Annotated in this window: 82 protein-coding genes, 3 tRNA genes, 1 pseudogene and 1 riboswitch; of the genes and pseudogenes, 42 read left to right on the forward strand and 44 right to left on the reverse strand. The window is 66.5% G+C overall.

All coding sequences use genetic code 11. The annotated features are described in order from the left end of the window. The first annotated feature begins 203 nt into the window (after nt 1-203). The gene (locus tag AVAK2825_RS18920) at nt 204-584 is read left to right on the forward strand and encodes a hypothetical protein (protein WP_284401752.1); all 381 of its coding nucleotides are present in this window, start codon (nt 204-206) and stop codon (nt 582-584) included. Between the two features lie 106 nt (nt 585-690). On the opposite strand, the gene AVAK2825_RS18925 is transcribed toward AVAK2825_RS18920, so the two are convergent. The 5 genes from AVAK2825_RS18925 to AVAK2825_RS18945 form a co-directional block, all read right to left on the reverse strand. Continuing rightward, nucleotides 691-870 (reverse strand): hypothetical protein, encoded by a 180-nt coding sequence (locus AVAK2825_RS18925; RefSeq protein ID WP_284401753.1) that lies wholly within the window; start codon nt 868-870, stop codon nt 691-693. Between the two features lie 284 nt (nt 871-1,154). Further along, nucleotides 1,155-1,601 carry a hypothetical protein gene (locus tag AVAK2825_RS18930; protein WP_284401755.1) on the reverse strand — a complete coding sequence of 149 codons (447 nt, stop codon included), beginning with the start codon at nt 1,599-1,601 and terminating at the stop codon, nt 1,155-1,157. 772 nt (nt 1,602-2,373) lie between these two features. Then, nucleotides 2,374-2,793: an RNA-binding S4 domain-containing protein gene (locus AVAK2825_RS18935; RefSeq protein ID WP_284401756.1), complete on the reverse strand. Its 420-nt coding sequence runs from the start codon at nt 2,791-2,793 to the stop codon at nt 2,374-2,376. After that, on the reverse strand, nt 2,790-4,250 hold the full coding sequence (locus tag AVAK2825_RS18940; protein ID WP_284401759.1) for a sensor histidine kinase: 1,461 nt from the start codon (nt 4,248-4,250) through the stop codon (nt 2,790-2,792). Before AVAK2825_RS18940 ends, AVAK2825_RS18935 begins: the two co-directional genes overlap by 4 nt. Then, the gene (locus AVAK2825_RS18945; protein WP_284401760.1) at nt 4,247-4,930 is read right to left on the reverse strand and encodes a response regulator transcription factor; all 684 of its coding nucleotides are present in this window, start codon (nt 4,928-4,930) and stop codon (nt 4,247-4,249) included. Before AVAK2825_RS18945 ends, AVAK2825_RS18940 begins: the two co-directional genes overlap by 4 nt. A 130-nt stretch (nt 4,931-5,060) precedes the next feature. Between AVAK2825_RS18945 and AVAK2825_RS18950 the strand changes: the two genes are divergently transcribed. From AVAK2825_RS18950 to AVAK2825_RS18960, 3 genes are all read left to right on the forward strand, one after another. Then, entirely contained in the window at nt 5,061-6,020 is a 960-nt protein-coding gene (locus AVAK2825_RS18950; protein ID WP_272563979.1) for a Bug family tripartite tricarboxylate transporter substrate binding protein, read from the forward strand. Nucleotides 6,021-6,154: 134 nt separating this feature from the next. Beyond that, nucleotides 6,155-6,721 carry a tripartite tricarboxylate transporter TctB family protein gene (locus tag AVAK2825_RS18955; protein WP_272563978.1) on the forward strand — a complete coding sequence of 189 codons (567 nt, stop codon included), beginning with the start codon at nt 6,155-6,157 and terminating at the stop codon, nt 6,719-6,721. Continuing rightward, nucleotides 6,721-8,232: a tripartite tricarboxylate transporter permease gene (locus AVAK2825_RS18960; RefSeq protein ID WP_272563977.1), complete on the forward strand. Its 1,512-nt coding sequence runs from the start codon at nt 6,721-6,723 to the stop codon at nt 8,230-8,232. Before AVAK2825_RS18955 ends, AVAK2825_RS18960 begins: the two co-directional genes overlap by 1 nt. On the opposite strand, the gene AVAK2825_RS18965 is transcribed toward AVAK2825_RS18960, so the two are convergent. From AVAK2825_RS18965 to AVAK2825_RS18975, 3 genes are all read right to left on the reverse strand, one after another. Further along, nucleotides 8,222-9,412 (reverse strand): PepSY-associated TM helix domain-containing protein, encoded by a 1,191-nt coding sequence (locus AVAK2825_RS18965; protein ID WP_502870566.1) that lies wholly within the window; start codon nt 9,410-9,412, stop codon nt 8,222-8,224. The genes AVAK2825_RS18960 and AVAK2825_RS18965 overlap by 11 nt on opposite strands. Before the next feature lie 34 nt (nt 9,413-9,446). Then, the gene (locus tag AVAK2825_RS18970) at nt 9,447-11,657 is read right to left on the reverse strand and encodes a TonB-dependent receptor (protein WP_284401764.1); all 2,211 of its coding nucleotides are present in this window, start codon (nt 11,655-11,657) and stop codon (nt 9,447-9,449) included. 114 nt (nt 11,658-11,771) lie between these two features. Further along, nucleotides 11,772-11,993: a hypothetical protein gene (locus AVAK2825_RS18975; protein WP_272563976.1), complete on the reverse strand. Its 222-nt coding sequence runs from the start codon at nt 11,991-11,993 to the stop codon at nt 11,772-11,774. 306 nt (nt 11,994-12,299) lie between these two features. Here AVAK2825_RS18975 and AVAK2825_RS18980 point away from each other — a divergent pair, with 306 nt between their 5' ends. Continuing rightward, on the forward strand, nt 12,300-14,435 hold the full coding sequence (locus AVAK2825_RS18980; RefSeq protein ID WP_284401766.1) for a D-(-)-3-hydroxybutyrate oligomer hydrolase: 2,136 nt from the start codon (nt 12,300-12,302) through the stop codon (nt 14,433-14,435). A gap of 130 nt (nt 14,436-14,565) precedes the next feature. On the opposite strand, the gene cysC is transcribed toward AVAK2825_RS18980, so the two are convergent. Next, nucleotides 14,566-15,138, reverse strand: coding sequence for an adenylyl-sulfate kinase (cysC, locus tag AVAK2825_RS18985; protein WP_284401768.1), 573 nt, complete (start codon nt 15,136-15,138; stop codon nt 14,566-14,568). Between the two features lie 26 nt (nt 15,139-15,164). Next, nucleotides 15,165-16,244: a ferrochelatase gene (gene hemH, locus AVAK2825_RS18990; protein WP_284401771.1), complete on the reverse strand. Its 1,080-nt coding sequence runs from the start codon at nt 16,242-16,244 to the stop codon at nt 15,165-15,167. A 72-nt stretch (nt 16,245-16,316) separates the two neighbouring features. Here hemH and AVAK2825_RS18995 point away from each other — a divergent pair, with 72 nt between their 5' ends. Beyond that, nucleotides 16,317-17,009, forward strand: coding sequence for an HAD family hydrolase (locus tag AVAK2825_RS18995; protein WP_284401773.1), 693 nt, complete (start codon nt 16,317-16,319; stop codon nt 17,007-17,009). A 275-nt stretch (nt 17,010-17,284) separates the two neighbouring features. Here AVAK2825_RS18995 and AVAK2825_RS19000 read toward each other — a convergent pair whose 3' ends face one another. Beyond that, on the reverse strand, nt 17,285-18,229 hold the full coding sequence (locus AVAK2825_RS19000) for a hypothetical protein (RefSeq protein ID WP_284401775.1): 945 nt from the start codon (nt 18,227-18,229) through the stop codon (nt 17,285-17,287). 182 nt (nt 18,230-18,411) lie between these two features. Here AVAK2825_RS19000 and AVAK2825_RS19005 point away from each other — a divergent pair, with 182 nt between their 5' ends. Beyond that, nucleotides 18,412-19,851 (forward strand): NHL repeat-containing protein, encoded by a 1,440-nt coding sequence (locus tag AVAK2825_RS19005; RefSeq protein ID WP_284401777.1) that lies wholly within the window; start codon nt 18,412-18,414, stop codon nt 19,849-19,851. A 5-nt stretch (nt 19,852-19,856) separates the two neighbouring features. Here AVAK2825_RS19005 and AVAK2825_RS19010 read toward each other — a convergent pair whose 3' ends face one another. Together AVAK2825_RS19010 and AVAK2825_RS19015 are read right to left on the reverse strand one after the other, a co-directional pair. Further along, nucleotides 19,857-20,666: an alpha/beta fold hydrolase gene (locus tag AVAK2825_RS19010; protein ID WP_284401907.1), complete on the reverse strand. Its 810-nt coding sequence runs from the start codon at nt 20,664-20,666 to the stop codon at nt 19,857-19,859. Further along, entirely contained in the window at nt 20,666-21,976 is a 1,311-nt protein-coding gene (locus tag AVAK2825_RS19015) for an O-acetylhomoserine aminocarboxypropyltransferase (protein WP_284401779.1), read from the reverse strand. Before AVAK2825_RS19015 ends, AVAK2825_RS19010 begins: the two co-directional genes overlap by 1 nt. Nucleotides 21,977-22,074: 98 nt before the next feature. Between AVAK2825_RS19015 and AVAK2825_RS19020 the strand changes: the two genes are divergently transcribed. Together AVAK2825_RS19020 and aroC are read left to right on the forward strand one after the other, a co-directional pair. Beyond that, nucleotides 22,075-22,530: a CBS domain-containing protein gene (locus AVAK2825_RS19020; RefSeq protein WP_272563967.1), complete on the forward strand. Its 456-nt coding sequence runs from the start codon at nt 22,075-22,077 to the stop codon at nt 22,528-22,530. A gap of 130 nt (nt 22,531-22,660) precedes the next feature. Then, nucleotides 22,661-23,758, forward strand: a complete 1,098-nt coding sequence (gene aroC / locus AVAK2825_RS19025; protein ID WP_272563966.1) for a chorismate synthase — start codon at nt 22,661-22,663, stop codon at nt 23,756-23,758. Between the two features lie 30 nt (nt 23,759-23,788). On the opposite strand, the gene AVAK2825_RS19030 is transcribed toward aroC, so the two are convergent. The 4 genes from AVAK2825_RS19030 to AVAK2825_RS19045 form a co-directional block, all read right to left on the reverse strand. Beyond that, the gene (locus AVAK2825_RS19030; RefSeq protein ID WP_284401783.1) at nt 23,789-26,152 is read right to left on the reverse strand and encodes a hypothetical protein; all 2,364 of its coding nucleotides are present in this window, start codon (nt 26,150-26,152) and stop codon (nt 23,789-23,791) included. Nucleotides 26,153-26,363: 211 nt separating this feature from the next. Further along, nucleotides 26,364-26,813 (reverse strand): transcriptional regulator NrdR, encoded by a 450-nt coding sequence (gene nrdR, locus AVAK2825_RS19035; RefSeq protein ID WP_272563964.1) that lies wholly within the window; start codon nt 26,811-26,813, stop codon nt 26,364-26,366. A 122-nt stretch (nt 26,814-26,935) separates the two neighbouring features. Continuing rightward, nucleotides 26,936-28,180 carry a serine hydroxymethyltransferase gene (gene glyA, locus AVAK2825_RS19040; RefSeq protein WP_272563963.1) on the reverse strand — a complete coding sequence of 415 codons (1,245 nt, stop codon included), beginning with the start codon at nt 28,178-28,180 and terminating at the stop codon, nt 26,936-26,938. Nucleotides 28,181-28,214: 34 nt separating this feature from the next. Beyond that, nucleotides 28,215-28,364: riboswitch (ZMP/ZTP riboswitch) on the reverse strand. Between the two features lie 68 nt (nt 28,365-28,432). Beyond that, nucleotides 28,433-29,302 carry a lytic transglycosylase domain-containing protein gene (locus AVAK2825_RS19045; RefSeq protein WP_284401787.1) on the reverse strand — a complete coding sequence of 290 codons (870 nt, stop codon included), beginning with the start codon at nt 29,300-29,302 and terminating at the stop codon, nt 28,433-28,435. A 716-nt stretch (nt 29,303-30,018) separates the two neighbouring features. Here AVAK2825_RS19045 and AVAK2825_RS19050 point away from each other — a divergent pair. Both AVAK2825_RS19050 and AVAK2825_RS19055 read left to right on the forward strand, forming a co-directional pair. Continuing rightward, nucleotides 30,019-33,771: a DUF748 domain-containing protein gene (locus AVAK2825_RS19050; RefSeq protein WP_284401790.1), complete on the forward strand. Its 3,753-nt coding sequence runs from the start codon at nt 30,019-30,021 to the stop codon at nt 33,769-33,771. A 263-nt stretch (nt 33,772-34,034) separates the two neighbouring features. Beyond that, a complete protein-coding gene (locus AVAK2825_RS19055) occupies nt 34,035-36,761 on the forward strand; it encodes a DUF349 domain-containing protein (protein WP_284401793.1) in 2,727 nt (908 codons plus the stop codon). A 222-nt stretch (nt 36,762-36,983) separates the two neighbouring features. On the opposite strand, the gene AVAK2825_RS19060 is transcribed toward AVAK2825_RS19055, so the two are convergent. Both AVAK2825_RS19060 and AVAK2825_RS19065 read right to left on the reverse strand, forming a co-directional pair. Further along, a tRNA-Leu gene (locus AVAK2825_RS19060) sits at nt 36,984-37,068 on the reverse strand. Between the two features lie 165 nt (nt 37,069-37,233). After that, nucleotides 37,234-37,318: transfer RNA gene (locus AVAK2825_RS19065), tRNA-Leu, on the reverse strand. A 19-nt stretch (nt 37,319-37,337) separates the two neighbouring features. Between AVAK2825_RS19065 and rnr the strand changes: the two genes are divergently transcribed. Continuing rightward, on the forward strand, nt 37,338-39,635 hold the full coding sequence (gene rnr / locus AVAK2825_RS19070) for a ribonuclease R (protein ID WP_284401796.1): 2,298 nt from the start codon (nt 37,338-37,340) through the stop codon (nt 39,633-39,635). Nucleotides 39,636-39,681: 46 nt separating this feature from the next. Then, nucleotides 39,682-40,437, forward strand: a complete 756-nt coding sequence (locus AVAK2825_RS19075; protein WP_272563958.1) for an SDR family oxidoreductase — start codon at nt 39,682-39,684, stop codon at nt 40,435-40,437. A 48-nt stretch (nt 40,438-40,485) separates the two neighbouring features. Here the strand turns inward: AVAK2825_RS19075 and AVAK2825_RS19080 are convergent, their stop codons facing one another. From AVAK2825_RS19080 to AVAK2825_RS19160, 17 genes and pseudogenes are all read right to left on the reverse strand, one after another. Further along, nucleotides 40,486-40,701 carry a hypothetical protein gene (locus tag AVAK2825_RS19080; RefSeq protein WP_284401799.1) on the reverse strand — a complete coding sequence of 72 codons (216 nt, stop codon included), beginning with the start codon at nt 40,699-40,701 and terminating at the stop codon, nt 40,486-40,488. 64 nt (nt 40,702-40,765) lie between these two features. Beyond that, nucleotides 40,766-42,279, reverse strand: a pseudogene (glgA, locus tag AVAK2825_RS19085) (glycogen synthase GlgA); the annotation flags it as partial. Beyond that, on the reverse strand, nt 42,276-47,255 hold the full coding sequence (locus tag AVAK2825_RS19090; protein WP_284401800.1) for a malto-oligosyltrehalose synthase: 4,980 nt from the start codon (nt 47,253-47,255) through the stop codon (nt 42,276-42,278). The gene AVAK2825_RS19090 and the pseudogene glgA, both read right to left, overlap by 4 nt. Next, nucleotides 47,252-49,069 carry a malto-oligosyltrehalose trehalohydrolase gene (treZ, locus tag AVAK2825_RS19095; protein ID WP_284401802.1) on the reverse strand — a complete coding sequence of 606 codons (1,818 nt, stop codon included), beginning with the start codon at nt 49,067-49,069 and terminating at the stop codon, nt 47,252-47,254. Before treZ ends, AVAK2825_RS19090 begins: the two co-directional genes overlap by 4 nt. Further along, nucleotides 49,066-51,231: a glycogen debranching protein GlgX gene (gene glgX / locus AVAK2825_RS19100; RefSeq protein WP_284401804.1), complete on the reverse strand. Its 2,166-nt coding sequence runs from the start codon at nt 51,229-51,231 to the stop codon at nt 49,066-49,068. Before glgX ends, treZ begins: the two co-directional genes overlap by 4 nt. Then, entirely contained in the window at nt 51,228-52,532 is a 1,305-nt protein-coding gene (gene glgC / locus AVAK2825_RS19105) for a glucose-1-phosphate adenylyltransferase (protein ID WP_284401806.1), read from the reverse strand. Before glgC ends, glgX begins: the two co-directional genes overlap by 4 nt. 540 nt (nt 52,533-53,072) lie before the next feature. Next, nucleotides 53,073-53,606, reverse strand: a complete 534-nt coding sequence (locus tag AVAK2825_RS19110) for a MarR family winged helix-turn-helix transcriptional regulator (protein WP_284401808.1) — start codon at nt 53,604-53,606, stop codon at nt 53,073-53,075. A 306-nt stretch (nt 53,607-53,912) separates the two neighbouring features. Continuing rightward, on the reverse strand, nt 53,913-54,299 hold the full coding sequence (locus AVAK2825_RS19115) for a response regulator (RefSeq protein ID WP_272563952.1): 387 nt from the start codon (nt 54,297-54,299) through the stop codon (nt 53,913-53,915). A 69-nt stretch (nt 54,300-54,368) separates the two neighbouring features. Then, entirely contained in the window at nt 54,369-56,591 is a 2,223-nt protein-coding gene (locus tag AVAK2825_RS19120) for an ATP-binding protein (RefSeq protein WP_284401811.1), read from the reverse strand. Further along, complete coding sequence (locus tag AVAK2825_RS19125; RefSeq protein ID WP_284401813.1) at nt 56,588-57,247, reverse strand: biliverdin-producing heme oxygenase; 660 nt, start codon at nt 57,245-57,247, stop codon at nt 56,588-56,590. The genes AVAK2825_RS19120 and AVAK2825_RS19125 overlap by 4 nt, the downstream gene beginning before the upstream one ends. A gap of 221 nt (nt 57,248-57,468) precedes the next feature. Next, complete coding sequence (locus AVAK2825_RS19130; RefSeq protein WP_284401815.1) at nt 57,469-60,141, reverse strand: ATP-binding protein; 2,673 nt, start codon at nt 60,139-60,141, stop codon at nt 57,469-57,471. An 8-nt stretch (nt 60,142-60,149) separates the two neighbouring features. Further along, a complete protein-coding gene (locus AVAK2825_RS19135) occupies nt 60,150-62,129 on the reverse strand; it encodes a hybrid sensor histidine kinase/response regulator (RefSeq protein ID WP_284401817.1) in 1,980 nt (659 codons plus the stop codon). A 4-nt stretch (nt 62,130-62,133) separates the two neighbouring features. Further along, nucleotides 62,134-63,117: an ATP-binding protein gene (locus AVAK2825_RS19140; RefSeq protein WP_284401819.1), complete on the reverse strand. Its 984-nt coding sequence runs from the start codon at nt 63,115-63,117 to the stop codon at nt 62,134-62,136. A gap of 20 nt (nt 63,118-63,137) precedes the next feature. After that, nucleotides 63,138-64,193: an ATP-binding SpoIIE family protein phosphatase gene (locus AVAK2825_RS19145; RefSeq protein ID WP_284401821.1), complete on the reverse strand. Its 1,056-nt coding sequence runs from the start codon at nt 64,191-64,193 to the stop codon at nt 63,138-63,140. After that, the gene (locus AVAK2825_RS19150) at nt 64,184-64,588 is read right to left on the reverse strand and encodes an anti-sigma regulatory factor (protein ID WP_272563946.1); all 405 of its coding nucleotides are present in this window, start codon (nt 64,586-64,588) and stop codon (nt 64,184-64,186) included. The genes AVAK2825_RS19145 and AVAK2825_RS19150 overlap by 10 nt, the downstream gene beginning before the upstream one ends. Then, nucleotides 64,578-64,952: an STAS domain-containing protein gene (locus tag AVAK2825_RS19155; RefSeq protein WP_284401825.1), complete on the reverse strand. Its 375-nt coding sequence runs from the start codon at nt 64,950-64,952 to the stop codon at nt 64,578-64,580. Before AVAK2825_RS19155 ends, AVAK2825_RS19150 begins: the two co-directional genes overlap by 11 nt. 13 nt (nt 64,953-64,965) lie before the next feature. Further along, on the reverse strand, nt 64,966-65,808 hold the full coding sequence (locus AVAK2825_RS19160; RefSeq protein WP_284401827.1) for an STAS domain-containing protein: 843 nt from the start codon (nt 65,806-65,808) through the stop codon (nt 64,966-64,968). Nucleotides 65,809-66,381: 573 nt separating this feature from the next. On the opposite strand from AVAK2825_RS19160, the gene AVAK2825_RS19165 reads away from it, so the two are divergent. The 15 genes from AVAK2825_RS19165 to hutG all read left to right on the forward strand — a co-directional run bounded on the left by AVAK2825_RS19165 (nt 66,382) and on the right by hutG (nt 81,685). Then, nucleotides 66,382-67,347, forward strand: coding sequence for an ABC transporter substrate-binding protein (locus tag AVAK2825_RS19165; protein ID WP_284401829.1), 966 nt, complete (start codon nt 66,382-66,384; stop codon nt 67,345-67,347). A gap of 20 nt (nt 67,348-67,367) precedes the next feature. Further along, nucleotides 67,368-68,246: an ABC transporter permease gene (locus AVAK2825_RS19170; protein WP_502870567.1), complete on the forward strand. Its 879-nt coding sequence runs from the start codon at nt 67,368-67,370 to the stop codon at nt 68,244-68,246. Next, a complete protein-coding gene (locus AVAK2825_RS19175; RefSeq protein ID WP_272563942.1) occupies nt 68,243-69,028 on the forward strand; it encodes an ABC transporter ATP-binding protein in 786 nt (261 codons plus the stop codon). Before AVAK2825_RS19170 ends, AVAK2825_RS19175 begins: the two co-directional genes overlap by 4 nt. 23 nt (nt 69,029-69,051) lie before the next feature. Next, nucleotides 69,052-69,837 carry a histidine utilization transcriptional repressor HutC gene (gene hutC / locus AVAK2825_RS19180; protein WP_284401831.1) on the forward strand — a complete coding sequence of 262 codons (786 nt, stop codon included), beginning with the start codon at nt 69,052-69,054 and terminating at the stop codon, nt 69,835-69,837. Between the two features lie 64 nt (nt 69,838-69,901). Next, complete coding sequence (gene hutH, locus AVAK2825_RS19185) at nt 69,902-71,488, forward strand: histidine ammonia-lyase (protein ID WP_284401833.1); 1,587 nt, start codon at nt 69,902-69,904, stop codon at nt 71,486-71,488. A gap of 13 nt (nt 71,489-71,501) precedes the next feature. Further along, the gene (gene hutU, locus AVAK2825_RS19190) at nt 71,502-73,232 is read left to right on the forward strand and encodes a urocanate hydratase (RefSeq protein WP_284401835.1); all 1,731 of its coding nucleotides are present in this window, start codon (nt 71,502-71,504) and stop codon (nt 73,230-73,232) included. Nucleotides 73,233-73,354: 122 nt separating this feature from the next. After that, the gene (locus tag AVAK2825_RS19195) at nt 73,355-74,104 is read left to right on the forward strand and encodes an IclR family transcriptional regulator (RefSeq protein WP_284401837.1); all 750 of its coding nucleotides are present in this window, start codon (nt 73,355-73,357) and stop codon (nt 74,102-74,104) included. A gap of 66 nt (nt 74,105-74,170) precedes the next feature. Further along, nucleotides 74,171-74,947, forward strand: a complete 777-nt coding sequence (locus AVAK2825_RS19200) for a glutamine ABC transporter substrate-binding protein (RefSeq protein WP_284401839.1) — start codon at nt 74,171-74,173, stop codon at nt 74,945-74,947. Between the two features lie 50 nt (nt 74,948-74,997). Further along, the gene (locus tag AVAK2825_RS19205; protein WP_284401841.1) at nt 74,998-75,666 is read left to right on the forward strand and encodes an amino acid ABC transporter permease; all 669 of its coding nucleotides are present in this window, start codon (nt 74,998-75,000) and stop codon (nt 75,664-75,666) included. Further along, on the forward strand, nt 75,663-76,457 hold the full coding sequence (locus AVAK2825_RS19210; protein ID WP_284401843.1) for an amino acid ABC transporter ATP-binding protein: 795 nt from the start codon (nt 75,663-75,665) through the stop codon (nt 76,455-76,457). Before AVAK2825_RS19205 ends, AVAK2825_RS19210 begins: the two co-directional genes overlap by 4 nt. Nucleotides 76,458-76,494: 37 nt before the next feature. Beyond that, the gene (locus AVAK2825_RS19215; RefSeq protein WP_284401845.1) at nt 76,495-77,358 is read left to right on the forward strand and encodes a phytanoyl-CoA dioxygenase family protein; all 864 of its coding nucleotides are present in this window, start codon (nt 76,495-76,497) and stop codon (nt 77,356-77,358) included. Next, nucleotides 77,355-77,975, forward strand: coding sequence for a HutD/Ves family protein (locus AVAK2825_RS19220; protein WP_284401848.1), 621 nt, complete (start codon nt 77,355-77,357; stop codon nt 77,973-77,975). Before AVAK2825_RS19215 ends, AVAK2825_RS19220 begins: the two co-directional genes overlap by 4 nt. Nucleotides 77,976-78,022: 47 nt before the next feature. Continuing rightward, the gene (hutI, locus tag AVAK2825_RS19225; RefSeq protein WP_284401850.1) at nt 78,023-79,285 is read left to right on the forward strand and encodes an imidazolonepropionase; all 1,263 of its coding nucleotides are present in this window, start codon (nt 78,023-78,025) and stop codon (nt 79,283-79,285) included. A 58-nt stretch (nt 79,286-79,343) separates the two neighbouring features. Further along, nucleotides 79,344-80,810, forward strand: coding sequence for a formimidoylglutamate deiminase (locus AVAK2825_RS19230; protein ID WP_284401853.1), 1,467 nt, complete (start codon nt 79,344-79,346; stop codon nt 80,808-80,810). Nucleotides 80,811-80,860: 50 nt separating this feature from the next. Continuing rightward, on the forward strand, nt 80,861-81,685 hold the full coding sequence (hutG, locus tag AVAK2825_RS19235) for an N-formylglutamate deformylase (RefSeq protein ID WP_284401857.1): 825 nt from the start codon (nt 80,861-80,863) through the stop codon (nt 81,683-81,685). Nucleotides 81,686-81,719: 34 nt separating this feature from the next. Here the strand turns inward: hutG and AVAK2825_RS19240 are convergent, their stop codons facing one another. Further along, complete coding sequence (locus tag AVAK2825_RS19240) at nt 81,720-83,666, reverse strand: phosphatase PAP2 family protein (protein ID WP_284401860.1); 1,947 nt, start codon at nt 83,664-83,666, stop codon at nt 81,720-81,722. Between the two features lie 156 nt (nt 83,667-83,822). Here AVAK2825_RS19240 and AVAK2825_RS19245 point away from each other — a divergent pair, with 156 nt between their 5' ends. Continuing rightward, entirely contained in the window at nt 83,823-84,077 is a 255-nt protein-coding gene (locus tag AVAK2825_RS19245; RefSeq protein WP_284401863.1) for a hypothetical protein, read from the forward strand. A gap of 67 nt (nt 84,078-84,144) precedes the next feature. Here the strand turns inward: AVAK2825_RS19245 and asd are convergent, their stop codons facing one another. After that, nucleotides 84,145-84,996, reverse strand: a complete 852-nt coding sequence (asd, locus tag AVAK2825_RS19250) for an archaetidylserine decarboxylase (RefSeq protein ID WP_284401865.1) — start codon at nt 84,994-84,996, stop codon at nt 84,145-84,147. A 454-nt stretch (nt 84,997-85,450) separates the two neighbouring features. Here asd and infA point away from each other — a divergent pair, with 454 nt between their 5' ends. Beyond that, nucleotides 85,451-85,699, forward strand: coding sequence for a translation initiation factor IF-1 (gene infA, locus AVAK2825_RS19255; RefSeq protein ID WP_092739728.1), 249 nt, complete (start codon nt 85,451-85,453; stop codon nt 85,697-85,699). Nucleotides 85,700-85,772: 73 nt separating this feature from the next. Further along, nucleotides 85,773-85,849: transfer RNA gene (locus AVAK2825_RS19260), tRNA-Pro, on the forward strand. A 110-nt stretch (nt 85,850-85,959) separates the two neighbouring features. Here the strand turns inward: AVAK2825_RS19260 and AVAK2825_RS19265 are convergent. Next, complete coding sequence (locus AVAK2825_RS19265) at nt 85,960-86,241, reverse strand: hypothetical protein (protein ID WP_284401871.1); 282 nt, start codon at nt 86,239-86,241, stop codon at nt 85,960-85,962. A 145-nt stretch (nt 86,242-86,386) separates the two neighbouring features. Here AVAK2825_RS19265 and AVAK2825_RS19270 point away from each other — a divergent pair, with 145 nt between their 5' ends. Continuing rightward, nucleotides 86,387-87,184, forward strand: a complete 798-nt coding sequence (locus tag AVAK2825_RS19270) for a heparan-alpha-glucosaminide N-acetyltransferase (protein WP_284401873.1) — start codon at nt 86,387-86,389, stop codon at nt 87,182-87,184. Nucleotides 87,185-87,293: 109 nt separating this feature from the next. Here AVAK2825_RS19270 and AVAK2825_RS19275 read toward each other — a convergent pair whose 3' ends face one another. The 5 genes from AVAK2825_RS19275 to AVAK2825_RS19295 all read right to left on the reverse strand — a co-directional run bounded on the left by AVAK2825_RS19275 (nt 87,294) and on the right by AVAK2825_RS19295 (nt 90,932). Further along, nucleotides 87,294-88,079, reverse strand: a complete 786-nt coding sequence (locus tag AVAK2825_RS19275) for a foldase protein PrsA (RefSeq protein ID WP_284401875.1) — start codon at nt 88,077-88,079, stop codon at nt 87,294-87,296. 67 nt (nt 88,080-88,146) lie between these two features. Beyond that, entirely contained in the window at nt 88,147-88,416 is a 270-nt protein-coding gene (locus tag AVAK2825_RS19280; RefSeq protein WP_284401878.1) for a BolA family protein, read from the reverse strand. Further along, a complete protein-coding gene (locus AVAK2825_RS19285) occupies nt 88,413-89,000 on the reverse strand; it encodes a septation protein A (protein ID WP_284401879.1) in 588 nt (195 codons plus the stop codon). Before AVAK2825_RS19285 ends, AVAK2825_RS19280 begins: the two co-directional genes overlap by 4 nt. A 37-nt stretch (nt 89,001-89,037) precedes the next feature. After that, entirely contained in the window at nt 89,038-89,451 is a 414-nt protein-coding gene (msrB, locus tag AVAK2825_RS19290; protein WP_272563923.1) for a peptide-methionine (R)-S-oxide reductase MsrB, read from the reverse strand. Next, a complete protein-coding gene (locus AVAK2825_RS19295) occupies nt 89,448-90,932 on the reverse strand; it encodes a protein adenylyltransferase SelO (protein WP_284401882.1) in 1,485 nt (494 codons plus the stop codon). Before AVAK2825_RS19295 ends, msrB begins: the two co-directional genes overlap by 4 nt. Before the next feature lie 187 nt (nt 90,933-91,119). On the opposite strand from AVAK2825_RS19295, the gene AVAK2825_RS19300 reads away from it, so the two are divergent. The 10 genes from AVAK2825_RS19300 to AVAK2825_RS19345 all read left to right on the forward strand — a co-directional run bounded on the left by AVAK2825_RS19300 (nt 91,120) and on the right by AVAK2825_RS19345 (nt 101,094). Further along, complete coding sequence (locus AVAK2825_RS19300; RefSeq protein ID WP_284401884.1) at nt 91,120-92,760, forward strand: 3-(methylthio)propionyl-CoA ligase; 1,641 nt, start codon at nt 91,120-91,122, stop codon at nt 92,758-92,760. A gap of 150 nt (nt 92,761-92,910) precedes the next feature. Next, entirely contained in the window at nt 92,911-94,146 is a 1,236-nt protein-coding gene (locus AVAK2825_RS19305) for a branched-chain amino acid ABC transporter substrate-binding protein (protein WP_284401886.1), read from the forward strand. Between the two features lie 85 nt (nt 94,147-94,231). Next, nucleotides 94,232-95,185 (forward strand): branched-chain amino acid ABC transporter permease, encoded by a 954-nt coding sequence (locus tag AVAK2825_RS19310; RefSeq protein ID WP_284401888.1) that lies wholly within the window; start codon nt 94,232-94,234, stop codon nt 95,183-95,185. Nucleotides 95,186-95,189: 4 nt separating this feature from the next. Continuing rightward, nucleotides 95,190-96,500 (forward strand): branched-chain amino acid ABC transporter permease, encoded by a 1,311-nt coding sequence (locus tag AVAK2825_RS19315; protein ID WP_284401890.1) that lies wholly within the window; start codon nt 95,190-95,192, stop codon nt 96,498-96,500. Further along, nucleotides 96,497-97,291, forward strand: a complete 795-nt coding sequence (locus AVAK2825_RS19320; protein ID WP_272563917.1) for an ABC transporter ATP-binding protein — start codon at nt 96,497-96,499, stop codon at nt 97,289-97,291. Before AVAK2825_RS19315 ends, AVAK2825_RS19320 begins: the two co-directional genes overlap by 4 nt. Nucleotides 97,292-97,294: 3 nt before the next feature. Then, nucleotides 97,295-97,990 (forward strand): ABC transporter ATP-binding protein, encoded by a 696-nt coding sequence (locus AVAK2825_RS19325; RefSeq protein WP_284401894.1) that lies wholly within the window; start codon nt 97,295-97,297, stop codon nt 97,988-97,990. A gap of 236 nt (nt 97,991-98,226) precedes the next feature. After that, nucleotides 98,227-99,462, forward strand: a complete 1,236-nt coding sequence (locus AVAK2825_RS19330) for a transglutaminase family protein (RefSeq protein WP_284401896.1) — start codon at nt 98,227-98,229, stop codon at nt 99,460-99,462. Then, nucleotides 99,443-100,078, forward strand: coding sequence for an RHS repeat-associated core domain-containing protein (locus tag AVAK2825_RS19335; RefSeq protein WP_284401898.1), 636 nt, complete (start codon nt 99,443-99,445; stop codon nt 100,076-100,078). The genes AVAK2825_RS19330 and AVAK2825_RS19335 overlap by 20 nt, the downstream gene beginning before the upstream one ends. Beyond that, on the forward strand, nt 100,075-100,497 hold the full coding sequence (locus AVAK2825_RS19340; RefSeq protein WP_284401900.1) for a hypothetical protein: 423 nt from the start codon (nt 100,075-100,077) through the stop codon (nt 100,495-100,497). Before AVAK2825_RS19335 ends, AVAK2825_RS19340 begins: the two co-directional genes overlap by 4 nt. A 333-nt stretch (nt 100,498-100,830) precedes the next feature. Further along, nucleotides 100,831-101,094, forward strand: a complete 264-nt coding sequence (locus AVAK2825_RS19345; RefSeq protein ID WP_284401902.1) for a DUF6980 family protein — start codon at nt 100,831-100,833, stop codon at nt 101,092-101,094. Nucleotides 101,095-101,436 lie beyond the last annotated feature (342 nt).

A 101,436-nucleotide genomic window follows, 5' to 3' on the forward strand; every position in this document is an offset into this window, starting at 1 on the left:
CTCTTGTGTTGGCGCGAGGCCTCAGCGAACAGGTCGAACTTCAGGGCGCTACGGGGAGTGATCATGGCAAAGGATGGAGCACGCGTTCTCGATCAACAAGGGACCGGATGGGTTTTGAGAGGTTCCCGAGGGTGATGGGCTCTTTACAACGGAATGGCAGCGGGCATTTCGCCTGCGAAGCGACAACCTCAAAGGAGCCCACCATGAACGCATCCCATACGCCCCTGGCTGAAACAAGACCTGCCGGCACTGACTTGGCCGAGCAGGCCCGTCCCGGTCACGGCATTCCTTCGCAGGACCCGGCCGTGGCGGCCCAATATGCGCTGTCGCCTGAAGAGGCCGAGCGCGAATCGAAATCCTCGCTGATGGGCGGCGGTGTCATGGCCGGTACGGCCGCAGGCGCGGCCGTTGGTGCGGCCATGGCAGGGCCTGTCGGAGTGTTCGTGGGTGGCACCGTCGGTGCCGTGGCGGGCGCGTTGGGCGGGGCGGCCGCGGGAAGTCTGGTCGAGCCCGATGCCCCGTCAGCCGACGAGCAACCAACGCATGACGTGGGCAAGACCCCCAATACCGTTTTGCCTCGCTGAAATTGCACACATCTGAATCCATGGGCAGCCACCATCAATCGGTGGCTTGTCCATTGGGAATGAGTGCTCCGGCGAGGCGCCGCAGAGCGTGTGGATTCCGTTGCGCTCAGTCGCCCCGGGGCGCGGTTTCCTGTTCCAGTTCCTCCAGAACCTGGATCGCTCCACGGATGCGCATCAGGGTATGGCTGAGTTCAGCTTGCCGCGCTTCCAGTTGCCGGAATTGCTGCTCGCCTGCAGAAAGCTCGCTCTTGAGTTGCGCAAGCCGTGTTGTCAGTTGTTCACGCATCGGAGTGGGGTGGAGAGTGGTTGACGCCTTGCATTGTGGATGCGCTTTATCAGGCCACAAAAAAAGACAGGGTGAATGCGCTCGACGCGCGCGCGCTAAGCACAAACGCCTTCACCGCGAGTGGGCACGGCGTTGGCCTGAGACCCCGTCACCTGGCCAGGCGAGGCGATGATAGTTCGAGGGTGTGGATACACCCTGTGAGATGCAGTAAGTGCGGCCAGCGCATGTCAGTTCCACCCATTGGCCGCTGGCTTTGCGCATGTTTTTTGCGACCGAAGACGGCCTCAGGTGGCAGACGTCAGGTACAGCGAGGCTGCATCCGTGGCCAGTGCATTGAGCATCCCATCCGCGCCAATGCGAAAGTGGGCGCCAGTCGTGTTTGCAATCGCGGCATAGGCGGCAAAACAATGGGCCGGCAGCGTCATCATTCCGACGGCATCGCCCGACAGGATTTCGAATGCGGGTGGCGGTGCCGCTGCATCCAGAGTGAATCCGATCATCAGCATGGTGCCGTGCACCCCGACTTTTCCGCCGGTGATCTCGATGCAGCCGGCTGCGTTCTGCACGGTGTAGCCGTTGGCGGAGTAGGCGGCCTGGCCGGATAACGCCACGATGCGGACGCCGCGGGCTTTGATCACGTTGTATTCCGCCCAATCGGTGGAGAGGTTCAAGGGTGTGAACTGTTGCATGAGGCCGCGATGTTTCGCGCTCCTTGCCGGGTAGTTGTCCATGGGATGGGGTGAGTTAGGCAATGACTTACGCCTTTTGGCCAAGTCTTTAATTAGTGGGTAAAAAAGGATTCGAGGTGGAGGCAGCGAATTACCTGCTGATGGGCGGTTGCGCGTGTGAGGCGCTCCGGTTGAACTGCCTGTTTTTGGTTGTCTTGCGGAGGAGGGCTCATCGGCATCGCTTTTCCTTGTTCCTGGGTTCACAAACAAACGCACTTGAAACGTCTCCTGTGCGTTCAAAGGTTGCGCTTTCACCACGGAAAAGAGCGTAGGAGAAACCTGAGTCGGAAGTCAGGGATGCATGGTTTGGTGTAACTTTTTGCGTCTTTTGTGGCGATGTGAAAAATTTGGCGCGCGTGGCGCTTGCATCGCGGCAAATCAGCGCAGGTGACAAAAGCCGTGAACTTGGCGTCTCGATTTGGGCGGAATCGACGTCAGGAATAGCATATTTCTCAAATTCCGTCAGACGAAACGATAGACCTGCTTTTTTCGAACGTGAGAGGGTTATGATTCATCCCGTCGGCACCTCCAGCCGACACCTCCCTTTCTTGCTCTTTAGCAAGTTTTGCCCGCCTCGTGCGGGCATTCTTTTTTGTGCTGTCAGCGGAGAGTAAGGGTCGTGCTCAAAATGGATTCCACCGGACGGGGCATCGCCTCCCCTAAGGAATTCGGGCTGTGACCAGGCCGCAATGCCTGCCCGACTTTGCCCGCCCCTGTGCGGGCATTTCTTTTGGGGCGGCAGGGTTCCCCCGGCATGGCGCCGAGGATCCGCCGGTCAATCGTCGGCGGACGCGCTCCAGCGGCTGCCCCAATCACGCGCCTGGTCGATGTTGCGGCGATCCCGTTTGGTCGGCCGGCCTTCGTGCAGGCTGGCGGCGGGCTCGGGCGCCAGGCGGTGCTGCTCCGCGGCTTTTTCGCGGGCGGCGATGCTTTCCGCCGTTTCTTCATAAAGCAATTGCGCCACGGGTGCAGGACCGCGCATGCCGCTGAGCGCGCGCACTCGCACCGTGCGCTGCACGGGGCCCTGGCGCAGATCGACGGTATCGCCGGCCCGCAGTTCTCTGGCTGCCTTGGCCGCTTGGCCATTGACGGTCACGCGGCCTTTGCCGATCTCTTCCACGGCCAGCGAGCGGGTTTTGTAGAAACGGGCGCACCACAGCCATTTGTCCAGGCGCATCGATTCGGGAGGGTTCATGCGGCCATTTTCTTCCGATCGGCGGGCGGCGGATTGTCGGCCGATGCCAACGGAAGACGCACCACCGCATCCAGCCCGACAACCCGTGCGCCGTCCATCCGGTTGGACAGTTCGATCTGTCCGTCCAGCGCCTGCACGATCTCCTGGCAGATGGCCAGCCCCAGTCCGGACCCGGTGCGCACGTCGCCGGCCGAGAACGGCTGGAACAGGCGCTGCGCCAGCTCGGCATCGATGCCGGGGCCGCTGTCGGCCACGGTCAGCGCTATGTGGCGACCGTCCGTGCGCAATTCCACCGACAGCACGCCGGACACCGGTGTGTGGCGGATCGCGTTGTGCAGCAGATTGCGGGTGAGTTCACGCAGCATCCATTCGTGCGCCTGCACGGGGGCGGGGTCGGTGTGTATGCCGAAGTCCAGGTCGCGCTGGGCGATGAGGGGCGACAGTTCCAGGGCGATCGCCCGCAGTTCTTCATCCAGCCGGGTCACGGGTGGGGCGCTTTGCTGGCGCAGTTGCTCGACCTTGGCCAGCGCGAGCATCTGGTTGGCCAGCTGGGTGGCACGCTCCACGGTGTCGCTGATCTCGTGCAGTGCCTGCTCCGGAGGCGCATCGCCACGCAGCGCGGACTGCACCTGGGTCTTGAGCACGGCCAGCGGCGTGCGCAATTGGTGCGAGGCATCGCGCACGAAACGTTTCTGGTGTGCCAGCAGGTGCGACAGCCGCAGCATGAAGTGGTTGGTGGCGTCGATGAGCGGCTGCAGCTCGCGCGGCGCGGACGGTGCCGAGATGGGGCGCAGGTCGTCCTCGGGCCGGTTCTGCAGCCGCGCGCTGAGCTGCCGCACAGGGCGCGTGGCCTGTTGCACCACCAGCACCACGATGACGCCGATGGCCACCACCAGCAGCGCCTGCCGCGCCAGCGTGGTCCACAGGATCTGCAGGGCCAGGGTCTGGCGCAACTCCAGCGTTTCCGCCACCTGGATCACGGCCATGCCGCGGCCCTGGGGCGTGGCCACGGGCTGCAGCAGCACGGCCACGCGCACAGGGCGGCCGCGGAACTGGTCGTCGTAGAAGTCCACCAGTGCGGCATACGGCGGGCGGGCAGGAATGCTGCCGTGCCAGAACGGCAGTTCGGCAAACCCCGACACCAAGCCGCCGTGCAGGTCGGACACGCGGTAGAACATGCGGCTTTGGTTGTCCGCCTCGAAGGCCTCCAGCGCGGAGTAGGGAACGATGGCACGCAGCTGGGCCGCGTCGTCGTAGCCGGTCACGTCGATCTGCTCGCTGATGCTCTTGGCGGAGGCGAGCAGGGTGCGGTCATAGGCCGTGTGCAGCGATGCCAGGGTCTGCCGGTAAAGGCTGTGGGTGTTGTAGGCGATGAACAGCGAGGCGGGCACGAGGATGCCCACCAGCAGTTGCCGGCGCAGCGATCGCGTGCGGGGGCGCGCGGCGGCGCGCTTCATGCATCGGCCTTGAGCAGGTAGCCCAGCCCCCGCAGGGTCATGAGCGTGAGGCCGGTGCCCACCAGCTTCTTGCGCAGGCGGTAGACGACGACCTCGATGGCCTCGTACTGCACGTCGAGCTGCCCCGGAAAGACCAGTTCGTACAGGCGCTCCTTGGTCACTGCATGGCCGGGCTGGGCGAGCAGGGCGTGCATGAGGGCCAGTTCGCGCGGGGTGAACTCCATGACCTCGTTGCCCAGGTAGATGGCGCCGCTATCTTTTTCGTAGCGCACTGCCGCGATGTTGATTGTGCTGGAGGCCGATTTGGCCTCAGGTGCCTCGCCGGTCCGGCGCACCAGCGCGCGCAGCCGCGCCTCCAGCTCGTCCAGGTCGAAGGGCTTGGGCAGGTAGTCGTCGGCGCCGGCATTCAGGCCGAGCACCCGGTCCCCCACGGTGCCGCGGGCGGTGAGCAGCAGCACGGGGGTGCGCAGCCCCTTGGCACGCGCCTGCTGCAGCACCTGCAGGCCGTCGAGGCCGGGCAGGGTGAGGTCCAGCACGACGGCATCCGGGGCACGCGCGGTCCATTGCGCGAGGGCGGCGCGGCCGTCGCTGAGGGCCGTCACCTCCATGCCGCGGCGGGTCAGGGAGCGTTGCAGCGTGGCCTGCATGGCCGGGTCGTCTTCCACGAGAAGCAGTTGCATGCGCGGCACCTTAGCACCGCTCGCAGCGGCGCCGAAGATGGGTGTTTACCCTGAGCGCGCGGACAGCCGTTTGACAGGAACGGCGCGCATCATCGGCCCGTTCGTACAACTATTAATCCAGGAGACAACGATGCGTCGTGACACCTTCCTCAAATCCCTGGCGGCCCTGGCCGCGGCCGGTGCGTTGCCGTTGTCGGCCCGCGCTGCCACCGCCGTCAAGATGATGCTGCCGGCCAACCCCGGCGGCGGCTGGGACACCACGGGCCGTGCCCTGGGCCGCGCGCTGCAGGACGCCGGCGTGGCCTCGTCCGTCACCTACGACAACAAGGGCGGCGCGGCCGGCGCCATCGGCCTGGCGCAGTTCGTCAACTCCAGCAAGGGCGATCCGAACGCGCTGATGGTGATGGGCTCGGTGATGGTGGGCGGGATCATCACGGGCAAGCCGCCCGTGAACCTGTCGCAGGCCACGCCGATCGCGCGGCTGACCAGCGAATACAACGTGTTCGTGCTGCCGGCCAGCTCGCCCTTCAAGACCATGGGTGACGTGATCGCCCAGCTCAAGAAGGACCCTGGCAGCGTGAAGTGGGGCGGCGGCTCGCGCGGCTCCACCGAGCACATCGCCGCGGCGATGATCGCCCGCGAAGCCGGTGTGGACCCGGCCAAGATCAACTACGTGGCGTTCCGCGGAGGCGGCGAGGCCATCGCGGCCATTCTGGGTGGCAACGTGACCATCGGGGGTGGCGGCTACAGCGAGATGGCCGAGTACATCAACACCAAGAAGATGGTGCCGGTGGCGGTGACCTCGGGCCAGCGCCTGAAAGGCTCTTCGGTGCCCACGCTCAAGGAGCAGGGCATCAATGTGGAGATCGGCAACTGGCGCGGTGTGTATGCCGCCCCGGGCATCTCGGCCGAGCAGCGCAAGGGCCTGGTGGACATGGTGGCCAAGGCGCTCAAGAGCAAGAGCTGGGCCGAGTCGCTGGAGAAGAACGACTGGACGCCCGCATGGCTGGCCGGCGACGAGTTCGGCGCGTTCGTCGATGCCGAATTCGCCAGCCTGCGCGCCACGATGGTCAAGGCCGGGATGGTCTGACCCCCGGTGTTGCCCACGCGGTGCGGCGCCCGGCCCGGGTGGCGCACCGCCGTGACCTGCGCGGCCGCCGAACCCCAGCGCTGAAATCAATGCACCCCGTGCCGGTGGCCCCGGGGGATGACGAGGACACAAGCATGTCGGAGCCTATCGCTTCTTCTCCCCCTTCCCTGGCCGAGCCCGACCCCGGGCCCAGCACGGTGCCCGGCGCGCGCATGCAGGCGGCCGTGGGCGCTGCCGTGGTGCTGATCGCGGGCGGCCTGGCCTTCGGCGCCGTGAGCATTCCCTCGAACGCGGGCTACGGCGGCGTGGGCCCGAGCTTCCTGCCCTGGCTGGTGGCCGGCGTGCTGGCCTTGTGCGGCGGGGTGCTGCTGTGGGAGGCGCTGTCGGGCGGCTTTCGCTCCATGGACGAGCCCGGCGGCGCCGCGCGCGCCAACAAGGTGGCGTTCGTCTGGGTGTCGGCCGGACTGCTGCTGAATGCAGCGCTGATCGCCACGGTGGGCTTCATCCTGAGCTGCACGCTGTGCTACGTGCTGGCGGTGCAGGGGCTTCGCCGGGCGGCCGGGCAGCCGTCGGCCGGTGCGGCGCGCACCTGGGCGATGGACGTGCTGACCGGCGCGCTGATCTCGGCGCCGGTCTATTGGGCTTTCACGCAATTCCTGGCGATCAACCTGCCGGGCCTCACGCAAACAGGGTGGCTGTGATGGAAATCTTCGACGCATTGCTGGCGGGCTTCGCCACCGCGGCCACTCCGGCCAATCTCCTGTGGGCCCTGGTGGGCTGCGCGCTGGGCACCGCCGTGGGCGTGCTGCCGGGCATCGGCCCCGCCGTCGCGGTGGCCATGCTGCTGCCGATCACGGCCAAGGTCGAGGTCACGGCCTCGATGATCTTCTTCGCCGGCATCTACTACGGCGCGATGTATGGCGGATCGACCACTTCGATCCTGCTGAACACGCCCGGGGAGACGGCGAGCATGGTCACGGCCATGGAGGGCAACAAGATGGCCAAGAGCGGGCGCGCGGGTGCGGCGCTGGCCACGGCGGCCATCGGCTCTTTCGTCGCCGGCACCATCGCCACCGTGGTGGTGACGCTGTTCGCGCCCTACGTGGCCGACTTCGCCGTTCGCCTGGGGCCGCCGGAATATTTCATGCTGATGGTGCTGGCCTTCACGACCGTGAGCGCGGTGCTGGGCAAGAGCACGGTGCGCGGCCTCACGGCGCTGTTCGTGGGCCTGGCCGCCGGCCTGGTCGGCATGGACCAGATCTCCGGCGCGGCGCGCTACACGGCCGGCCAGCCCGAACTGCTGGACGGCATCGACATCGTGCTGGTGGCCGTGGGTCTGTTCGCCGTGGCCGAGGTGCTGTATGCCGCCATGTACGAAGGCCGGGTGGTGGACACGCAAAACCGCATGGGCCGCGTGCACATGACGGCGCGCGACTGGAAGCGCTCCATTCCCGCCTGGCTGCGCGGCACGTTGATCGGCACGCCGTTCGGCTGCATTCCCGCCGGCGGCACGGAGATCCCGACCTTCCTGAGCTACGCCACCGAGAAGAAGCTGGCCAAGGGCGATGACAAGGCCGAGTTCGGCAAGGAAGGCGCCATCGAGGGCGTGGCGGGCCCCGAGGCCGCCAACAACGCCACGGTGACGGCCGCGATGATCCCGTTGCTCACGCTGGGCATCCCGACCTCCAACACGACGGCCGTGCTGCTGGGCGCGTTCCAGAACTACGGCATCAACCCCGGCCCGCAGCTGTTCACCACGTCGGCCACGCTGGTGTGGGCGCTGATCGCCTCGCTGTACATCGGCAACGTGATGCTGCTGGTGCTGAACCTGCCCATGGTGGGCCTGTGGGTCAAGCTGCTCAAGATTCCGAAGCCCCAGTTGTATGCGGGCATCCTGATCTTCGCCACGGTGGGGGCCTACGGCATGCGCCAGAGCGCGTTCGACCTGTTCCTGCTGTATGGCATCGGCGTGCTGGGCGTGCTGATGCGCCGGTTCGACTTTCCCACTGCACCAGTCGTCGTGGGCATGATCCTCGGCCCCCTGGCCGAAGCGCAGATGCGCAATGCGATCTCCATCGGCGAGGGCAGCTGGTCGATCTTCGTCACGCGGCCCATGTCGCTCACGCTGATGGTGATCGTGGTAGCGGTGCTGGTCGTGCCCCGCCTGATGCGCGGCTGGGCCGCGCGCCGCCTGGCCCTGGCTAGCGCTTGAGCGGTGCGCGTGCCGCCGTCAGCGGGGAGGCCGGGGCGGCTTCTCCGCTGGCCGTTTTTCCGGGGGATGCCGTCGCCGGGCTGGCGGCCCTGCGGCCCAGCCAGAGGTAGAGCCCGCTGCCCAGCACGATGATGGTGGCGATGTCCAGCAGCGCCCAGAGGATCTTCATCGGCATGCCGCCGTAGTCGCCGAAGTGCAGCGGCTGCGACACCAGCAGGGCCACGAGGTACCACGGCAGCTTGGGCGCGGCGGTCACCTCCGCCGTCTTGGCATCCACCAGCACCGGCTGCAGCAGCCGCGACGTGAGCGGCTCGTTGCCGCGCAGGAAGAACGTGTGGTGGTGCGGGCTGGAAAACGACGTGCCCGGAAATGCGATGAACGACAGCTTGGTGCCCGGTGCGCGGGCCAGGGCCGCGTCCAGCGATTTCTGCACCGAGGCGCGCTCGGCCACGGGCGTGATCGGCTGGCCGTTGTAGGGCGCCAGCAGCGCGCTCAGTTCGTCGTACTGCCAGTATTTGACGAGCAGGTCGGCCCAGGTGTTGATCATGCCGGTGCCGCCCACCACGAAGGCCCACACCAGCGTGACGATGCCCAGCAGGTTGTGCAGGTCGAGCCACTTCACGCGGGTCGAGCGTTCGCGCCGCACCTCGCCGAAGCGCAGCTTGCGCATGAAGGGTGCATACAGCACCACGCCCGTGACGATGGCCACCAGCAGCAGCAAACCCATGAAGCCCAGGAACAGCTTGCCCGCCAGGCCTGCGAACAGGTCCACGTGCAGCTTGAACATCACGTACATGAACCCTTCGTCGAAGCGCGGTTGCGCCAGCAGCGCGCCGGTGCGCGCATCCACCGCCACCGAGCGGAAATCCTCGGTGGGAGCGGGCGTGGGCGTGAGGGTGGCGAACCACAGGTCGGTGCTGTCCTCGGGCTGCGAGGCGAACTGCACCACGCGGTCCGGGTGCTGTGCACGTGCCACGTCCAGCACGCGGTCCAGGCTGACGTGCGGCTTGCCGGCGGGCATGGGTGGGGCTTCCACCTCGGTGCCCAGCAGGTGCCCGATCTCGTGGTGAAAGATCAGCGGCAGGCCTGTGAGGCACAGCAGCAGCATGAACACGGTGCAGACCAGGCTGCTCCACTTGTGCAGCCAGGTCCAGGTCTTGAGGGAGCGTGCAGTCAGCATGGTCGGGGCGATGGGTGGGTACGTCGCGGCGGGATCAGAAATCCACGCTGGCGCTCAGCGTGAACGTGCGGGGCGCTGCCACCACGAGGTAGCCGGAGCCCGGGTAGCCGCCGGCCGAGGCCCAGTAGTTGCGGTCGGTGGCGTTGTCCACGCGGGCGCGCAGGGTGACCAGGCGGCCGCTCCACTCGGTGGCGTAGCGCACGCCCAGGTCCAGGCGCGTCCAGGCAGGCACGCGCAGGGTGTTGGCGTCGTTGGCATAGGTGGCGCCGGTGCGAACCACGCGCGCGTCCAGGGCCAGGCCTTGCGCGCCCGGCACGTCCCATTCCGCGCCCAGGTTCGCCTGCAGGCGCGGCACGCCGATCACGCGGTTGCCGTTGAGCGCGGCATTGCCGGTCTCGCGCTGCTTGGCATCCAGCCACGTCATGCCGCCGAGCACGCGCAGGCCGCGCGTGGCCTCGCCGAACACGTTGAGCTCCACCCCCTGGTGGCGGTCCTGGCCGGACGAGGCGAACACATTGGCCGCGTTGACGATGGCGCGCGGCTTGGTCGTGCTGAACAGCGCCAGCGAGCCGCCGATCCGGCCAGCGTCGTACTTGAGGCCGATCTCCTTTTGCTTGGCGACGTAGGGCGACAGCTGCTCGCCGCGGTTGACCACCGGCGTGCCGTTGGCCGTGGCGGGCGCGGTTTCGCCCTTGCTCAGGCTCTCGACATAGTTGGCGTACAGCGACAGCTGCGTGCTGGCCTTGAACACGGCGCTCGCCAGGGGGCTGGTGCGGCTTTGCTCGTAGCGGTTGGTCAGGGCGGAGGTGCCGTAGGCATAGTCGGCCACGTCGAGCTTCTGGTGGCGCAGGCCCAGCGTGACGAGGACGGTGTCCTGCACGAAGGACATCGTGTCGCCCAGCGCGAAGCTGGTCATGCGGGTGCGGCCGGTCAGGTTGGGGCTGGCGAGCGTCCCGCCATAGCCCGCATTCGCGCTGAAGGCGGGCTGTGCGTAGGGCGTATAGGCATAGAGGCTGCCCGGGCGGGTGTTCAAAAAGTCGAACGCGTAGGCGTTGTCTTTCTCGGCATCGAAGTACGAGGCCGAGGCCACCCACTCATGGCCCACGCTGCCCGTGCGGGCCTTGCCGCGCACCCCGAGCTCGCCCGTGTTCACCCGGTCCTTGCGGGTGTTGTCGAAGCGGTAGGTGCTGCCTTCGCCAGTGGTCGAGTTGCTCACGCTGAGGTTGGCCAGCGAGTTGGACTCTTCGCTGCGGCGCAGGCCCCAGGCGCCCCACGCGGTCACATCGGGGCTGATGTCCACTTCGCCGCGGAAAGTGCCGAACAGGTCGCGTTCGTTGGAGTACGTCCAGGGCTGCGAAAAGTTGGCCGAGGCGTCCGGCGCGGCGGGAATGAAGTTGGCGTTCGCGCCGTTGAGGGTGACGTTGGTGCGCGTGCCCTTGAGCTTGTTGTCCTGCCAGCCGAGGTCGCCCGACAGGCGCACGTCGCGGCTGCGCCAGTCGAGGCCCACGGAGACCAGGCCCAGTTGGCTCTTTTCATGGTCCACGGCGGTGTCGCCGTCGCGGTAGGCGGCATTCAGTCGGATGCCGGTGCTGTTGTCGGGGCCGAAGCGGCGCGCGATGTCGGTGGACACCTGGCCGTACCCGCCCGAGCCCGTGCCCACGGTCACGCGCGACAGCGGCTCGTTGGGCGCGCGCTTGGGCAGCAGGTTGATCGCGCCGCCGATGCCGCCGCCGTTGGGCGCCGCGCCGTTCAGGAACGCCGAGGCGCCGCGCAGCAGCTCCACGCGCTCGAAGAGTTCGGTCGCGATGTACTGGCGCGGCAGCAGGCTGTACAGGCCGTTGTAGGCCACGTCGTCCGAGTCCAGCAGAAAGCCGCGGATGAAATACGTTTCCTGGAAGTTGCCGAAGCCGCGCGCCAGCCGCACGCCGGCATCGTTTTGCAGCACCTCGCCCACGCTGCGCGCCTGCCGGTCCTGGATCAGTTCGTTGGTGTAGCTGGTGATGCTGAAAGGCGTCTCCATCGCATCGCGCGTGCCCAGGATGCCGGCCCGCCCGCCGCGAGCGACCTGGCCGCCGGGGTAGGCGGGCGACAGGCCTTGTGCCGATGCGTCCGCGCTGGCGCCCACTGTCACCGTGGGCAGGGTGGGGGCATCCGCAGGGGTGGCCGTGGCCTGGGCATTGGCCTGAAGGCCGAATGTGGCGAGGGCTAGTGCGACGGCCAGGGCGATGGGGGTGTGCTGGTTCATGGGCATGGGAGGGGCAAGGTCAGGAAGGGCGTGAATGAATGAAAGGGGCGGCGCGGCATGGACAAGTCCATCCAGGAGCCAAGTGCATCGGGCCACGGAAAATCGGGACCGGGCTTAAGCCGAGGGCGGGCGGCGGCGAAGGCCGAACCAGGCCATGGTGGCCACCGGCACCCCCAGCGCCACCCAGGACCAGACGTCTCCCCAGCCATCGCTGACCAGGGCGCTCAGCAGGCCGGTGGCGGTGAGCACCCCCAGCGCGATGGGCCAGCCCCACAGCGGAAAGAAGCCGCCAGGGGTCGGGCGGAGGTCGGACGGTGGTTCGATCGGTGGTGGCATGGGCGCAATCGGGAGGGGCGGTGGCGACGGCGGGGGCCGCCACGCAGGGCCAGCGAGGCGCAGCGAGCGCCCCGGGGAGAGGCTCTCCCCGGGGCTCCCCACCAGGGCGCTGTTTTTCAAGGCGGCATGTTAAATGATATTGCGAATGGTTCGCATTGTTTTTGGGCGAGATTCCTCACCGTGGCATGATCCGCACTTGAAAACATTGCAACGCCTTGTGGATGCCGCCATTGGCAACGCCCCGCACGGCCATTGCATACTCTCCACGACAATTTCATTCCGTTTCCCCGCTGCAGGAGATTTCCGATGCGACCGCTCATTCCCCGCGCCATTGCCCTCGCTGCCCTGACCGCCGCCCTCCTGGTTGCCTGTGGTGGCGGTGGTGGCAACACCGTGGACTTCGATTTCAACGTGCGCCCGTCCTACCTGGCCAGCCTGCGCCAGGCGACCTATGACGGCGTGGACGACGATCTGCTGACCGCCGGCCTGGGCCGCACCGGACTGGCGGACCCTGATGCCCCCGGCTACGAAGGCGCCCAGCCCACGGCCGCGGAGATGCGCCGCAACGCCATCTATACCAATTACCGCGCGCTGCTGGACATGACGGCCGCAGGCGGCTACGGCACGCTCTACGGACCCAACGTGGATGCGCAGGGCCGCGTGACGGCGGGCGAGGGCAAGATCGCCGGCACCGAAACCATCGCCTACTACGACGACGGCTCGGGCCGGCAGAACGTCACGCTGATGGTGCAGGTGCCCGACACCTTCAACCCCGCCAGGCCTTGCATCATCACCGCCACGGCCTCGGGCTCGCGCGGCATCTACGGCGGCATGTCCACCGGCGAGTGGGGCCTCAAGCGCGGCTGTGCCGTGGCCTACACCGACAAGGGCACGGGCGCGGCCCCGCACGACCTGCAGGCCGACACCGTGCCGCTGATCGACGGCACGCGCACCTCGGCCACCTCGGCCGGCACCAGCGCCGCGTTCAACGCCGGGCTGTCGGCCGCCGACCTGGCCGCGTTCAACACTGCCACGCCCAACCGCTTTGCCTTCAAGCACGCCCACTCGGGGCAGAACCCCGAGAAGGACTGGGGCCTGGCCACGCTGCGCGCGGTGGAGATGGGCTTTTACGTCATCAACGAACGCTTCGGCGATCTGTCCCCGGGCGGGCAGCGGCTGCGCACCTTCAAGCCGTCCAACACCATCGTCATCGCCTCCAGCCTCTCCAACGGCGGGGCCGCCGCCATCGCCGCGGCCGAGCAGGACACGCAGGGCCTGATCGGCGGCGTGGCCGTGTCGGAGCCTGCGGTGGAACTGCCGGCCAACCCCGGCGTCACCGTGCGCCGCGGCACCACCGACGTGGCCGTGAACAGCCGCACCCTCATCGACTACACCACCTACGCGCAGCTGTACCAGGCCTGCGCCGCGCTGGCGCCCTCCATCAGCGACAGCCCTTACGCCAGCACGTTCGCGGTGGGCTTCGCCAGCCCGTCGCTGCCGATCGCCTCCAACCGCTGCGAGGCGCTGCGCGCGCAGGGGCTCATCACCGGCGGCAGCACCGTGGCCCTGGCCGAACAGGCGCTGGCCCGGCTGCGGGCCTACGGCTGGGAGGCGGAGTCGGTGGCGCAGTACCCGTCCCTCGCCGGCTTCGAGGTCGTGCCCGCCGTGGCGGTTACCTTCGCCAACGCGCTCTCGCGTTCGAGCGTGAAGGACAACCTGTGCGGCTACAGCTTCGCGGCGACCACGGCGCAGGGCGCGGTGACGCCGCTGGCGCCCGCCGCGCTGGCCGACATGTTCGCCACCGGCAACGGCGTGCCGCCCTCGGCGGGCGTGCAGCTCGTCAACAACCGCAGCCTGGGCGGCGCCACGCGCGACGTGCTGTCGCAGAGCGCCACCGGCGCGCGCGACTGGAACCTGAGCGGCGCGCTGTGCCTGCGCAACCTCGTGACGGGCACCGACGACGCGGCGCAGCGGCTGCAGGCCGGCGTGGACGAAACCCGCCGCAGCGGCAACCTGCGCGGCAAGCCCGCCATCATCGTGCACGGCCGCTCGGACGCGCTGCTGCCCGTCAACCACACCTCCCGCCCCTATGCGGCGCTGAACCGCCGGGTGGAAGGCGCCTCCAGTCGCCTGCGCTACATCGAGGTGACGAACGCACAGCATTTCGACAGCTTCATCGGCCTGACCGGCGTGCTGCCGGGCTACGACACGCGCTACATCCCGCTGCACGTGTACCTGAACCGTGCGCTCGACGCCATGTACGACCACCTCGCCAACGGCACCGCCTTGCCCGCCAGCCAGGTGGTGCGCACGGTGCCACGCGGCGGCCAGCCGGGCAGCGCGCCCGCGATCACGGCGGCCAACGTGCCGGCCATCGCCGCCACGCCGGTGAACGGCAATGCCATCACCGTGACCAGCGGCGCGATCAGCGTGCCGGAGTGAGCGGGGCCGCACTGCGGCCCGTGGCGGGTGGCCCGTGTCGCATGCGGCCACATGTTTGCTATTGAATTAATAGCATGATGCCGGCGATTTGATTGCGCTGAAGGCCTGTCGGGCTGTGTTGCCGGGCCCTTCAGCGCTCGGCGGATCGCGCCGGCCCCTGCGCGGTGGGAGGCGGGCCATGCGTGGCCCACAGCGCCTCGACGCAGGTCTGCACCGAGGCCCCCGCCGTGTCGATCTCGAAGTCCGCATCCCGGGGCTCGTCGTAGGCCCCTCCCACGCCCGTGAACCCCGGCAACTGGCCGGCACGGGCCCGCGCATACAGGCCCTTGGGGTCTCGGGCCTCGCACACGGCCAGGGGCGTGCGGACCCACACCAGGCGGCAGCGGTCCTCGCCCACGATCTGGCGCATCCGCTGGCGGTCGCTCTCCTGGGGCGAGATCAGGGCGGCGACCACCCACAGCCCGGCCTCGTTGAACAGGCGCGCCACCTCGGCCGTGCGGCGGATGTTCTCGCTGCGGTCGGCGGCGCTGAACCCGAGCGAGGCGTTCAGGCCGCCGCGCAGCACATCGCCGTCCAGCACTGTGCAGGCAATGCCACTGGCCTGGAGCCGGCTGGCGAAGGCCTGCGCCAGCGTCGTCTTGCCCGCGCCCGACAGGCCGGTGAACCAGAGCGTGCGGGTGTCGGAAGGGGCGGAAATCTGCATGGCGGGCCGTCCGTGCTCGGCGTGCCTCAGTGCCCGTCCCAGCCCTGCAGGTGCTGCTGGGCGATCTGGCTGAGGCCGGTGATCCAAGCGTTGTCGTCGTTCATGCAGGGGATGTAGCGGAACGCCTGGCCGCCCGCGTGCAGGAACGCCTCGCGCGCTTCCTGGTTGATTTCCTCCAGGGTTTCCAGGCAGTCGCAGGGAAAGCCCGGGCACATCACGTCCACGCTGCGCGTGCCGGACTGGGCCATCTGGATGAGCGTGGGCTCGGTGTAGGGCTCCAGCCAGCGGGCCTTGCCGAACCGCGACTGGAAGGTCACCCGGTACTGCTCGGGCGAGAGGCCCAGGGCCTGCGCCACCAGCGTGGCGGTGGTCAGGCATTCCTGCTGGTAGGGGTCGCCCAGCTGCACGTTGCGCGCCGGAATGCCGTGAAAGCTCATCACCAGTTGCTCGGCCCGGCCGCCCTCGCGCTTCCAGTGCGCGCGCACACTCTGCGCCAGCGCCTGGATGTAGCCCGGGTGCGCGTGGTAGCTGTTCACGAAGCGAAACTCCAGCAGCCGCCGCTGCCTGCGCGTCCAGGCCTGCACGTCGTCCACCACGCTGGCCGTGGTGGTGGACGAATACTGCGGATACAGCGGCAGCACCAGCACGCGCTCGACGCCTTCGGCCTGCAGGGCATCGAGCTGCGAGGCGATCGACGGCTGCCCGTAGCGCATCGCATGGCGCACGCGCACGCCCAGGCCCGCCTCGCCCAGCCAGCCGCGCAGCAGCGTGGCCTGCTTGGCCGTCCACACGGCCAGCGGGGAGCCTTCTGGCATCCACACGCTCGCGTACTTGGCGGCGGATTTGGCGGGGCGGATGCGCAGGATGATCCCGTACAGGATGGGCAGCCAGGCCACGCGGGGAATCTCGACCACGCGCGGATCGCCCAGGAACTGCGCCAGGTAGCGGCGCAGCGCTGGTGCGGTGGGCGCCTCGGGCGTGCCCAGGTTGCACAGCAGCACGGCGGCACGGGACAAGCCGGCGGATTGCGCGGCGGCAGGGGGCAGGGGTGCCGGGGCGCCGGACAGAGGGGCAAGCGAAGAGGGCGCGGAGGTGGGGGAGGGCATGCCCGCATTGTGGCAAAGGCTACGCACCCTTTCGGCGGGCCGCGCGCGAAACCCCTGCGCTATCCTCCCCGCATGCTCGACACCCAACGCATCCGCGCCGTCACCCTCGACCTGGACGACACGCTCTGGCCCATCTGGCCCACCATCGCCCGCGCCCGCGCTGTTCTGTGCACTTGGCTGCAGGACAAGGCTCCCGCCGCGGCCGCGCTCTTGGCCGACCCCGAAGCTGCGGCCGTGCTGCGCAGCGAAGTCGTCCAGGCCCATCCGCACCTGTCGCACGACTTGAGCGCATTGGCCCGAGAAAACATTCGAACTGCGCTGCGACGTTGCCGAGAGGACACGGGCCTGACTAGTGGCGCCTTCGATGCCTTCTTCGCCGAGCGCCAGCGCGTGCAGCTGTACGACGACGCCATCGCGGCGCTGGAATTCCTGGCCGTGCGCTATCCCCTGGCGGCCCTGTCCAACGGCAATGCCAACCTGGACCTGATCGGCATCGGCGCCTATTTCCAGGCCCGCATCAGCGCACGCGAGTTCGGCATCGCCAAGCCCGATCCGCGCATCTTCCATGCGGCCGCCGAGGCCCTGGGCGTGTCGGCCGCCAGCGTGCTGCACGTGGGCGACGATGCCACGCTGGACGCGCACGGTGCCCTGGGTGCGGGCATGCAGGCGGTGTGGATCAACCGCGCCGAGGCGGCCTGGCCGCACGACGGCGAGCCGCACGCCACGGTGCCCGATCTCACCGAGCTGTGCCGGCTGCTGGCGTGACGGCCGCGCGCTCGGCCTTGGGCGCATGAACGCCCGGGCCCTGGCGGCAAGGGTGTGGATCAGCCGCTAACCTACCAATGCGGAGCCGATGCAAGGCCGCGCAGGGTGGGGCGTGTAGGCCCGATGGCTTTTCCGTGCAGGCATCCGCACGGGGGATGATTGCTGCAGTGCTATGAAATAAATAGCTGCAAGGGCAATGACTACTAGGGCATGGAGCACATTTCACTCGAAATGGCAGTGCGCAGCATGAAAGCGCCTGTGCGGCGGGCGGAACACTACGCCGGGTCCAAGCGGGCGAGGTACGCTGCGACCCGATCATCATGATCGTCGGTAGCCCCGCCACCGAACCAGAAGGCCCGGGCGGCGCCGAGGGGCTGGCGGACGGGCGCGAGCGCGCGGGCGACCGTTCGAAACGGCCTCAACGCATCGGTTTCGTCGGGCGCGCCCCAGATCGGGCGATCGCCGGCCGTGATCGAGAGAAGGTGGGTGGATCGCTCAATCTTGATGTCGGGGTCGAGGGTCAACTCGGACAGTGCGGGTTCGATCCGATCCCAATATTCGCGGCCGATGAATGTTCGCCAGCCCACATCGGCAATACCGGCGTCTTCTCCCGCCTTCCACCGATGCGGTGAACCTTCCCTGCGAAGCGCGGGCTCCACCATGTCGGCGTCGGTGCTGAACGCGGCCCGATGGCGCTCCGGATCGGCGCTCAGCAGGAACCTGAGGCTGCTTTTATGGGGCGGGAGAAATCGTCCCATGCCCATCGTGCCGCTGATGGTGGGCAGTTCCATCAAGGTCGCACTGACTTCCTCGGCGAAGTCGTGCCAATGGGGCGAGTCTTGCGGTATCGCGGTCTCCAGAAAGAAACGGTCGCTGCGCTGCTCGATGCCAAAGAACGGCAAGCCGGGGTGCGGGAAGTCGGCGAGCGCGTGGCCGTAGCGGCGCAGGCCCTCGCCATACGGGGTTCCGCCGTCCCGGGCGAGATAGGCGCGGCCGTCGTTCAGGATGCGCTGCGTCGCCGGGCGGATCTTGCCCTTGTAGCCGGGAAAGTGGTACGAGGTTTCGTTCGCCGACGTGCCGAAGCGCGCTTCGAACTGGGCGTAGAGCTTGCGAAGGTGCGGGGCGATGGTCGGGGCGTGGATCGTGCCCTCCACGATCGCGATCGACCGGAACGCGGGCACGGCCACCGGTTCGTTTTCCCACATCAAGAACTCACGCATCGGTTGCCTCCCTCCCCATTTTTCCGTGCCGGCGGGTGCTGCTCGGAATGGCGGAATCTATCGCAGATCTTTCGGCGGGTGTTACCCAATCCCACAAAGCGCAAACCCGCCGAGTGAAAACCCAGCGACCAGCCATGCAGAATGTCCTGCAAAGGGTTCTTCAATCAAAGGAGGGGTTTGGCATGCATCGACTCGATACGGGGAGTATTTTTCAACGATCGGCACACAACGTCTGGCTGGCGAGTTGCCTGGTGGGATTCGGGTTGACGGCCTGTGGCGGCGGATCGGGATCCACCACGGTCACTCTGTCCGATGCCCTGAAGGTCGACACCACGTACGGCGAAGCCGGGGTGGCCACCTTCCCGCTCGGCACGCCATCCTTCGCCAGCCTGGGCATGCAGCCGGATGGCAGGCTGCTGATTGCAGGCAGCAGGGTCTCGGTTCCCGCAGCCCCTTCGGGTTTCGGATCGCTGCCCGCCACGCAGACCTTTGTCGTCCGGATGGGCGCCGACGGAAACGTCGAAAGGGGCTTCGGCCAAAACGGCGAAGCACGGTTTTCCGTCAAGGGGTACGAGTCGATCAGCGATGTTCGACTCCAGGCCGACGGCAGAATCCTGGTGGCGGTTCAGGCGCATGAGCCCTGTTCCACTCCGTCTTCCCAAACCCGGTGCCTGACGGCGTCCGGGGAAACCGGCTCGTGGCACAACACCGTGGTCGGCCTCACCGCGAACGGGGCGGTCGACAGCACGTTCGGCACCCAGGGCATCGCGGAGGGCTTCCTCTCCACCAATTTCAGTAATCTCGCGCTGGCGATCCAGCCCGATCAGAAACCCGTTCTGCTGACGTCCAACGACCGCCCCATCCTGCAAGTGTTCGGGCGTTCTTTGCGCCGCCTGTCTGCGGACGGAATCCCCGATGCCGCGTTCAATCAACCGACGGCATCGCAGCCGCCTGCGCCCTGCGAGGCCAGCGGCGCGGCGGTGCTGGCGCTGCGCAACGGCAGCATCATCACCGCAGGCCAACTGGGTGGCCGGCTCTACGCAGACCCCCGATCCGACCCCGGGCTTTGCGTCGCGGTGCACGCGGGCGGGACGCAAGCGCAGACCTCCGGTGGCTGGACGTCCTTCGGGGCGGATTTGGAGGAATACAAGCTCGCGTCCCATCCCGATGGCGGATTTGTCGTCGCTGCCAGAACCTGCGCGGGCAGCGACTGCCATCTCAGCGTCGCCAAGTTCAGTGCCAATGGCGCGCTCGACACGTCCTTTGGCGACAAAGGCATCGAGCGCGTGGCGCTTCCTGCCAACTATCGCCTCAAATCCTTCTTCGTCCAGAGCGACGAAAGCATGAAGGCCTTCGGCGCCATTGAGGAAGCCGCGGCAGCGGGCACCACTGCACGCCGGTTCCGTGCGGTGTGGACGAGCCTGACGGGCAACGGTGCACTGGCCAACAATGACACCAACGTGGCGACTTCCATTCAGGACCCACCGACCAGCGCAGAGCCGCGCGAGGTGCTCCGGGACGGCGCGGGGCGTTGGCTCGTGATCAGCTCGGAGGAAGACAGTGCGCGCAATCTGGTGCTGAAGGTCGTGCGCACGCTGGGCACGTCCACCGGCCGTTCGTAAAACCGCTAGGCCGCGAGGAAGTCCCGGATCGCGAACAACGTGGCGTCCGGCGCCTCCGTCATCTGGTGGTGGCCGACCGGCAGGCTTGCCACCTGCACCGCCTTGCCGGCCGCGCGCGCCGCCGCGATCAGGCCTTGCGCCGCCTTCGGGTTGGTCATCTGGTCCTGCGCGCCCAGGGCGAACAGCACCGGGCAGGTGATCTGCGCGATGGCCGCCTCGCCGCCTGCATAGCGGTCACAGGCCAGAAAGCCGCGGTGGAACACGTTCACGGCCGGGTTGCTGCGCAGCACGCGGCGACCCAGGGCCATGCCCGCGCCATAGGCCCAGAAGCCCGCGCCCGAGGGCGAGGCCAGCGTGCTGCGCGAGAACACGTTCACCATGCGCAGCGCCTTCTCAGGCGTGTTCAGGGCCGACTCGATGAGGGCGGGGGATACCTTCATCGGGTAGGCGGTGCCCACCAGCACCAGGTGCGTGATGCGGTCCTGCAGGCGGGCGGCGGCCTCCAGCGCGATCAGCGATCCCCAGCTGTGGCCCACCAGCGCGGCGCGCGCCACGCCCGCCGCATCCAGCAGCGCGGCGATGAAGCCGGCCGCCTGCTCGACGCTTTCGGGCGCATCGCCCTCGCTGCGGCAGTGGCCCGGCAGGTCCACGGCCAGCACGTTCCAGCCGTGGTTGGCGAAGTAGCGGCTTTGCAGCGCCCATACGCTGTGGTCGTTGAGCACGCCGTGGATGAAGACGACGGTCGGCTTGGCCGCGTCGAACGCCTTGCCGCCGGTGTAGCAGTAGGTGTCGTGGCCGTTGACGGTGATGCGCATCACGCACCTGCCTTTTCTGCGGCTTTCAGCGCGCGCTGCAGGTCGTCGATGAGGTCGTCCGCGTCCTCCAGGCCGATCGACAGGCGGATCGTGCCCTGCGAGATGCCGGCCTGGGCGAGCGCCTCGTCGCTCATGCGAAAGTGCGTGGTGCTGGCCGGGTGGATCACCAGGCTGCGGCAGTCGCCCACGTTGGCCAGGTGGCTGAAGACCTTCAGCGTTTCGATGAATTGCTTGCCCTGCGCGCGGTTGCCCTTCAGGTCGAAGCTGAACACCGATCCCGCGCCGCGCGGCAGCAGCTTTTGCGCCAGCGCGTGGCTGGGGTGCGAATCGAGCATCGGGTGCCCCACGCGCGAGACGAAGGGGTGGCTGGCCAGGAACTCCACCACCTTCTGCGTATTGCGCATGTGGCGCTCCATGCGCAGCGGCAGCGTCTCGATGCCCTGCAGGATCAGCCAGGCCGTGTGCGGGCTCATGCATGCGCCGAAGTCGCGCAGGCCCTCGCGCCGCGCGCGCAGCAAAAAGGCGCCCACGGTGCTTTCCTCGGTGAACACCATGTTGTGAAAGCCGTCGTAGGGCTGGGTCAGTTCGGCGAAGCGCCCCGCGGTGCGCGGGCCCTCCCAGTCGAAGCTGCCGCCGTCCACCACGATCCCGCCGATCACGGTGCCGTGGCCCGACAGGAACTTGGTGGCCGAGTGGTACACCAGGTCCGCACCGTGCTCGAAGGGCCGCATGAGCCACGGCGAGGTGAGGGTGGAGTCCACCAGCAGCGGCACGCCGGCCTCGTGCGCGATGGCGCTCACCGTGGGAATGTCCAGCACGTCCAGGCCCGGGTTGCCCACGGTCTCGCCGAAGAACAGGCGGGTGTTGGGCCGCGCCGCGGCGCGCCAGCCGTCGATGTCGCCCGGGGCGACGAAGGTGGTCTCGATGCCGAAGCGTGCCAGCGTGTAGTGCAGCAGGTTCTGCGATCCGCCATACAGCGCGGTGCTGGCCACGATGTGGCTGCCGGCGCCCATCAGCGTGCAGATCGCCAGGTGCAGCGCGGCCTGGCCGCTGGCCACCGCGATGGCGCCCACGCCGCCTTCCAGGGCGGCCACGCGTTGCTCCAGCACGGCGTTGGTGGGGTTGCTGATGCGGCTGTACACGTGGCCCGGGCGCTCCAGGTTGAACAGCGCGGCCGCGTGGTCGCTCGACTCGAACACGAACGACGTCGTGAGGTGGATGGGAACGGCGCGCGCCCCGGTGGCCGGGTCGGGCGAGGCGCCCGCGTGCAGCGCCAGTGTGTCGAAGCCAGGGTCTGAGTAACCGGGCATCCGTGTCTCCTCTGTAGGGGGGTAAGCGCCGCATTGTGGGCTATATTGCGCAGGATTCAGCCAGCAGCGCCCTGGCGCGCACCACGGAGACCTCCCCCATGAAAGTCAGCGACATCCTTCGCGTCAAAGGCAACACCCTCTACACCGTCAACGCCGACGAGCCGCTGTCCCAGGCCGCTGAAATCATGTCCGAAAAGGACATCGGCTCGCTCGTGGTCATGGACCTGGGGGACCTGGTGGGCATGCTCACCTTCCGCGAAGTGATTCAGGCCGTGGTGAAGAACGGCGGTTCGGTCGGCACCCTGCTCGTGCGCACCGCCATGGACGACGCACCGCTCACCTGCACGCTCGAGACCGACATGGACGAGGTGCGCCGCATGATGCTCAACCGCCATGCCCGCTACATGCCGGTGATGGACAAGAAGATGCTCATGGGCGTGATCAGCTTCTACGACGTCGCCAAGGCTGTCGTGGATGCCCAGAACTTCGAGAACAAGATGCTCAAGGCCTACATCCGCGACTGGCCCGAGGAAGACGCCCGCCCGGCGGTCTGATCGCTCCCTTCAAGCCAAACAGGTCCCATGCCGTGGTATCGATTGCCTGGGTTGCTATGTTTTTAATAGCATTCGGCGCGAGGTGGGATGGTTCGGGCCGGGCCGCAAGGCTCGGTGATAATCGCGCCCCATGAGCGGCAACACACTCGGCACCCTATTCGCAGTCACCAACTTCGGTGAATCCCACGGCCCGGCCATCGGCTGCGTGATCGACGGCTGCCCCCCCGGCATGCCCCTGTCCGAGGCGGACATCCAGGCCGACCTGGACCGCCGCCGCCCCGGCACCAGCCGCCACGTCACCCAGCGCAACGAGGCCGACACGGTCGAGATCCTCTCCGGCGTGTACGAAGGCAAGACCACCGGCACGCCCATCGCCCTGCTGATCCGCAACACCGACCAGCGCAGCAAGGACTACTCCAACATCGCCGAGAGCTTTCGCCCCGGCCACGCCGACTACACCTACTGGCACAAGTTCGGCATCCGCGACCCGCGCGGCGGCGGGCGTTCGTCGGCGCGGCTCACCGCCCCCACGGTGGCGGCCGGCGCGGTCGCCAAGAAGTGGCTGTCCGAGAAATACGGCGTGCGGTTTCGCGCCTGCATGACGCAGATCGGCGAGCTGGCCATTCCGTTCGAAAGCTGGGACCACGTGCCCCAGAACCCGTTCTTCGCGCCGGTCGCCGATGTGTCCGCGTACGAGGACTACATGGACGCGCTGCGCAAGTCGGGCGATTCGTGCGGCGCGCGCATCCGCGTGCAGGCCACCGGCGTTCCGGTCGGCCTGGGCGAGCCGCTGTACGACAAGCTGGATGCCGACATCGCCCACGCGATGATGGGCCTGAACGCCGTCAAGGGCGTAGAGATCGGCGCGGGCTTTGCCAGCGTGGCGCAGCGCGGCACCACGCACGGCGATTCGCTCACGCCCCGGGGCTTTGCCAGCAACAACGCCGGCGGCGTGCTGGGCGGCATCAGCACGGGGCAGGACATCGAAGTGTCGCTGGCCATCAAGCCCACCAGCTCCATCATCAGCCCGCGCGAATCCATCGACGTGCATGGCCAGAGCACCGAGGTCATCACCAAGGGCCGGCACGACCCCTGCGTGGGCATCCGCGCCGCGCCCATCGCCGAGGCCCTGCTGGCGCTGGTCGTGATGGACCATGCCCTGCGCCACCGAGGGCAGTGCGGCGACGTCGAGCCGCCGGTGCCGCCGATCCAGGCATCGTTTCTCTGAGCCTGAGGCCCTCGGGCCGCCTGCTGCGCCTCAGCGCGCGGCCGAGGCAGGCACGGGGGGCGCCACAGGCACCGACGCTGCCGGCGCACCGGGGGCTGCCGTGCCAGGTGCATTGCCCGTGGCGGCAACGGGGGCGGCGACAGGGACCGGTGCCGGCGCATGCTCCAGCCGGTACCAGCGCCAGGCGGCCACCGCCAGCACGGCGACGACCAGCAATCCCCCCGCCGCCAGCCACACTGGCCGGCGCGACTCGGCGAACGGGTCGTCCAGCAACCGGCGTGCGTTGGCCGGTACCCGGGCCGTCTGCGACAGCGAGCCTCCCAGCCGCGTGTTGATACGCATGCGGCCGTTGATGGCCCAGCCGCTCGCGTCCAGGATCGGCCCCAGGCTGCGCTGGCGCAGCTTGAGCCACGCGATCAGCATGCTCGGCCCGGAAATGGCCAGCACGATGCCGACGAGCGCCAGCGGAATCCAGACCCCCAGGTCCACGAACTTGCCGAAGATGCCCACCAGCACCGCGCTGATGCTGCCCAGCGCCACACCGATCGCTGCCACCGTGCCAACGTCGGTGCGGCGCCCGGGCTCCACCACGGTGGACGCAGCGGGCGCGGTGCTACCGGCCTTGAGCGGCGTGTTGGCCAATTGCCCGGCCGTGGCACCCAGGGACTTTTCCACCCGCGCATCGCTGGCCGAGGCCCGCTTGGCCACCTGCTCCTCGATCATGCGCAGGAATTTCTTGTAGGGCGAGAAGAACGCCTGCGCGATGCTGGTGGGGTTCTCGATCAGCTTGGTGATGGTGGCGTCCCAGTCGTGGCCCTGCCGGTCGTAGAAGACGCCGTTGCGCCCCACGAACAGAAAGTCCACGTCGCCCGCCGTGAACGCCGCCACGATGGTCATCTTCTGTCCCTTGCGCGTGCAGTCGCAGTAGGCCAGGTAGGTCTTGGCCAGCCCGGCGAGCTTGGCGTGCTTGCCCGCATCCGCCACCTGCACGGTCAGGTCGCAGCTGCGTGCGTCCAGGTACAGCGTGCCGGCCTGGAAGATCGCGCCTTCGCGCTGGTAGAACGCCGAGAACGAGACGAAATTGTTCAGCAGCACGAGCAGGTCGCGCCGAAAGCGCAGCAGCTTCTCGAGGTCCAGCATCTGCGTGTTGTGTGCCTTCTCGGCCTCGTCCTGCTCGATCAGGGCCATCACGCGCTCGCGCACGCCGCTCTCATGCAACTGGCGGAGGGCATCGTCCTTGAGCGCATCCAGCCGGGTGGCCGGCTTGTCGGCCAGCCATTGCTGGCAGGGGGCCAGGGCCTTCTGAACCTGCTCCCACTCTTGTTCGGTCAGCGCCTCGGCGGGGCGGCCGAGCAGCGGCTCCACCGCTTGGTCCCGGAATGTCTGCAGGGCCTGGGCCCAGGCGGGATTGGTGCCGCGCGCCAGGGGCAGGGCGCCATGGGGCGTGATGGGCGCCAGGGGCAGGGCGGCCACCGCGGGGGACGATGCATCCAGATCGACCCCCGCCATCGCGGCGTATTCCTCCTGCGTGGGGTTGAGTGCCGCCGCTGCGCGCGGATCGTAGGCGGCGAGCCGGGACCGCGCGAAGAAATCGTCGATTTTGTGGCGCACCGCGTTCATCGCCTGCGTGGCGGCGAGCGTGCGATCGCCGAGCGCCAGTCCGGCGGTGCGGTCATTGGCCTGGGCCGACCAGGCGTGCCATTTCGCCACCTCGGCAAAGAAGGCCTCGGCATGCGCGCGGTCCACCCCTTTCAGGGCCTCCTGGGGGACGCCTTTCACGGGTTTCTGCTCGATGGGCACGCTGCCGTGCGTGGCGATGATCTGCTCGATCGCCTCCCGCGCCGGCGTGTCGTCCTGCGCCGTGTCCGGCGTGATCGAGCCATCGCCGTTGAAGCGCATGGCGCTCAGCTGTTCGCTGCGTTCCAGCACCTGGGCCAGCGTGATGGTGGTGGCATCGGGCTGGTCGGCCAGCGCGAGGATGCGCCGCGCCTGCGCCACCAGCGCGGCACCCTCGTCCGTGGTGGCGTCGATGGCCTGCAGATCCAGTGCATCGGCCGGCCGGGCCAGCAGGTCGGGGTCGCCCAGCCGGGCACAGGCCCATGCGCAGGCCGCCAGCAGTTCCGGCGGGCGGATGCGCCCGTCCTTGTCGGTGTCGATCAGGTCCAGCGTGCGTGGGTCGAACTCGATGCCGCGCGTGGGGCAGGCCAGGGCCACCCAGAGTTTCTGGTCCAGTTCGGCCAGATGGGCGATGTCGGCGCCGGTGCGGATGGTGACCTGGTCCACGCCACCGGCGCGAAAGAATTGCCAGGTGTGGCGGTGGGCAGGCCCGCTGTTGGTTTGGGCAGCGGATGCGGGCGAAGTGGGATGGTTGGAAATCGGCGGCTGGGATTCCATGGAGCGAGGGCGGCGGACGCGGATCGTAGCGAGGACGCCGGGCACGCAGACCGCTCCGGCGGACGAAGCGGCCCAGTTTAGAACGCAGAGGCGGCCACGTGGCCGCCTGCCTTGTCAGACAGCGCGCCGTTTTCGTTTGCTATGGAATCGATAGCTATCGCCGCATAGTAGTCATGCGGTGAGGGCCCGAAAGATCCCAGGCCATCGATTCTTACTTGCGCACTTCGTCCACCAGCGCGCGGAAGTCGTCGATGTCCTCGAAGCTGCGGTACACGCTGGCAAAGCGGATGTAGGCCACCTTGTCGAGCTTTTTGAGTTCGCGCATCACCCACTCGCCGATCTGGCTGGAAGGCACCTCGCGCTGCCCCAGGTTGAGCAGCGTTTCCTCGATGCGCTCGATGGCGCTGTCGATCTGCACCGTGCTGACCGGGCGCTTGCGCAGCGCCAGGTTGAACGAGGCCAGCAGTTTGGCCCGTTCGTATTCGATGCGCCGGCCGTCCTTCTTCACGATGGACGGAAAGTTCACTTCCGGCCGCTCGTAGGTGGTGAAGCGCTTGTCGCATGCGCCGCACTGGCGGCGGCGGCGCACGAAATCCCCGTCCTCGGCCACCCGCGTTTCCACCACCTGCGTTTCGGGGTGGCTGCAAAAGGGGCACTTCATCGGAAGGCCCCCCCATCATGCCGGCGGAAAAGGGCCGCCGAGCGGGCCGAGGCTGGCGCCAGCGCCCGTTCTGCCCCGGTTTGGCCAGGGCAGGCGGCGCTGAGCGGAGAGCGGGGCATGGGTCAGCCGTAGACGGGAAAGCGCGAGGTCAGCGCGTGCACCTTGGCCCGCACCGCGGCCAGGTTGGCTTCGTCGCGCGGGTTGTCCAGCACGTCGGCCAGCAGATGGGCCGTGAGGCGCGTTTCCTCTTCCTTGAAACCCCGTGTCGTGATGGCCGGCGTGCCCACGCGGATGCCGCTGGTCACCATCGGCTTTTCAGGGTCGTTGGGAATCGAGTTCTTGTTGATGGTGATGTGGGCGTTGCCCAGGGCGGCTTCGGCTTCCTTGCCGGTGATGCCCTTGGCGCGCAGGTCCACCAGCATCACGTGGCTTTCGGTGCGGCCGCTCACGATGCGCAGGCCGCGCTCGATCAGCGTCTCGGCGAACACCTTGGCGTTCTTGGCGACCTGCTCCTGGTAGGCCTTGAAGCCCGGCTCCAGCGCTTCCTTGAAGGCCACGGCCTTGGCGGCGATCACGTGTTCCAGCGGGCCGCCTTGCAGGCCGGGAAAGATGGCGCTGTTGATGGCCTTCTCGTGCTCGGACTTCATCAGGATGATGCCGCCGCGCGGGCCGCGCAGGCTCTTGTGCGTGGTGGAGGTGACCACGTCGGCATGGGGCACGGGGTTGGGGTACTGGCCCGCGACCACGAGACCGGCGTAGTGGGCGATGTCCACCCAGAAGATCGCGCCGATTTCCTTGGCGATCTTTGCGAAGCGCTCGAAGTCGATGCGCAGGGAATAGGCCGATGCGCCGGCGATGATCAGCTTGGGCTTGTGCTCGCGGGCCTTGGCTTCGAGCGCGTCGTAGTCGATCTCTTCCTTGTCGTTGAGGCCGTACGAAACGATGTTGAACCACTTGCCGCTCATGTTCAGCGGCATGCCGTGCGTGAGGTGGCCGCCTTCGGCCAGGCTCATGCCGAGGATGGTGTCGCCGGGCTTGAGGAAGGCCAGCAGCACGGCCTGGTTGGCCTGCGAACCGGAGTTGGGCTGCACGTTGGCGGCTTCGGCGCCGAAGAGCTTCTTCACGCGGTCGATGGCCAGTTGCTCGACCACGTCCACGTTCTCGCAGCCGCCGTAGTAGCGCTTGCCGGGATAGCCTTCGGCGTACTTGTTGGTGAGCTGCGAGCCCTGGGCGGCCATGACGGCGGGGGACGCGTAGTTTTCGCTGGCGATCAGCTCGATGTGCTGTTCCTGGCGAACGTTTTCGGCCTGGATGGCGGCCCAGATTTCAGGGTCGGCCTGGCTGACGAGGATATTGCGTTGGTACATGTTGGCAGTCCTATGAACTGGTGTCCCTTGAAACAAGGGCTGCCCAGGCGAACGGCGGAACACAGCAGACCTTTCAGCCCGTGCGGCACGCTCCCCAGTGGTTCACAGGGGGTGAACCCCTGTCGGTTTCCACGTCAGCGGCGGCAGTGGAGTGCCGCGCCTATCGCCAGTTGCGTACCCCGCGAGTGTAGCTGACCGCACCGGGCCTGGAGCCCGAGGATGAATCGATGCCCCAAGTCGGGCACCGTCGGTTCAAAGGTCGGAGAGAAGCGCGACCTTGTCAGCGCTGGCCTTGGGGGCTTCCGCTTCGGCGGCCGCCTTGGCGGGAACGGTCTGTGCCGGCGCCTGCGTGGAGAGCATCGGCGGGGCAGCCGGCGTGGCGGGAGCCGGCGGTTGCAAGGGCACCGAGCGGCCGCTGGCCACCTGGCGCAGGCGGAAGTGCTCGGCCAGCACCTTGGCGGCGTACCCGCCATCGTCGGGCAGATTGGCCGCGCCGACGTAGTAGCGCAGACCGCCTTCGAGGGAGCCGGCGCGGGTGATGCATTCCTGCAGTACCTTCACGCCCACGCGCAGGTTGCTCACCGGATCGAAGGCCGCGAAGTGGCCGCCGAAATTCTGGTACTTGTCGGTGTGCACGTTCGTCATGACCTGCATCAGGCCCTGGGCGCCCACCGCGCTCTGGGCGAAGGGGTTGAAGCTCGACTCCACGGCCATGATCGACAGGATCAACGTGGGGTCCAGCTTGGTCTTGCCGCCGATTTCATAGGCCTCGGCCACCAGCACTGCCAAAGGCTCCGGCGCCACGCGGTACTTCTTGCTCAGCCAATAGGTGACGGCTGCCTGCTCCTTGGGGAGTTCCTTCGGATTGCTCGCCGTGGCGCGCTCGCTGGCTTCCGGCTCGATGGGCGTGCCCATGACCGCGACCTGGCGGGCTTGCAGCCAGCCCATCAGCTTTTCCTCTCCGGTCTGGCGCAGGTCGGGACGTGCGGTCAAAGTGATGACGGCAAAAGCGACAGCCAGGCCGAGGAGGGCGAAGCTGCTGTGGGTGATTTCAAGAAAACCGTCGATCACATCGGATGCGAACGTTCGCACTCCGGCGACCACTGTTCCTAACGCTGTCATGTAGCTTTTCCTTTCTGAGTCGAGGCCTGAGCAAGGTGGCCCACAAGGGGCCAGGCCGTGCCAGGCATCTCGCCTGGATTGGTACGCCATCAGGTTCGCATTGCCTCCGGAGAGCGTTCAATGACCGAACTGACTTAGCCGGGATCGGCAGCGGATGGAAGATCGTCAACCCCGTTTTTCAGGGCTCGCGGATTCTAGGAGGGCTCTTAATACAGAGTCAATACTAACAAAGACGATCATTAGATCAATTTGATCTTAAAAATCTGGTAGGAAACACAGGTTTATAGGGTGCATCGGCACCCTTGCATGAGGCATCGTTACCGCTTCTGCAGCCCTACGGTGATGAATGCAATCGGGGCATGGATAGCGATTGAAAATCCAGCTTGTGGTGGCCCGTCAACTTGGCTAAAGTGGCCTTGCCTGAGTGATTCAGGCATCGCCGGACGAAGCGGAGCCGCCCTCCAGACGCATGCAGTGCACTGAAGGTGACTGGTCAAACTTCCAAGGCAGACCCCGGAGGCAATACCTTGCCTCCTGCCCCGTGGACGTTCAAACTCCAGGGTGCAAATGATGGCAAAAGACCGTTGTGTCAGCCGTCAAGCCCGGTGCGGATCGACAGATTCCACCGGGCTTTCTTTTTTGCGACTGGTTACATGTTGCGCCGGCCGATTTCTGCTCGAATCCCATGATCTGTGCAATGGAAACCGGATTCTGACGTGCCTCTGCAAGCGCTTTCGATCATCAAAAACCTGTGGGTGCGCCGCGTGGCGTGGGCGTTGCTGGCCTGGCTGGGACTCTGGGCGCTGGCCTGGGTCGTGGTTCCGCCCGTGCTCCGCCATGTGTTGCACACCACAGTGTCCGAGCAGTTGGGGCGAGAACTGTCTGTCGGGACGATCAATTTCAAACCATGGACCCTGGAGCTGGAACTGCGGGATCTGAGGATGGCGGCAGAGACTTCGGGCAAGGAACCCCAGGTAGAAATTCAGCGCCTCTATATAGATGCGGAACTGCAGTCCCTTTGGCATCTGGCGCCGGTGATCGACGCGCTGGAGATCGATGGACCCACGTTGCGCCTGGCGCGCACGTCGGCTGGGCAGACCGACTTCGATGACCTGCTGAAAAAGCTTTCGGCACCATCCTCGGCGACGGCTGCGCCCGATGCGCAGCCCCAGCGGTTTTCGCTCTACAACATCGTGGTGAGGGATGGCGCGGTGGATTTCGGCGATGCGCCGCAAAAACGGGTCCACACCGTGCGTGGATTTTCCCTGAGCGTGCCGTTTCTGAGCAACCTGCCGGCAGACCGCACCGTGAAGGTCGCGCCCCATCTGGCCTTTCAACTCAATGGCACGGCGTTCACGACCGGGGCTCAGAGCACGCCATTTCTGGACAGCCGGGACACCGAAGCCACGCTGCAGTTCAAGGGGCTGGATCTGCAGCCGTTCCTGGCCTACCTTCCTCCCGGCATGCCGGTGCGCATCGAGCAAGGCACGCTGGACGCCGATCTGCGGCTGACGTTCCAGAAACAGTCCGAACCCGCTCTCTCGGTGAGCGGCGTCGTGCAGCTCCATGGTGCACGCGTGAGCGATCGACAGGGTGGCCCACTGCTGTCGTTCGACATGGCCACCGCCCAGGTAGCGGCGCTGCAGCCCTTCCAGCGGAAGGTGCATGTGGCCTCGCTGGAGTGGCGCGGGCCGCACGCGACGGTGCGGCGTGACCGGGAAGGGCGCATGGCCCTGCTGGGCGGCGCGGCACAAGGCCAGGGTGCCACGAAGGCGGGGACCACTGCGGCTCCCGATGCGCCGTGGGATATGGTTGTGGATCGGGTGGCCATCAACGGGGGGCAGGTGGACTGGCTGGACGAGGGTACGGCGGTGCCCGCCCGTATCTCGGCACGCGACCTGCGGGTGCGCGCGACCCAGCTGGCCTTGCCACTCACCCGGCCAATGCAGTTCACCGCGGATGCCCGGCTGTCATCGGAAGCGGGGAGCGACGCCGCGACCTTGTTGCTTCAAGGGGAGGTGCTGGCGCAATCGGGCCGCGTGGCCGTGTCCGCCCGCGGCTGGCCGCTGTCCATGGCCCGGCCGTACCTGGCCAACCTGGTCCAGCCCCAACTGGACGGAACGCTGGATTCCGATGGGGGCGTCGCCTGGAACGGCTCCTCATGGGCGGCAAAGATCGCTAAGCTGTCGGTGGATCGCGCCGAATGGGCCTGTGCTCCGGCTGGGCGGGACTGCCCAGCGGGGACCGCCACGGTCTCGGGCCTGCGCAACAACGCGGCCTGGGCTGAAATCGGCCGCATCGAGGTCGAGGATGCGTTGATCCGGATGCCGCAGCGCACCGCTGCCATCGCGCGGGTGGCGACGTCGCAGCCCAAAGTGCGCCTGGAGCGCACTGGGGACGGGCGCTGGATGGTGGAGCGCTGGCTGACGACGGTGCCCGACACCGCAGGGAAAGGCCGTGTGCCAGTCACCGCCGCAACGCGGGCGGATGCCGCCCCCGGCTGGAGCGTGCAACTGGCCGAAGTGTCGGTGGACGGCGGAGCGCTGGCGTTCAACGATGCGGCCAAGGCACAGCCTGTGGCGGTACTGCTCGACACCTTCCAGATGCGGGCCAAGGGCTTGGCATGGCCTGTGAATGCCGGCGCACCTCCAGTGTCGTTGTCGCTGTCGGCACGCCTGGGGGCCGGGCGGACAGATCCCGGCAACCTGGCCTATGAAGGAACGGTGCAGATGACGCCCCTGTTGGCACAGGGCAAGGTGCAGGCGTCCCGCCTGCCACTGCATCCCTTCAAGCCGTATGTGGACAACCCGTTGGCGGTCGATGTCGTGCGTGCCCTCGGCAGCTTCAATGGCGAGGTGCGTTATGCCGCGCAAACCGACGGCCCGGCCGTCGGCGTGCGGGGAAATGCCGCACTGGACGACGTGCGGGTGAGGGCCCTGGCCGTTCGCCCAGCCGCGAATGGACCGGCCGACGGGGCTGCACCCATCCGCGGGGAAGAACTGCTGAACTGGAAGTCGCTGGCCCTGCAGGGGGTGGATTTCACCCTGGCGCCCGGAAAGCCAACCGCGCTCGACGTCAAGGAAACGGCGTTGAGCGACTTTTTTGCCCGCATCATCGTTCAGCCGAATGGACGCATCAATCTGCAGGACCTTTCTCAGCCTGCCCAGGGGCCAACCGGTGGAACGGCAACAGCGGAGGCTTCCCCCGACATCACCCCAGCGGCTGGCTCGACGCCGCCCCAGGCCACCAAGCCGGCAATGGCGCCGGTCATGCGTTTCGGCCCCGTGCTGCTCACTGGCGGTTCGGTGCGTTTTACCGATTCGTTCGTTCGGCCCAACTATTCAGCGGACCTGAGCGAATTGAATGGTCGCCTGGGGGCTTTTGCGTCCGCGCCCTCCGCCGAGGGCGGTGAGCCCGCCATGGCCGAACTTCAACTGCGCGGACGGGCGCAGGGCTCGGCCTCGCTCGACATCACGGGGCGCCTGAATCCGCTGGCCAAGCCCTTGGCACTGGACATCCAGGGACGGATGCGCGATCTGGAACTGCCGCCGCTTTCGCCCTACAGCATCAAGTACGCGGGCCATGGCATCGAGCGGGGCAAGCTGAGCATGGACGTCAACTATCGTGTTCTGCCGAATGGTCAATTGACGGCCAGCAACAAGCTCGTGCTGAACCAGTTGCGTTTTGGCGAGCCGGTGGAGGGCGCTCCGGCCAGTTTGCCCGTGCGTCTGGCCGTTGCCTTGCTGGCCGACCGCAATGGTGTGATCGACGTGGAACTGCCGATCAATGGCTCGCTGAACGACCCCCAGTTCCGCCTGGGGCCGGTGATTTTTCGCGCGGTGGGCAACTTGGTGATGAAGGCGATCACTTCGCCCTTTTCCCTGCTGGCCGGATGGATGGGCGGCAGTTCTGAGCTGGATCGCGTCAACTTCGCCCCGGGCAGCGCGGCACTGGACGATGAAGCCCGAAAGACGCTCGACAAGATCGGACAGGCACTCTCGGAGCGACCGGGACTGAACATGACTGTCGCCGGCCACGCTCAGCGAGAGGCCGAACAAGAGGGCTGGAAACGGGCTGCGCTGCAGTCCCGGGTGGCGGCACAAGCGCGCCGCATGGCTGCGCGGGGCGATCAAACGCCCTCGGAACCCCAGGCGCTGGCGCCGGGCTCGCCGCAGTACGCTGACTCGCTCAAGGAGGTGTATCGCCGCACCGACATGGCCAAGCCCCGCAATCTGGTCGGCATGGCGAAGGATCTGTCCGTGCCAGAAATGGAAGCCTTGTTATTGGCGGACATGGCGATTCCCGATGACGCGATGAGAGAACTGGCACAGGCACGGGCGGTAGCGGTCCGTGACTATCTGGCGGGGCGGCAAGTCGCGCTGGGACGATTGTTCGTCGGCGCACCGAAAATCGATTCGGAGAGTGCGAACGGTGCACCCCACGCCGAACTCACTTTGTCCACTCGCTGACAGGGCGCATCCGGTGGAAACAAGCTTTTTCATCCATCCATGGCCGTGGGCTACATTGCCGTATTGCAGTCGCAGCGCGGCACCCCATATTCAGCCCTCCAGTGTCTGAACCATGGCCCCATGTGCCCGCTGAGCCCGAATAAAAACGTCCCATGTAGGGGACTTGCTAAAACCGGGCGAAAATAGAGCCCTTGTCGGCGGCGTCATCTGCGCTGCCTGTAGGCGCTGGCTCCCTCGGCCACGGCCTTTTACCCCCTGAATCCATGTTTCCCTTTTCTTCTCGCAACAAAATGTCTGACGCACCCGAAGTGAACCCGGCCCCGGCCAAGCACACCGAGCCGCATCCTTTAGATGCGCTGACGGGCGGCGCGTTTTCCGCCGCGACCTCGGGAGAGAGGGCATCGCGCATCCGCGAATGGCTGCAGACCCAGCCGTCGCCGGAGCAGTTGCAGGAGGTGTTCAAGGAACTGAGTGGGCGCGACAAGGGCGCGGCCCGTGCCGTTCGCGAGCGCCTCGATGAAATCCGGCGTGCCAAGGGCCAGGAGGCAATCGCTGCGGAGTGGGCCGAAAAGGCGCAGGGTTTGCTGGCTGCCGCCAAGCTGAACATCGCCGACGCGCTGGCTTGGCAGCGCGACGCGGCCAAGGCGGGTGCCCCTTTGTCGCGGGAACCTTTGGCGTCGCTCAAGGTGCAATTGGCAGAGCGCATGAAGGTCATCGAAGATCTGCAGCACCGTGTGCAGGTGCAGCGTGAGGCCGCGGTGTTGCTGGCCCAGCGCATCGAGGTGCTTTCCACCAAGCCCTGGCGTGATGCCCAGGCCGCATTGGAGGCGCTGCGCACCGACGTGGGCCGCTGGCAGCAACAGGCTCAGGAATTGACGGACGACCCATCCTGGGTCAGCGTGGAAGCGCGTTTCCCGCCGCTGCTGGATGCCTCGCGCACCCAGCTTCTCGTGGTGTGGGATGCATTCCAGCCGGCAGTCGCTCAGGCGGTGGCGGCGGCGGAAGATCCTGCGGCAGCCTTGCCTCCGGTTCCCGTGTGGGCGGATGAGCTCCGCGTTGCCCGCGGTCAACCGACGGAAGCGGCCGCGGCGCAGCCGGCCGCGCGGCCACCTGCACGCTCCAAGGTGGATCCTGACGTGCGAGACAAGGCCGTGCAGGCCGTGCGCGACGCATTGGTCAAACTGGAGCGTGAGACGGCGGAAGGCCACGGCAAAGCCAGCGCAGGCGCTGCGGCTGCGTTGCGCAGCGTGCTCAAAACCCATGGCAAGCACATCGACGCGGCATTGGAACAGCAGGTGCATACGGCGTTGGTCGCGGCGGGTGAACTCGAAGGCTGGCAGCGCTGGAGCGCTGACCAGGTTCGTGAAGACTTGGTGGCCCGTGCGGAAGGGTTGCTGCAACGTCCCGAAGGCCAGGCTTTGGGTGGTCGCAAGATGCAGGAAACGCTGCGCCAGTTGCGCGAGCAGTGGAAACAGGCCGACCAAGGGGGGCCGGCCAACCATGCGCTGTGGAAAAAATTCGACGAGGCTTGCAATGCCGCCCACAAGGTGGTCGAGGCGTGGCTGGAAAAGGTGCGTGCCGATGCGGCTGAACACAAAGCCCAGCGTGTGGCCTTGCTGGACGAGGTGAAAGCTTGGACGGTGGCCCAGGCAACGGCCGGACAGCCCGACTGGAAGGCGGTCAACCGTGCGCTCCACCAGTTCGGTGATCGGTGGCGCGATGGCGGTCATGTCAGCGAAAAGGTGTTCGCCGAACTGCAGCCCCAATGGAAAGAGGCCATGGCCGCCGCCGCCGCGCCGCTGGAAACTGCGCACAAGGACAGCCTGGCACGTCGGCACGCGCTGATCGACGAGGCAACCGCCTTGGGTGCTGCGCCGACACTGCGGGTCGACGCGGTGAAGGCACTGCAGCAGCGCTGGCAGGCCGAGGCCCAGTCCGTGCCACTGGACCGCAAGCACGAACAGAAATTGTGGGATGCCTTCCGCAAGCCGATTGACGAAGCGTTCAATCGCAAATCCGCTGATCGGGACAAGATGGCTGGCGAGATCAGCGCCCGGGACCGCGTCGTGTTGGAAGCCTCCAAGGCGCTCGAGGAAGCGAATGCCAGCGGCGATGCGCAAAAGATCCGTGGCGCAATGGTCGCTCTGGAGGCTGCACTGCGTGGACAGGCATTGGCCAATGAAGCGGCAGCATCCGCTGCGCAGAACAGGCTAGCTGCTGCGTCGGACAACGTGGCTTCCGCACCCGCAGAGGGGGCCGCGGCTTCGGAAGGTAAGGGCGCCGATGCAGATCAGGCTCCGCCGCCTGCCGCGGCGCCGAAGTCTGCGCCGCGTCCCGTGGTGGCTGTGCGTGGTGACGATCGCCCGGGTATGAAAAAAGATGCGCCTGCACTGCCGGGCCGTCCAGCACGGCCGGGAGATCGCAAAGACGGACGAGGTCCGCGCGATGCCTCCGGCCCCGGCCGGGGTGGCGATGCTCGGGGCGACCGGTTCGGGGATCGGGGTGATCGGTTTGGGGACCGTTCGGAAGCCCGCGGTCCTCGCCTGGGCGACAGTGCTTTCCGTGCTCAGCGCGAGGCACTCGAACATGCGCAACTCACACTGCGCAAACTGGCTGCGCAAGCGCATGGCGAGGCACTCACCCAGCTGATTGCCGCTTGGCAAAAACGGGACGCAGCCCAGTTGCCCAGCGTGCAGGAACTGGGAGTGCAAGCGTCCGTCCGCACGGCATGGACCCAGGCGGTCTCTGCCGCGCCCCAAGGGGATGCATCGGAGGCTTTGCTGAGGCTGGAAATGGCGGCCGAAGTGCCTACCCCTGCGGAGCAGTTGCAGGCCCGCCGTGCACTCCAACTTCAGTTGCTCACGCGCCGAAACGATCCCACGCCCGTCCAGACTTGGGGCCAGGATGTGGCCCGGGTGCTTGCAAGTGCAACCGACGAAACCAGCGCCCGCAGGTTGCAGAACGCGTTGAAGACCCTGCTGCGTAAATAAGCGCGAAGCACAGCAAGGCCGTTGGCCCGACCGGCCTTGCTGTTCCACCAAACCGCCGATGGAGGACTGCGGGTTGGTGGTTGGTAGAAATCTCCAGCCTCCGGTTGCGCAGCCACGCCGATGGCGGAGCGGCCTATCACGGAATGAGCCGAGCCATGACGTCCGGTTCATGGCGCATCGGGCAAAAAAAAGCCGCTGTTTTCACAGCGGCTTTTTTGAATTTGGTGCCCAGGAGAGGACTCGAACCTCCACGATGTTACTCGCTAGTACCTGAAACTAGTGCGTCTACCAATTCCGCCACCTGGGCATGTCAGGAAAGACTCGAATTATAGAGTCTTTTTTGAAGGCTCTGGCTGAGTTGCAAAATTTATTGTTGGGACCATGCCATGCGCCGGGAATGCGGACAATAAAAAAAGCCGCTTCAAAAGAAGCGGCTTTTTTGGCCGACAACCCTGCAGGTTGTCGTTAAACTTGGTGCCCAGGAGAGGACTCGAACCTCCACGATGTTACTCGCTAGTACCTGAAACTAGTGCGTCTACCAATTCCGCCACCTGGGCATTTCAGGAAAGACTCAGATTGTATATCAAAAAAACGACCCCTGGCGCACCTGCTGCGCGCAATGAAGACGAGATCGAAGGCAGTGTGCAGGGGCATCGCGACGGGCATGGATTTGTGCAGCGAGACGACGGCGAATCCGATATCTATATTCCCCCCAACGAGATGCGGGCCGTGCTCCACAAGGATCGCGTGCGTGTCCGGATCGTTCGCCAGGATCGCCGGGGCCGTCCGGAAGGGCGCGTGGTTGAAATCGTCGAGCGGCCCGACCAGCCCATCATCGGGCGATTGCTTCAAGAGAGCGGTGTCTGGCTCGTGGCCCCGGAAGACAAGCGGTATGGTCAGGATGTCTTGATCCCCAAAGGAGCCACCGGAGCGGCCAAGCCAGGGCAGGTGGTTGTGGTTCAGCTGACCGAGCCTCCAGCCCTGTTCGGGCAACCGGTCGGTCGAATCACCGAGGTGCTGGGAGAGGTGGACGACCCGGGAATGGAGATCGAGATCGCGGTGCGCAAATACGGTGTGCCGCACGAATTTTCGGCCGATGCTTTGGCGCAGGCCAAGGCACTGCCCGATAAGGTCCGCGCGCAGGACAAGCGCAGCCGGGTGGATCTCACGGACGTGCCGCTGGTCACCATCGATGGCGAAGACGCGCGTGATTTCGACGATGCCGTCTACTGCGAGCCCGCCAAGGTCGGGCGTGCCAAGGGGTGGCGACTGCTGGTGGCCATCGCGGATGTGAGCCACTATGTGGAGACCGGCAGTGCGATCGATATCGACGCCTATGACCGGGCGACGAGCGTGTATTTCCCCCGGCGCGTGATTCCCATGCTGCCCGAGAAACTATCCAACGGTTTGTGTTCGCTGAACCCCGAGGTCGAGCGCCTGTGCATGGTGTGCGACATGCTCATCACAGCCAAGGGCGATGTGCATGCGTACCAGTTCTACCCCGCGGTGATGTTCAGCCACGCCCGCTTCACTTACACCGAGGTGGCCGCCATCCTGGCCAACACCCGTGGACCGGAGGCGACGAAGCGCAAGCCCCGCGTCAAAGACCTGCTCAATCTGCACGATGTCTACAGGGCCCTGTTGGCTGCGCGGCATGTGCGCGGTGCTGTGGATTTCGAAACGACCGAGACGCAGATTATTTGCGACGATAACGGCCGCATCGAGAAGATCGTTCCACGCACCCGCAACGACGCGCACCGCCTCATCGAAGAAGCCATGCTGGCCGCCAACGTCTGCAGTGCCGATTTCATCGCGCAAGGTGGCCAGCCTGGCTTGTTTCGGGTGCATGAAGGACCGACGCCGGAGAAGCAGGAGATCCTGCGCAATTACCTCAAGGCCATGGGGGTGGGTATGTCCATTGGCGACGATCCGAAGCCTGGCGACTTCCAGGCCATCGCTGACGCCACCAAGGACCGTCCGGACGCTCAGCAGATCCATACGATGCTGCTGCGATCGATGCAGCAAGCCATTTACACGCCGATCAATAGCGGCCATTTCGGGCTTGCATTCGAGGCCTACACCCACTTCACCAGCCCGATACGCCGTTACCCCGATCTGCTGGTTCACCGGGTGATCAAGGCCATCCTCGGTAAAACCAAATACCGGTTGCCGGCATTGCCCACGCCTGGCGAAGCCCATGCCAAGCTGGCCAAGCGTCTGGCTGCGCGCGTTGCTGCGCCCACCATGCAACCACGCAAGGAAGCACCGGTGAGTACCCGTGAAACACAGGCCTGGGAAGCGGCAGGGCTGCACTGCAGCGCCAATGAACGCCGGGCGGACGAGGCCAGCCGGGATGTCGAGGCCTGGCTCAAATGCAAGTACATGCGTGAGCACCTGGGCGAGGAGTACAGCGGCGTGGTCAGCGCGGCCACCAGCTTCGGCATTTTCGTGACGTTGGACGCCATGTATGTCGAAGGCCTCGTACATATCACCGAGCTGGGAGGTGAATATTTCAAGTTCGATGAGGCCCGCCAGGAATTGCGCGGCGAACGCACCGGAATACGTTATGCGATCGGCTCGCGCGTACGGGTGCAGGTGAGCCGTGTGGATCTCGATGGCCGCAAGATCGATTTCCGGCTCATGCGGGAAGGTGAAGACCTTGCGCCCCCTCGGCCAACGAAGGGCAAGGCAACCGCGGGCGCAGGCTCCTCCGACAACCGCGCTGCGCATGCGGCCAGCCCCTCGAACAGAAAATCCCCTGGCAAATCCGCCACCCGGGCGTCGACCGACGAGCGCTCCTCGCGCAAGCAGTCGCCCAAGGCGACTGGCAAGCGTGCCGGACCGCCCGCCAAGGGCCGCAAATCCCGCAGATGAACGTGATGCGCAGCTACGTTGAAAAAAGTCGCATGAGGAATGGTCGATGAGTGATGTATCCAAAGTAGCCATCGTGACCGGCGGCGGGTCGGGCATTGGCAAAGCCGCTGCGTTGGCCTTGCTGAAGGACGGATGGCGTGTGGTCCTGGCTGGGCGCCGGGAATCGTTGCTGCATGCGGTGATTGCCGAAGCCAGTGCCGGGGGGCAAGCCTTGGCGGTTCCGACCGACGTTGCGGACCCCGTTGCAGTTCGGGCCTTGTTCGACCGAGCGGTGGAGGCCTTCGGACGAGTGGACTTGCTGTTCAATAATGCTGGCGTTGGCGCGCCGGCTGTGCCCATTGACGAGCTGCCGCTGGAGCAATGGCACAGGGTGGTCGGCACCAATCTCAACGGCATGTTCTATTGCCTGCAGCAGGCCTTTCGTGTGATGAAGGCGCAGCAGCCGCCAGGCGGTCGCATCATCAACAACGGTTCCATCTCCGCGCATGCTCCCCGCCCCCATTCGATCGCCTACACGGCCACGAAACACGCAGTTTCCGGACTCACCAAAACCGCGTCTTTGGACGGCCGCAAATACGACATTGCAGTGGGCCAGATCGATGTGGGCAATGCGGGGACAGAGCTTGCCCAGCGCATGACGCAGGGGGTGCAGCAGGCCAACGGGCAGATAGCGGCTGAGCCGCTGATGGACGTCCATATCGTGGGCCAGTCGGTGCTCTACATGGCCAATCTGCCTCTGGAGGCCAATGTCATGTTCCACACGGTGATGGCCACCAAGATGCCATTCGCGGGGCGAGGGTAGAACCTTCTGACCGATGGGATCAGGCCGCAATTTGCGGCCTCTCCTTCGTTAAGCAACCGAAGGCGAAAGATTGCTTATGGTGAAGTCGGAGCAGCGAAGGGGTGTGTGGTTCATGGGTGAAGCAGTGCCTACCCGTTCCATGCCCAAGGAAATAGCGCTTTGCCCGGCTGAAGACTTGGTCGCATCGGCAGATGAAAAAGCCACGTTCTGTTCAGGACTGCGCTCTTGGTATGTGGACAGGAAGGGCCAGGATTTACGGGTCATTTCTATCTCCTAGAAAAGTGCAGGCGTCGGGTTGGCGATGCCTTGTTGCTAATCGCTCGACAAGTATTTCCGCAGCCTCTTTCGCTTTTTGTAGGACAGAACAGAACGATGATCTCGGCCTGGCGCTCAGGGATGAAGCAATTGACCGTACAGATCGGAATAGACCCTGGCCGATGCGTCCCAACCGAAGGTTTGCCGCATTCCGGCGCGTTGAAGCGATTCCCAGGTGACGGGTGATTGCCATGCCGCGATGGCCCGCTGCACCGCTTCGTCAAACATTTCCTGGGTGGCGGCCGGCATGATGAATCCGGTGCCTGCCGAGTGAGGTGAATCAGCGTCCACGACGGAGTCCGCGAGTCCACCCGTGTTCGTCACGATCGGTGGGGTTCCGTAGATCTGGCTGTACATCTGGTTCAGTCCGCATGGCTCGAATCGCGAGGGCATGAGGAAACAGTCCGCGCCCGCCTCGATCTGGTGGGCCAACGATTCATCAAAGCCCAGCGTCACGCTGATGTGCTCAGGGTGCAGGGCCGCCAGATGCCTGAAGCGGGACTGGATTGCAGCATCGCCATTGCCCAAGACGACAAGCTGTGCCCCTTGCTGCACCAGACGCTCCGCACCCTCCACCACGAGATCGACGCCTTTTTGCTGGGTGAGCCTTCCGACCAGACCGAACAGCATGCGGTTTTCCGCAGTACCCAGCCCGCATCGCTGGCGCAACGCGGTTTTGTTCAGCGCCTTGCCCGACGGGCTTTCCAAACTGTAGGGCGCAGCGATCAGAGGATCGCTCGCCGGGTTCCATGCGTTCGTGTCGACGCCATTGAGAATGCCGTGCAATGCGTCGGCACGCTCCCGCAGCACCCCGTCTAAACCGAATCCAAGTTCGGGGCCCTGGATTTCGCGTGCGTACGTGGGGCTGACGGTGGTGATGGCGTCTGCAAAATTCAGGCCGGCTTTGAGCATCGACATGCCACCCCAGAATTCGACACCCGCGATGCCACGATGCTCCGGCGGAATCTCCAGCGCATCGCATGTCTGCATCGGAAAGATGCCCTGGAATGCCAGGTTGTGCACGGTGATGATGCTGCGTGCCACTGGGGCGCCGTCGGCCGTGGCACGCGCTTGCGCCAGATAGAACGGCGCCAGCCCAGTGGGCCAATCGTTGGCATGCACGATGTCGGCCTGCCATCCACAGGGCGTAGCCTGTGTTCCCATCATAGCCGAGACGCGGCTGAGCAGGCCAAAGCGCAACGCGTTGTCATCGTGATCCGTGCCGTTGGGTGCGCCGTAGGGCGTGCCAGCGCGTGCATAGAGTTGAGGGCACGAAAGCAGGTAGAGGATGAAGCCGTCTTCCTGGCGCAGTTGCAGCAATTGCGCTGCAGGCCAGGCACCCTGCGGCGCAATGGCAAACAAGCCGACGATCTGGCCAGTGATGGCCATATCGCCGTAGGCTGGCATGAGCAAGGCAACATCGTGCCCCAGGGTTGCCAACGCACGGGGCAGTGCGGCACTGACATCGCCCAGCCCACCGGTTTTGACCAGTGGGGCGCATTCAGGCGTGACGAAGAGGACTTTCATTCGACGTCCTCGGGCACCAACACCACGAATGGCAAGGTACCGCCTTCTGGTTGCAATTCGCCCATCAGCATGTCCAGTTCCAGGCCTTCATCCTTGTCGGCTACCAGGGACACTCCCGTCATCCAGTTTTTCCACCTTGGAATTTTGTCCAGGGCAGGATGTACCGCGGCAAGCGCGACGCGGGTTCCACGCCAACCCATCGCGGTCAGCCCGTACAGCAAACGCGAGCAGACAACCACAATGGCTTTGCCTTCCCGGATGCGTGCAAACGCGACGGCATGTTCGGCGCTCGGCCCCTCCAGGGTCAGAGGAAGGTAGGTGGCGTTTAGGAACAGTTCCGGCATTTTCTGCCGCAACTGCAGCAGCCGCCATGTGACCAGTTGCTTGATCAGAGGCGCCGGAGATGCGCCCAGCATCTCTCGCCATGCGTCGATCTTGGGATATCCCAGGGCGTAGTGCGAGCGCACTGTTTCCAGTGAACGCTCCAGTTCCGTGAAATCGACGGGCCTGCGGTTGTCCGGGTCCACGAGGCTGAAGTTCCACTGCTCGCAGCCTTGATAGATGTCGGGCACGCCGGGGACCGTCAGCTTCAGCGCGAGCTGGCACAGGCTGTTGCGAAACCCGTAGGGGGCGATGGACTGGACGAATTTCTCCAACTCGCGCACGAAACGATCCGTAGAGAGCGCGCCGTCGATGTAGCGGTCAACGGCCGCCTCATAGGCCTCGTTGGGAAACAGCCAGTTGGTCGCCTGCTTGGCCTCGCGCATGGCTTTGACCATGTACTGCTTGGCGCGGTCTCGCAAGCCGATCCGCTCCTCCGCATCGGCGCCTTCTGCCGGCCAGATGCCGACCAGGGCTTGATAGAGCGCCCAGAGATCATGGGGGCTGGGAACCACCGCACCGTCGATCTCCGTCGTGAAACGGGTCCCGAGTTCGCGCAGGTGAATCGCCGTGTCTTCCCACAGCGCCGGAATCTCGGACAGCACGTTCAGGCGGGCGCGCAGATCTTCCGAACGTTTGCTGTCATGCGTGGAGGTCGCCAGCAGCCCATGCGGCAATCGCCGCGACCGTTGCAGGTTGGCCTGATGGAATGCGGCGCCGGACAATCCGAAACGCCGCGGCTCCGAGCCGACATCGTTCAGCGACACCAGACGCACATAGCGGTAGAACGCCGTGTCCTCTACGGACTTCGCCATCACCGGCGCCGTGAATTGTTGCCAGCGGCGCAGGAACGCGCCCCGCAACGCGGGCAGGTGCTGGCCTTCCGTGCCGACAAAGACGCCTTGCAGGTACGCGAGCACGCCGCCCTCGGCGGTGCCTATGCGGCGACGTGCCGCCGCAATGGCCCATTCGATGTGTTGCCGATCCGTGTCGGACAGCCCCGTGCCGTCGGGCGCGATGTAGGTGCGGTAGACGGGGAAGACGGCCGCCACCTCCGTCAGTGCGATGCGCAGCTGGTTGCGCGTGAAATCGCAGGTCTTTCGGTCGGTGCGGCTGATGCGGTAAAGCGTGTCGGCCAGCCACCCCAGGTCACTGAACAGCGAGGTTTCGATGATGTGCTTCTTGCACTCGTGCACCGCCTCTTCGAATTCCTTGCGATCGCCGGTGAAGGCGGAGTACGCATCGTCGAAGGCCGCTTGAGAGGCCGGCTCGACGAATAGCCCATTGACCAGGCTGCTGAACCGGTATCCTGTGGCTCCATGCACGGGCCAATCCTGCGGCAGCGGCTCATGGTCGGCCAGGATCTTTTCCACGATGAGGTACAGCGCACGGGGCTCCCGTCCCGCAGCGCGCGCCAGCGACGCATAGCGCTTTTGCAGCCGGTCGAAGTACTGGGCGGGGTCGGCCAATCCATCCGGATGGTCGATGCGCAATCCGGAGATCTTTCCCTCGGCCAGCCAGCGAAAGATGCAGGTGTGGGTCGACTCGAAGACGGCTGGGTCTTCCATGCGGACGGCAGCCAGGGAGTTGACGTCGAAGAATCGGCGGTAGTTGATGTCGTCGCCTGCCACACGCCAGTCTGCCAAGCGGTACGCCTGATCGCGCAGCAACTGGTCCAGCGCGTCGAAGCTTTCCGGACTGTCCTTCTGGCCGTTCCACTGTGTCAGAAGCGCTTCGATCCATTGGCGCACCCAGGGGTGCTCACCGGCCAATTCCGCAAGCCGGCGCTGATGCAGCGGTGTGTCCCGTTGGCGCATGGTGCGCTCGTTCTCGTCACTGGTATTGCGCGAAGGCAGATTGCCGAACGCATCCACCAACGATTCCATCTGCGCCAGGCTGTCGCCATCGCGTTCGCCTCCCGAAACCGGGGCCGGCACGGCTGCAAAAATGCGCGCGTAATGCTGTGGGTCGATGGGAAGTTCGTGGTCCCAGTAGCGGATGCTGAACCGTCCATTTTGCGGGTCGAATGCCACCTGAAGTTCGCCGGATTCGAGAACGCGGCCGTAATGGCCGCCCAGCATCGGCAGGAGCACGCGCCCGTGCATTTCTGGCGCGGTCGGCTCCCACTCGATGTCGAAGGTGCCAGCATGGGCGGAGGCCCGCCCATGCTGGAGCACGTCCTGCCACCAGGGGTTGTTGGAATCCAGCACCCCCATGTGGTTGGGCACGATGTCGAGCACCTGGCTGAGCCCGTGCGCCTGCAGCGCTTCGCACAAGGCGGTGTGCGTGGCCTCCGATCCGACTTCGGGATTCAGACGGGTCGGGTCCACCACGTTGTAGCCGTGCGTGCTGCCCGGCGCGGCCTTGAGATACGGCGAGCTGTAGAGGTGGCTGATCCCCAGTGCATGGAGATAGGGCACGGCCCGGGTGACCTGCTCGAAGGTATTGCCTTCGTGGAACTGCACCCGGTACGTCGCCAGGGGAATATCGGCGGTGTCGAGCGGCGGCAGTGCCTCGCTGAAGGGCAGGGCTGCGCCGCCGCGCTCGGCGCGCATCGCGGCCGCAATGTCCGCAAAGCAGGGATGGGTCGCCAGCTTTTCCAGCGGCACGCTCAGGCGCCGGCGCCAGTTGGGCTGCATGGCCTCGGTGGAGCCCGGCACATTGACCTGCTCCAACTGGCCTGTCACGTCTTCCAGTTGCACTGCCGCCAGCCAGCAGGGTGTTCTGGCGAGATAGCGATGCACTGCGGCCACGAAGTCCGCGTTGGCTTCGGGCACCGATTGCGGGTCCGCAGTGGCACCGCTCGGAAGCAGCCCTTCCTCGTTGAGCGCGATGAGCAATCTCACGCGGTCCTGGGCGCGCTCCATCAAGGCGCGGGCGTGGGCGTCCGGGGCGGACAGCCAGCCCAGGCGCGACTGCACCTCAATGTCTTCGGCCGCCCAAAACCCACGCAGTGTGGGCAGGTCATGCGTGCTGACCACTGCCAGGGCCTGATGAGGCCAATGGGCCGGCGTGCGGAACGCGCCGCCATCGGCACGTTCGAAAATCAAAGGCCGATAGGACAACAGCGTTTTGTGCGCCATGGCCTCCCGCATCTGCGGCGCGACGTTGCCCAGGTCTTCGCCGATCACCAGGCACTGGTGGCGATGGCTTTCGATGGACATGATGGCCAGCAAGGCGTCCAGAGGGTAATAAACGTACGCACCGCCGTCCGCACTGGTCCAGAACAGGCGCATGAGTGCCATGACATGGTCCATCCGCAAGGCGCCGGCCGGGCGCATCACGCTCGTCAGCAGCCTGCGCATGGGCAGGAAATGCGCCGCCGCCAACGCACAAGGATTCATGGGAGGAAGGCCCCAATCCTGTCCCTGGTGGTTGAGCGGGTCCGGTGGAGCCCCCACGTTCATGCCACGCGCGTACAGGCCCTGGCCGGTCCAGGTCTCCGAGCCCCCGTCGTTCGCCCCGACCGCCAGGTCGCAATAGAGACCCAGCGGCATCATCGAACGGGCCCGTTGGCTCACCCGATCGAGTTGTGCATGGGCCAGCCACTGCAGCCAGAAGCGGTACTGCACTTGATCCGCATGGTCCTGGGCAAAGGATTTAACCTCGGCACCCTGGGGGTCGCGCATCGCTTCGGGCCATGCAGGCCAACCCCAGACACTGGGGTCGATGGCGTTCAAATGGCACTGGATGGCCTCGTACAGCGCGTGTTGCCCGAGGATGTCGGCTTGACCCCTCATGAAGTCGCGGAAAGCCGCCGCTCGAGGCGAGTCGGTGCTCGATTCGCTGCGCTGGAACTCGTCCCACAGCAGCCCCAGCACCTCCTGCTTGGCGGCTGCGACTTCGGCATAGCGCACTTCGCTCGAAGCCCGCAACGCACCCAGCCGCTGCTGGAAAGCGGCGTCCGAGAACAGTGTCTGCGCAGCCGAACTGCGCATGAATTCAGGCACCGCCGCCACATCGATGAAGAGCGTGTTCAACGCCATCCGGCTTGACGGGCTATAGGGGCTTGCAGCCTCTGGCTGATCGGCGCGCAAGGCATGCAACGGGCTCAATCCGACGAAAGCCGCGCCTTGCCCGGCAGCAATGGACACGAGGTCCGCCAGATCGGTGAAATCGCCGATGCCCCAGTTTCGCTCCGAGCGCAGGGCGTACAGCTGGGCACTCAGGCCCCACCAGCGTTCGCCTTGCCGCAGGGGTTCCGGGGACCAGCAATGCTCGGGCGCCACGATAACCAGCCGTTCGGCCGATACCCCCGGTGAATGGAGGGCGTAGTAGCCCATGGACAGCGAAGCGGGTACCTCGGCGACGGTGCCTACGCCCTCGCACACCAGCGTGCGTTCCGCCGTCTCAGCGGTGAACAGGCGCCAGGGCCCTTCGTTGTGAAGCGGCACGGTGGCCGCGCTGCCCTCCAATACCAGCACAGGGGAGGGCACGGCGCTGGTATCTGCATGGTCTCCCATGGCGGCCAGCGCCCGCTCGATGACGGAGGCCGGCACGTCGCGGTGCTCGCCCCAGAAGCTGGTGTAGTTCAGTGCAATGCCGGCCAAGTGGGCGCGATGGCGCAGGGCTTCGCCGGGGGTAGGGTCCGTCATGCGTTGGGCTCCAGAAAACACCAACGGGCGGACCAAGGTGCCCATTGGGTTGTGTCATTGCTCCAGCGGTGTGAAAACCGCGGGGTTCCCTGCGGGCCGTCGGGTATTGGCGCCTCGACGGGCATTTCGCTCAGGTTGATATCCATCTGCCATTGCGCGCCATCGTCGTAATGCCACCGCACCTGCAGGCCGCGGGCGCCCACCACCCGGGCCACGTGGCCCCGTGGTACCAGCCGGTGCTGGCGTGGGTTGAGCCACTGCCTGCGCGCTGCGAGCGCCTCGCGCAGCAAGGCTTGTCGCGCCAGGCCTTGCGGGCTGTCGGCTTGCTGCCAGTCGAGGCGGCTGTGTGCGAAGGTGACCGCATCGCAAGGATCCGGAAGCGTGCCGCCCGGCGGGACTTCGTGGCCGAATTCGCGCAACCGGCCCTGGCGCACGGCATCGCGCAGTTCCCCTTCCCAATCGGCAAAGTAGAGAAACGGTGTCTGGGCGCCGAATTCATCGCCCATGAAGATCAGCGGCGTCGCCGGGCCCAGCAAAGTCAGCAGCATGGCCAGTTCGGCAGCGGGCGCTGGAACCAATTGCGCCAGCCTTTCACCGAACGCGCGATTGCCGACCTGATCGTGGTTGCCGAAGAACTGGACCATGGTGGAAAGGGGCTCGGGCGCCGCAGCCACCACCTGGTGCCTGCGACCTTGTCCGTCGCGGTCGCTGTGGGCAAAGACATAGCCGTTCGTCAGCGCGCGCGCCAACAGGGCGGTTGGCTCAATACCGTAGTCGCCGTAATAGCCCTGCGTTTCGCCAGTCAGCAGCACATGCAGTGCATGGTGAAAATCGTCATTCCATTGCGCGTCATAGCGGGAGGGCTGGGGGCTGGGCGCCAGATGCTCCGGCTGGTTCTTCTCGTTTTCGAGGACGAGGTGTACATGCCGGCCAGCGCATGCGGTTCGCACGCGCTGCGAAAGTTCGGCGAGAAAGTCGGGCTCGCTGTCGTCGATGATGGCATGCACCGCGTCCAGGCGGAGTCCGTCGAACCGGAATTCCTCGATCCAGTACATCGCGTTGTGGATGAAGAATTCACGCACGGACCCGCTCTGGGCGCCGTCGAAGTTGATGGCGGCGCCCCAAGGGCTGGTGTGCTTTTCAGAAAAGAACTGCGGTGCGTAGAGGCCGAGGTAGTTTCCGTCCGGTCCGAAGTGGTTGTAGACCACGTCGAGCATCACCATGAGGTCCAGCGCATGTGCCCCATCGATGAAGCGTTTGAGGTCATCGGGGGTTCCGTAGTCAGGGTGCGGAGCAAAGGGTAGCACGCCGTCATATCCCCAGCCGAACCGGCCCCCGAAGCATGCCAGGGGCATCAATTCCACTGTGGTGATGCCCAGGTCTTTCAGGCGCGGCAACTGCTGCAGCGCGGCTTGAAGGGTGCCCTCGGGCGTGAACGTGCCCACATGCAGTTCATACAGAACCACCTCGCTCCAGGGCCGCCCTTGCCAGTCCACCTGCCAGTCGAAGTCCTTGGCATCGGTGATCTCGCTGACGCCATGCGGGCCGTTGGGATTGCTGCGCGATGCCGGGTCCGGCATCAGCGGGCCACCGTCCACCTGCCACTGATAGCGGGTGGCGCGAGAGGCTACTTGCAATTCCACGTGCCACCAGCCGTTCGGACGGGATTGCGCCGGGAGCGGCACCATGGGCGACGCTGGCGCCGTGCCATGGTGCAAAACCACTTCGCGGGCGTTGGGCGCCCAAAGGCTGAATCCGGCGCCGCCGTCGGCCGTGAGCCGGGCGCCGAACGGCATGTCATGCCGGTACTTCATGACAGGTCGGTGCGTGAGGGTGTGGTCAGAACGGCCATGGAATGCGGCTGCAGCGTCCACTGCCCGCCTGCAGCGATGTCTGTCGCGTCGGCTGGTGGCACGGCAGCGGTGCGGGTGTCCACCCGCACGGTCCACACGCGGCCATGCTCGTCCTGAGGCAGGGTGAAGACCGCATCGGCAGGGGTCGCATTGAACAGCAACATGACCGACTCGCTGTCGCCATGGCCCTCCATCAGCGCTGCTACGCAGCGCACCTGGGGGTCTTCCCATTCTTCCTGGGTCATTGAAAGGCCCCAGACGCTGTGCCAGTTCAGGGCCACGCAAGCAGGGTGTCCTGTGGTGCCTGCCGGGTGCACGGCAGGACGCAACACAGGCAATGCATGTCGCAGCGCCAGCAGGGCCCGGGTAAATCCCATCAGTTCGCCCTCGCTCGTGGCCTGGTTCCAGTCGTACCAGGACAGGGCGCTGTCCTGGCAGTAGCCGTTGTTGTTGCCGTGCTGGGTGCGGGCCATTTCGTCACCGCCCAGCAGCAGGGGCGTGCCGTGCGAGACGAACAGAGTGGCGATGAAATTGCGCATCTGGCGCGCGCGCAGGGCCTGGATTGCGGGATCGTCCGATGGGCCTTCGGCACCGCAGTTCCAACTGCGGTTGTGGTTTTCACCGTCGCGATTGTCTTCCTTGTTCGCGTCGTTGTGCTTCTCGTTGTAGCTCACCAGGTCGGCCAGACTGAAGCCGTCATGCACCGTCACGATGTTCACGCTGTCCACCGGCGGTCGCTTGCGTGCGGCGAGCATGTCGGCGCTACCGCACAGGCAGGCGGCGAACGAGGGTAGGCTGCTGTCGGCGTTGCGCCAATAATCGCGCACGGCGTCGCGGTAGCGGCCATTCCATTCCATCCATCCCACCGGGAATCCGCCCACCTGGTAGCCGTCCGGGCCCAGGTCCCAAGGCTCGGCAATGAGCTTGACACCCGACAGCACGGGGTCTTGCGCCACGGCCGCGAAAAAAGCGGCACGGTGCGTGAAGGCGCCCGTGGGGTCACGGCCCAGTGCGCAGGCCAGGTCGAAGCGGAAACCATCCACGTGCATTTCCGTCACCCAGTAGCGCAGGCTGTCGAGCACCAGGCGCAACGCGGCCGGGCTGCTTGTATCCACCGTATTGCCGGTGCCGGTGTAGTCCACGTAGTAGCGCGCGTCTTCCGGAGACAGCCGGTAATAGGCGGCGTTGTCGATGCCCTTGAAGCTGATGGTCGGCCCCAAGTGATTGCCTTCTCCCGTGTGGTTGTAGACCACGTCCAAAATCACCTCCAGCCCGGCAGCGTGCAGCGCCTTCACCATGGCCTTGAATTCGTCCACGCCGCCGTCTGACTTGGAGGCGCTGTAGCGTGGCTCCGGCGCGAAGAACGCAACGGTGTTGTAGCCCCAGTAGTTGGTGAGGTCGTTGTCCACCAGCCGCTTGTCGTCCAGAAATGCCTGGACAGGCAACAGCTCCACGCTGGTGATTCCCAGCTCGCGCAGGTGGGCAATGGCGGCATCGCTGGCCAGTCCGGCATACGTGCCTCGCAGGGGCTCGGGCACGCCGGGCATGGTCTGGGTAAAGCCCTTCACATGCACTTCGTAGAACACGGTGTCTTTGGCAGAAACGCGGGGTGGCGCATCGTCACCCCAGTCGAAACGCGATTTGACGACGCGGCATTTGGGCGCCACCGCACCGTTGTCCACGGTGCTGGGCTGCAGGTCTTCTTCTTCCTGATCCAGTTCGTAGCCGAATTGCTCCGCATGGCCGAGCACCGGCCGATCGAGGGCGAGCGCGTACGGGTCCAGCAACAGTTTCGCGGGGTTGAAGCGATGTCCGTTGCCAGGCTCGTAGGGGCCGTGCACCCGCAGTCCGTATTTCTGACCGACCTTCAACCCCTTCACCAATCCGTGCCACGTGTCCCGGCTCAGGCAGGGCAGCGTGATGCGCGCCGTTTCCTGATCGTCCTCGGAGAACAGGCAGATCTCCACCTTTTCGGCCGATGGCGCATAGACGGCGAAGTTCACGCCGTGCCGGCTCGCCGTGGCCCCCTGCGGCCAGTGGCGGCCCGGCTCGACGGTATAACGGACTTTCTTGTGGCGGGATGCAACGGGAGCGGAAGGCGTATTCATCAGGTCGGGTTTCATGCAGCTACTTTGCGGTCGCTTTCGGGGGCCATGGGGGCCGGTGGCCGGGCACGGCCGATGCTGGGGGTGTTGGTGCCGGAATCCTGCTGGGTCGTGAAGAACTTGCGTGGGACAACCACGATGCCGCTTTCGGTGACATGGAAGCGCTTGCGGTCTTCTTCCAGATTGAAGCCGATGCGTTCATGGGCGGGCACGTCGTTGTCCTGGTCGATGATGGCGCGCCGGATCTGGGCACCGCGGCCGATGCGGGTACGCTCCATCACGATGCAATGCTCCAGACGGGCATCGCGCTCGACGACGACCGAACGGCGCAGCATGGCATGGTCGAGGGAGGCCCCGTCCACGATGCTGCCCGAACCCACCACCGAGCGGTGGATCACGCCATTTTCGATCTGGGCGGATTCCGCCTGGTCGGGGCTGGCGTAGATCGGCCACTGGCGGTTGGTCATGCGAAAGCGCGGCGTCGCGCCCAGCGTGTCGAAGTGGGCGTCGAAGTACGAATCGATGGTGCCCACATCGCGCCAGTAGCCGTGCTCTTCGTAGGGCTCGGTTCCGGGGATGGTGTTGGTGTCGAAGTCATAGGCCATCAGGCGGTGCGACTCCAGCATGGTCGGCAGGATGTGCTTGCCGAAATCGCTGTGACCGGTCTCGTGCGCTTTCTTCAGTGCGTCGAGCAGCACGTCCGCATTGAAGAGGTAGTTGCCCATGGAGGCCAGCGCATGGGTGGAACTGCCGGGCATGGGGTGCGTGGATTTCGGCTTCTCGACGAACTGCGTGATGCGGTGGTTCTCGTCCGTTTCCACGATGCCGAATTGGTCGCACTGCGACAGCTTCACCGGCAGCGTGGCCACGCTGACATCGGCGTTGTTGGCCACGTGGAAGTCGATCATCTGGCGCACGTCCATGCGATAGATGTGATCCGCTCCGAACACCGCGACGATGTCGGGCCGGAAGCTCTCGATCAGGTGGATGTTCTGGTAGACCGAGTCGGCCGTGCCTTGGAACCATTCGGGGCCGTTGCGCATCTGGGGCGGCACCACCGTCACGAAATGCTCGGGAATGAAGCGGGCCATGGTCCACGATTGGCGGATGTGCTCGATGAGCGACTGCGACTTGTACTGCACCAGAAGGTAGATGGAAAAGATTTCCGAGTTCACCAGGTTGGACAGGACGAAGTCCACGATGCGGTGCTTGCCGTTGAACGGGACGGCCGGCTTGCAGCGCTCCGCGGTTAGCGGATGAAGGCGGGAGCCTTCACCGCCGGCCATGACGATGGCGAGGACATTTTTGGTGCGTGACATGGTGGGAACTCCCAGATGGATCAGACGTGGAAAGGTGAGGTGGAGACAATCAGGGTGGGCTGCGGAGATCGACATCGGAACGCGGAGATGCTGGGCAGCCCGGTGGCTGCCAGCACATGCGCCATGCGGATCGATCCGGGCCATCCTCCTCTTGCATCCCTTTTCACGCGCGACGGAGCCCGGCTCGGAGCCTTGCCTGGAAGGCAGGGGGCTCCGGAGGCCGGGTCATGGAGGGAGTTGGGGTGCATGCAGGTGGTCCTGGACGCATCTTCTGTTGCGATGCAACAAGAGGTTGCAGGAAGTTCCTACCTGCCTATGTAGGCACTTGCCTACATGGTTCTGCGGTCTCGCCACGGTGCCTGGTCCGGGCGCCGGCACGGCTGCGAATTGTCACGGCCACCATCGCAGCGGACACCCGCGCTGGTGTCACATGCCGCTTAAGCGGCTACGCGTCGGGGACGCCAGCGTACAGCCGGATCTCGCGTACGGCGAATGGCGTGCTGGCCGTGACCTTCTGGCTGTTTGCTATTTAATTAATAGCTATATGCCGTTGATATTGTTGCGCTGATGGCCGATGGGGGCACGGGTCGCCTGCCGCTGGGCTGCCCGCGCCTGCTCCTCTCTGGCCGACTGCGCGCCGGGGCTGACGCGCTGCAGCAACTCCAGCAGCAGCGCCCATTCGGCCGGCGAGTACAGCTGGCGCATGCCTGCTTCCATCTCCAGCGAAATGGCATGCGCCTGCCGGGCAATGGACAGGCCCTCGGCCGTGAGGCGGATGGCCTGTGCCCGGCGATCGGTGGGGTTGCGCTCGCGCACCAGCAGGCCCCGGCTCTGCAGTCGGCTCACCACCAGGGTGAGGTTGGGCGCACTCAGGTTGAGCGCCTGCGCCAGCTGCCGTTGGGACAATCCTTCGCCGGGCATGAGCAGCATCAACAGGGAAAATTCGACGGTGCGCAATTGCATGGGCTCGCCGATCGCCTGGAAAAAGGCGCGGTTGGCCGCTACCCGTGCCTGTGCCAGGGCGTAGCCGAGCAGGTGTTGGACGGTGGATGGATCGACGGGAGATTCATGCATGGAGGGTTTCCGGGCGGTCGAGTGTAAGAGTCCTCGCAATCCCTGCCAGTCCAGCACAAGACACCTGAACGGATTGCTCTGACACTCGGGGCAGCCCTGGCCTCGTGGGCCAAAGCCGCTGTTTTATAGGTAAAGGCGAAGTGCTTGGCGGCGGCTGGAGCCCCTGAAGCCCGTACATTCCCCGACATTCACGTGCACTCGCCATGGAGCGAGGCATTATCGCCACGCGCATGCCGGCCGACGGTTGGTTGGCTTGTCGCAGCATGGCCGCGTGCGCCCGGGTGGAGCGGGGTCGTCAGCTATCCGTCAGCGCTCGGCGTCGCCTTGCTGGTCCAGCTGGGCTGCGCAGGCAGCGATCAGGGCGTCGAACGCATCGAAGGCCAGCGGTTTGGCCAGCACGTGATCGAAACCGATCAGCTGCGCCCGGTCCGAAACGCCCAATCCCGTGATGGCGATCGCGATGCAGGGCCGGCCGGCCGCTGCAGCGCGCAGTTGCGGAACGAGCTGGGTGCCGAGCATGTCGGGCAGTTGCTGGTCCACGAGGAACAGCGAGGCGGGGCGCTGCGCCATATGCTGCAGCGCTTCGCTGCCGCTGTGGGCGACGCGCACCGTGTAGCCCTGCAGATCGAGCAGGTCGCTCAGCAGTTCGGAGGCATCGCGGTTGTCGTCAATGATGAGAATGTCTGCAGGCATGCGGGGCTTCGCTGACGGTACAGTGTTTTTTTAAAGACCATCGAACGATCAAGTCCAATAGTCTTCTTCTTAAGCCTCTATTGTGCCCGGCCTCTGCACCGGCAACCGGACCGAAAAGACAACATGGGGGGCGCGGTATTCGTACCCGATGCTGCCCCCGTGCCCCTGGACGATCTGGTAGGCGATGTACAGCCCCAGTCCCATCCCCGACCGATTGCGCGCGTTGCCGACCGAAGAGGCCTTGAACGGGCTGAACAGATTGCGGGCGATGTCTTCCGGAATGGGGGCGGCGACATTGCGCACGGCGATCTCGTGCCATTCACCAGTGGCGCTGGCATGCACCTCGATGGGATGTCCGCTCTGCCCATGGTGCCGTGCGTTGCCGATCAGGTTGACGACCACCTGGGCAATGCGATCGGCATCGACCTGGGCTTTCAGGGCAGCGGGGATGGTGCCCACGATCTCGGTGCCGGGGTGCGCCGTGCGGGCCTCGTCGATGAGGTCGTTCAGCAGGGCGACCAGATCCACGTCCGTGCGCTGCAGATCCAGTCCCAGGCCGCTCTGCAGGCGCGACATGTCCATCACCTGGCTCACCAGCCGCTGCATGCGGCTGCTGGAGGATTGGATGCGCTGGCCGATCCTGCCGGCCCGCCCGCCGTCGGTGCCGCCCTGTTCGAGCACACGCGCGGCCATGCTGATGGAGTGCAGCGGGTCACGCAGATCGTGGCCCAGCACGGCCATCAGCTGGTTGCGCGTGCGATTGATCTCGGCGGTGCGCGCGTTCTGCACGCGCACGAGTTCGTCCATCAACTGCCGGGCGGCGTCCAGTTCCAGCGTGCTCCAATGCTCGGCGGTGGACCGGACGGTTTCCTTCCACAGATCGAACGAGCCGCGCGGGGTGAGTCGCGGGCCCAGGGGGCCGTGGCGGATGTCCTTGTCCGGCTTGCCGCCCCAGTGGATGGTCTCGATCTGCTCCTTGCGAAAAAAGATCAACCAGCCGTTGCGGTCCCGGTCGAAAGGAATGCCCAGCACGCCGCACCAGGGCGACGTCACGGCGGCCAGGTCGGGTGCAAGCTGCGGCAGCGACTGGGTCTGGAACAGGCGCTGCCGGTCCTGGACCGGCTCGGCGGCCAGCCATTGCACGATGGCGCTGCCCGCCGCTTCCGACACCTCGCCGAAAACGGTCAGCTTCGCGCCATGGGCCACCAGCGCCGCATCGGCCTGCAAGATGGCGGCCATCTCGGCCGTGTGCTGGGTCAGGGCGGTGAATTCGTCGTCCGCGTGCAGCAACTCTTCGATGAGGTGGGTCCGCGCACCGGCCAGTTGCTGCAAGCGCTCCGCCTGGGAGCGCGAGAGCGTGCTCTGAATGTTGGCCGACAGCACCTGGGCGATCACGTCGCAGGCCATGCGCACGCTGTAAGGCACCTGGCGTGGACCCATGTGGTGGCAGGCGATCAGGCCCCAGAGCTGTTCGTTGATCACGATGGACACGCTCATCGAGGCACCCACGCCCATGTTGGACAGGTATTCGATGTGGATCGGCGACACGCTGCGCAGGATGCTGCCGCTCAGGTCCAGCGGGGGCGCGCCGGCCTCTTGCAGCAGGGGCACCGCGGCCGAGCGCACGTCGGCGATCAGCCGCAGGGTGTTGGCCACGTAGAGCCGGCGTGCCTGCGCTGGAATGTCGCTGGCCGGATAGCGCCGGCCCAGGTAGGGGTCGAGCGTGTCGACGCACGATTCGGCGGCCACTTCGCCGCTGCTGTCGTGGCGAAAGCGATAGGCCATCACCCGGTCGAAGCCGGTCAGGGCCCGCAATTCTTCGGTCGCCAGTTGTAGCAACTCGTCGATGGCCCGGGGCCGGCGCAGCTTTTCCATCGCGCGGTGGGCCTGCACGGCAAAGCCTGCCAGCTCGCTGTGGGTCTGGTGGCGCAGTTCGAATTCGGCCACCAGCATCGCGCTGCCGACATGCAGCACCACGTCGAACTGGCGGTCTTGCACCTGCAGCTCGCTGGGCATGGGCACATCCCGCTCGCCCCGCAGCGCCTGCAGGCCGTCCTGCAGGAGCGCGGCAATCAGCGGGCACACGGTGCCCGGGTTTTCGGGCAGGGGCTCGCCCACGGTCACGCCGCAGTGCAGAAGGGCCTGCACGTTGGCGCCGACATAGCGGACCACGCCTTCGCGGTCCACCGCGATCAGGGTGCCATGGCTCTGGATGCTGCCCGGCACGTGGATGGGCTCGCGATCGCAGTTGTCCAGCGTGGTGGTGGTGCCGGGTGTGAATGACTGGATCATGCGAGCACCCCCTGGCCCTGCAACTGTTGCCGCAGGCCATCGAAGCCGGCGCGTGCGCCGGCGCACGCCGCCTGGATATCGAAACGGCTCTGCACGTGGGTGTCGAGCAGCCTGGTGAAATGTTTCCAGCGCAAACCCGTGCCGGCACCCAGGCCCTGTAAGTAGCGCAGCGGATGCGGCGCCAGCCGGGGCGCCAGGCGCTGGTACAGGAACTGGCCGCCCAATTGCGAGCCTTCCACCACATAGGCCAGGCCCCAGCAGACGGCGGCATGGCCTGGCGCCCCGAAGGCGGAAAACGCCTGCGCCGCCATCTCCTGCGTGCAGCCGCTGGTATCACCGAAGCCGTCTTTGGCGTGCGCCGGCGCGGCGTGCGTTGCCAGCCAATCCGCGTGCAAGGCGTGCAGGCGGGCGGGGCGCGCAAAGTCGAAACCGGGCACCAGCGACTCCAGGGCGGCCAAGTGCGGCTGCAGCGCCGTGAGCCAGGCGCTCAGCGCCAGGGTGTGGTGGCGGTAGTCTTCCAGGCTGGCATCGGCCCTGCCGAGCGGCAGGCTGGCATCCAGCTGCGCGTGCGATTCCTTCGTGGTTCGTCGCAGCGCCGAAAGGCAGTCGGTCTCCGGCACCGGGGTGCCGGAAGGGAGAGGGGATCGCTGTGACACGGAAGAAGGGCAGGGGATCGGGATGGGCAGAAAAGACTGCAGCAAGATTCTAGGGGCTGGATCTGCCCATGGCAGCGGGCAGGTTAACCGTCTGTTTTGTGCCTGCAACACCTGTGCTTGCAGAGGGCGGGGCCGGTACGGCCCGAGGCCGCTGCTGCTGCGGCAGCGATGGCGAACTCCGTGCCTCTCGGCTGCAGTGGGATGGCTCAACGGGCAGGACCTCAGGGCGGGGCGATGAGCCCTTGCACCCGGCGCGCGAGCGCATCCAGCGTGAAGGGTTTTGTGAGCACCTGCATGCCCCGCTCCAGGTGGCCGTTGCCCACGGCCGCGTTCTCGGCATACCCGGTGATGAACAGGATTTTCAGGTCCGGCCGGTAGACCCGGCCACTGTCGGCCATCTGCCGCCCGTTCATTCCACCGGGCAGGCCCACGTCGGTGATCAGCAGGTCGAGGTGGGTGCTCGATTGCAGCACCAGCAGCCCCGATGCCCCGTCCTGCGCTTCGATGGTGTCGTAGCCCATCTCCTGCAGCACCTCCACCACCAGCGACCGCACGCTCGGCTCGTCGTCCACCACCAGCACGGTGCCCGAGCCCTGGCCTCCCGCGATCGACGGCACCGAGGGCAGGTCGATGTCCTGGGCTGGCGCCTCGTGCCGCGGCAGGTAGATGCACATGGTCGTGCCCATGCCGGGCTCGGAGTAGGCGCGCACCTGGCCGCCGGACTGCCGCGCGAATCCATAGACCATCGACAGCCCCAGGCCCGTGCCCATGCCGATCGGCTTGGTGGTGAAGAAGGGCTCGAACACGCGGTGGATGATCTCGGGCGCCATGCCGGTGCCGGTGTCGGTCACGCAGAGCGACACGTACTGGCCCGGGGGCAGGTCGCGGTCCAGGGAGGCACGCTCGTCCATCCACTTGTTGGCGGTCTCGATGGTGAGCCGGCCGCCGCCCGGCATGGCGTCGCGCGAGTTGATGCACAGGTTGAGCAGGGCGCTTTCCAGCTGGTGGGGGTCCACGTGCGTGGTCCACAGGCCGACGGCGCCCACCACTTCCAACTCGTTTTCAGGCCCGATGGTGCGCCGGATCAGCTCTTCCATGCCCTTCACGAGCCGGTTCACGTCCGTGGGCTTGGGGTCCAGTGTCTGCCGGCGCGAGAAGGCCAGCATGCGGTGGGTGAGCGAGGCCGCCCGCTTGGCGGCGCCCTGGCCGACGCTCACATAACGCTCCAGGTCGTCGTAGCGGCCCTGGCCCACGCGGCGGTGCAGCAGTTCCAGGCTGCCCGTGATCGTGGCCAGCAGGTTGTTGAAATCGTGCGCGAGCCCGCCCGTGAGCTGCCCCACGGCCTCCATCTTCTGCGACTGGCGCAGCGCCTCCTGCGCGGCTTCGCGCTCGCGCGATTCGGTGGTGAGGCGCGCGAGCGCGTTCTCGACCTCCTGGGTGCGTTCGACCACGCGCGCTTCCAGGTGGCTGTTCAGCGCGCGAAGCTCCTGTTCGGCCACGACCTTTTCCGTCACGTCGTAGCCCTCGGCGAACACGCCGGTGACCTCGCCCTGGCCGTCGGTGGTGGGTTGGTAGATGAAATCCAGGTAGCGCTCGGCCAGCGGCATGCCGGGCTTTTGCTGGATGAGGACCTTGAGGCCCTGGGCCAGGTACGGCTGCCCGGTGCGGTAGACCTCGTCCAGCAGTTCGTACAGCCCCTGGCCTTCCAGCTCGGGCAGGCCTTCGCGCACCGGCTTGCCTTCCACGCTGCGGTGCCCGATCAACTGCACATAGGAATCGTTGACGAACTCGAACACATGCTCCGGGCCGCGCAGCACGCACATGAAGCCGGGCGCCTTCTGGAACAGGCTGCGCAGGCGATCGCGTTCCGCCGTGCTTTCTTCCAGCACCCCGGCGCTGGCCAGCCGCGAGGCGATCTGGCCGGCCAGCAACTGCACGAACGCCATGGCCTCGCCGTCGTGCATGGGCCGGTGCGGATTGGCCCCGCAGACCATGAACCCCGCCGACCGCGCGCCGCCCTGCGCCGGCAGCGCGACGACGAACGCGGCCCGCGCCGGCGTATCCCAGTCGCCGGTGGGCACGTCGTGCGCCGCATCCAGCGGCACGGCGAAGGCCGCGTCGCCGGTTTGCAGGCGGTGGACCTGCCAGGGCTCCCGGGAGTTCATATCCAGCACGGTGGGCGCCAGCCGATGGCCCTGTTCGATGCCTGCGTTGCAGCTCAGGCGAGCCACGCCCGAGGGTTCGTACAGGTAGACGAGTGAAAACGGCAGGTCCCGCTGTGCCTGGCCCATCCGCTCGCAGGCGGTGTCGAGCACGGCCCGGCGGCTGTTGACCGCCGACAGCGCCGCGCCCAGTTCGCGCAGCAGGCGCAGGCGCCGCTCGTTGAGCACGCGGCCCGTGTCTTCCGATACCGCACAGAACAGGCCGAAGACCTGGCCGTCGTCGCCGTGCAAGGGACTGTACGAAAACGTGTGGTACGTCTCCTCCAGGTAGCCCGCGCGGTCCAGCAGCAGCATGAGCGAGTCGTCCCAGGTGGACTCGGCCCGCTCGTACACGGCGTGCATGCGGCCCTTCACCTGGTCCCAGATCTCCGCCCACACCTCGGCGGTCGGGCGCGCGAGCGCTCGCGGGTGCTTGGCCCCCAGCGTGGGGCGATAGGCGTCGTTGTAGAAGAAAGCGATGTCCGGACCCCAGCCCAGCCACATCTCGAAGCGCGAAGTGAGCAGGATGCGCAGCGCCACTTTCAGCGGCTCGGGCCAGAACGCCGGCGATCCGAGCGGGGTGGCCTCCCAGTCGTGGGCGCGCATGAGCTGCGCCATCTCGCTGTCCCCGACGAAGATGTGCGCGAAGCGGTCGCTGTCGGCGGTGGTGGCGGTGGCAGGGGAGGGGGTCATGCAAAAAGTCAGCGTGAATCGGCCAGTCGGTTGATGGTGGCCATCAGGGCATGGGGCTGCAAGGGCTTGCCCAGGTGCGCGTCGAATCCCGCTTCCAGAGCCCGCTGCGCGTCCTGCGCGCGGGAGAAGGCGGTCAGCGCGATGGCGATCGGCTGGACCTTGCCGCTGGGCAGGGGCAGCGAGCGCAGGCTACGGACCAGGTCGTAGCCGTCGCGCCCGGGCAAGCCGATGTCGCAGACCAGCACGTCGGGCCAGCGTTCGGCCAGGGCCTGCATGGCCGCGTCGTAGTCGCCGGCTTCGCGCAGGCGCGCGCCGCCATCGGTGAGCACCACGGTGAGCATTTCGCGCGCATCGGGGTGGTCTTCCACGATGAGGATGTCCAGGCCCGCCAGGGGCCGGTCGTTCATCGGCGGATCGGCCGGGGCATCGTCGCCCCGGGGCGCGGCGCGTGCCGTGTCACCCCCTTTGTGGTCCACCGGCAGCATCACCTGCATGGTGGTGCCCTGGTCGAGCCCGGCGCTCACGGCAGTGGCGCGGCCGCCGTGCAGTTCGGCCAGCTGCTTGACGATCGACAGCCCCAGGCCCAGGCCGCCGTGGCGGCGGTTGTCGGGCGAGTCGCTCTGCGTGAACCGGTCGAACAGGTGGTCGATGAATTCGCTGGCGATGCCGCGCCCGTAGTCCCGCACGGACAGGGTGAGCTGGCCCTTCTCGCGCCGTAGCGACACGTCGATGCGCGCGCCGTCGTTGGAGAACTTGATGGCATTGGTCAGCAGGTTCCAGAAGATCTGCTGAAAGCGTGTCGGGTCCAGCCAGGCGGGGGCATTGGCGTCCTGCACGGCCAGCACCACGTCCAGGCGCTTTTCGGCGATCGAGGCCTGCAGCGCGTCGATGGAGGAGCGCACCGATTCGACGGGGTCGATCCATTCCCGCTCCAGGTGCAGCTTGCCGCTGTTGATGCGCGACACGTCGAGGATGTCCGAGATGATGCGCGCCTGCGCCTTCACGTTGCGGTGGATGGAGTCCAGGCCCTTGAGCAGTTCGGGCGTGCCGCCGCGGCGCTTGAGGATGTGCACCCATCCGGCGATGGCGTTCAGCGGCGTGCGCAGTTCGTGCGAGAGCACTGCAATGAAATCGTCCTTGGTGCGGCTCAGCCGCTCGGCGGTGGCGCGGGCCGCCTGCTCGCGCTCCAGCACGTCCTGGCGGCGGGAGTCGAGTTCCATGCGCTCGGAGATGTCGGCCGCGATCGCCATGCGCAGGCCGGGCTCCACGTGGGCCGAGATGCTCCACTCCAGGTACACCCATGCGCCGTCGGGGCGCTGCAGCGGAAACTCGCCCTGCCAGGGCTGGCCCCGCTCTCCCCCCACGGTTTTTTCGGTGATGAAGTCCAGCCAGCCGGGCGGCGCGAAGTCGCTGATGGGGTGGCCCAGCAGCTCCTCGCGCGAGCGGTCCAGCAGCCGCATCATGGCGGGGTTGACGTCGGTGAAACGGCCGTCGGGCTGGATCAGGCCGATGCCCGCCAGCGCCTGGCTGTAGATGGCGCGAAAGCGGCGGTCGCTGCGGCGCAGGCCGTCTTCGGCCATGCGCGCACGGATCAGCGCCTGCAGCGTGCCCACCAGCAGCGCCGGCTCCACCGGATGCGTGAGATAGGCATCGGCCCCCGCGTTCAAGCCGGTCACCCGGTCTTCGCTGTGCACGTGGGCGGCGGACAGGTGCGTGACCGGCAGCAGCACCGTGGCTTCCTGCTGGCGGATGATCCGGCAGACCTCGAAGCCGTCGATGTCGGGCAGGTGCACGTCCAGCACCACCGCCGACACGCCGGTGGCCGCCAGGCGGATGGCCTCGGTGCCGTTGTCGGCCTCCACGGTCTGAAAACCGGCAGCACGGATGACCCGGACGGTGGAGTAGCGCGTGACCGGGTTGTCGTCCACCACCAGCACCGTGTGCGCGGCGCGGTCGATGGTCGTGTGGATGGCGCTGACGTCCTGCATGCCGTTACCCATGGGGACCGCCCTCGGTGGTTGCGGGAGCCCCCGTGGCCGCGGCTTCGTTGCCCGGCAGCCGCAGCGGCAGCGTCAGCGAGAACACCGAGCCGCTGCCCAGCGCGCTCTCCAGCGTGACCGTGCCGCCCAGCAACTCGGCCAACTGGCGGCTCACGGCCAGCCCGAGGCCAGTGCCGCGCAGGCGTTTTTGCAGCGACGAGCCGATCTGCGTGTAGTCGTCGAACACGCTCGAATGGAATTCGGGCGCGATGCCGATGCCCGTGTCCGTCACCGAAAAGCGCACGCGGTCGCCTTCCACGGCGTGGGCCGATACCCGCACTTCGCCCCGGGGCGTGAACTTGAGCGCATTGGAGATGAAGTTGCGCAGGATCTGCGACAGCTTGCGGTCGTCCGTGTACAGCGGCGCGATGCCCTGAGGCTCGTCGAAGAACAGGTTGACGTCCGGGTTGGTCAGCACCGGCCGGAACATCCCGCGCAGGGCCTGGAACAGGTCCAGCATGTCGAACCAGGCGGGCGAGATTTCCACGCGGCCGGCCTCGATCTTGGCCAGGTCGAGCAGGTCGTCCACCATGTCGGCGAACTCGCTCGCGGTGCTCTGGATGAACCCCACCTGGCGGGCCTGCTCGGTGTTGAGCGGCCCGTCCACGTGGTCGGCCAGCAGCCGGGCGATGCTGCGGATGGAGTTGATGGGTGTGCGGAACTCGTGGCTCATGTAGGCCAGGAAACGGCTCTTCATCTCCGTGGCCTTTTGCAGCTGCTCGGCCTGCGCGTCCAGTTCGGAGTACAGCGCGACCACGCCGCGGTTGGTTTCCTCCAGCTCGGCGCTCAGCTCCTGGACTTCCCGCTGGCTTTCGGCCAGGGCGGCGCGCAGCGCCTCGATGGATTCCTGGGGCGCAGCAGTGGGGGCCGGCGTCGGTGCCGGCGTGGCGGGTGCCTGGAAAGTGCGGTCGGAAATGAGGTCGGAGGTGCCGTCCATGGTGTCTTTCGTGCTTCGGGTCACTCGATGCACTGCACCACCACCACGGTCGCGTCGTCGCGCGCCCGGTGGTGATCGCGCAGCAGCACGGCGGCCACCAGGGTGGGATCGCTGCCCAGCAGGTGCTGGATGCTGGCGGGATGCCAGCGGGTTTCGATGCCGTCGCTGTGCACCACCAGCAGCGCATAGGGCGGCAGCTCGGTGGTGGTCTCCTGCGGCCGGCGCATGGTCAGGCCCACCGTGCCGTGCTGCGTGACGACCGAACGGTCCGACAGGCCCGTGACCACGCGGGCCACCACGTTGCCCACGCCCGAGCTGCGCACGGTGGCCGCCGTGGCATCCAGCCGCAAGCTGCACACGGCGGCGCCCCGCGTGGACTGCAGCTCGGCATGCATGCTTTCGATCTGCTCGCGCAGGTCGCCGAACGGGGCTTGCAGGAACAGGTCCACCGCCGCGTCGGACGCCTTGGCTGCCTCGCTGCCATGGCCCAGGCCATCGGCCACGAGCAGCGCGGCCCGGGGGCCGTCCAGGGCCGCGGCCCAGGCATCGCCGCACACGATCTCGCCCGCCAGCGGCAACCGGATGGCCCCCACCCGCAGGGTCTGGGGCATGGCGGCTGGCGCATCGCCCGCCTCCCGGTGCTGGCGCACGCGGGCCACGCACACCGTGCCCTGCGGCACGGAGGAGTGGATATCGAAATCGTCCGCCAGCCGCCGGACCGCACCCAGCCCGGCGCCCTGCGTGCCACCGGTGGAGTAGCCGTCGCGCATGGACAGCGGCAGATCCGCTATGCCGGGCCCGTGGTCGATGGCGATCACCTCCACCAGGTCGAGCGCCGGCACGGCCGCGATCAGCAAGCGCCCCTCGTGGGCGTGCAGGTGCAGGTTGTTGGCCAGCTCGGTCACCACGATGGACAGGCGCCCGCTGTCGGTGTCGCCCCATTCCATCTCGGCACTCGCGTGGGCGGCGAAGCGCCGTGCTTCGCCCACGCAGCTGGTGTCACCCATTGCGAAGGCCGTGTGCGTCCATCCCATCAGCAACTGGGGGGCGTTGCCCGTGGGGGCGGCTACTTCCATTTGGTGATGCTCACGCGGGTGCCTTCGCCAGGGGCCGTGTGAATGTCGAACTCGTTGACCAGGCGCCGGCTGCCCGGTAGCCCCAGGCCCATGCCGCCGCCCGAGGTCCAGCCATCGGTCAGGGCGAGCTTCAGGTCGGAGATGCCCGGCCCCTCGTCTTCGAAATGCAGCTGCAGGCCATGGCGGCCCTGCCGCTCCAGGGTTTCCCAGCGCATGCGGCCACCGCCACCGTGCACCAGGGTGTTGCGCGACAGCTCGCTGGCCGCCGTGATGAGCTTCGTCTGGTCCACCAGCGAGAACTTCAGCTGCGTGCACAGGACGCGGACCGTCTGCCGGCAGGCGACGATGTGCTGCTCCGACGCGATCGGCAACGTGCCGGCGGGATCAGCGGACAAGGGGTGGCTCCTGGCGGATGCGCTCCAGCAATTGCATTCCGCGCTCCACGTTGAGTGCGGTGCGCACGCCTTCCAGGGACAGCCCCAGTTCCACCAGGGTGATGGCCACGGCGGGCTGCATGCCCACCACCACCGTGTGGGCCGAGAGAATGCGCGCGATGCCGGAGATGCTGCTCAGCATGCGCCCGACGAACGAGTCCACGATTTCCAGGCCCGAGATGTCGATCATGACGCCGGTGGCGCCCGTCTTGGCGATGCGGTCGGCCAGGTCGTCCTGCAGCTGCATGGCGGTGCGGTCCTGCATGTCCACCTGGATGGTGACCAGCAGGGTTTCGCCCATGCGAAGAATGGGAATGCGGTCCATGGGGTGCTCCGGATCAGGCGGCGCGCGTGATGCGCCAGCCGGTCTTCTGCAGCGCCAGCGACAGCGCGTCCGCCAGGTTGGCGCGCGTGTAGATGCCCTGCAGGTCGATGCCCAGGTGCACGATGGTCTGCGCGATCTGCGGGCGGATGCCGCTGATGATGCAGTCCGCGCCCATGAGCCGGATGGCCGCCACGGTCTTGAGCAGATGCTGCGCGACCAGCGTGTCCACGGTGGGCACCCCGGTGATGTCGATGATGGCGAGTTCCGACTCGGTCTCCAGGATGCGCTGCAGCAGCGTTTCCATCACCACCTGGGTGCGGTTGCTGTCCAGCACGCCGATCATGGGAACGGCCAGCACGCCGTCCCAGAGCTTCACCACGGGGGTGGACAGCTCCAGCAGCTCTTCCTGCTGGCGGCGGATGATGTCCTCGCGCGCCTGCTGGAACGTGTTGGCCGTGCGCTGGGCCAACTGGTCGACCAGCGCCGTGGCGGACCACAGCGCCGGGACCAGGTCGGCATGGACGGGCACCGTTTGCTGCAGCAGCGTGAAGAGGGGTTTTTTCATGGCCTGGACGAACACGCTGGTGTCGCCAGCCGTCTGGCCGCGCGAGGCCCGCGAGCGCGAGAGCGCTTCGAGCGCCTCGTTCATGCCTTGCCAGGCCGGGCCATTGGGGCCTTGCGCGTCGCCGCCGGCCTGCAGCGCGCTGCGCAGCAGCTGCAGCAGTTCTCGCGCTTGCGCCGCCGTGGCGCGTTGGTGGGTGGGATCTTGGGCGCCTGCCTCGGCCAACCACTCGTCCAGGATGGCGGCTTCGTGGGTTTCCAGAAGGGAAAGAAGGGCCGGGTGTTGCTGCTTCATGGCAGGGCGCTTTTCTAGATAAAAACAAATTCTAACGGGCGGGGCCCCCGTGCCACGCCGGCTTGCCCTGCGCGGGCACCGGGCTTGTACCTACTTTCCGCGGCAAGCGCGCCCGGGACGCACAGCGCTGGGGCAGTCGGTGGGATGGCGATGCGCGGGGTGCACCAGGCCGGACCTTCGGTGCGGGCCTGCGCCGGTCGCCGCAGCGGTGGCGCCGGTGGCCGCCTGCCGCCGGCGATGGGGCCTTTGGGATCGAAACAGGGCCGTTGCCGGGATATTTCATGCCTTCTGCGCTATGAAAATAATAGCGTCTGCCGGAATGCCGTCGGATCGGCTCGCCTGGGCGCCGGCCGGGCCCCGATCTTGCAAGCCCACCCGTCAACCGGACCGGCGCGAGACATCGCCCGCCTCCGGGGCTCCCGCCCGGTGGGAATGTGCGTGCCCAAATCAGGGCTTGTGCGTAGTAACCCTGTATAGACAGGCCTGTCGCACCGCCATCATTCCGGGCGCCGGAGCAATGCGGCGCGTGCTTTCCAGGTGCGCGACTCGATCTTTTCTTGTGAGGAGCAGATGATGGGCCGATCGGTTTTGAAAAGGGTGTCGCTGGCGGTGGCGGGCGTTTGTGTGGCGGGGCTGTCCCTGCAGGCCCAGGCGCAGAACGTGAAGATTGCGCTGGGCATGTCGGGCTGGACGGGCTTCGCGCCGCTCACGCTGGCCGACAAGGCGGGCATTTTCAAGAAGAACGGCCTGGATGTGGAACTCAAGATGATTCCGCAGAAAGACCGCCACCTGGCCCTGGCCTCCGAGGCGATCCAGTGTGCGGCCACGACGGTGGAAACGCACGTGGCCTGGAACGCCAACGGCGTGCCCATCGTGCAGATCTTCCAGATGGACAAATCCTACGGCGCCGACGGCTTGGCCGTGCGCAACGACGTGAAGGGCTTCGCCGACCTGAAGGGCAAGACCATCGGCGTGAGCGCGCCGGGCACCGCGCCGTACTTCGGCCTGGCCTGGATGCTGAACAAGAACGGCATGACGCTCAAGGACGTGAAGACCGTCTCGCTCGAACCCCAGCCCGCTGCGCAGGCCTTCGTGTCCGGCCAGAACGATGCCGCCATGACCTACGAGCCCTACCTGTCCACCGTGCGCGCCAACCCGCAGGCCGGCAAGATCCTGGCCACCACCATCGACTACCCCATGGTGATGGACACCGTGGGCTGCGCGCCCACCTGGCTCAAGGCCAACGCCAAGGCGGCGCAGGCCCTTGCCAACTCGTATTTCGAGGCGCTGGAGATGATCAAGGCGGACCCGGCCAAGGCCAACGAGATCATGGGCTCGGCCGTCAAGCAAAGCGGCGAGCAGTTCGCCAAGTCTTCGGCCTACCTGCGCTGGCAGGACAAGGCGGCCAACCAGAAGTTCTTCGCCGGCGAGCTGATGCAGTTCATGAAGGAGTCGGTGCCCATCCTGCTGGAGGCCGGCGTGATCCGCAAGGCGCCTGAAAAACTCGAAGCCACCTTCGACGCCAGCTTCATCCAGTGATGGCACGGGAGCCTGCCACCATGCCCGCGACGACTGCCGCCCGCCACACTGCCGCAGGGCCCTCCGCCAGCGCCCCCGCCGCGCTGCGGGCGGGGCCTGCCCCCGTTCCCGTTCGCCGCCGCGCCATGGCGCCGCTCGAGCCCGTCAGCCCGCGCGCCCGCTGGGTGCTGGGCCTGGCGTTCTTCGTGGTGTTCATCGCCGTGTGGTCGTTCTTCACGCTGGGCGGCTTCGTGTCGCCCACGTTCCTGGCCAGTCCGGCCACCATGCTCAAGGAAGGCGGCCTGCTGTTCACCGAGTACGGCTTTCACAAGGACATCGGCATGACGGTATGGCGCGTGCTCGGCGGCTTCGTGCTGGCGGCCGTGGTCGCGGTGCCGCTGGGCATCGCCATGGGCGCCTGGAAGCCGGTGGAGGCGTTCTTCGAGCCCTTCGTGTCGTTCTGCCGCTACCTGCCGGCCTCGGCCTTCATTCCGCTGCTCATCCTGTGGGCGGGCATCGGCGAGGCGCAGAAGCTGCTCGTCATCTTCATCGGCTCGGTGTTCCAGATCACGCTGATGGTGGCCGTGACCGTGGGCGGCGCGCGGCGCGACCTGGTCGAGGCGGCCTACACGCTGGGCGCGGGCAACACGGGCATCGTGCGCCGCGTGCTCATCCCCGGCGCGGCGCCCGGCATTGCCGAAACGCTGCGCCTGGTGCTGGGCTGGGCCTGGACCTACGTGATCGTGGCCGAGCTGATCGGCTCGTCGTCAGGCATCGGCCACATGATCACCGACAGCCAGGCGCTGCTGAACACGGGGCAGATCATCTTCGGCATCATCGTGATCGGCGTCATCGGGCTGGTGTCCGACTTCGCCTTCAAGGCGGCCAACCGCCGCCTCTTCGCCTGGAGCACGCTATGACCGCACCGATGCTTTCCGTTCGCGGCGTGTCACGCACCTTCGCCGGCGCGCGCGGCCAGGCCACCCAGGCGCTGCTGCCGGTGGATTTCGAGGTGCGCGAGAACGACTTCGTCACCATCCTCGGACCGTCCGGCTGCGGCAAGTCCACGCTGCTGCGCATCGTGGCGGGGCTGGACTTTCCCACCGCGGGCGAGGTGCTGCTGGACGGCCAGCGCATCGACGGCCCCGGCGCCGACCGCGGCATGGTGTTCCAGAGCTACACGCTGTTTCCGTGGCTGACCATCGAGCAGAACATCCGCTTCGGCCTGCGCGAGCGCGGCATGCCCGAGGCGCAGCAGAAGGAGCGGGCGGCGTACTTCATCGCCAAGGTCGGCCTGCGCGGCTTCGAGCAGCACTACCCCAAACAGCTGTCGGGCGGCATGCAGCAACGCACGGCCATTGCCCGGGCCCTCGCCAACGACCCCAAGATCCTGCTGATGGACGAACCCTTCGGCGCGCTCGACAACCAGACCCGCGTGCTCATGCAGGAGCTGCTGCTGGGCATCTGGGAGGCCGAGCGCAAGACGGTGATGTTCGTCACCCACGACATCGACGAGGCGATCTTCATGGCCAACCGCGTGGCGGTGTTCAGCGCCCGGCCGGGCCGCATCAAGACCGAGCTGGCGGTGGACCTGCCGCACCCGCGGCACTACCGCGTGAAGACCTCGCCCGAGTTCATGGACCTGAAGGCGCGGCTGACCGAGGAGATCCGCGCCGAGTCCATGGCGGCGGACCTGCATTGAGCCGCTCCAAGAAACCCGCCGACATGAACGCCGCCGCCCTCCGCGCCAACGCCGAAGCCGAATCCGCTGCCGCGGCGCCGGTGGAGCCTGCGCTGGCGCTGTACCAGCAGGTCAAGGAGTTCATCGCCCGCAAGATCCAGGACGGCTCCTGGCGCGCGGGCGACCGGCTGCCGTCCGAGAGCGAGCTGGTGCTCCAGTTCGGCATGTCGCGCATGACCGTCAACCGCGCGCTGCGCGAGCTGTCCGAGCAGGGCCGCATCGTGCGCGTGGCCGGGGTGGGCAGCTTCGTGGCGGAGGACAAGCCGCAGTCCACGCTGCTGCAGATCGCCAACCTGGCCAGCGAGATCCGCCAGCGCGGGCACGACTACCGCTGCGACGTGCTCACGGTGGAGCGCGTGTCGGCCTCGATGGAGGTGGCCGCGGCGCTGGACCTGCGCACGGGCGAGTCGGTGTTCCATGCCGTGTGCGTGCACCGCGAGGACGGCGTGGCCGTGCAGCTGGAAGACCGCTACGTGAACCCGCGCGTGGTGCCCACCTTCGCGCAGCAGGACTTCACGCAGCTGCAGCCCTCGGAATTCCTGGTGCGCAACGTGCCGTTCGACCAGGTGGAGCACGTGGTCGATGCCGTGCTGCCCACGCCGGAGCAGGCGCAGCTGCTGGGCATGGAGCCCGCCCAGCCGTGCCTGCTGCTCACCCGCCGCACCTGGAGCCGCGGCGTGCCGGTGACCCTGGTGCGCTGCCTGCATCCCGCCTCGCGCTACCGCCTGGGCAGCCGCTTCCGCGCCGACGGCAATCCCGTGTTCGGATAGCGGGCCGCCGCTTTCATTTGCTTCCTTTTCGCTCGAACCTACTTGTATATACAGGATGAACTTGATGACTGATTCCTCCCCTGAAACCCTGGTGCTGCACCCCGGCCGCGTCACGCTGGGCGAACTGCGGCGCTTGAGCGCGGGCGGCGTGCGCCTGTCGCTGGACCAGGCCGCGCAGGCCGGCATGCAGGCCTCGCTGGCCACGGTGCAGCGCATCGTCGAAGAAGACCAGGTGGTCTATGGCATCAACACCGGCTTCGGCAAGCTCGCCAGCACGAAGATCGCCCACGGCCGGCTGGCCGAACTGCAGCGCAACCTGGTGCTGTCGCACAGCGTGGGCACCGGCGATCCGCTGCCCGACGCGGTGGTGCGCATGGTGCTGGCCACCAAGGCGGTGAGCCTGGCGCGGGGCCACTCCGGCGTGCGGCCCGCCATCGTCGATGCGCTGCTCGCCCTGGCCAATGCCGACGTGCTGCCCGTGATCCCGGCGAAGGGCTCGGTCGGCGCCTCGGGCGACCTGGCACCGCTGGCCCACCTGGCCTGCGTGCTGATCGGCGAGGGCCAGGCCAGGGTGCAGGGCCGCACGGTGCCGGGCCGCGAGGCCATGGCGGCCATCGGCTGCGAGCCGTTCGTGCTCGGCCCCAAGGAAGGGCTGGCGCTGCTGAACGGCACGCAGGTGTCCACGGCCCTCGCGCTGGCCGGGCTGTTCGGCGCCGAGAGCGTGTTCGCGGCCGGGCTGGTGTCGGGCGCGCTGTCGCTCGAAGCCATCAAGGGCTCGGTCAAGCCGTTCGATGCGCGCATCCACGAAGCGCGCGGCCAGCCGGGGCAGATCGCCGTGGCGGCCGCGGTGCGCGCGCTGCTGGAGGGCAGCGAGATCGATCCGTCGCACCCGCACTGCGGTCGCGTGCAGGACCCGTATTCGATCCGCTGCGTGCCGCAGGTGATGGGCGCGTGCCTCGATAACCTGCAGCATGCCGCGCGCGTGCTGCAGATCGAGGCCAATGCCGCCTCGGACAACCCGCTGGTGTTCTCCGAAACGGGCGACGTGATTTCGGGCGGCAACTTCCACGCCGAGCCGGTGGCCTTCGCCGCCGACATCATCGCGCTGGCGGTGGCCGAGATCGGCGCCATCTCCGAGCGGCGCCTGGCGCTGCTGCTGGACACCGGCCTGTCGGGCCTGCCGGCCTTCCTCATCCGCGACAGCGGCGTGAACTCGGGCTTCATGATCGCGCAGGTCACGGCCGCGGCGCTGGCGTCCGAGAACAAGTCGCTGGCCCACCCGGGCAGCGTGGACAGCCTGCCCACCTCGGCCAACCAGGAAGACCATGTGTCCATGGCCACCTACGCCGCGCGGCGCCTGACCGACATGGTGCGCAACACGGCGGTGGTGGTCGGCATCGAGGCCATGGCCGCCACCCAGGGCATCGACTTCGACCGCGTGCCCGCACCGGGCGCCACCGCCACCCCGTGGCTGAAAAGCTCGCCGCTCATCGAAGCGCAGATCGCCGCCATCCGCGCGCGTGTCGCCTTCCTGGAGCAGGACCGCTTTCTCGCCACCGACATCGAGGCCATGCGCGGCTGGGCCCAGGAATCCGCCTGGCCCGCGCCCGTGACCGCCCACCTGCCCAGCTTCGTTTCCCAGATTTCGTGAAGGAGCCTTTGCCATGAACGCCAACGACGCCATCCTCTCCACCGCCGCAGCCCCGCTCGCCGACCCGCGCCACGACCCCACGCGCGTGATCCGCGCCCCGCGCGGCAGCCAGCTGAACTGCAAGAACTGGCTGGCCGAGGCCGCCTACCGCATGATCCAGAACAACCTGGATGCCGAGGTGGCCGAGCGCCCGCAGGATCTGGTGGTCTACGGGGGCATCGGCCGCGCCGCGCGCGACTGGGCCTGCTACGACCAGATCCTGTCGTCCCTCCAGGTGCTGGAGGCCGACGAGACCCTGCTCATCCAGTCCGGCAAGCCCGTGGGCGTCTTCAAGACGCACGAGAACGCACCGCGCGTGCTGCTGGCCAACTCCAACCTGGTGCCGAAGTGGGGCACCTGGGAACACTTCAACGAACTGGACCGCAAGGGCCTGTTCATGTACGGCCAGATGACGGCCGGCAGCTGGATCTACATCGGCAGCCAGGGCATCGTGCAGGGCACGTTCGAGACCTTCGTCGAAGCCGGCCGCCAGCACTACGACAACGACCTCTCCGGCAAGTGGATCCTCACGGCGGGATTGGGGGGCATGGGCGGCGCGCAGCCCCTGGCCGCCACGCTCGCGGGGGCGGTGTCGCTCAACATCGAGTGCCAGCAAAGCAGCATCGGCTTTCGCCTGCGCACGCGCTATGTGGACAAGCAGGCGCGCGACATCGACCATGCGCTGGAGTTGATCCGGCAGCACTGCGACGCGAAGGAGGCCGTCTCCATCGCACTGCTGGGCAACGCGGCCGAGGTGCTGCCCGAACTGGTACGCCGCGCGAAGGCGGGCGGATTGAAACCCGACCTGGTGACCGACCAGACCTCCGCCCACGACCTGATCCACGGCTACCTGCCCGCTGGCTGGACAGTGCCGCAATGGCAGGCCGCGATGAAGGACCCCGCACAGCATGCCGCCCTGACGAAGGCCGCCGCCCAGTCGTGCGCGGTGCACGTGCAGGCCATGCTGGACTTCCAGGCCATGGGCATTCCCACGGTGGACTACGGCAACAACATCCGCCAGGTGGCGTTCGACGAGGGGGTGAAGAACGCCTTCGACTTCCCCGGCTTCGTGCCCGCCTACATCCGCCCGCTGTTCTGCGAAGGCAAGGGCCCGTTCCGCTGGGTGGCGCTGTCGGGCGACCCGGAGGACATCTACAAGACCGATGCCAAGATCAAGGAGCTGTTCCCCGACAACCACCACACGCACCGCTGGCTGGACATGGCGCGCGAGCGCATCGCCTTCCAAGGCCTGCCCGCGCGCATCTGCTGGCTGGGCCTGGGCGAGCGCCACAAGGCGGCGCTGGCCTTCAACGAAATGGTCAGGAGCGGCGAACTCAAGGCGCCCATCGTCATCGGCCGCGACCACCTGGACACCGGCTCGGTGGCCAGCCCCAACCGCGAGACCGAGGCCATGAAGGACGGCACCGACGCGGTGAGCGACTGGCCGCTGCTGAACGCGCTGCTCAACACGGCGGGCGGCGCCACGTGGGTGAGCCTGCACCACGGCGGTGGCGTGGGCATGGGCTATTCGCAGCATGCCGGCGTGGTCATCGTGGCCGATGGCACCGATGAGGCGGCCGCGCGCCTGGGCCGCGTGCTGTGGAACGACCCGGCCTCGGGCGTGATGCGGCATGCCGACGCGGGCTACGACATCGCGGTGGCCACCGCACGCAGTCAGGGCCTGAACCTTCCCATGGTGCGCTGAGGCATCCGCAGGGCCGTCGGAAAACGGAATTTCGCCATTCCGCGAGAAAAAGGGGAACCCCATTCCCAATGGCCGGGAATGGGGGCGTGTGATCCCGGGCCGCTTCCTTCGATACTGAACGCATGACCCGAAGTGCATTGCCCAGCGCCGTTGCGACGTCCGACCGAGTGCTCCAGGTGCTGGCCGTGCTGGCCCAGCAGGGCAGGGCGATGGCCGCGACCGAGCTCATGGAGCACACCGGCATGGCGCGCAGCACGCTGTACCGCCAGCTCGCGCGCTTGAAGCGCTGGGGCTTCGTGCTGGAAAGCGATGGCGGCTATGCGCCGGGCCCTTTGAGCCTTCAGCTGGCCCTCGGCTTCGACCTGGCTTCGCACCTGGTGCGGCAGGCGCGCCCCGGCATGGTGGAACTGTCGCAGCAGTCGCAGGAAAGCGTCGGCCTGATCGTCGCGGTGAACGACCAGGCCATCTGCCTGGACATGGTGGAAAGCCACCATTCGCTGCGCTGCTCGTTCGAGAAGGGACGCAGCGTGCCGCTTCGCACGGGCGCCTCGGCCAAGTGCGTGCTGGCCCATCTGCCGCCCGCCGCGCGCGATGCGGTGCTCGACAGCCAATGGGGCACGGGCACGCCCGAGCGCGAGGCCGCCCGGCAGGCGCTGGAGGCGATCCGCAAGGCGGGCTTCGCCACCAGCGAGAGCGAAGTGGACCCCGGCGTCTGGGGCTGCAGCGTGCCGCTGTTCGGCGCGTCCCGCCAGGCCGCGGGCGCCATCACGCTGATGGCGCCGGTGATGCGGGCCCAGGGCCAGGAGGCCGCGCTGATCCGCATGGTGGTCGTGGCGGCCGCCCGCATCTCGCGCCAGCTCGTGCTGCACTGAACCCGTCCGCATCGTTTTCTTTTCCCCCAGGTTCCTTTCCCTTCCTCCCCCCCACCGGAAAATCCCATGAACATCCGACGCAATCTCCTCCTGGCCAGCCTGGCTGCCGTGTTCGCCCTGGGCGCCGGCGCCGCCCGCGCGCAAGACAACGTGCTGCGCGTGGCCACCGATGCCACCTTCCCGCCGATGGAGTTCGTCGAGAACGGCAAGCGCACCGGCTTCGACGTGGAGCTGGTGGAGGCCGTCGCCAAGAGCATGGGCAAGCAGGTCGAGTGGGTGGACATCGACTTCAAGGGCCTGATCCCCGGCCTGATCTCGCGGCGCTTCGACATGGCCGTCTCGGGCATCTACATCACCGACGAGCGCAAGAAGGTCGTCGATTTCACCGAGCCCTACTACGCCGGCGGCCTGGTCGCCATGGTCAAGGAAGGCAACACCACCATCCGCAAGCCGGCCGACCTGGACGGCAAGAAGATCTCGGTCCAGGTGGGCACCAAGTCGGTCGCCTTCCTCACGCAGAACTACCCCAAGGCGCAGCGCGTGGAGGTCGAGAAGAACCAGGAAATGTTCAACCTGGTGGACATCGGCCGCGCCGACGCCGCCGTCACCGGCAAGCCCGCGGCCTACCAGTACGTGCGCACCCGGCCCGGCCTGCGCGTGATCGAGGAGCAGCTCACCACCGAGGAATACGGCATGGCGCTGCGCAAGGACACGCCGGAGCTCACCCGCGCGGTGAACGCCGCCCTGGCCAAGCTCAAGGCCGACGGCACCTACGCCGCCATCGTGAAGAAGTGGTTCAGCGGCAGCGCCGCCACCACCGCGGCCACGCCGGCCGCCAAGTGAGCCGGCGGACCACCGCTGCCAACCGAATCGACAAGCACTGAACCCGAGCGATGGAACTCGACTTTTCCCCCGTGTGGGCCGGCTGGCCCCAACTGCTGGAGGGCGCGCTGGTGACCGTGGAGATCACGGCCGCCTCGCTGCTCCTGGGCTGCGTGATGGGGTTGCTGGTGGGCATCGGCCGCCTCGACCCCCGGCGCCGCATCGTGTATGGCCTGTGCACGGCCTATGTGGCGGCCATCCGCGGCACGCCGCTGCTGGTGCAGCTGTTCATCCTGTTCTTCGGGCTGCCGCAGTTCGGCATCCTGCTGCCGGCGTTCCTGTGCGGCGTGATCGGGCTGGGCATCTACTCGGGCGCTTACGTGTCCGAGATCGTGCGTGGTGCGATCCAGTCCATCGACCGGGGCCAGATGGAGGCCGCGCGCTCCATCGGCATGTCCTCGGGCGTGGCGATGCGCTGGGTGGTGCTGCCCCAGGCCGTGGTGCGCATGATTCCGCCGCTGGGCAACGAGTTCATCGCGCTCATCAAGAACTCGGCGCTGGTGTCGCTGCTCACCATCCACGACCTGATGCACGAGGGGCAGAAGATCATCAGCGTGTCGTACCGCTCGCTGGAGGTATACCTGGCCATCGCGGTCGTGTACTTCCTGCTCACCGGCGCGACCACGCTGGTGCTGCGCCACATCGAGTTGCGCCTGCGCGCCGGGGGGATGGTGCAATGACGCAGTCCCCATCGACCCAGGCATCCGCTGCGGATGCGGCGCCCATCGTGCGCATCCGCGGCCTGCGCAAGGCCTTCGGCGAGCACGTGGTGCTGAACGGCATCGACTTCGACGTGCAGCCGTCTCAGGTGGTGGTGGTGATCGGGCCCAGCGGCTCGGGCAAGAGCACCTTCCTGCGCTGCTGCAACGGGCTGGAGCAGCCCCAGGGCGGGCGCATCGACATCTGCGGGCGCACCCTGGTGGACGAGGGCCGCATGCTGCCCGAGCGCCAGCTCAATGCCCTGCGCGAAGAGGTGGGCATGGTCTTCCAGTCGTTCAACCTGTTCCCGCACCTGTCGGTGCTCGACAACGTCACCCTGGGCCCGCGCAAGCTGCGCGGCGCCTCGCGCGCCGATGCCGAGAACCAGGCGCGCGCCTTGCTGGACAAGGTGGGCCTGGGCCACAAGGCCGCGGCCATGCCGGCCAGCCTGTCGGGTGGGCAGAAGCAGCGCGTGGCGATCGCGCGCGCCCTGGCCATGCAGCCGCGCGTGATGCTGTTCGACGAACCCACGTCGGCCCTGGACCCGGAGCTGGTGGGCGAGGTGCTGCAGGTCATGAAGCTGCTGGCGCGCGAGGGCATGACCATGATGGTCGTCACGCACGAGATGGACTTCGCGCGCGAGGTCGGCGACACCGTGGTGGTGATGGACGGCGGCGGCATCATCGAATCGGGCCCGCCCGCCAGGATCTTCACCGAGCCCACGCAGGAGCGCACCCGCGCGTTCCTGCAGGCCGTGCTGTCGCGCGCCTGAGCGCCCCCACCGAGCCGCCGAGAGTGAGACCTTCGCCATGACGCTTTCCACCCCCCTGGTGCCACCGCCCGACCTGCAGCAACGGCTGCGCGAGCGCGTGACCGACGCCCTCGTGGCCGATTTCGCGCGCGACGGCGCGGTGTGCATCCGCCAGTTGCTCACGCCGGGCGAGGTGGCGCTGCTGCGCAGCGGCATCGACGCCAACCTGGCCGCACCTAGCCCGCGCGCCAAGGTGGCGAGCCGCCTGGACGATCCGGGCCGGTTCTTCGAGGATTTCTGCAACTGGCAGGACATTCCCGCCTTCGGCCGCTTCATCGCCGAGACGCCCGTGGCCTGGGCCGCCCAGCGGCTCATGCAATCGGCCAGCGTGCGGCTGTACCACGACCATGTGCTGGTCAAGGAGCCGGGCACGCGCCAGCGCACGCCCTGGCACCAGGACCAGCCCTACTACAACATCGACGGCACGCAGAACGTGAGCCTGTGGATTCCCGTGGACCCGGTGGCGCGCGAGGCCACGCTGGAGTTCGTGGCCGGCTCGCACCGGGGGCCGTGGCGCATGCCGCGCACCTTCATGGACCAGCAGGCGCGGTGGTTTCCCGAAGGCTCGCTGGCCGAGCTGCCCGACATCGAGGCCGACCGCGCGGCGTTTCCCATCCTGGGCTGGGAGATCGCGCCCGGCGACGTGGTGTGCTTTCACATGCTGGCCCTGCATGCCTCGGGCGGTGTGCCGGGGCCGCAGCGTCGCCGCGTGTTCTCGGTGCGCTTTCTGGGCGACGACACGCGCCATGCGCCGCGCGCCTGGAAGACCTCGCCCGACTTCCCGGGCCTGGCCGACACGCTGCCGGCCGGCGCACCCATGGCGCACCCGCTCTTTCCGCTGCTGGTGGGGGAGGCGGGATGACGGCGGCGCTGCAGCGGTTCGATCTGTCGGCCATCGCGCCCACCCCGTGGAAGAACGGCGGCGGCGACACGCGCGAGCTGGCCTGCTGGCCGCCGGGCGCCGGCATGGACGCCTTCGAGTGGCGCGTGAGCGTGGCCACCATCGCAGCGCCCGGGCCGTTCTCGGCCTTCCAGGGCGTGCAGCGCCAGATCATGCTGCTGGACGGGGCCGGCGTGCGCCTGCGCGCCGAGGACGAGGGCATCGACCATGCGCTGGACGAGCGCTGGCAGCCCGTGGCGTTCGCGGGCGACCAGGCCATCGACTGCATCCCGCTGGGCGGCGCCTCGACCGACTTCAACCTGATGCTGCGGCATGGCCGCTGGCAGGGCGCGGTGCAGGTGCTGCAGAACGCGTGCGTGCCGGGCAGCACGCCCGCCGGCCTGTGCATGGTGCTGTCGGGCCGGTGGCATCGGGGCGGCGAGGTCTTCGGGCCGGGGCAGGGCCTGTGGTGGGCCACCGCCGCGCCCGCCGGCGCCTGCGCCGCGCTCCAGCCGCAGGCCGGCGGGGCCGACGCGCCGGCCATCGCCTGGGTGGCGCTGGTGCCAGGGTTTCAGCCAAATCGGGCGCTGGCACAATAATCACTAGGGCATACTGCTATGCATTTAATAGCAAAAGGGGGAATCGCATGACCGTGCCGCACCAGGACTTCGCCCACGCCCCCAGCGCCGACGGGGTCTGGCACACCCTGCACCTGGCGCCCGGGCTGGCGGTGGCCGACGTGCCGGTGCCCGACGGTGTGCCGGCGGCGCTGGTGGTGGAGCAGGGCGTGGTGCGCTGGGTGGGCCCGGAGGCCGCGGTGCCCGCGGCCCATGCCGCCTTGCCGCGCCACGCCGCGCGCGGCGCGCTGGCCACGCCCGGGCTGGTGGATTGCCACACCCACCTCGTCTACGGCGGGCAACGCGCCAACGAGTTCGCCATGCGGCTGGCCGGCGCCTCGTACGAGGAAGTCGCCCGGGCCGGCGGCGGCATCGTCGCCTCGGTGCGGGCCACGCGCGAGGCCAGCGAAGACGAATTGTTCGACCTCGCCCTGCCGCGCCTGTCGGCCCTGCTCGACGAAGGCGTGTGCGCCATCGAAATCAAGTCCGGCTACGGCCTGGCGACCGCGCACGAGCGCAAGCAGCTGCGCGCGGCCCGCCGCCTGGGCGAGGCCACCGGCACCACGGTGCGCACCACGTTCCTGGGCGCCCATGCGCTGCCGCCCGAATACGCCGGCCGCAGCCAGGACTACATCGACCACGTGTGCCAGGAGATGCTGCCTGCGCTGGCCGCGGAAGGGCTGGTCGATGCGGTGGATGTGTTCTGCGAGCGAATCGCCTTCACGCTGGCCGAGACCGAGCAGGTCTTTCAGGCGGCGCAGCGGCTGGGCCTGCCGGTCAAGCTGCATGCCGAGCAGCTCTCCGACATGGGCGGTGCGGCGCTCGCCGCGCGCTATGGCGCCTTGTCGTGCGACCACATCGAGCACCTGTCCGCCGAGGGCATCGCCGCCATGCGGGCCGCCGGCACGGTGGCCGTGCTGCTGCCCGGCGCCTACTACACGCTGCGCGACACGCACCTGCCGCCCATCGCGCTGCTGCGCGAGGCCGGCGTGCCCATGGCCGTCTCCACCGATCACAACCCCGGCACCTCGCCCGCTTTGAGCCTGCTGCTCATGGCCAACATGGCGTGCACGCTGTTTCGGCTGACCGTGCCTGAGGCGCTGGCCGGCATCACCACCCATGCCGCGCGCGCGCTGGGGCTGCAGGATTCGCACGGACTGATTGCCGCGGGGCGGCCGGCGAACTTCGTGCTGTGGCCCTTCAAAGAGGCGGCGGAGCTGGCCTACTGGTTCGGGCACAAGCCGGCGCACACCATCGTGCGGCAGGGGCGCATCGCCCTGGCGGCGGCTTGATGCACCGGTGGCCCCAATCCTTTTTCTCTTTTCCCATCTGCCCCGAGGCCATTGACTGATGCGCACCACCGTTCCATCCCCGCCTGCCGAGTCCTCTGCGCCGCGGACGCCTCCCGCTGGCGCCCTGTTCGCGCAGGACGCCTTGCTGCCCGGCGGCTGGGCGCGCGACGTGCTGCTGCAGTGGGATGCCGCGGGCCGGCTCACCGCGGTGGCGCCGGGCAGCGCCGCCGGCACCGCGCCGCGTGCGCCGGGCCCGGTCCTTCCCGGCATGCCCAACCTGCATTCGCACGCCTTCCAGCGCGCCTTCGCCGGGCTGACCGAATACCGCGCGCCCCAGCCCGACGGCGGGCAGGACAGCTTCTGGAGCTGGCGCAACCTCATGTACCGCTTTGCCGCGCGCACCACGCCCGAGCACCTGGAGGCGATCGCCACCTGGCTCTATGTCGAGATGCTGGAGGCGGGCTACACCGCGGTGTGCGAGTTCCATTACGTGCACCACGACGCGGCAGGCCAGCCCTATGCCGACGATGCCGCCATGTCGCTCGCGCTGCTGCGCGCCGCCCAGGCCGCGGGCATCGGCATCACCTTGCTGCCGGTGCTCTACCAGACCAGCGGCTTCGGTGGCCGCGCGCCGCGCGAGGACCAGCGCCGCTTCATCCGCAGCACCGACAGCATGCTCGCGCTGCTGGAGCGCCTGGCGCCCGTGGTGGCCGCGCAGGGCGGCATCCTGGGCCTGGCCCCGCACTCGTTGCGCGCCGTGCCGCCCGACAGCCTGCGCATTGCGGTCGAAGGCCTCACGGCCCTGAACGCAACGGCGCCGGTGCACATCCACATCGCCGAACAGACGCAGGAGGTGGACGACTGCATCGCCTGGAGCGGCCAGCGCCCGGTGCAATGGCTGCTGGAGCATGCGCCGGTCGATGCGCGCTGGTGCCTGGTGCATGCCACCCACATGACGCCCGACGAATACGCGCGCGCCGCCCGCACCGGCGCGGTGGCCGGCCTGTGCCCCACCACCGAGGCCAACCTGGGCGATGGCCTGTTCGACCTGCCGCGCTGGCTGGCGGGCGGCGGCCGCTGGGGCGTGGGCTCCGACAGCCATGCCTGCGTGAACGCGGCGGAAGAGCTGATGCTGCTCGAATACGGCCAGCGCCTGTCCCTGCGCCAGCGCAACGTGCTGGCCAGCCGCGCCCACCCCGAGGTCGCCACCGCCATGGCGCTGCAGGCAGTGCAGGGCGGGGCGCAGGCCAGCGGCCGGTGCACGCCCGGCGCTCCGGCCGGCATCGCGGTGGGCGAGCGCGCCGATCTGGTGGCGCTCGATGCGCAGCACATCGCACTGCAGGGCCTGCCGCCCGACAGCATGCTGGGCGCGCACGTGTTCGGCAGCCATCGCACCTCGGCGCTGCACAGCCTCTGGACCGCCGGCACGCCGCGCGTCGTCGCGGGGCGCCACGCGCTGCACGACCATGCTGCCGCCGCCTTCGTGGCGGCCCGCACGGCCACCATCACCCGCGCCGGGCATTGACCGACCGGCCGGCCCTCGGCTTTCGAAGCCCCTAACGCAGACCTGATCGCATGACCGCCACCCATTCCCCGCCACCCTTCACCTTCCACCAGGGCACCGCGCCGCTGCTCGTGTCCATGCCCCACGTGGGCACGCACGTGCCCCCGGACATCGCCGCGCGCTTCACCGACGAGGCCCGCCAGGTGCCGGACACGGACTGGCACCTGGAGCGGCTCTACGGCTTTGCCCGCGACCTCGGCGCCTCGATCCTGGTGGCCACGCACTCGCGCTATGTGATCGACCTGAACCGGCCGCCGGACGGCGCCAGCCTGTACCCCGGCCAGAGCGTCACCGGCCTTTGCCCGGTGGACACCTTCGACGACACGCCGATCTACGCGAAGGCGGGCGATGCGCCGGACGACGCCGAGATCGCCGCGCGCCGCGATGCCATCTGGGCGCCGTACCACGCGCAACTGGCCGCCGAGCTGGAGCGCCTGCGCGCCGCCCATGGCGTGGCCATGCTGTGGGATGCGCATTCCATCCGCTCCGTGCTGCCGAGGTTCTTCGCGGGCAAGCTGCCGGACCTGAACCTGGGCACGGCCGAAGGGGCCAGCTGCGACCCGGCGCTGGCGCAGGCGCTGCTGCGCATCGGGCAGTCCGACCCGGCGTACACCGCGGTGCTCAACGGCCGGTTCAAGGGCGGCCACATCACGCGGCACTACGGCGATCCCGCGCGCAACGTGCACGCGGTGCAGCTGGAGATGACGCAGTGCAGCTACATGCAGGAAGCCTTGCCGTTCGACTACCTGCCCGAGGCGGCGGCCGGCGTGCAGCCCGTGCTGCACCGCATGCTGGAGGCGGTGCTGGAATTTGCCCGCACCCAGGTGCGGGCGTAAGGCCTGCCAGGAGCGGCCTTACGCGCCCGCCGCGTCAGGCCGCCGCGTCGATCCGAAGCTGCACGGAATCGTCCAGATAGATGGGCGTGACCTTGAAGCCGTTGACCGTGATGCTGCCGAACGTCCCGCGCACCGGGGCGCCACGCACCAGCGTGAGGGTCGATCCGACCGTTGGCGTGAAGCCCGAGCGGAAGGCGATGCGCAGCGTACCCGCCAGCGTGACCGGGCCGGCGGCCTGCAACTGGCCGGCGCCGTTGGCGCCCACGCGCAGTTCCAGCGTGCTGCTGCTGCCCAGGGTGAAGGCACCGCCGATGGCCAGTTCCGCCGACGTGTTGCCGATCAGCGTGCCGCCGCTCAGGTACACGTCGCCTTGTCCCAGCGCATTGCTGCTGTCGGCCCGCACGGCACCTGCGGACACTTCCGTGCCCCCGGTGTAGCGGTTCGCGCCTGCCAGCACGAGCGTGCCGCTGCCGCGCTTGGTGAGCTTGCCGGCGCCCGCGATGGGGTTGCGCCAGGCGTCCAGCGCGTTGAAGCCGCCCTGCGCCGCGTCCATGGTCACCGCCACGTCGCCGTTGAAGGCGCCGTAGCCGTCGCCGGCCGCGAACAGGTTCAGGCGACCCCAGCCTTCGGCGTCGTCCAGCACCGGGTAGCCCGAGGCGATCGCGGTGGTCTTGAGCACCACGCGGCGCTGGCCCGCATCCAGGTAGGGGAAGCGCGTTTCCAGCAGCACCTCGGCGCTCTTGGGCACGACGGCCGGACGCGTGGTGTCGCCGATGGGAGCGAAGCCGAACGTCATCCGGCGCAGGTACTCGGCCTGGTTGGTGGCGCGGTCGGCGAAACGGTCGGCGGTGGTGGCCTGCGAATGGGCGATCTGCAGGAATTCCTCCGACGTGCGCGCCCCGACGGCCGCCATCAGCGTGCTGCGGGCCTGGGCCACGGCAGCAGCCTTGCGCGGCGCGTTCACGCCGGTGGCGATGCTGGCGGCGGCCACGGCCTGCCCGTGCACGCGGCCGCTGATCACATCCAGGGGCGAGTGCATGCCGGCCAGGATGCGGCTTTCGCCCATCTCCAGCCCGCGTGCCAGCATTTCTTGGAACCGCTCCGGCACCAGATAGGCCATGGCGATGGCATCGCGCACGCCCTCGGCGGTGTGGCCGCTGGTGAAGCCGCCGTCGGTGGCCGGGGTGGTGCTCTTGGCGGGCACCAGGGCCGGCACGATCTGCACGTTGGCGCTCCAGCGCCAGGGGCGTGCGTACTTGTAGAAGCGCTTGGCAGGCTCGGTCGAGCCGTTGTCGCCGATGCCGCCGATGAAGTCCACCACCGCGCCGAAGCCCGCGTTGGCGCTGCCGCCCACGCCGGCGTTGTTGCCGGTGTCGTTGTAGAGCACCGTGGTCGCGTCCGCGGGAATGCCCGAAATGCTGGTCTTTTGCTGCGCCGCGGTGCGCCATGCGTTGGCCAGCGGGCCCAGGCCATCGGTCACGCTGTAGGCCTTGCCGCGCCGGTCGTCTTCGTAGGCCAGGAGTTCCTGGGCCGCGGTGCGGCGCGCCGTGGCGTCCACCACGTACTGGATGTTGCGGGTGTGCACTTGCGCGTTCAGCACCGTGCCATCGGTCGCGTCACCGGGAATGCCGGTCCAGGCCGCCGGCTTGATCGCAGGGAAGGCGCCGTTGGCATCGGCCGTCACGCCGGCATCCACCAGCAGCGTGCTGGGCTTCCAGATGTCGAGAAAGCCCGACAGCACCCGCACGCCGGCGTTGGTGGCCAGCGTGGCGTAGCGGGCATCGCCGCGCTGGTTGGTGAAGGCGAAGTCCACGAACGGCGGCGTGGTCGATTCGTTGGGCACCGGTGCGGAATCGGCAAATCCCAGTCCGCGCGGCGCATCGGGTGGTGCGGCATCGGAGCCCCCGCCGCCACAGGCGGAGAGCGCGAATGCGGCGGCGAGCGCCAGGATCAGGGTGCGTCGGGGCAGGGGCAGCGTCATGGGGAGCAGGCAGGTTGGAAAGGCGGGGGCGAAACGGGTGCGCGCAGGCCGCTCGCGGCCTGCTGCGGCTGCACTCTAGGGTCGCGCTGTGACAGCGCCGTGACGCCGCACGCCAATCATTTCCCCGCTGGAGCCCGCGGCGGGGTAGCATGCGCCATGGACATCGCCCCCACCCTCGCGCCTGCGGTCGCGGAAAAGCCCGCAGCCCTGCCTGGATGGGGAGAGTTCTTTCACATGCCGCTGTTTCGGCCCGGCACCTCGGTGCGCATGGGCGACCAGTGGGAAACCGTGAGCCATGTGGCCCTGCGCCGCCAGGAACTGGCCATCTACCTCGTGGGCCACGAGGCGTCTGTCTCCCCCAGCCGACTCTTCCTGGCACCCAGCGCGTTCACCACCGTGCGCAAGCGCTGAAGCCTCCCGGCATCCCGCTTCATGCAGGAGCCGGGCAGGCCGACTCAGGCCTGGGTCATCCAATCGCTCAGCCGGCCGGCCGCTCGGCCATCGCCTCGCCCAGCCGCACGGGCCGGGCAGGGGCCCACTGCTCCGAAAACCGCACCGCGCCGCGCTGAAACAGAAGCACCACGGTGGAGCCCAGCAGGAAGCGGCCCATTTCCTCGCCCTGGCGCAGCACGATCTGCCGGTCGGCATAGTCCCAGTGGCGCAGCTCGCCGCTGCGAGGCGGGTTGACCTGACCGTGCCACACCGTGGCCATGCTGCCCACGATGGTCGCGCCCACCAGCACGAGCACCATCTTTCCCAAAGGCGTGTCGAACACGCACACCACGCGCTCGTTGCGCGCGAACAGGCCGGGCACGCCCCGCGCCGTGACCGGGTTCACCGAAAAAAGGTCGCCCGGTACATGCACCATGCGCCGCAAGGTGCCATCGCAGGGCATGTGGATGCGGTGGTAGTCGCGGGGGCTCAGGTAGATCGTCGCGAAGCTGCCGTTGTCGAACTGCGCGGCCAGCGTCGCATCGCCGCCCACCAGGGCCGTGGTCGAGTAGCGGTGGCCCTTGGCCTGGAAGATCTGGTCCTGGTCAATGGGCCCGAATTGGCTGACCGCCCCATCCACCGGGCAGACCGCAGCCGCCGCGGCGAGCGGGCGCACACCGGGGCGCAGGGCGCGGGTGAAGAAGTCGTTGAACGTGGCGTATGCGGCCGGGCGGGGCTCGACCGCCTCGCTCATGTCCACCCGATAACGGGCGATGAAACGCTCGATCGCGGCAGTGGTGCGGGGGCCGCCCTGCGCCCGTGCAAGCCGCCCCGCCAGCGCCGTCAGAGCTTGTTTGGGAAGTAGATATTGAGGCAGTACGGCAAGGCGGTCTGACAAGGTGGACTTCCTGAGCGGTTGGGGTGCGAGGCATTCTACCGAGGGCGCCTGCGGGGCCCGGCCGTGCGCCTTGACGCTGCATGTGCAGGCCATCTGGCGCCAGATGCCGGAACGAAGTCAGCCGGGGCCGCTGCGTCAAATCGATGCCATTCACCACTGGGCGCAACCGGCGCGGTGCATGGGCCGGCGCGCGGCGCAGTGGTGTATCGGCACTATTCCACACGATTCCTTACTACGTTACAATGGTGCGGTTTTGCGCAGCGCCTCGCTGCCGCTGCTGTGTGTGGAAGCCGCCCCGCCGGCCTTTTCCGACCGATGCGCCATGGGGCGCAGTGACCACCCCCGCTTGCTGTGCACCGCGCCTGGATCTCTTGCGAGATGGGCCGACATTCCGGTTGCAGTTTCGCGCAGGCCCCGATACCTCCTATTACTGTTTGAAGATTGACTTGAAATCATGGCCAAAGAAGAACTGATTGAAATGCAGGGCTCCGTGACGGAAGTCCTGCCCGATTCCCGCTTTCGCGTCACGCTGGACAACGGCCATCAACTGATCGCCTACACCGGCGGCAAGATGCGCAAGCACCACATCCGCATTCTTGCCGGCGACAAGGTCTCGCTGGAAATGTCCCCCTACGACCTGTCCAAGGGCCGCATCACCTTCCGCCACCTCCCAGGCCGTGGCCCGGGCCCCTCGTCGCGGTGAGTTTGAAAAAAACTGGCAAATTTCCTTGAATCTTCCAAATATGGCTGTGATGCAGGGTTAGAATACTAGTTGTCGGAGCGTAGCGCAGCCTGGTAGCGCATCTGCTTTGGGAGCAGAGGGTCGCGAGTTCGAATCCCGCCGCTCCGACCATTGATTCAAGGGGTTAGGTCATTTGACCTGACCCCTTTTGTCTTTTTGGATTTGTCTTCTCCGGTATTTCCTTCGCTGCTGTTTTCCGCGTCCATGGCAGGCGCAGGAGATCAACCCCGGCTTCGCAGCAGCCTCAATATCCACTCGCGTTGATGCGCCAGCCGTTCCGCGTCTTCCTCTTCCATGAGGAAGGGTAAATCCGGCACGTTGGCTTCGGGAATCGCATGCTCAAACACCATGCGCAGTGCGGCAGGTTCCTGGTGCAATATCACCAAGGCCTGGGCCAGCATATTCAGCGGTTGCACCTGGGTCGTGACGTTGGCGAGTGCGCTTTTGAGCGTTCTGATTTCCTCGCGCAGCAGTTCTATTTCTGCTTGTGGATGATTGTCCATAATGCCTCCTCGGTCCCATGCTAGAACGGGGGCATACGGCCAACAAGCTGAAATTGCATCCAGCACCGCGGTAGGCCCATCCTGAGGCTCAGCCATGGCAGCGCCTGGACCGATCACTCCACCATTTCACATTCTTCCAAAGCACATGGCAACGTCCCGTCCGTTTTCCCCCTTTGGCTCTTCTCCGCGCACTGGCGGGGCGCGCATGGAGGGCGTGGACGCCTTGCGGGGCGTGGCCATGGTGTGGATGACGGTCTTTCATTTCTGTTTCGACCTCAGCCACTTCGGGTACTGGCCGCAGAATTTCCGTGCCGATCCTTTCTGGACGACCCAGCGGACAGCCATCGTGGCGCTCTTTCTCTTCTGCGCGGGGCTGGGGCAGGCACTGGCCTGGCAGCAGGGCCTCGGATGGGCCCGCTTCTTCAAGCGATGGCTGCAGATCGTGGGATGCGCCTTGCTGGTCACCGCAGGGTCGTCCCTGATGTTTCCGCAGAGCTTCATCCATTTCGGCGTTCTGCACGGGATGGCTGCCATGCTCCTCGTCGCGCGATGCACGGCGGGGTGGGGTGCCTGGCTCTGGCCTGCCGGCGCAATGGCCGTGGCGCTTCCCACTGTGGCGGGATGGGCGCTGACGGAGGGGCCGCTGGCGGCCTGGGCGCCCACGTTCAACGGCTATGCGCTCAACTGGCTGGGACTGGTGTCGCGCAAGCCTTTCACCGAAGACTATGTGCCGGTGCTGCCCTGGCTGGGCGTGATGTGGTGGGGCCTGGCGAGCGGGCAATGGGTACTGCGACGGCGCCCGCAATGGATGAAGGTGGCGCTGCCCCGGGCGCTGTCACCGCTGGCGGTATTGGGCCGCTGGAGCCTGAGCTATTACATGCTGCACCAGCCGGTCATGATCGGTCTGCTGATGGCGGCATCCTGGATGCTGGGCCGTTTTTAGGAAAAGGCAAAAGGCCCGTCCCCAAAGCAGAACGCGGCCCGTGGGGCCGCGTTGAGACTCGAAGCCTGGTGGAACGCAGGGTGCCTGCCGTTCCACAGACCGCGAGCAATTACTCGATCTTGGCCTTCGTGCGCAGTTCTTCCTGGAACTTCGCCAGCTTCTGCTGCTGCAGTTGCTGCGCCACCTGGGGCTTCACTTCTTCCAGCTTGGGCAGCTTGGCTTCGCGCACGTCATCCAGGCGGATGATGTGCCAGCCGAACTGGGTCTTGACCGGCGTCTGGGTCATCTGGCCCTTGTTCAGCTTGACCAGCGCTTCGGTGAACTCGGCCACGTAGCTGCTCGGAGCCGACCAGTCCAGATCGCCGCCGCGGGCGCCGGATCCGGGGTCCTTGGACTGCTTCTTGGCGATGTCTTCAAACTTGGCGCCCTTCTTGATGGACGCGATGATGGCCTTGGCCTGGTCTTCCTTTTCTACCAGGATGTGGCTGGCCTTGTATTCCTTGCCGGTGTTGGCGGCAACGAACTTGTCGTACTCGGCCTGGATTTCGGCGTCGGTGACGGGGTTGGCCTTTTGGTAATCGGCGAACAGTTCGCGGATCAGGATGGTCTGGCGGGCCAGTTCCATCTGGACCTTGTAGTCGGGCGAGGCTTCGAGGCCGCGCTTCTGGGCTTCCTGCAAGAAGATTTCGCGAGCGATCACTTCTTCCTTGATCTGGCCTTCGACCTCGGGGGTCACGGGGCGGCCGGAGCGTTCCACTTGCTGCTTCAGGGCTTCGGCGCGTTCCTTGGGAACGGCCTTGCCATTCACAACGGCGAGGTTTTGAGCGTAGACGGGAAAGGCCGTCGCGCCCAGCACGGCAGCGGCCACGAGGCCGGACAAAAGCTTTTTCTTCATTGGGGAGTCCACAAAAAGGAAATGAGTTGCGGCCGTTTGGACCGCAAGTCCGACAAATAGGGCCGGATCAAAGAACTTCAATGGCTATGGCGTGAGCGCCCTGGTCAATAAATTCTTGCAGCGCATCATACACAAGGCGATGTTGTGCGACGCGGGGTCTTCCTGTAAACAAAGGTGACGAAATCCGCACCCGGAAATGGGTGCCGAAACCCGTTCCGTTGGACCCCACATGGCCTGCATGGGCGGCGCTCTCGTCCAGCACCTGCAGCGCGAAAGGGTTCAGCCGCTCCTGCAGCCGGGCCGCCATGGCCTCGGCGGTGATGGCCAGCACCGTCATGGCTGCACGTCCTTGTGGGCCGCCTCGGGCGTGGCCTTGGGCGCGGCCTTGGTGTCGTCTTCCTTCATGTAGCGGCTCAGGTACAGGGCCTGGCCGATAACGAACACCGCCATCAGCCCGATGCCGCCGAACAGCTTGAAGTTGACCCAGGTGTCGGTGTCGAAGCGGTAGGCCACCCACAGGTTGACTAGACCCATCACGGCGAAGAACCCGGTCCAGCTCCAGTTCACGGTGCGCCAGGCGGCGTCGGGCAATTCCATCTGCGCGCCCATCAGGGAGCGGATCAGGTTCTTGCGGAAGAACAGCTGGCCGATCAGCAGCGCCGAGCCCATCAGCCAGTACAGCACGGTGGGCTTCCACTTGATGAAGGTCTCACTGTGCGAGAGCAGCGTGGCGCCGCCGAACACCACGATGACGCCCAGGCTCACCCACTGCATGGGCTCGACCTTGCCGTTCTTGTAGCGCAGGTAGCCGATCTGCAGCACGGTGGCAGCGATGGCCACGGCCGTGGCCGTGTAGATGCCCCACAGCTTGAAGGCCGCGAAGAACAGGATGATGGGAAAGAAGTCGATCAGCAGTTTCATGGGGGAGGGCTGGAGCGTGGGCGGGCGTTGCCGCCGTTCAGGAGGAGCCGGGCTCGAAATCGAGCGATGCGGAGTTCATGCAGTAGCGCAGGCCGGTGGAGGCGGGGCCGTCCTCGAACACATGGCCGAGGTGCGCCCCGCATTGTGCACAAACCGTCTCCGTCCGGACCATGCCATGGCTGCGGTCCACGATCTCCTTGATCGAGCCCGGCACCGCCTCGGAAAAGCTGGGCCAGCCGCAGCCGGCGTCGAATTTGGTGCCGGAGTCGAACAGCTTGGCGCCGCAGCACACGCAGTGGTAGCTGCCGTCGGCCCAGTGCGCTTCGTACTTGCCGGTGAACGGGCGCTCGGTGGCGGCGTGGCGGGTGACTTGCCAGGCCACGGGCTCGGCGCCTTTGCTCTGCAGCAGGGCCTGCCATTCGGCATCGGTCTTTTTGATGGGAAAGGTCATGATGAGCAGCTGATTTCGATGGAGGAAGCCCAGTCGGGCGGGAAGTCGGCCCAGGCCTCGTGGCCCGGGTGTTCGTCGAACGGTTCGGCCAGCAGGGCCTGCAGGGTGTGCAGCGGCGCGAAGTCGCCTTGCGTGGCCGCGCGGATGGCCTGCTCTCCCAGGTGGTTGCGCAGCACGAATTTCGGATTGCATTTCAGCATCGAATCGGCCATATGCCGGGGATTTGATTGTCCTGGATGCTCTGAAAATGATAGCAACCACGACTCCCAGCCCGCCCGGTCGATGAACAGGTCGCGCACGGGTTCGAAGTCCCCGCTGGCCACGGCATGCGACAGGCGCCGCCAGAAGATGGGGTAGTCCACCCCGCCTTGGGCCAGCAGGTTGAGCAGGCCGTCCACCAGCGCGGCGTCGCCGTCGTGGGCGGCCTGCAGCCCGAGCTTGCCGCGCATGCGCTGCAGGAACGCGGCCGGGAACACGGTCTGGTAGGACGCGAGCGCCGCCTGCGCCAGCGCCACGTCCTCGATCAGCGGCAGCAGCGCCTGGCCCAGCCGGAACAGGTTCCAGTAGGCCACGTTGGGCTGGCGGTGGAAGGCGTAGCGGCCCTGCGTGTCGCTGTGGTTGCACACGTGGCCCGGCACGAACGCGTCGAGGAACTGGAAGGGCCCGTAGTCGATCGTGAGGCCCAGGATGCTCATGTTGTCGGTGTTCATCACCCCGTGGCAAAAGCCCTGCGCCTGCCAGTGGGCGAGCAGTTCCGCCGTGCGCTCGCTCACCGCCTGGAGCAGGGCTGCGTAGGGGTTGCCGCCCGGCGCATCCGGGCCGCGGCACTCAGGGTAGTAGCGGTCGATGACGTAGTCGGCCAGCGTGCGCAGCTGCGGCAGCAGGTCGCGCGCCGCGAAGTGCTCGAAGTGCCCGAAGCGGATGAAGCTCGGCGCGGTGCGGGTCACGACGGCGGCGGTCTCCACCACCTCGCGCTGCACTGGGGCGGGCGAGCCGGTCAGGGCCAGCGCCCGCGTGGTGGGCACGCCCAGCGCATGCATGGCTTCGCTGCACAAAAATTCGCGGATGCTCGAGCGCAGCACGGCGCGGCCATCGCCCATGCGCGAATACGGCGTGCGCCCGGCGCCCTTGAGTTGCACCTCCAGCCCGCCGGCGGTCTCGCCCAGCAGGATGGCGCGGCCATCGCCCAGTTGCCCCGCCCACACCCCGAACTGGTGGCCGCTGTACACCGTGGCCAATGGCTGCATCCCTGACAGCAGCGCATTGCCGGAGCACACCTGCAGCGCCGCATCGGAGGCCAGCCAGGCGGCGGGCACGCCCAGTTGCTGTGCGGCATCCACGCTCGTGGCCACCCAGTGCGGGGCGGGCAGGGGCGTGGGGACCAGTTCGGTGAAGAAATCCGGGCCCAGCGCTGCAAAGCCGTTGCGCCATTCGAGGCCGGACGCGGGCGCCGTCGCGGCGGTGGGAAGGGGGGCATTCATCCGCCGAATTGTCTCCGACCCGCTTTGCCACGCGCGGCGAGGGGGCTTGGGCGCCCGGGGCCGCGCCGGCGGCTGTCAAGCTGGCGACAGATGCGCCCCTGGCACATGGCGCCCCCAGCGCGGCAGCGCACAGGGCGCACGGTAGGATGCCACGGAACCATTCACAACGACAACCCAAGGAGCCAACATGCTGGGCCTGATGCAGAGTCAACCCTTGCTGATTTCCACGCTGATCGAATTCGCCGAGCGCCACCACGGCGACGTGCAGATCGTGTCGCGCCGCGTCGAGGGCGACATCCACCGCTACACCTACCGCGACATGGCGGTGCGGGCGCGGCGGCTGGCCAATGTGCTGGACGGCATGGGCCTGGCAGCCGGTGACCGCGTGGCCAGCCTGGCCTGGAACGGCTACCGCCACATGGAGATGTACTACGGCGTGAGCGGCTCCGAACGGGTGATGCACACCATCAACCCGCGCCTGCACCCCGAGCAGATCGCGTGGATCGTCAACCACGCCGAAGACCGGGTGCTGTGCTTCGACATGACCTTCCTGCCCATCGTGCAGGCTGTGCACGCCAAGTGCCCCACGGTGCGCCAGTGGGTGGCGCTGTGCGATGCCGACCAACTGCCCGCCGACAGCGGCATCCCGGGCCTGCTGAGCTACGAAGCCTGGATCGGCGCGGCCCCCGACACCTATGTGTGGCCCACGTTCGACGAGAACACCGCCTCCAGCATGTGCTACACGAGCGGCACCACGGGCCACCCCAAGGCGGTGCTCTACAGCCACCGCTCGACCCTGTTGCACGCGTATGCCGCCGCGCTGCCGGACGTGATGGGCCTGTCGGCCAGCGATGCCGTGCTGCCCGTGGTGCCGATGTTCCACGTCAATGCCTGGGGGCTGCCGTACTCGGCGCCGCTGGTGGGCGCCAAGGTGGTGTTTCCCGGCCCGGCGCTGGACGGCAAATCGGTCTATGAACTCATGGATGCCGAGGGCGTGACTTTCGCCGCCGGCGTGCCCACCGTCTGGCAGATGCTGCTCAACCACGTGAAGGCGGGCGGCCTGCGCTTCGGCAAGCTGCAGCGCACCGTGATCGGCGGCTCGGCCTGCCCGCCGGCCATGATCCAGTCGTTCCAGGACGACTACGGCGTGCGCGTGCTGCACGCGTGGGGCATGACCGAGATGAGCCCGCTGGGCACGCTGTGCTCGCTCAAGAACAAGCACTTGGCGCTGCCGCGCGACGAGCAGATGCAGATCCTCATGAAGCAGGGCCGCGCGATCTACGGCGTGGACATGAAGATCGTGGACGGCGACGGCCACGAACTGCCCTGGGACGGCAAGACCTATGGTGACCTGCTGGTCAAGGGCCCGTGGATCGTCGAGAACTACTACCGCGGCGAGGGCGACCCGCTGGTGCCCGATGCGCAGGGCCGCGGCTGGTTCCCCACGGGCGACGTCGCCACCATCGATGCCGACGGCTACATGCAGATCACCGACCGCAGCAAGGACGTGATCAAGTCCGGCGGCGAGTGGATCAGCTCCATCGACATCGAGAACATCGCCATGGCCCACCCGGCCGTCGCCATGGCCGCGTGCGTGGGCATGCCGCACCCCAAGTGGGATGAGCGGCCCATCGTGGCGGTGGTCAAGCGCCCGGGCGCGGAGGTCACGCGCGAGGAACTGCTGCAGTTCTACGCGGGCAAGACCGCCAAGTGGCAGATCCCGGACGATGTGCTGTTCGTGGACGCGATCCCGATCGGCGCCACGGGCAAGATGCTCAAGGCCAAGCTGCGCGAGCAGCTCAAGGACTACCGCCTGCCGGGCTTGTGACGCACGCCGATGCGGCGAGGGGGGCGGCCGCGAGAGGCCGCCGCCCAGTCGCATGCGGGATAGCGGATAGGGTGAATCCCTGAGCATCTCCTCTGTGGCGTGCCTTACGCTGCGCCCTGTTCCATTCAAGAACCCAAGAGGAGACAAGCGATGAGATTTGCTATCAAGGCTGTAGCTGCATCCGCAATCCTGGTGAGCGCTGGCGGCGCGTTCGCTCAAAAGGGCGATACGGTGAAGATCGCCTGGCTCGACCCGCTGTCCGGCCTCATGGCGGCGGTGGGCACCAACCAGCTCAAGAGCTTCCAGTTCCTCTCGGAGGAGTTCAACAAGAAGAACGCGGCGGGTGTGAAGTTCGAGATCATCGGCATCGACAACAAGCTCAGCCCGCAGGAAACCACCAGCGCCCTGCGCTCGGCCATGGACCAGGGCGCGCGCTACGTGGTGCAGGGCAACGGCTCGGGCCCCGCCCTGGCCATCATCGACGCGCTGGAAAAGCACAACGCGCGCAACCCCGGCAAGGAGGTCATGTACCTCAACTACGCCGCCGTGGACCCCGACCTCACGAACAGCAAGTGCAGCTACTGGCACTTCCGCCTGGATGCCGACACCTCGATGAAGATGGAGGCCATGACCACCTTCATGAAGGACCTGCCCGAGGTCAAGAAGGTCTACCTCATCAACCAGAACTACTCGCACGGGCAGCAGGTCTCCAAGTTCGCCAAGGAGAACCTGGCGCGCAAGCGGCCCGACGTGCAGATCGTGGGCGACGACCTGCACCCGCTGGCCCAGGTGCGCGATTTCGCGCCCTACATCGCCAAGATCAAGCAGTCCGGCGCCGACAGCGTGATCACCGGCAACTGGGGCTCGGACCTGGCCCTGCTCATCAAGGCCGCCAACGATGCGGGGCTGGCCAACGTCAATTTCTACACCTACTACGGCGGCGTGACGGGCAGCCCCACGGCCATGGGCGCGGCGGCAGCGGGGCGCGTGTACATGGTGTCGTACAACCACCTGAACCTGCCCGGCGACATCGGCCGCGTGGTCACCGAATACAAGAAGAAGTTCAACGACGACATGTACACCGGCGCCGTGTACCACGCCTTCGCCATGCTGGATGCCGCCTTCGTGAAGGCCAAGTCCACCGACCCGGTGAAGGTGGCCCCCGTGCTGGAGGGCATGAAGTTCAACAGCTTCAACGGCGAGGTCGAGATGCGCAAGAGCGACCACCAGCTGCAGCAGGGCCTGTTCGTCTCCAAGTGGGAGAAGGCCGGCGGCAAGTACCCCAACGACGCGGAAAATACCGGCTACACCTTCGTGCCGGTGAAGTACTACGAGCCCTACGTGGCCAGCACGCCCACTTCGTGCCAGATGAAGCGGCCCTCCTGATCCGGGCATCCGATTTCATTGCTGTGAGACCTTGGGCCCGGGGTTCCTCGGGCTCTTTTTTTAACCGTGCGGGCGCTGTTCTTCGATGAATCTTGAGTTTTTCGTGATCTCGCTGCTCAACGGCATCAGCTACGGCCTGCTGCTGTTCATGCTCAGCTCGGGGCTCACCCTCATCTTCAGCATGATGGGCGTGCTCAACTTCGCACACACCAGCTTCTACATGCTGGGGGCATACATCGCCTACACCCTGTCCGGCCTGGTCGGCTTCTGGGTGGCGCTGTTCGTGGCGCCGCTGCTGGTGGGCGCGCTCGGTGCGGCGTTCGAGCGCTACGCGCTGCGCCGCGTGCACCAGTACGGCCACGTGCCCGAACTGCTGGTGACCTTCGGCCTGTCGTACCTGGTGCTGGAGGTGGTGCAACTGGTGTGGGGCCGCTCCACCGTGCCCTACGGCCTGCCCGCGCAGTTGCAGGGGCCGCTTTTCACGCTGTACGGCACGCAGTTCCCGAAGTCGCGGTCGTTCGTCATGCTGGTGGCGCTGCTGATGCTGCTGTCCGTGTGGCTGCTGCTCACCCGCACGCGCATCGGCCTGGTGATCCAGGCCGCGCTCAAGCACCCCGACATGGTCGAGGCGCTGGGCCACAACGTGCCGCGCGTGTTCATGCTGGTGTTCGGCGGCGGCTGCGCGCTCGCCGGGCTGGCGGGCGTGATCGGCGGCAACACCTACGTCACCGAGCCGGCCATGGCGGCCTCGGTGGGCTCGATCATCTTCGTCGTCGTCGTCGTGGGCGGCATGGGGTCGCTGGCCGGGGCCTTCCTTGCCTCGCTGCTGATCGGCGTACTGCAGACCTTCGCGGTGGCGCTGGACTATTCGCTGGCGCATGCGTTGCGCGCGGCCGGCATGGCGGTGACCGAGCAGACCTTCGGATGGCCGCTGCTCAAGCTCACCGTGTCGCAGGTGGCGCCCATCCTGCCGTACCTGCTGCTGGTGCTGATCCTCATCTTCCGGCCCAAGGGCCTGCTCGGCACGCGGGAGGACTGAACCCATGCGCTCCCACACCTCCTCGCCGCCGGCCTACCGGTTCAAACCGCTCAACATCGGGCGCATCGTCATCTGGGGCCTGTTCGCGGCCGCGCTCATCGTGGCGCCCCTGCTGTTCACCAGCAGCCTGGCGCTCACCATGCTGTCGCAGATCGGCTACCTCATCGTCATCTGCCTCTCGTACAACATGCTGCTGGGGCAGGGCGGCATGCTGAGCTTCGGCCATGCCGTGTACACCGGCCTGGGCTCGTTCATCGCCATCCATGCGATGAACCTGGCCGGCAAGGGCGCGGTGCCCATTCCGCTGGTGTTCATCCCGCTCGTGGGTGGGCTGGCGGGGCTGTTCTTTGCGGTGCTGCTGGGCTTCGTCACCACCAAGAAGTCGGGCACCACCTTCGCCATGATCACCCTGGGCATCGGCGAGCTGGTGGCGTCCATGGCGCTGATGTTCCCCGAGTTCTTCGGTGGGGAGGGCGGCATCACCACCGACCGCGTGTACGGCAAGGGGTTCATGGGCATCACCTTCGGCCCGGCCATCCAGGTGTATTACCTGATCGCGGCCTACTGCTTCGTGTGCACCGCGCTCATGTTCGCCTTCACCGGCACGCCGCTGGGCCGCATCCTGAACGCGGTGCGCGACAACCCCGAGCGGGTGGAGTTCATCGGCTACAACACGCAGCGCGTGCGCTACTTCGCCTTCATCATCGCGGGCTTCTTCGCGGGCGTAGGCGGGGGGCTGGCGGCGATCAACTTCGAGATCGTCACCGGCGCCGACAGCGTGAGCGTGCTGCGCTCGGGCGGCTACCTGCTGTTCACCTTCCTGGGCGGGGCCACCTTCTTCTTCGGGCCCATCATCGGCGCGGTGCTGCTGGTGTTCGCCTCGGTGCTGCTGTCCGAGCTGTCCAAGGCCTGGCTGCTGTACCTGGGCCTCGTGTTCCTGTTCATGGTGATGTATGCGCCCGGCGGCATCGCCAGCCTGATCATGATGAACCTGCGCGTGGCCAAGTATGGCCGGCTGCGCACGCTGTGGGTGTCGTACCTGGCACTGGGCGGCACGGCCCTGGTGGCGGTGCTGGGCGCGGCCTGCATGGTGGAGATGACCTACCACCTGCAGCTCAACTCGGCGCTCGGGCCGCAGATGAACTTTCTCGGCGCCACGCTGAACGCGCGGGCCCTGTCCAGCTGGTTCGGGGCGGGCTTCGTGCTGCTGGTGGGCCTGGGCCTGTTCGAGACCGTGCGGCGCCAGTTCCTGCAGCAATGGGGCGCCATCCAGGAAGCCATCGAGCAGGACATCAAGCGGGGGGAGGCCGCATGAGCGTGACCCCCGTCAACACCCCCTACGCGCTCGAACTGCGCGACCTGCACAAGCGCTTCGGCAAGACCGAGATCATCCGCGGCGCCAACCTGTGCGTGGCCCCGGGCGAGCGGGTGGCCATCATCGGGCCCAACGGCGCCGGCAAGTCGACGCTGTTCAACCTCATCAGCGGACGCTTCGGCGCCACCAGCGGCCAAGTGCTGCTGAACGGCCAGCGCATCGACGGCAAGGCGCCGTACGAGATCAACCGCATGGGGCTGTCGCGCAGCTTCCAGATCACCAACATCTTCCCCAAGCTCAGCGTGTTCGAGAACCTGCGCTGCGGCGTGCTGTGGAGCCTGGGCTACCGCTACACCTTCCTGCGCTTTCTCTCGCGCCTGCACGATGCCAACGAGCGCGCTACGCAGCTCATGGAACAGATCCGCCTGGACAAGAAGCGCGACACGCTGGCCATGAACCTCACCTACGCCGAGCAGCGCGCGCTGGAGATCGGCATCACCATCGCCGGGGGCGCCAACGTCATCCTGCTGGACGAACCCACCGCCGGCATGAGCAAGAGCGAGACCGCGCGCTTCATCCGCCTCATCAAGGAAGTGACGGTGGGCCGCACGCTGCTCACCGTGGAGCACGACATGGGCGTGGTGTTCGGCCTGGCCGACAAAATCGCTGTGGTGGTCTACGGCGAGGTGATCGCCTTCGACACCCCCGAGGCCGTGCGCGCCAACCCGCGCGTGCAGGAGGCCTACCTGGGCTCGGCCGTGGCGGCAGCGCAGCAGGCGGAAGGACACTGAACCATGCTCAAGGTCGACAACCTGCATGCCTACTACGGCAAGAGCCACGTGCTGCATGGCGTCTCGTTCGGCGTGCAGCCGGGCGAGATCGTCGCGCTGCTGGGGCGCAACGGCTCGGGCCGCTCCACCACCGCCAAGGCCATCATGGGCCTGGTGCATTGGGAGGGCACGCTCGAATGGAAAGGCCAGCGCCTCGATGGAAAAAAAGCCTACGAGATCGCGCACCTGGGCCTGGGCTACGTGCCCGAGAGCCGCGACATCTTTCCCAACCTGACCGTGCACCAGAACCTGCTGCTGGGCCAGAAGGGCAAGGGCAAAGGCAGCCGCTGGAGCTTCGACGACATGTACGGCATGTTCCCGCGCCTGAAGGAGCGCCAGCACACCGAAGCCGGCGTCATGTCGGGTGGCGAGCAACAGATGCTCACCCTGTGCCGCACGCTCATGGGCGACCCCGATCTCATCATCATCGACGAGCCCACGGAAGGGCTGGCGCCCAAGATCGTGGAGCTGGTGGGGCAGTACCTCATGGCGATCAAGGCGCGCGGCATCTCGGTGCTGCTCATCGAGCAAAAGCTCACCATCGCCATGACCATCTCCGACCGCGCGCTGGTCATGGGCCATGGGAGCATCGTTTTCGAGGGTACGCCCCAGGGCCTCCGAGAGAACAGCTACGTGCGCAAGGAGTGGCTGGAGGTGTGAGGGGCGGGTGGGGTTGCTTTTGACGCAACCTGCCACCCTGTTCCACTGAGGGCTCCTCCGGCCGATGGAGGACGCCCACGAGCATTCGCGCGACAAAAGCCACTCAGAACCATCGTGGGCAACACGCGGATCGGTGGTTAACAAATAGTTAATATTTGGCAGGCATTTTTGGCCCGCGCCGGCCGCTCTGCCTTTAACATCCGCCCCAACAAAAAAGATGAAACGGGGAGGTTTCAATGAGCGCAGAACGCGCGGCCACGTGCGTGCAGGTCAGCAACGCACAGGTCTTGGCCTCGGCCATGGACAAGTCCAGGAGGGCGTGCCCAGGGATGCACACCAATCATGGCCGCAAGACCCAACGCAGCAGTGCATTACAGGGCCCGCGAAATCCTGCAACGCGCCCCCTACCGAGGCGGGTACGGGGCGAGGCGGAACATGCATCGAGCCGCTCTCCCACGCCCCAATGGCTGGCTTTGGCGATGCGTTTGACGCGATGGGCATCTGCCATCTTCTTCCTGGCATTGGTTTCGATGGCCCATGCCCAGCGGCTGAGCCAACCGCCGGATGAAAACCGACAAATCATCCAGAAGATGTTGGAAGCCCCAGAGGCCGACATCGACCTGTCCAGAGCCAAATTGGTCATCGACCGAATGATGGACCCCAGTGTCGATGTCGATGCGACATTGGAACGATTGGATGAGATGGCGCGGGGGATTCGAAAGACGCTGCCCACAGGGGCGTCCAAACGCTTGATCTTGGATGCCTTGCGTTTTCACATCTATCAGCCCAATGGGTGGAACGAGCGGCGGCCATTTCAATACGACCTGGAAGATCCGTACGGACGCAATATCAAAAACAAACTGTTGCCCAACTACCTGAGAACAAAAAAGGGCAACTGCGTCTCGATGCCGTTGCTTTTCATCTTCTTAGGCCAGCGGCTGGGTCTGGACGTCAGCCTGGCGGCCGCCCCCAACCATCTGTTCGTGCAATGGCGAGACAGCGACGGCAAGTTGTACAACCTGGAAACGACCAGCGGCGCCGGCTTCACGCGCGAGGCTTGGCTGCGCCAGCAGTCGCCCATGACCGACATTGCTCTGAAATCAGGGATTTACCTGCGGCCCATGCCCAAAAAAGAGGCCATTGTCGCCATGGCAGAAACGCTCATGGCGTTTTATGAAAAGCAGGATCAGCCTTATCGGCATGCCGCGATGGCTCAATTTTTGTTGAAATACAGTCCCAATGACATCTGTGCGCTTTTGAATCTTTTCGCTGCGACGCAGGAAATCCGAAAGCGAGAGTTTATTAGAAAATATCCTGGTCCCAGTGATATACCGATGAGTGAGCGCCCACGGCTCCTGATGCTGGATGATCAACTCAAGTCAATTTACGATCGGGCTTATGGGCTGGGTTGGCGGCCGTTGGAAATTTCTGCCAAAAATGGATACGGCGCAAATGCAAAATTTCAAAATTAGGAGAGGGAGAATCGTGATGAAATGGTTTAAATATATATTGCTTGTTAGTTTTTTGAGCTTGGTGGCACAGGGTCCTGCACTAGCACGGTATATACAGGCCGATCCAATCGGGCTGGATGGTGGGTGGAATAGATATGTTTATGTGGACGGCGATCCACTGAACTATATCGACGCAACTGGTCTGGTAAGAATGAATCCTTTGGCTTTGGCGCCGGAGGGAGTTGGAGGCGGTGGGCTTGCGGGTCTTCCTCCTCTGCCACTTACTGGGCCTGGTGTGACTCGGCCATTTCGTGGTCCAAACGCGCTGCATGCACCAAATGCCACAGTAGTTGAGAAAATGAATAATCTTACAATTACAACGGGAACTGATTGCTCTGAAATTGCAAAAGTGTTAATGAGCACCGCAGGCGATGGACGAATTTTGCGAGTTACAGGAAAGAATGGCGGTGATATACGCCTGATTGAGTATGGCAAGCTGGATGCTGGATTTAAATACCACGAGGTTTATAGTGACGGGAAATATATATATGATCCGCGCTTAAATAGCATTCCAGTCCCTCTTGGTGATTGGACACGAATGATTCAGCAGTTAAATCCTGGAGCGGTAATCAAATGAAAGATTTTGGCAGGGGTGTTATTAATGCTTTGGAAGGCGTTGCCAAATTAGAATGGTTTCGGTATCCCGTATTGAAGCCTGAGCAGATCGAATTTGTGCTGCCTGTTGCTGTTTGGCGATTTGATAAAAATACGGTAGACGATCATCTCGAAAATCGTCTTATTTCTTGCTTGACTTCATTGTTGGAAAATTATAACGGTAATTTTCCATGGTCTTTGAGTGAGGTTGGTAGAAATTGGATTCTACAGCCTTTGTTAATAAAAAAATTGCAAGATAGCGGTGCATTTAAAAATGAGGAGGAAGTTAGAAATCATGTTTTAAATTTTCATTCAAATGTAATGGTGCAAGCGTTTGATGACTATAAGGCGATTGCAGGGCTTATGGAGGCTGAGTTAAAAGCCTTCTCTGATAATAATTAAAATATAAATGGCTGCGAGTGTGGAGTCCTATAGGCCACGTTTTTATGGGCATCACTGCACTCCTGCTGGTGAATATGGATATGAATATCAATACGCAAGAGTGAAAAAGAAATTTTTTGACCGTTCACAGTAGGAATGCCCAGAGAATTTGTATATGTTTGCGATGAAAGAATTTGTAGAAGGAAAGATAGTTGATAAAGTGATTTCTTGCTTAGCCTGCTGAAGAGGCGGGGTTTAAGCGGGCTGAACAATTTTTGAGCTGATGTAATGATTAAATATAGAATATGGCTTGGTAATTGTTAAATGAAATTCTTTCGACACTGCTGCTCGTCCATGTATGATTTGGTAATTTCGGATGATTTTAATTTGGAATTTATTCCAAAATTCAGAGAATACGGAATCACATACGGTAACGGGGGAAGCTATCAGGCGATTGACTATTGCCCGTGGTGCGGGGAAAAACTGCCACCGTCTCTACGGGCGGCTTGGTTTGACGTCTTGGATCGGATTGGGTTGGAGCCGGAAGACAATATTCCTCTAGAAATGCAATCTGAAGCTTGGTGGCTTAATGATGAACATAAAGATTTAAATAGATGAATTTTATTTAAATATTGGGGCGTAAGCAATTCAAATTAATCATAATCACGTGAAGCTGTCGAAATGGCTGCTAATAATTTTATTGATGATCGAGAAAATGTCGGATAGGCAGTCATTGATTCGCAGGAGGATAATTTATCCGAAATATTTGAGTAATTTTTCAAAAATATTGATTTTGCCTATCATGGATGCAAATTTGGGTGCGCCCGATGAGGCTAAGGAAGCTCTGCACAAAACACGCACGAACGTGCTGATGCCTTGAGCCAGTTGGAACGCGATGGGCCAACCCCTGATTTATCTCAGCTCCGGTGCCTGTGGCACGAACTGGCGGCCTGAATGGCC

This window comes from Acidovorax sp. SUPP2825, assembly GCF_030158995.1.
Taxonomy (GTDB): domain Bacteria; phylum Pseudomonadota; class Gammaproteobacteria; order Burkholderiales; family Burkholderiaceae_C; genus Paracidovorax.

Excerpts from the sequence above, each read along its gene's own strand:
- AVAK2825_RS19090 (WP_284401800.1), bottom strand. The coding sequence starts at position 47,255 with ATGACGGACCCTACCCCCGGCGAAGCCCTGCGCCATCGCGCCCACTTG.
- AVAK2825_RS19230 (WP_284401853.1), top strand. The coding sequence starts at position 79,344 with ATGCGCACCACCGTTCCATCCCCGCCTGCCGAGTCCTCTGCGCCGCGG.
- AVAK2825_RS18960 (WP_272563977.1), top strand. The coding sequence starts at position 6,721 with ATGGAAATCTTCGACGCATTGCTGGCGGGCTTCGCCACCGCGGCCACT.
- AVAK2825_RS18955 (WP_272563978.1), top strand. The coding sequence starts at position 6,155 with ATGTCGGAGCCTATCGCTTCTTCTCCCCCTTCCCTGGCCGAGCCCGAC.
- AVAK2825_RS19245 (WP_284401863.1), top strand. The coding sequence starts at position 83,823 with ATGGACATCGCCCCCACCCTCGCGCCTGCGGTCGCGGAAAAGCCCGCA.
- AVAK2825_RS19335 (WP_284401898.1), top strand. The coding sequence starts at position 99,443 with ATGCAAAATTTCAAAATTAGGAGAGGGAGAATCGTGATGAAATGGTTT.
- AVAK2825_RS19140 (WP_284401819.1), bottom strand. The coding sequence starts at position 63,117 with ATGGACGGCACCTCCGACCTCATTTCCGACCGCACTTTCCAGGCACCC.
- AVAK2825_RS18925 (WP_284401753.1), bottom strand. The coding sequence starts at position 870 with ATGCGTGAACAACTGACAACACGGCTTGCGCAACTCAAGAGCGAGCTT.
- AVAK2825_RS19010 (WP_284401907.1), bottom strand. The coding sequence starts at position 20,666 with ATGCGCATCACCGTCAACGGCCACGACACCTACTGCTACACCGGCGGC.
- AVAK2825_RS19340 (WP_284401900.1), top strand. The coding sequence starts at position 100,075 with ATGAAAGATTTTGGCAGGGGTGTTATTAATGCTTTGGAAGGCGTTGCC.
- nrdR (WP_272563964.1), bottom strand. The coding sequence starts at position 26,813 with ATGAAGTGCCCCTTTTGCAGCCACCCCGAAACGCAGGTGGTGGAAACG.
- AVAK2825_RS19325 (WP_284401894.1), top strand. The coding sequence starts at position 97,295 with ATGCTCAAGGTCGACAACCTGCATGCCTACTACGGCAAGAGCCACGTG.
- treZ (WP_284401802.1), bottom strand. The coding sequence starts at position 49,069 with ATGAAGTACCGGCATGACATGCCGTTCGGCGCCCGGCTCACGGCCGAC.
- AVAK2825_RS18975 (WP_272563976.1), bottom strand. The coding sequence starts at position 11,993 with ATGCCACCACCGATCGAACCACCGTCCGACCTCCGCCCGACCCCTGGC.
- AVAK2825_RS19275 (WP_284401875.1), bottom strand. The coding sequence starts at position 88,079 with ATGAAGAAAAAGCTTTTGTCCGGCCTCGTGGCCGCTGCCGTGCTGGGC.
- AVAK2825_RS19120 (WP_284401811.1), bottom strand. The coding sequence starts at position 56,591 with ATGATCCAGTCATTCACACCCGGCACCACCACCACGCTGGACAACTGC.
- AVAK2825_RS19055 (WP_284401793.1), top strand. The coding sequence starts at position 34,035 with ATGTTTCCCTTTTCTTCTCGCAACAAAATGTCTGACGCACCCGAAGTG.
- hutU (WP_284401835.1), top strand. The coding sequence starts at position 71,502 with ATGAACGCCAACGACGCCATCCTCTCCACCGCCGCAGCCCCGCTCGCC.
- glgX (WP_284401804.1), bottom strand. The coding sequence starts at position 51,231 with ATGAAACCCGACCTGATGAATACGCCTTCCGCTCCCGTTGCATCCCGC.
- AVAK2825_RS18970 (WP_284401764.1), bottom strand. The coding sequence starts at position 11,657 with ATGAACCAGCACACCCCCATCGCCCTGGCCGTCGCACTAGCCCTCGCC.
- AVAK2825_RS18940 (WP_284401759.1), bottom strand. The coding sequence starts at position 4,250 with ATGAAGCGCGCCGCCGCGCGCCCCCGCACGCGATCGCTGCGCCGGCAA.
- hutG (WP_284401857.1), top strand. The coding sequence starts at position 80,861 with ATGACCGCCACCCATTCCCCGCCACCCTTCACCTTCCACCAGGGCACC.
- msrB (WP_272563923.1), bottom strand. The coding sequence starts at position 89,451 with ATGACCTTTCCCATCAAAAAGACCGATGCCGAATGGCAGGCCCTGCTG.
- AVAK2825_RS18945 (WP_284401760.1), bottom strand. The coding sequence starts at position 4,930 with ATGCAACTGCTTCTCGTGGAAGACGACCCGGCCATGCAGGCCACGCTG.
- aroC (WP_272563966.1), top strand. The coding sequence starts at position 22,661 with ATGAGCGGCAACACACTCGGCACCCTATTCGCAGTCACCAACTTCGGT.
- AVAK2825_RS19115 (WP_272563952.1), bottom strand. The coding sequence starts at position 54,299 with ATGCCTGCAGACATTCTCATCATTGACGACAACCGCGATGCCTCCGAA.
- AVAK2825_RS19210 (WP_284401843.1), top strand. The coding sequence starts at position 75,663 with ATGACGCAGTCCCCATCGACCCAGGCATCCGCTGCGGATGCGGCGCCC.
- AVAK2825_RS18995 (WP_284401773.1), top strand. The coding sequence starts at position 16,317 with ATGCTCGACACCCAACGCATCCGCGCCGTCACCCTCGACCTGGACGAC.
- AVAK2825_RS19080 (WP_284401799.1), bottom strand. The coding sequence starts at position 40,701 with ATGACCCGTAAATCCTGGCCCTTCCTGTCCACATACCAAGAGCGCAGT.
- AVAK2825_RS19285 (WP_284401879.1), bottom strand. The coding sequence starts at position 89,000 with ATGAAACTGCTGATCGACTTCTTTCCCATCATCCTGTTCTTCGCGGCC.
- AVAK2825_RS19110 (WP_284401808.1), bottom strand. The coding sequence starts at position 53,606 with ATGCATGAATCTCCCGTCGATCCATCCACCGTCCAACACCTGCTCGGC.
- AVAK2825_RS19005 (WP_284401777.1), top strand. The coding sequence starts at position 18,412 with ATGCATCGACTCGATACGGGGAGTATTTTTCAACGATCGGCACACAAC.
- AVAK2825_RS19315 (WP_284401890.1), top strand. The coding sequence starts at position 95,190 with ATGCGCTCCCACACCTCCTCGCCGCCGGCCTACCGGTTCAAACCGCTC.
- AVAK2825_RS18930 (WP_284401755.1), bottom strand. The coding sequence starts at position 1,601 with ATGGACAACTACCCGGCAAGGAGCGCGAAACATCGCGGCCTCATGCAA.
- hutI (WP_284401850.1), top strand. The coding sequence starts at position 78,023 with ATGACCGTGCCGCACCAGGACTTCGCCCACGCCCCCAGCGCCGACGGG.
- AVAK2825_RS19135 (WP_284401817.1), bottom strand. The coding sequence starts at position 62,129 with ATGCAGGACGTCAGCGCCATCCACACGACCATCGACCGCGCCGCGCAC.
- AVAK2825_RS18980 (WP_284401766.1), top strand. The coding sequence starts at position 12,300 with ATGCGACCGCTCATTCCCCGCGCCATTGCCCTCGCTGCCCTGACCGCC.
- hutC (WP_284401831.1), top strand. The coding sequence starts at position 69,052 with ATGAACGCCGCCGCCCTCCGCGCCAACGCCGAAGCCGAATCCGCTGCC.
- AVAK2825_RS19045 (WP_284401787.1), bottom strand. The coding sequence starts at position 29,302 with ATGACAGCGTTAGGAACAGTGGTCGCCGGAGTGCGAACGTTCGCATCC.
- hutH (WP_284401833.1), top strand. The coding sequence starts at position 69,902 with ATGACTGATTCCTCCCCTGAAACCCTGGTGCTGCACCCCGGCCGCGTC.
- AVAK2825_RS19145 (WP_284401821.1), bottom strand. The coding sequence starts at position 64,193 with ATGGAAGTAGCCGCCCCCACGGGCAACGCCCCCCAGTTGCTGATGGGA.
- AVAK2825_RS19175 (WP_272563942.1), top strand. The coding sequence starts at position 68,243 with ATGACCGCACCGATGCTTTCCGTTCGCGGCGTGTCACGCACCTTCGCC.
- AVAK2825_RS19015 (WP_284401779.1), bottom strand. The coding sequence starts at position 21,976 with ATGCCCGGTTACTCAGACCCTGGCTTCGACACACTGGCGCTGCACGCG.
- cysC (WP_284401768.1), bottom strand. The coding sequence starts at position 15,138 with ATGCAGATTTCCGCCCCTTCCGACACCCGCACGCTCTGGTTCACCGGC.
- infA (WP_092739728.1), top strand. The coding sequence starts at position 85,451 with ATGGCCAAAGAAGAACTGATTGAAATGCAGGGCTCCGTGACGGAAGTC.
- AVAK2825_RS19020 (WP_272563967.1), top strand. The coding sequence starts at position 22,075 with ATGAAAGTCAGCGACATCCTTCGCGTCAAAGGCAACACCCTCTACACC.
- AVAK2825_RS19000 (WP_284401775.1), bottom strand. The coding sequence starts at position 18,229 with ATGCGTGAGTTCTTGATGTGGGAAAACGAACCGGTGGCCGTGCCCGCG.
- AVAK2825_RS18920 (WP_284401752.1), top strand. The coding sequence starts at position 204 with ATGAACGCATCCCATACGCCCCTGGCTGAAACAAGACCTGCCGGCACT.
- AVAK2825_RS19195 (WP_284401837.1), top strand. The coding sequence starts at position 73,355 with ATGACCCGAAGTGCATTGCCCAGCGCCGTTGCGACGTCCGACCGAGTG.
- AVAK2825_RS19215 (WP_284401845.1), top strand. The coding sequence starts at position 76,495 with ATGACGCTTTCCACCCCCCTGGTGCCACCGCCCGACCTGCAGCAACGG.
- AVAK2825_RS18965 (WP_502870566.1), bottom strand. The coding sequence starts at position 9,412 with ATGCTGACTGCACGCTCCCTCAAGACCTGGACCTGGCTGCACAAGTGG.
- AVAK2825_RS19345 (WP_284401902.1), top strand. The coding sequence starts at position 100,831 with ATGTATGATTTGGTAATTTCGGATGATTTTAATTTGGAATTTATTCCA.
- AVAK2825_RS19200 (WP_284401839.1), top strand. The coding sequence starts at position 74,171 with ATGAACATCCGACGCAATCTCCTCCTGGCCAGCCTGGCTGCCGTGTTC.
- AVAK2825_RS19265 (WP_284401871.1), bottom strand. The coding sequence starts at position 86,241 with ATGGACAATCATCCACAAGCAGAAATAGAACTGCTGCGCGAGGAAATC.
- AVAK2825_RS19170 (WP_502870567.1), top strand. The coding sequence starts at position 67,368 with ATGCCCGCGACGACTGCCGCCCGCCACACTGCCGCAGGGCCCTCCGCC.
- AVAK2825_RS19160 (WP_284401827.1), bottom strand. The coding sequence starts at position 65,808 with ATGAAGCAGCAACACCCGGCCCTTCTTTCCCTTCTGGAAACCCACGAA.
- AVAK2825_RS19330 (WP_284401896.1), top strand. The coding sequence starts at position 98,227 with ATGAGCGCAGAACGCGCGGCCACGTGCGTGCAGGTCAGCAACGCACAG.
- AVAK2825_RS19205 (WP_284401841.1), top strand. The coding sequence starts at position 74,998 with ATGGAACTCGACTTTTCCCCCGTGTGGGCCGGCTGGCCCCAACTGCTG.
- AVAK2825_RS19030 (WP_284401783.1), bottom strand. The coding sequence starts at position 26,152 with ATGGAATCCCAGCCGCCGATTTCCAACCATCCCACTTCGCCCGCATCC.
- glyA (WP_272563963.1), bottom strand. The coding sequence starts at position 28,180 with ATGTACCAACGCAATATCCTCGTCAGCCAGGCCGACCCTGAAATCTGG.
- AVAK2825_RS19305 (WP_284401886.1), top strand. The coding sequence starts at position 92,911 with ATGAGATTTGCTATCAAGGCTGTAGCTGCATCCGCAATCCTGGTGAGC.
- AVAK2825_RS19220 (WP_284401848.1), top strand. The coding sequence starts at position 77,355 with ATGACGGCGGCGCTGCAGCGGTTCGATCTGTCGGCCATCGCGCCCACC.
- AVAK2825_RS18950 (WP_272563979.1), top strand. The coding sequence starts at position 5,061 with ATGCGTCGTGACACCTTCCTCAAATCCCTGGCGGCCCTGGCCGCGGCC.
- AVAK2825_RS19310 (WP_284401888.1), top strand. The coding sequence starts at position 94,232 with ATGAATCTTGAGTTTTTCGTGATCTCGCTGCTCAACGGCATCAGCTAC.
- AVAK2825_RS19165 (WP_284401829.1), top strand. The coding sequence starts at position 66,382 with ATGGGCCGATCGGTTTTGAAAAGGGTGTCGCTGGCGGTGGCGGGCGTT.
- AVAK2825_RS19155 (WP_284401825.1), bottom strand. The coding sequence starts at position 64,952 with ATGGACCGCATTCCCATTCTTCGCATGGGCGAAACCCTGCTGGTCACC.
- AVAK2825_RS18935 (WP_284401756.1), bottom strand. The coding sequence starts at position 2,793 with ATGAACCCTCCCGAATCGATGCGCCTGGACAAATGGCTGTGGTGCGCC.
- AVAK2825_RS19130 (WP_284401815.1), bottom strand. The coding sequence starts at position 60,141 with ATGACCCCCTCCCCTGCCACCGCCACCACCGCCGACAGCGACCGCTTC.
- hemH (WP_284401771.1), bottom strand. The coding sequence starts at position 16,244 with ATGCCCTCCCCCACCTCCGCGCCCTCTTCGCTTGCCCCTCTGTCCGGC.
- AVAK2825_RS19270 (WP_284401873.1), top strand. The coding sequence starts at position 86,387 with ATGGCAACGTCCCGTCCGTTTTCCCCCTTTGGCTCTTCTCCGCGCACT.
- glgC (WP_284401806.1), bottom strand. The coding sequence starts at position 52,532 with ATGTCACGCACCAAAAATGTCCTCGCCATCGTCATGGCCGGCGGTGAA.
- AVAK2825_RS19240 (WP_284401860.1), bottom strand. The coding sequence starts at position 83,666 with ATGACGCTGCCCCTGCCCCGACGCACCCTGATCCTGGCGCTCGCCGCC.
- AVAK2825_RS19075 (WP_272563958.1), top strand. The coding sequence starts at position 39,682 with ATGAGTGATGTATCCAAAGTAGCCATCGTGACCGGCGGCGGGTCGGGC.
- AVAK2825_RS19295 (WP_284401882.1), bottom strand. The coding sequence starts at position 90,932 with ATGAATGCCCCCCTTCCCACCGCCGCGACGGCGCCCGCGTCCGGCCTC.
- AVAK2825_RS19280 (WP_284401878.1), bottom strand. The coding sequence starts at position 88,416 with ATGACGGTGCTGGCCATCACCGCCGAGGCCATGGCGGCCCGGCTGCAG.
- AVAK2825_RS19320 (WP_272563917.1), top strand. The coding sequence starts at position 96,497 with ATGAGCGTGACCCCCGTCAACACCCCCTACGCGCTCGAACTGCGCGAC.
- AVAK2825_RS19300 (WP_284401884.1), top strand. The coding sequence starts at position 91,120 with ATGCTGGGCCTGATGCAGAGTCAACCCTTGCTGATTTCCACGCTGATC.